105 protein-coding genes, 3 tRNA genes and 1 riboswitch (2 of these 109 only partly in view) are annotated in these 113661 nt (G+C 73.4%); of the genes, 54 read left to right on the top strand and 54 right to left on the bottom strand.

Annotated elements, in window-relative coordinates:
- The 6 genes from rsmG to rpmH all read right to left on the bottom strand — a co-directional run.
- Window positions 1-556: the 5' portion of a 16S rRNA (guanine(527)-N(7))-methyltransferase RsmG gene (rsmG, locus tag OH807_RS21440; RefSeq protein ID WP_406201287.1), read on the bottom strand. 314 nt of this gene lie to the left of the window's left edge; only the first 556 of its 870 coding nucleotides appear in the window; it begins with the start codon at window positions 554-556; its stop codon lies off the left edge, out of view.
- A 182-nt stretch (window positions 557-738) separates the two neighbouring features.
- Window positions 739-1269 carry a protein jag gene (locus OH807_RS21435; protein ID WP_406201285.1) on the bottom strand — a complete coding sequence of 177 codons (531 nt, stop codon included), beginning with the start codon at window positions 1267-1269 and terminating at the stop codon, window positions 739-741.
- A 71-nt stretch (window positions 1270-1340) separates the two neighbouring features.
- Window positions 1341-2516 carry a membrane protein insertase YidC gene (yidC, locus tag OH807_RS21430; RefSeq protein ID WP_406201283.1) on the bottom strand — a complete coding sequence of 392 codons (1176 nt, stop codon included), beginning with the start codon at window positions 2514-2516 and terminating at the stop codon, window positions 1341-1343.
- Complete coding sequence (gene yidD / locus OH807_RS21425; protein WP_406201281.1) at window positions 2513-2884, bottom strand: membrane protein insertion efficiency factor YidD; 372 nt, start codon at window positions 2882-2884, stop codon at window positions 2513-2515. Before yidD ends, yidC begins: the two co-directional genes overlap by 4 nt.
- Entirely contained in the window at window positions 2881-3309 is a 429-nt protein-coding gene (gene rnpA / locus OH807_RS21420) for a ribonuclease P protein component (protein ID WP_406201279.1), read from the bottom strand. Before rnpA ends, yidD begins: the two co-directional genes overlap by 4 nt.
- A gap of 19 nt (window positions 3310-3328) precedes the next feature.
- Window positions 3329-3466, bottom strand: coding sequence for a 50S ribosomal protein L34 (rpmH, locus tag OH807_RS21415; protein WP_148643823.1), 138 nt, complete (start codon window positions 3464-3466; stop codon window positions 3329-3331).
- A gap of 453 nt (window positions 3467-3919) precedes the next feature.
- On the opposite strand from rpmH, the gene dnaA reads away from it, so the two are divergent.
- The 13 genes from dnaA (at window position 3920) to OH807_RS21350 (ending at window position 19566) form a co-directional block, all read left to right on the top strand.
- Window positions 3920-5818 (top strand): chromosomal replication initiator protein DnaA, encoded by a 1899-nt coding sequence (dnaA, locus tag OH807_RS21410; RefSeq protein WP_406201276.1) that lies wholly within the window; start codon window positions 3920-3922, stop codon window positions 5816-5818.
- 957 nt (window positions 5819-6775) lie between these two features.
- Entirely contained in the window at window positions 6776-7906 is a 1131-nt protein-coding gene (dnaN, locus tag OH807_RS21405; protein WP_406201274.1) for a DNA polymerase III subunit beta, read from the top strand.
- 216 nt (window positions 7907-8122) lie between these two features.
- Complete coding sequence (gene gnd / locus OH807_RS21400; RefSeq protein WP_406201271.1) at window positions 8123-8998, top strand: phosphogluconate dehydrogenase (NAD(+)-dependent, decarboxylating); 876 nt, start codon at window positions 8123-8125, stop codon at window positions 8996-8998.
- 49 nt (window positions 8999-9047) lie between these two features.
- Complete coding sequence (gene recF, locus OH807_RS21395) at window positions 9048-10181, top strand: DNA replication/repair protein RecF (RefSeq protein ID WP_406201269.1); 1134 nt, start codon at window positions 9048-9050, stop codon at window positions 10179-10181.
- A 157-nt stretch (window positions 10182-10338) separates the two neighbouring features.
- Complete coding sequence (locus OH807_RS21390; RefSeq protein ID WP_406201266.1) at window positions 10339-10893, top strand: DUF721 domain-containing protein; 555 nt, start codon at window positions 10339-10341, stop codon at window positions 10891-10893.
- Window positions 10894-11151: 258 nt separating this feature from the next.
- Window positions 11152-13167 (top strand): DNA topoisomerase (ATP-hydrolyzing) subunit B, encoded by a 2016-nt coding sequence (gene gyrB / locus OH807_RS21385; protein ID WP_406201264.1) that lies wholly within the window; start codon window positions 11152-11154, stop codon window positions 13165-13167.
- Between the two features lie 56 nt (window positions 13168-13223).
- Window positions 13224-15824 (top strand): DNA gyrase subunit A, encoded by a 2601-nt coding sequence (gene gyrA, locus OH807_RS21380; RefSeq protein WP_406201261.1) that lies wholly within the window; start codon window positions 13224-13226, stop codon window positions 15822-15824.
- Window positions 15825-16051: 227 nt separating this feature from the next.
- Complete coding sequence (locus OH807_RS21375; RefSeq protein ID WP_406201258.1) at window positions 16052-16726, top strand: DUF3566 domain-containing protein; 675 nt, start codon at window positions 16052-16054, stop codon at window positions 16724-16726.
- A 267-nt stretch (window positions 16727-16993) separates the two neighbouring features.
- Window positions 16994-18379, top strand: a complete 1386-nt coding sequence (locus OH807_RS21370) for a class I SAM-dependent methyltransferase (protein ID WP_406201256.1) — start codon at window positions 16994-16996, stop codon at window positions 18377-18379.
- A gap of 16 nt (window positions 18380-18395) precedes the next feature.
- Window positions 18396-18472, top strand: a tRNA-Ile gene (locus OH807_RS21365).
- Window positions 18473-18593: 121 nt separating this feature from the next.
- The gene (locus OH807_RS21360; protein WP_406201254.1) at window positions 18594-18908 is read left to right on the top strand and encodes a DUF6191 domain-containing protein; all 315 of its coding nucleotides are present in this window, start codon (window positions 18594-18596) and stop codon (window positions 18906-18908) included.
- A gap of 265 nt (window positions 18909-19173) precedes the next feature.
- Window positions 19174-19302, top strand: a complete 129-nt coding sequence (locus OH807_RS21355; RefSeq protein ID WP_014137031.1) for a DLW-39 family protein — start codon at window positions 19174-19176, stop codon at window positions 19300-19302.
- Between the two features lie 191 nt (window positions 19303-19493).
- Window positions 19494-19566: transfer RNA gene (locus OH807_RS21350), tRNA-Ala, on the top strand.
- Between the two features lie 217 nt (window positions 19567-19783).
- On the opposite strand, the gene OH807_RS21345 is transcribed toward OH807_RS21350, so the two are convergent.
- Window positions 19784-20665, bottom strand: a complete 882-nt coding sequence (locus OH807_RS21345; protein WP_406201252.1) for a DUF5324 family protein — start codon at window positions 20663-20665, stop codon at window positions 19784-19786.
- Window positions 20666-20940: 275 nt separating this feature from the next.
- Between OH807_RS21345 and OH807_RS21340 the strand changes: the two genes are divergently transcribed.
- Window positions 20941-21846, top strand: a complete 906-nt coding sequence (locus OH807_RS21340; protein ID WP_406201249.1) for a rhomboid family intramembrane serine protease — start codon at window positions 20941-20943, stop codon at window positions 21844-21846.
- Window positions 21847-22196: 350 nt separating this feature from the next.
- Here OH807_RS21340 and crgA read toward each other — a convergent pair whose 3' ends face one another.
- Window positions 22197-22445, bottom strand: coding sequence for a cell division protein CrgA (gene crgA, locus OH807_RS21335; protein WP_406201247.1), 249 nt, complete (start codon window positions 22443-22445; stop codon window positions 22197-22199).
- Between the two features lie 173 nt (window positions 22446-22618).
- On the opposite strand from crgA, the gene OH807_RS21330 reads away from it, so the two are divergent.
- The 5 genes from OH807_RS21330 to OH807_RS21310 all read left to right on the top strand — a co-directional run bounded on the left by OH807_RS21330 (window position 22619) and on the right by OH807_RS21310 (window position 26623).
- Window positions 22619-23380 (top strand): DUF881 domain-containing protein, encoded by a 762-nt coding sequence (locus OH807_RS21330; RefSeq protein ID WP_406201245.1) that lies wholly within the window; start codon window positions 22619-22621, stop codon window positions 23378-23380.
- A gap of 101 nt (window positions 23381-23481) precedes the next feature.
- Window positions 23482-23658 (top strand): hypothetical protein, encoded by a 177-nt coding sequence (locus tag OH807_RS21325; RefSeq protein WP_406201243.1) that lies wholly within the window; start codon window positions 23482-23484, stop codon window positions 23656-23658.
- Window positions 23659-23711: 53 nt separating this feature from the next.
- Window positions 23712-24392: an aminodeoxychorismate/anthranilate synthase component II gene (locus OH807_RS21320; RefSeq protein ID WP_406201240.1), complete on the top strand. Its 681-nt coding sequence runs from the start codon at window positions 23712-23714 to the stop codon at window positions 24390-24392.
- Between the two features lie 5 nt (window positions 24393-24397).
- Complete coding sequence (locus tag OH807_RS21315; RefSeq protein ID WP_406201238.1) at window positions 24398-25681, top strand: class E sortase; 1284 nt, start codon at window positions 24398-24400, stop codon at window positions 25679-25681.
- A 99-nt stretch (window positions 25682-25780) separates the two neighbouring features.
- Window positions 25781-26623 (top strand): class E sortase, encoded by an 843-nt coding sequence (locus OH807_RS21310; protein ID WP_406201236.1) that lies wholly within the window; start codon window positions 25781-25783, stop codon window positions 26621-26623.
- Window positions 26624-26765: 142 nt separating this feature from the next.
- Here OH807_RS21310 and pknB read toward each other — a convergent pair whose 3' ends face one another.
- From pknB to OH807_RS21280, 6 genes are all read right to left on the bottom strand, one after another.
- Entirely contained in the window at window positions 26766-28889 is a 2124-nt protein-coding gene (gene pknB / locus OH807_RS21305; protein ID WP_406201234.1) for a Stk1 family PASTA domain-containing Ser/Thr kinase, read from the bottom strand.
- Between the two features lie 263 nt (window positions 28890-29152).
- Window positions 29153-30610 carry a peptidoglycan D,D-transpeptidase FtsI family protein gene (locus OH807_RS21300; RefSeq protein WP_406201232.1) on the bottom strand — a complete coding sequence of 486 codons (1458 nt, stop codon included), beginning with the start codon at window positions 30608-30610 and terminating at the stop codon, window positions 29153-29155.
- Window positions 30607-32088, bottom strand: coding sequence for an FtsW/RodA/SpoVE family cell cycle protein (locus OH807_RS21295; RefSeq protein WP_406201229.1), 1482 nt, complete (start codon window positions 32086-32088; stop codon window positions 30607-30609). Before OH807_RS21295 ends, OH807_RS21300 begins: the two co-directional genes overlap by 4 nt.
- 126 nt (window positions 32089-32214) lie before the next feature.
- A complete protein-coding gene (locus tag OH807_RS21290) occupies window positions 32215-33876 on the bottom strand; it encodes a PP2C family protein-serine/threonine phosphatase (protein ID WP_406201227.1) in 1662 nt (553 codons plus the stop codon).
- 53 nt (window positions 33877-33929) lie between these two features.
- Complete coding sequence (locus tag OH807_RS21285) at window positions 33930-34469, bottom strand: FHA domain-containing protein (RefSeq protein WP_406201225.1); 540 nt, start codon at window positions 34467-34469, stop codon at window positions 33930-33932.
- 12 nt (window positions 34470-34481) lie between these two features.
- Complete coding sequence (locus OH807_RS21280) at window positions 34482-35342, bottom strand: FhaA domain-containing protein (protein ID WP_406201223.1); 861 nt, start codon at window positions 35340-35342, stop codon at window positions 34482-34484.
- A gap of 418 nt (window positions 35343-35760) precedes the next feature.
- On the opposite strand from OH807_RS21280, the gene OH807_RS21275 reads away from it, so the two are divergent.
- Window positions 35761-35844 (top strand) — tRNA-Leu (locus tag OH807_RS21275).
- Window positions 35845-36016: 172 nt separating this feature from the next.
- Here OH807_RS21275 and OH807_RS21270 read toward each other — a convergent pair.
- Together OH807_RS21270 and OH807_RS21265 are read right to left on the bottom strand one after the other, a co-directional pair.
- Window positions 36017-37159, bottom strand: a complete 1143-nt coding sequence (locus OH807_RS21270; RefSeq protein WP_406201220.1) for a sensor histidine kinase — start codon at window positions 37157-37159, stop codon at window positions 36017-36019.
- Window positions 37156-37806 carry a response regulator gene (locus OH807_RS21265; RefSeq protein WP_406211098.1) on the bottom strand — a complete coding sequence of 217 codons (651 nt, stop codon included), beginning with the start codon at window positions 37804-37806 and terminating at the stop codon, window positions 37156-37158. The genes OH807_RS21270 and OH807_RS21265 overlap by 4 nt, the downstream gene beginning before the upstream one ends.
- A gap of 340 nt (window positions 37807-38146) precedes the next feature.
- On the opposite strand from OH807_RS21265, the gene OH807_RS21260 reads away from it, so the two are divergent.
- Entirely contained in the window at window positions 38147-39961 is a 1815-nt protein-coding gene (locus OH807_RS21260; RefSeq protein ID WP_406201218.1) for a phosphatidylglycerol lysyltransferase domain-containing protein, read from the top strand.
- A 215-nt stretch (window positions 39962-40176) separates the two neighbouring features.
- Window positions 40177-40944: a hypothetical protein gene (locus OH807_RS21255; RefSeq protein ID WP_406201214.1), complete on the top strand. Its 768-nt coding sequence runs from the start codon at window positions 40177-40179 to the stop codon at window positions 40942-40944.
- Window positions 40945-41031: 87 nt separating this feature from the next.
- On the opposite strand, the gene OH807_RS21250 is transcribed toward OH807_RS21255, so the two are convergent.
- The gene (locus tag OH807_RS21250; RefSeq protein ID WP_406201212.1) at window positions 41032-43830 is read right to left on the bottom strand and encodes a SpoIIE family protein phosphatase; all 2799 of its coding nucleotides are present in this window, start codon (window positions 43828-43830) and stop codon (window positions 41032-41034) included.
- Window positions 43831-44083: 253 nt separating this feature from the next.
- On the opposite strand from OH807_RS21250, the gene OH807_RS21245 reads away from it, so the two are divergent.
- From OH807_RS21245 to OH807_RS21215, 7 genes are all read left to right on the top strand, one after another.
- Window positions 44084-45244: a rhodanese-like domain-containing protein gene (locus OH807_RS21245; protein ID WP_406201210.1), complete on the top strand. Its 1161-nt coding sequence runs from the start codon at window positions 44084-44086 to the stop codon at window positions 45242-45244.
- A 145-nt stretch (window positions 45245-45389) separates the two neighbouring features.
- Window positions 45390-46100 carry a DUF5819 family protein gene (locus tag OH807_RS21240; RefSeq protein WP_406201208.1) on the top strand — a complete coding sequence of 237 codons (711 nt, stop codon included), beginning with the start codon at window positions 45390-45392 and terminating at the stop codon, window positions 46098-46100.
- On the top strand, window positions 46097-47506 hold the full coding sequence (locus tag OH807_RS21235; RefSeq protein WP_406201205.1) for an HTTM domain-containing protein: 1410 nt from the start codon (window positions 46097-46099) through the stop codon (window positions 47504-47506). The genes OH807_RS21240 and OH807_RS21235 overlap by 4 nt, the downstream gene beginning before the upstream one ends.
- A gap of 5 nt (window positions 47507-47511) precedes the next feature.
- Complete coding sequence (locus OH807_RS21230; protein WP_406201203.1) at window positions 47512-49449, top strand: FUSC family protein; 1938 nt, start codon at window positions 47512-47514, stop codon at window positions 49447-49449.
- 26 nt (window positions 49450-49475) lie between these two features.
- Window positions 49476-49661 carry a hypothetical protein gene (locus tag OH807_RS21225; protein ID WP_406201201.1) on the top strand — a complete coding sequence of 62 codons (186 nt, stop codon included), beginning with the start codon at window positions 49476-49478 and terminating at the stop codon, window positions 49659-49661.
- 168 nt (window positions 49662-49829) lie between these two features.
- Complete coding sequence (locus OH807_RS21220; protein WP_406201199.1) at window positions 49830-50531, top strand: TetR/AcrR family transcriptional regulator; 702 nt, start codon at window positions 49830-49832, stop codon at window positions 50529-50531.
- 5 nt (window positions 50532-50536) lie between these two features.
- Complete coding sequence (locus OH807_RS21215) at window positions 50537-51304, top strand: TrmH family RNA methyltransferase (protein WP_406201197.1); 768 nt, start codon at window positions 50537-50539, stop codon at window positions 51302-51304.
- Window positions 51305-51343: 39 nt separating this feature from the next.
- On the opposite strand, the gene OH807_RS21210 is transcribed toward OH807_RS21215, so the two are convergent.
- The 5 genes from OH807_RS21210 to OH807_RS21190 form a co-directional block, all read right to left on the bottom strand.
- Complete coding sequence (locus tag OH807_RS21210) at window positions 51344-52696, bottom strand: peptidoglycan-binding protein (RefSeq protein ID WP_406201195.1); 1353 nt, start codon at window positions 52694-52696, stop codon at window positions 51344-51346.
- A 238-nt stretch (window positions 52697-52934) separates the two neighbouring features.
- A complete protein-coding gene (locus OH807_RS21205; RefSeq protein ID WP_406201192.1) occupies window positions 52935-53852 on the bottom strand; it encodes a pyridoxamine 5'-phosphate oxidase family protein in 918 nt (305 codons plus the stop codon).
- 99 nt (window positions 53853-53951) lie between these two features.
- Window positions 53952-54419 carry a VOC family protein gene (locus tag OH807_RS21200; protein ID WP_406201190.1) on the bottom strand — a complete coding sequence of 156 codons (468 nt, stop codon included), beginning with the start codon at window positions 54417-54419 and terminating at the stop codon, window positions 53952-53954.
- A gap of 196 nt (window positions 54420-54615) precedes the next feature.
- Complete coding sequence (locus tag OH807_RS21195) at window positions 54616-55641, bottom strand: hypothetical protein (protein ID WP_406201188.1); 1026 nt, start codon at window positions 55639-55641, stop codon at window positions 54616-54618.
- A 240-nt stretch (window positions 55642-55881) separates the two neighbouring features.
- Window positions 55882-58041: a protease pro-enzyme activation domain-containing protein gene (locus tag OH807_RS21190; protein WP_406201185.1), complete on the bottom strand. Its 2160-nt coding sequence runs from the start codon at window positions 58039-58041 to the stop codon at window positions 55882-55884.
- A gap of 309 nt (window positions 58042-58350) precedes the next feature.
- Between OH807_RS21190 and OH807_RS21185 the strand changes: the two genes are divergently transcribed.
- Window positions 58351-58917, top strand: coding sequence for a CGNR zinc finger domain-containing protein (locus tag OH807_RS21185; protein ID WP_406201182.1), 567 nt, complete (start codon window positions 58351-58353; stop codon window positions 58915-58917).
- An 88-nt stretch (window positions 58918-59005) separates the two neighbouring features.
- Here OH807_RS21185 and OH807_RS21180 read toward each other — a convergent pair whose 3' ends face one another.
- The 3 genes from OH807_RS21180 to OH807_RS21170 form a co-directional block, all read right to left on the bottom strand.
- Window positions 59006-60508, bottom strand: a complete 1503-nt coding sequence (locus tag OH807_RS21180; protein ID WP_406201180.1) for an FAD-dependent monooxygenase — start codon at window positions 60506-60508, stop codon at window positions 59006-59008.
- Between the two features lie 145 nt (window positions 60509-60653).
- Window positions 60654-62354, bottom strand: a complete 1701-nt coding sequence (paaN, locus tag OH807_RS21175; protein ID WP_406201178.1) for a phenylacetic acid degradation protein PaaN — start codon at window positions 62352-62354, stop codon at window positions 60654-60656.
- 147 nt (window positions 62355-62501) lie between these two features.
- On the bottom strand, window positions 62502-63770 hold the full coding sequence (locus OH807_RS21170; protein ID WP_406201176.1) for a hypothetical protein: 1269 nt from the start codon (window positions 63768-63770) through the stop codon (window positions 62502-62504).
- 224 nt (window positions 63771-63994) lie between these two features.
- Between OH807_RS21170 and OH807_RS21165 the strand changes: the two genes are divergently transcribed.
- On the top strand, window positions 63995-64579 hold the full coding sequence (locus OH807_RS21165) for a TetR/AcrR family transcriptional regulator (protein WP_406201173.1): 585 nt from the start codon (window positions 63995-63997) through the stop codon (window positions 64577-64579).
- A 60-nt stretch (window positions 64580-64639) separates the two neighbouring features.
- Here the strand turns inward: OH807_RS21165 and OH807_RS21160 are convergent, their stop codons facing one another.
- On the bottom strand, window positions 64640-65122 hold the full coding sequence (locus tag OH807_RS21160) for an Lrp/AsnC family transcriptional regulator (protein WP_406201171.1): 483 nt from the start codon (window positions 65120-65122) through the stop codon (window positions 64640-64642).
- 149 nt (window positions 65123-65271) lie between these two features.
- On the opposite strand from OH807_RS21160, the gene OH807_RS21155 reads away from it, so the two are divergent.
- The 4 genes from OH807_RS21155 to OH807_RS21140 all read left to right on the top strand — a co-directional run bounded on the left by OH807_RS21155 (window position 65272) and on the right by OH807_RS21140 (window position 70696).
- Complete coding sequence (locus tag OH807_RS21155; RefSeq protein ID WP_406201168.1) at window positions 65272-66414, top strand: thiamine pyrophosphate-dependent dehydrogenase E1 component subunit alpha; 1143 nt, start codon at window positions 65272-65274, stop codon at window positions 66412-66414.
- Window positions 66411-67415 carry an alpha-ketoacid dehydrogenase subunit beta gene (locus tag OH807_RS21150; RefSeq protein WP_406201166.1) on the top strand — a complete coding sequence of 335 codons (1005 nt, stop codon included), beginning with the start codon at window positions 66411-66413 and terminating at the stop codon, window positions 67413-67415. The genes OH807_RS21155 and OH807_RS21150 overlap by 4 nt, the downstream gene beginning before the upstream one ends.
- The gene (locus tag OH807_RS21145) at window positions 67415-68734 is read left to right on the top strand and encodes a dihydrolipoamide acetyltransferase family protein (protein ID WP_406211096.1); all 1320 of its coding nucleotides are present in this window, start codon (window positions 67415-67417) and stop codon (window positions 68732-68734) included. The genes OH807_RS21150 and OH807_RS21145 overlap by 1 nt, the downstream gene beginning before the upstream one ends.
- Window positions 68735-68953: 219 nt before the next feature.
- Window positions 68954-70696 (top strand): globin domain-containing protein, encoded by a 1743-nt coding sequence (locus OH807_RS21140; RefSeq protein WP_406201163.1) that lies wholly within the window; start codon window positions 68954-68956, stop codon window positions 70694-70696.
- 39 nt (window positions 70697-70735) lie between these two features.
- Here the strand turns inward: OH807_RS21140 and OH807_RS21135 are convergent, their stop codons facing one another.
- Complete coding sequence (locus OH807_RS21135) at window positions 70736-71290, bottom strand: NUDIX domain-containing protein (RefSeq protein ID WP_406201160.1); 555 nt, start codon at window positions 71288-71290, stop codon at window positions 70736-70738.
- A gap of 313 nt (window positions 71291-71603) precedes the next feature.
- Here OH807_RS21135 and OH807_RS21130 point away from each other — a divergent pair, with 313 nt between their 5' ends.
- A complete protein-coding gene (locus OH807_RS21130; RefSeq protein WP_406201158.1) occupies window positions 71604-72023 on the top strand; it encodes an SsgA family sporulation/cell division regulator in 420 nt (139 codons plus the stop codon).
- A gap of 111 nt (window positions 72024-72134) precedes the next feature.
- On the opposite strand, the gene OH807_RS21125 is transcribed toward OH807_RS21130, so the two are convergent.
- Window positions 72135-72512 (bottom strand): phage holin family protein, encoded by a 378-nt coding sequence (locus OH807_RS21125; protein WP_406201155.1) that lies wholly within the window; start codon window positions 72510-72512, stop codon window positions 72135-72137.
- A gap of 127 nt (window positions 72513-72639) precedes the next feature.
- Between OH807_RS21125 and OH807_RS21120 the strand changes: the two genes are divergently transcribed.
- The 3 genes from OH807_RS21120 to OH807_RS21110 all read left to right on the top strand — a co-directional run bounded on the left by OH807_RS21120 (window position 72640) and on the right by OH807_RS21110 (window position 74122).
- Window positions 72640-72957, top strand: coding sequence for a cupin domain-containing protein (locus OH807_RS21120; RefSeq protein WP_406201152.1), 318 nt, complete (start codon window positions 72640-72642; stop codon window positions 72955-72957).
- A gap of 37 nt (window positions 72958-72994) precedes the next feature.
- Window positions 72995-73663, top strand: a complete 669-nt coding sequence (tenA, locus tag OH807_RS21115) for a thiaminase II (protein WP_406201149.1) — start codon at window positions 72995-72997, stop codon at window positions 73661-73663.
- Window positions 73664-73921: 258 nt separating this feature from the next.
- Entirely contained in the window at window positions 73922-74122 is a 201-nt protein-coding gene (locus tag OH807_RS21110; RefSeq protein ID WP_406201146.1) for a DUF5326 family protein, read from the top strand.
- 113 nt (window positions 74123-74235) lie between these two features.
- On the opposite strand, the gene OH807_RS21105 is transcribed toward OH807_RS21110, so the two are convergent.
- From OH807_RS21105 to OH807_RS21075, 7 genes are all read right to left on the bottom strand, one after another.
- Window positions 74236-75141, bottom strand: coding sequence for an NAD-dependent epimerase/dehydratase family protein (locus OH807_RS21105; protein WP_406201144.1), 906 nt, complete (start codon window positions 75139-75141; stop codon window positions 74236-74238).
- Window positions 75135-76295, bottom strand: a complete 1161-nt coding sequence (locus OH807_RS21100; RefSeq protein WP_406201141.1) for a cytochrome P450 — start codon at window positions 76293-76295, stop codon at window positions 75135-75137. The genes OH807_RS21105 and OH807_RS21100 overlap by 7 nt, the downstream gene beginning before the upstream one ends.
- Window positions 76292-77776 (bottom strand): AMP-binding protein, encoded by a 1485-nt coding sequence (locus OH807_RS21095; protein ID WP_406201139.1) that lies wholly within the window; start codon window positions 77774-77776, stop codon window positions 76292-76294. The genes OH807_RS21100 and OH807_RS21095 overlap by 4 nt, the downstream gene beginning before the upstream one ends.
- A gap of 17 nt (window positions 77777-77793) precedes the next feature.
- Window positions 77794-78534 carry a glycosyltransferase gene (locus OH807_RS21090; protein ID WP_406201137.1) on the bottom strand — a complete coding sequence of 247 codons (741 nt, stop codon included), beginning with the start codon at window positions 78532-78534 and terminating at the stop codon, window positions 77794-77796.
- Window positions 78531-79544 (bottom strand): 3-oxoacyl-ACP synthase III family protein, encoded by a 1014-nt coding sequence (locus OH807_RS21085; protein ID WP_406201135.1) that lies wholly within the window; start codon window positions 79542-79544, stop codon window positions 78531-78533. The genes OH807_RS21090 and OH807_RS21085 overlap by 4 nt, the downstream gene beginning before the upstream one ends.
- Before the next feature lie 92 nt (window positions 79545-79636).
- Window positions 79637-81100 (bottom strand): flotillin family protein, encoded by a 1464-nt coding sequence (locus tag OH807_RS21080; protein ID WP_406201132.1) that lies wholly within the window; start codon window positions 81098-81100, stop codon window positions 79637-79639.
- Window positions 81101-81203: 103 nt separating this feature from the next.
- The gene (locus OH807_RS21075) at window positions 81204-81410 is read right to left on the bottom strand and encodes a hypothetical protein (protein WP_406201130.1); all 207 of its coding nucleotides are present in this window, start codon (window positions 81408-81410) and stop codon (window positions 81204-81206) included.
- A 159-nt stretch (window positions 81411-81569) separates the two neighbouring features.
- Window positions 81570-81704: riboswitch (TPP riboswitch) on the top strand.
- Here OH807_RS21075 and thiC point away from each other — a divergent pair.
- Both thiC and OH807_RS21065 read left to right on the top strand, forming a co-directional pair.
- Complete coding sequence (thiC, locus tag OH807_RS21070; RefSeq protein ID WP_406201128.1) at window positions 81700-83508, top strand: phosphomethylpyrimidine synthase ThiC; 1809 nt, start codon at window positions 81700-81702, stop codon at window positions 83506-83508. It overlaps the preceding riboswitch by 5 nt.
- Window positions 83509-83645: 137 nt before the next feature.
- Complete coding sequence (locus OH807_RS21065) at window positions 83646-84134, top strand: hypothetical protein (protein ID WP_406201125.1); 489 nt, start codon at window positions 83646-83648, stop codon at window positions 84132-84134.
- A gap of 342 nt (window positions 84135-84476) precedes the next feature.
- Here the strand turns inward: OH807_RS21065 and OH807_RS21060 are convergent, their stop codons facing one another.
- A complete protein-coding gene (locus tag OH807_RS21060) occupies window positions 84477-84932 on the bottom strand; it encodes a hypothetical protein (protein ID WP_406201123.1) in 456 nt (151 codons plus the stop codon).
- 413 nt (window positions 84933-85345) lie between these two features.
- Between OH807_RS21060 and OH807_RS21055 the strand changes: the two genes are divergently transcribed.
- Window positions 85346-87619 carry an ice-binding family protein gene (locus OH807_RS21055; RefSeq protein WP_406201120.1) on the top strand — a complete coding sequence of 758 codons (2274 nt, stop codon included), beginning with the start codon at window positions 85346-85348 and terminating at the stop codon, window positions 87617-87619.
- 435 nt (window positions 87620-88054) lie between these two features.
- On the opposite strand, the gene OH807_RS21050 is transcribed toward OH807_RS21055, so the two are convergent.
- Complete coding sequence (locus tag OH807_RS21050; protein WP_406201118.1) at window positions 88055-88510, bottom strand: CBS domain-containing protein; 456 nt, start codon at window positions 88508-88510, stop codon at window positions 88055-88057.
- Between the two features lie 262 nt (window positions 88511-88772).
- Between OH807_RS21050 and OH807_RS21045 the strand changes: the two genes are divergently transcribed.
- On the top strand, window positions 88773-89219 hold the full coding sequence (locus OH807_RS21045) for a DUF5994 family protein (RefSeq protein ID WP_406201116.1): 447 nt from the start codon (window positions 88773-88775) through the stop codon (window positions 89217-89219).
- Between the two features lie 60 nt (window positions 89220-89279).
- Here OH807_RS21045 and OH807_RS21040 read toward each other — a convergent pair whose 3' ends face one another.
- Window positions 89280-89705: a VOC family protein gene (locus OH807_RS21040; RefSeq protein ID WP_406201113.1), complete on the bottom strand. Its 426-nt coding sequence runs from the start codon at window positions 89703-89705 to the stop codon at window positions 89280-89282.
- 124 nt (window positions 89706-89829) lie between these two features.
- Here OH807_RS21040 and OH807_RS21035 point away from each other — a divergent pair, with 124 nt between their 5' ends.
- A complete protein-coding gene (locus OH807_RS21035) occupies window positions 89830-90735 on the top strand; it encodes a LysR family transcriptional regulator (protein WP_406201110.1) in 906 nt (301 codons plus the stop codon).
- Window positions 90736-90813: 78 nt separating this feature from the next.
- Here the strand turns inward: OH807_RS21035 and OH807_RS21030 are convergent, their stop codons facing one another.
- The 3 genes from OH807_RS21030 to OH807_RS21020 form a co-directional block, all read right to left on the bottom strand.
- Window positions 90814-91698 (bottom strand): hypothetical protein, encoded by an 885-nt coding sequence (locus tag OH807_RS21030; RefSeq protein ID WP_406201107.1) that lies wholly within the window; start codon window positions 91696-91698, stop codon window positions 90814-90816.
- 234 nt (window positions 91699-91932) lie between these two features.
- Window positions 91933-93168, bottom strand: coding sequence for a metallophosphoesterase (locus OH807_RS21025; RefSeq protein WP_406201105.1), 1236 nt, complete (start codon window positions 93166-93168; stop codon window positions 91933-91935).
- Window positions 93169-93410: 242 nt separating this feature from the next.
- Window positions 93411-94568 (bottom strand): LacI family DNA-binding transcriptional regulator, encoded by a 1158-nt coding sequence (locus OH807_RS21020; RefSeq protein WP_406201103.1) that lies wholly within the window; start codon window positions 94566-94568, stop codon window positions 93411-93413.
- Window positions 94569-94954: 386 nt separating this feature from the next.
- Here OH807_RS21020 and hisC point away from each other — a divergent pair, with 386 nt between their 5' ends.
- The 3 genes from hisC to OH807_RS21005 all read left to right on the top strand — a co-directional run bounded on the left by hisC (window position 94955) and on the right by OH807_RS21005 (window position 97619).
- Window positions 94955-96037 carry a histidinol-phosphate transaminase gene (gene hisC, locus OH807_RS21015; protein WP_406201100.1) on the top strand — a complete coding sequence of 361 codons (1083 nt, stop codon included), beginning with the start codon at window positions 94955-94957 and terminating at the stop codon, window positions 96035-96037.
- Between the two features lie 263 nt (window positions 96038-96300).
- Window positions 96301-96927: a hypothetical protein gene (locus OH807_RS21010; protein ID WP_406201098.1), complete on the top strand. Its 627-nt coding sequence runs from the start codon at window positions 96301-96303 to the stop codon at window positions 96925-96927.
- 71 nt (window positions 96928-96998) lie between these two features.
- Complete coding sequence (locus OH807_RS21005) at window positions 96999-97619, top strand: hypothetical protein (RefSeq protein ID WP_406201096.1); 621 nt, start codon at window positions 96999-97001, stop codon at window positions 97617-97619.
- A 91-nt stretch (window positions 97620-97710) separates the two neighbouring features.
- Here the strand turns inward: OH807_RS21005 and OH807_RS21000 are convergent, their stop codons facing one another.
- On the bottom strand, window positions 97711-99144 hold the full coding sequence (locus OH807_RS21000; RefSeq protein WP_406201094.1) for an MFS transporter: 1434 nt from the start codon (window positions 99142-99144) through the stop codon (window positions 97711-97713).
- 141 nt (window positions 99145-99285) lie between these two features.
- Here OH807_RS21000 and OH807_RS20995 point away from each other — a divergent pair, with 141 nt between their 5' ends.
- A complete protein-coding gene (locus OH807_RS20995) occupies window positions 99286-100200 on the top strand; it encodes a helix-turn-helix domain-containing protein (protein WP_406201091.1) in 915 nt (304 codons plus the stop codon).
- Window positions 100201-100246: 46 nt separating this feature from the next.
- Here the strand turns inward: OH807_RS20995 and OH807_RS20990 are convergent, their stop codons facing one another.
- The 10 genes from OH807_RS20990 to OH807_RS20945 all read right to left on the bottom strand — a co-directional run bounded on the left by OH807_RS20990 (window position 100247) and on the right by OH807_RS20945 (window position 107310).
- Entirely contained in the window at window positions 100247-101638 is a 1392-nt protein-coding gene (locus OH807_RS20990; RefSeq protein WP_406201089.1) for a sensor histidine kinase, read from the bottom strand.
- Window positions 101635-102453 carry a response regulator gene (locus OH807_RS20985; protein WP_406201086.1) on the bottom strand — a complete coding sequence of 273 codons (819 nt, stop codon included), beginning with the start codon at window positions 102451-102453 and terminating at the stop codon, window positions 101635-101637. Before OH807_RS20985 ends, OH807_RS20990 begins: the two co-directional genes overlap by 4 nt.
- Complete coding sequence (locus OH807_RS20980) at window positions 102450-103337, bottom strand: hypothetical protein (RefSeq protein ID WP_406201084.1); 888 nt, start codon at window positions 103335-103337, stop codon at window positions 102450-102452. Before OH807_RS20980 ends, OH807_RS20985 begins: the two co-directional genes overlap by 4 nt.
- 192 nt (window positions 103338-103529) lie before the next feature.
- Window positions 103530-104345: a class F sortase gene (locus tag OH807_RS20975; RefSeq protein ID WP_406201081.1), complete on the bottom strand. Its 816-nt coding sequence runs from the start codon at window positions 104343-104345 to the stop codon at window positions 103530-103532.
- Window positions 104346-104418: 73 nt separating this feature from the next.
- A complete protein-coding gene (locus tag OH807_RS20970) occupies window positions 104419-104913 on the bottom strand; it encodes a sortase-dependent protein (protein ID WP_406201079.1) in 495 nt (164 codons plus the stop codon).
- Window positions 104914-105117: 204 nt separating this feature from the next.
- The gene (locus OH807_RS20965; RefSeq protein ID WP_406201076.1) at window positions 105118-106047 is read right to left on the bottom strand and encodes a hypothetical protein; all 930 of its coding nucleotides are present in this window, start codon (window positions 106045-106047) and stop codon (window positions 105118-105120) included.
- Window positions 106048-106305: 258 nt separating this feature from the next.
- Window positions 106306-106473, bottom strand: a complete 168-nt coding sequence (locus tag OH807_RS20960; RefSeq protein ID WP_406201074.1) for a hypothetical protein — start codon at window positions 106471-106473, stop codon at window positions 106306-106308.
- Window positions 106470-106709 (bottom strand): hypothetical protein, encoded by a 240-nt coding sequence (locus OH807_RS20955; protein WP_406201071.1) that lies wholly within the window; start codon window positions 106707-106709, stop codon window positions 106470-106472. The genes OH807_RS20960 and OH807_RS20955 overlap by 4 nt, the downstream gene beginning before the upstream one ends.
- Entirely contained in the window at window positions 106697-106945 is a 249-nt protein-coding gene (locus OH807_RS20950; protein WP_406201068.1) for a hypothetical protein, read from the bottom strand. The genes OH807_RS20955 and OH807_RS20950 overlap by 13 nt, the downstream gene beginning before the upstream one ends.
- Window positions 106942-107310 carry an ATP-binding protein gene (locus tag OH807_RS20945; protein ID WP_406201065.1) on the bottom strand — a complete coding sequence of 123 codons (369 nt, stop codon included), beginning with the start codon at window positions 107308-107310 and terminating at the stop codon, window positions 106942-106944. Before OH807_RS20945 ends, OH807_RS20950 begins: the two co-directional genes overlap by 4 nt.
- A 224-nt stretch (window positions 107311-107534) precedes the next feature.
- On the opposite strand from OH807_RS20945, the gene OH807_RS20940 reads away from it, so the two are divergent.
- The 3 genes from OH807_RS20940 (at window position 107535) to OH807_RS20930 (ending at window position 110033) form a co-directional block, all read left to right on the top strand.
- A complete protein-coding gene (locus OH807_RS20940) occupies window positions 107535-108461 on the top strand; it encodes a helix-turn-helix domain-containing protein (protein ID WP_406201062.1) in 927 nt (308 codons plus the stop codon).
- On the top strand, window positions 108454-108657 hold the full coding sequence (locus OH807_RS20935; protein ID WP_406201059.1) for a DUF397 domain-containing protein: 204 nt from the start codon (window positions 108454-108456) through the stop codon (window positions 108655-108657). The genes OH807_RS20940 and OH807_RS20935 overlap by 8 nt, the downstream gene beginning before the upstream one ends.
- A 197-nt stretch (window positions 108658-108854) precedes the next feature.
- Window positions 108855-110033, top strand: a complete 1179-nt coding sequence (locus OH807_RS20930; protein WP_406201057.1) for a serine hydrolase domain-containing protein — start codon at window positions 108855-108857, stop codon at window positions 110031-110033.
- Window positions 110034-110122: 89 nt separating this feature from the next.
- Here OH807_RS20930 and OH807_RS20925 read toward each other — a convergent pair whose 3' ends face one another.
- Both OH807_RS20925 and OH807_RS20920 read right to left on the bottom strand, forming a co-directional pair.
- Window positions 110123-110551 carry a MarR family winged helix-turn-helix transcriptional regulator gene (locus tag OH807_RS20925; protein WP_406201055.1) on the bottom strand — a complete coding sequence of 143 codons (429 nt, stop codon included), beginning with the start codon at window positions 110549-110551 and terminating at the stop codon, window positions 110123-110125.
- Entirely contained in the window at window positions 110551-110967 is a 417-nt protein-coding gene (locus OH807_RS20920; protein ID WP_406201053.1) for an SRPBCC family protein, read from the bottom strand. The genes OH807_RS20925 and OH807_RS20920 overlap by 1 nt, the downstream gene beginning before the upstream one ends.
- A gap of 313 nt (window positions 110968-111280) precedes the next feature.
- On the opposite strand from OH807_RS20920, the gene OH807_RS20915 reads away from it, so the two are divergent.
- The 3 genes in view from OH807_RS20915 to OH807_RS20905 are tightly spaced (each overlapping or abutting the next) and all read left to right on the top strand, a layout consistent with a single transcriptional unit that may run on beyond the window.
- Complete coding sequence (locus tag OH807_RS20915) at window positions 111281-112717, top strand: efflux RND transporter periplasmic adaptor subunit (RefSeq protein WP_406201051.1); 1437 nt, start codon at window positions 111281-111283, stop codon at window positions 112715-112717.
- Window positions 112717-113523 carry an ABC transporter ATP-binding protein gene (locus OH807_RS20910; RefSeq protein ID WP_406201048.1) on the top strand — a complete coding sequence of 269 codons (807 nt, stop codon included), beginning with the start codon at window positions 112717-112719 and terminating at the stop codon, window positions 113521-113523. Before OH807_RS20915 ends, OH807_RS20910 begins: the two co-directional genes overlap by 1 nt.
- A protein-coding gene (locus OH807_RS20905; RefSeq protein ID WP_406201046.1) for an ABC transporter permease crosses the window boundary here: on the top strand, window positions 113520-113661 show its start. It continues 1070 nt past the right edge of the window; only the first 142 of its 1212 coding nucleotides appear in the window; its start codon is at window positions 113520-113522; the stop codon falls past the right edge of the window. The genes OH807_RS20910 and OH807_RS20905 overlap by 4 nt, the downstream gene beginning before the upstream one ends.

Raw genomic sequence — 113661 nt, 5'->3', positions numbered from 1 at the left:
GGTCGAGCGGAGCGACCGCCCGGGCGGTCACCACGTCCACCGCGAGCTTGCCGACCATCTCCTCGGCCCGGCCGCGCAGCACCGTGACGTTCTCCAGACCGAGCTCGCGGACGACCTCCTCCAGGAAGGTGGTCCGCCGCAGCAGCGGCTCCAGCAGCGTCACCGAGACGTCCGGGCGGGCCAGCGCCACCGGGATGCCCGGAAGGCCTGCACCGGAGCCGACGTCGCACAGGGTGGAGCCGGGCGGCAGCAGCTCGGCCAGCACCGCGCAGTTCAGCACGTGCCGGTCCCAGAGCCGGGGCACCTCCCGCGGGCCGATCAGCCCGCGCTGGACGCCCGCGGTGGCCAGCAGCTCGGTGTAGCGGACCGCGGCGTCGTAGCGGTCGCCGAAGACCTCCCGGGCGACCTCCGGGGCCGTACCCGGCTGCTCGGCGGCCGTGCCCTCCCCAGCCTCCCCAGCCGGGCCGGCCGGGCCCGCCGGACCCGCCGGGCCCTCGGCGGCCGAACCCCCGGCACCCGCCACCGGCTCACCGGCAGCTGCGCTCTCCGTGTCCATCTCGACCTCTCCGCTCCCCGGATCCACCGACCCGCTTCTCCGCACCGTTTCACGTGAAACATCTCTCGCCGGGCAGCCACACCCTGCGAAGGGACAACGACCCCGCCCGCACGAGGCGGACGGGGTCGGGTCCTCTGAAGGCCACCGGCCGCCGGAGCGGCCGGTCATCGACTTCCCCGGGTTCAGACCGGCAGCACGACGACGAACCGCTGGGGCTCTTCGCCCTCCGACTCGCTGCGCAGACCGGCCGCGGCCACCGCGTCGTGGACGACCTTGCGCTCGAAGGGCGTCATCGGCTGCAGCTTGACCTCCGCCCCGGTGCTCTTCGCCTGCTCCGCGGCCTCGGCGCCGAGCGTGGCCAGCTCGGACCGCTTGCGGGCCCGGAAGCCGGCAATGTCCAGCATGAGGCGGCTGCGCTCGCCGGTCTCCCGGTGGACAGCCAACCGGGTCAGCTCCTGCAGGGCCTCCAGCACCTCGCCGTCCTGGCCGACCAGGCGCTGCAGCGCGCGGTCGTTGCCTTCGCCGACGATGGACACCAGGGCGCGGTCGCCCTCGACGTCCATGTCGATGTCACCGTCGAGGTCCGCGATGTCCAGCAGACCCTCCAGGTAGTCCGCCGCGATGTCGCCCTCCTGCTCCAGACGGGAGATGAGGCTCTCGTCGGCGCTGGCAGCGTCCTCGACCTCGACGGCGGAGGTGGTGCCTTCCGTCACTGATGGACTCCTTCGGGGATGGGCCCGGGTGGTGGGCCGGGAACGAGGTTCGGGGGGCGCTTCGCGGTCGGTCAGGGCTTCTTCTTCGGCCGCTGGCCGCCGCCCTGCCCACCGCGCCTCGGCTGCTGCCGGCCGCCCTGCTGCCGTGCCGGGCCCGACTTGGCGCCACCGGGCCGGCTCGCGGCCGGCTTGGTGCTGCCGGACTCGGCCGGGACGGCCTCGGGGGTCGGCGCGGTCTCCTCGGCCGGGGCCGCGTCGTCCTTGGTCAGGCTGGCGGTCTGGGTGCCGCCGTGCTGGCGCTGCGCCTTGGTCTGCTTGCGCGGCTGCTGGCGGCGCACCTGCACCGAGTCCTCGACCACGGCCGCCGCGGAGGCGCTGGTGGCCGCCTTCTTCGGAGGCAGGATGCCCCAGAGCGCGCCCTTGATCACGGTGCCGTCCGGGTTGAGCCGGCCCTGCTTCTTCAGCCGCACCTGGCGCTCGTCCCAGGCCTTGCTGCCCGGAGTCGGGTTGTTGCGGATGACGATCAGCTGCTGGCCCATCGACCAGACGTTCGTGGTCAGCCAGTAGACGAGGACACCGACGGGGAAGTTGATGCCCATCACGGCGAACATGATCGGGAAGACGTACATCAGCATCTTCTGCTGCTGCATGAACGGCGTCTTGACCGTGAGGTCCATGTTCTTGGTCATCAGCTGGCGCTGCGTGATGAACTGCGACAGCGACATCAGGATGATCATCACGGCGACGACGATCTTGACGCTGGTCTCCGGGCTGCTGACGAAGGTCGCCGAGAGCGGGGCACCGAAGATGTGCGCCTTGCCGGCGCTGGTCAGCAGCGGGCCGTCGATGACGCCGATCGGCTTGCCCTTGGCGACCGAGGCCAGCACACCGTAGAGAGCGGTGAAGAACGGCGCCTGGACGAGGATGGGAAGGCAGCTGGAGAACGGGTTGGTACCCGCCTCCTTGTACAGCTTCATCATCTCTTCGGACTGGCGCTGCTTGTCGTTCTTGTAGCGCTCCTGGATGGCCTTCATCTTCGGCTGGATCGCCTGCATGGCCCGGGTCGCCTTGATCTGCTTCACGAAGAGCGGGATCAGGCAGATCCGGATCACGACCACCATGGAGGCGATGGCCAGACCCCAGGCCCAGCCACCGTCCGGGTCGAAGATGTGGCTGTACAGCGAGTGGAACTGGACGATGATCCAGGACACCGCTGTGTACAGGGGGTTCAGGAAGGAGAAGGTCACCGGTCAGGCTCCTTGGACATTGGGATCGGCCCCACGGGACCAATGGTCGCCGGGCCCTCTGGGTCCGGACCGGCGGGGGGCGTGGTCACCGGCTGTCCGGCGGCGGACCGGCCACTCAGCAGGTCGCGCAGTCGGCGGTGCCACACCGGGTGCTTACGCGGCGGAACATGATCGACCCCGCCGGGCGTCCACGGATTGCAGCGCAGGATGCGCCACACGGTCAGGCCGCCGCCCTTGACCGCCCCGTGCACCTTCACGGCCTCGAAGCCGTAGTGCGAACAGGAGGGGTAGTAACGGCAGACCGGACCGAGCAGTGGGCTGATGGTCCACTGGTACACCCTGATCAGACCCATCAGCAGGTACTTCATCGCCCTGCTCCCGTCGGCGCCGTCGAGGCGGGCTCCGCCTTCAGCAACCGCTTGAGCGCCGCGTCCAGGTCGCGTTCGAGGTCCTGGTACGAGGCGGACGCGGCCTGGGGCAGCGCACGCACCACTATCAGGCTACCGGTGGGCAGCCTGGACAGACGATCACGGACAAGATGGCGAAGCCGGCGCTTGACCAGGTTCCGGACGACGGCCGGGCCGACGGCCTTGCTCACGACGAAACCCGCACGCGCCGAAGGAGTCCCCTCGGCGACGTGCGGGCGGGAGTCGCTGGTCCGGTCGGCCGGGCCCCTGAGGTCACCGTCTCTGCTGAGATGGACGACCAGTAGGGGCCGGCCGGCCCGACGACCGCGTTTCACTGCGGTCGCGAAGTCCTGGCGCCGCCGCAGCCGGTTTTCGGAGGGCAGCACAACAGACTCTTGGCGCGGATCAGGCGGAGATGGCGCTGCGGCCCTTGCCACGGCGGGCGGCCAGGATGGCACGGCCGGCGCGGGTACGCATACGCAGCCGGAAGCCGTGGGTCTTCGCGCGGCGACGGTTGTTCGGCTGGAAGGTGCGCTTGCTCACTCGGGGGCTCCTGAGGTGAATCGTAGGATGACGGGAAGTCGCTTGGCCGTCACCGTGCGTCCGCGTGATCTCCCCTGATACGGAAATCCGGCCCATCACCCCAGTTCGGCTGGGGTTTCAGGCAATCCACGGCGCCCGTGCTGCGCGCCTTATGGAGCGGGTGGACCCGCGGACATGCGGCAGCGGCCATCGACAACTCGACCTGGTTACGGTACGCGGGACGGGGCGCGAGGGTCAAACCAGCCGTTCGAACGGGTCGGCACGGCCGTCCCCGGGCGGCCCCTCGGCGGCCCCGTCGCCCACAGCCTGTGGACAACGACTTGATCCGGCTCTGTTCGCTGACTACCGTTGCAGGACTTGTCTGGTTTGTTCTGCGTCGACGGACCCCCGTTCCACAGTCTCTTGATCCACCACCCCTGCTGGAGCCGCGGGGAACCGAGAAAGCGTGCACCAGTGGCTGATGTCAACAGCGACCTCGTCCCGGTCTGGGCGAGGGTCGTCGAGCGGCTGGTCAGCGACCCGGACATCGGGGAGATGGACAAGCAGTGGGTGCAGCGCACCCAGCCGATGTGGATGATGCACGACACCGCCCTGCTGGCGACCCCCAACGAGCGGGCCAAGCAGGTGCTGGAGGGCCGGCTGCTGCCGCAGCTGACCGAGGCGCTCAGCCGCGAGCTCAGCCGCCCCGTCCGGATCGCCGTGATGGTCGACGCCAACGCCGTCCCCACCGCCCCCGTACCGGCCGAGCCGCCCGCCGCCGACCCGTACCCGCACTCCGAGGGCGGCGACTACGGCCGGCGCCCGCACCCGGGCCACGAGGGCCCGGGCCCGCAGAACCACCCGGGACACCAGAACCACCAGAACCACCAGGCCTACGAGCGGCCCTACGAGGCCGAGTACGAGCGCGACCAGTACGGGACGGGCGGGTACGAGGAACGCCAGGAGCCCTCCTACGGCGGCGGGCACCCCGGGCCGTACGGCGGGCCGGCCCAGCCGCAGCCGTGGGAGAACCACCGCGGCTACCCCGAGCAGCAGGGCGGCTACTCCGACCAGGACCAGTCCGGCCCGCGCCAGGCCCCCCGGCCGCTCCCCGGTCCGCCCGCGACCACCCAGGGCGACCTGTTCGGCGGCGCCTACGGCCCCGGGCCCGGTGAGCACCCCCGCACCGGCGCCGGCCGCCGCTCCCCCGCGGGCCGCCCGCCGGGCGGCCGCCCGACCGACAAGGCGCCCGCCGAGCGCGCCCCCGACCGCCAGGCGGTGCCCGGCGTCCCGGCGCCCCCCGGCGCTCCCCCGGCCGGCGGCTCCCGCAAGGACGAGCCGGCCGCCCGGCTGAACCCCAAGTACCTCTTCGACACCTTCGTCATCGGTGCGAGCAACCGCTTCGCGCACGCGGCGGCGGTGGCGGTCGCCGAGGCTCCGGCCAAGGCGTACAACCCGCTCTTCATCTACGGCGAGTCCGGGCTGGGCAAGACCCACCTGCTGCACGCGATCGGGCACTACTCGCGGAGCCTCTTCCCGGGCACCCGGGTGCGCTACGTGTCGTCCGAGGAGTTCACCAACGAGTTCATCAACTCGATCCGGGACGGCAAGGCGGACGCGTTCCGCAAGCGGTACCGGGACATGGACATCCTGCTCGTGGACGACGTGCAGTTCCTGGCCAGCAAGGAGTCGACGCAGGAGGAGTTCTTCCACACGTTCAACACCCTGCACAACGCCAACAAGCAGATCGTGCTCTCCTCCGACCGGCCGCCCAAGCTGCTGACCACGCTGGAGGACCGGCTCCGCAACCGCTTCGAGTGGGGGCTGATCACCGACGTCACCCCGCCGGAGCTGGAGACCAGGATCGCGATCCTGCGCAAGAAGGCGATCCAGGAGCAACTGAACGCCCCGGCCGACGTGTTGGAGTTCATCGCGTCCCGGATCACCCGCAACATCCGGGAGTTGGAGGGCGCCCTGATCCGGGTCACCGCCTTCGCCAACCTCAACCGGGCGCCGGTGGACCTGGAGTTGGCCGGCATCGTGCTCAAGGACCTGATCCCGGGCGGGGACGAGGACGCCGGCCCGGAGATCACCGCGCAGGTCATCATGCAGCAGACCGCCGCGTACTTCGGGCTGGGTGTCGACGACCTCTGCGGATCCTCGCGCAGCCGCGTGCTGGTGACGGCGCGTCAGATCGCCATGTACCTGTGCCGGGAGCTCACCGATCTCTCGCTGCCCAAGATCGGTGCCCAGTTCGGCGGCCGCGACCACACCACGGTGATGCACGCCGACCGGAAGATCCGGTCCCTGATGGCCGAGCGGCGCTCGATCTACAACCAGGTCACCGAACTGACCAACCGCATCAAGAGCTAGGCGCCGGCCGCAGAGCGGCCCCCAGCCACCCGGAAGGGCGTCAGGAGCGATCCTGACGCCCTTTCTGCGTGCCCACAGGTGTGCGCGGCGGACCGGCGGGGCAGGGATCCCCAGGGAGCGCCGCCGACGGCCGCCCCGCCGGCCCACGGGCCGCGCCGAACACCTGACCGGTGGTTCGAACTGCCCGGGCGCGCAGGGCCGTTATCCACAGCCGGGGCCCCTTCTCCGCCGTCCACAGGCCGGTGGGCCCCGAGTTATCCAGAATTCCTCCACAGCCCGGCCACCGCTACGCTCTTCCGCGCAGGTCAGGTGCCTGTGGACTTGTGCACAACCGTTGTCCACAGCCTGTGGACAATTGGTGGGCCGTCAGTGGGCCGTCCGGGTTGTCCACCGGTTGTCCCCAGGGCCGTCCGGGTTATCCCCAGGTTGTCCACAGCGGCGTCCACAGTTCGACAACCGTGGGCCCGCGTTCATACCCTGGTGTGAAAGGCGTCACGTAATGTTGACCGGCGCCCGTGGATAACCGGGCCCGGATCTGGGGACAGCTCTGGGGATAACCTGTGGATACCCGGCGTGTCCTGTGGGTAACGCTCCGCTGTCCACAGCGGGCCGTGTCCGTCCACAGCCGCCGTCCACACCTCCTGTGGACAAAAAAGCCGCGCTGACCTGCGGAAACGGGGTTATCCACGGTTTCCACAGGCCCTACTACTACTGCTACACCTATAGACCAGTCGAATCGCTCAAAAGCGGGTGGGCCCGGATTCTGTGGACAACCGGATCCCGACATCCGTTCGGGTTGCTTCCGCCCGTCTGCCCCGTCTGTCGGTGGAGTACGTCAGACTGTCCTCGGCAACCGGATGCCGAGTGGGCAGAGCTCGGCGGTCGGTCGCACCGACGACCAAGATCAGAAGAACCAGACGTGCGAGCGGGAGCGCTCGATCCAGGAGGCGGTTACCGGTGAAGTTCCGGGTGGAGCGTGACGTCCTCGCGGAGGCGGTGGCCTGGGCTGCCCGCAGCCTCCCGGCACGGCCGCCGGTGCCGGTGCTGGCCGGCCTGCTGCTGACGGCACAGGAGGGCAGCCTGGCGCTGTCCGGCTTCGACTACGAGGTCTCGGCCCGGGTCGAGCTGGAGGCCGACGTGGAGGAGGCCGGCACCGTGCTGGTCTCCGGCCGGCTGCTGAACGACATCTCGCGCAACCTGCCCAACCGGCCGGTGGAGATCTCCACCGACGGCCAGCGGGTCAGCGTGGTCTGCGGCAGCTCCCGGTTCACCCTCCCCACCCTCCCGGTGGACGAGTACCCGGCCCTGCCCCAGATGCCGACCGCCACCGGCACCGTCCCGGGCGACGTCTTCGCCTCGGCGGTCAGCCAGGCCGCGGTGGCCGCCGGCCGTGACGACACGCTGCCGGTACTGACCGGTGTCCGGGTCGAGATCGAGGGCGACCGGATCACCCTGGCCGCCACCGACCGCTACCGGTTCGCCGTCCGCGAGCTGCTGTGGAAGCCCGAGCAGCCGGACATCTCCGCGGTCGCCCTGGTGCCCGCCAAGACGCTCCAGGACATCGCCAAGTCCCTGGGCAGCGGCGACAGCGTCTCGATCGCACTCTCCTCGGGCGGTGCGGGCGAGGGCCTGATCGGCTTCGAGGGCGCCGGCCGCCGGACCACCACCCGGCTGCTGGAGGGCGAGTTCCCGAAGTTCCGCAGCCTCTTCCCGACCGAGTTCAACGCGATCGCGGCGATCCAGACCCAGCCCTTCCTGGAGGCGCTGAAGCGCGTCTCGCTGGTCGCCGAGCGCAACACCCCGGTCCGGCTGAACTTCGAGGAGGGCGTGCTGACGCTGGAGGCCGGTTCGGGCGACGACGCCCAGGCCACCGAGCGGATCGACGCCTCCCTGGAGGGCGACGCCATCTCGATCGCCTTCAACCCGGGCTACCTGGAGGAGGGCCTCAAGGCCATCGACTCCGCCTACGCCCAGCTGAGCTTCACCACGCCGACCAAGCCGGCCCTGCTCAGCGGCAAGGCCTCGGTGGACACCGAGGCGGACGAGGCCTACCAGTACCTGATCATGCCGGTCCGCCTCTCCGGCTGACGTCCCGCCGACGTCGGGCCGCCGGCCGGCCGACGTCCGGCCGCGGTCCGCGGACCGCTCGGCCGGCGCGCTCCACCCACAGGCTGTGCACAGCCTGTGGACGGCCTCCCCCGGTCGGCCCGACCGGGGGAGGCCCTCGTGCTTCAGCGCGTAGGCTCAGGACAACGCGGCAACGGCGCCGCCGGCAGACATGTCACCACAGGTAAGGACTTGGTCATGGAGCTCGGCCTCATCGGTCTCGGCAAGATGGGCGGCAACATGCGCGAGCGGATCCGCCGCGCCGGCCACACCGTCATCGGTTACGACCGCAACCCTGACATTTCTGACGTCGAGAGCCTGCCGGAGCTCGTCTCCAAGCTCCAGGGCCCGCGCGTGGTCTGGGTCATGGTGCCGGCCGGCGCCGCGACCCAGGCGACCGTCGACGAGCTGGCCGAGCTGCTCTCCCCCGGCGACGTCGTGGTCGACGGCGGCAACTCCCGCTGGACCGACGACATCAAGCACGCCGAGTCGCTGGCCGCCAAGGGCATCGGCTTCGTCGACTGCGGCGTCTCCGGTGGCGTCTGGGGCCTGGAGAACGGCTACGCCCTGATGTACGGCGGCAACGCCGAGGACGTCGCCAAGGCCAAGCCGGTCTTCGACGCGCTCAAGCCCGAGGGCGACTTCGGTTCGGTGCACGCGGGCGCGGTCGGTGCCGGCCACTTCGCCAAGATGGTCCACAACGGCATCGAGTACGCCATGATGCAGGCCTTCGCCGAGGGCTGGGAGCTGCTGGAGGCCGCCCCCGAGGTCACCGACGTGCGCGAGGTCTTCCGCAGCTGGCAGGAGGGCACGGTGATCCGCTCCTGGCTGCTCGACCTGGCCGTCCGCGCGCTGGACGACGACGAGCACCTGGCCAAGCTCAAGGGCTGGGCCGCCGACTCCGGCGAGGGCCGCTGGACCGTCGAGGCGGCGATCGACCACGCCGTGCCGCTGCCGGCGATCACCGCCTCGCTGTTCGCCCGCTTCGCCTCCCGCCAGGACGACTCGCCGCAGATGAAGATGATCGCCGCGCTGCGCAACCAGTTCGGCGGCCACGCGGTCGAGTCGAAGTAGTCCGGCCCTCCGCAGAGACGTCCACAGAAGGCGAGCGCAGTCCACAGCCATGCACGTCGCGCATCTGTCGCTCGCCGACTTCCGGTCCTACGCCCGGGTCGAGGTGTCCCTCGACCCGGGCGTGACCGCCTTCGTCGGACCGAACGGCCAGGGGAAGACCAACCTGGTCGAGGCGATCGGCTACGTGGCCACCCTGGGCAGCCACCGGGTGGCCACCGACGCGCCGCTGATCCGGCTGGGCGCCGAGCGGGCGGTGGTCCGCGCCTCGGTGGTGGCCGGCACCCGCACCACCCTGGTCGAGTTGGAGATCACCCCGGGCAAGGCCAACCGCGCCCGGATCAACCGCTCGGACAACGTCCGCCCGCGCGACGTGCTGGGCCTGCTGCGCACCGTGCTGTTCGCCCCCGAGGACCTCGCCCTGGTCAAGGGCGACCCGGGCGAGCGGCGGCGCTTCCTCGACGAGCTGCTGACCGCCCGCGCGCCCCGGCTGGCCGGGGTCCGGCAGGACTACGAGCGGGTGCTCAAGCAGCGCAACGCCCTGCTGAAGACCGCCGCGATGGCCCGCCGGGCCGGTGGCGGCAAGGGCGCCGACCTCTCCACCCTGGAGGTCTGGGACGGTCACCTGGCGCGCGCCGGGGCCGAGCTGACCGCCTTCCGGATCCAGCTGGTGGCGGCCCTCCAGCCGCTGGTGACGGCCGCGTACGGGCAGCTCGCGCCCGGTGGCGGCGAGACCCTGCTGGAGTACCGCAGCTCCTTCGAGGGCGAGCTCCCGGGCAGCCGGGAGCAGGCCGAGGAGCAGTTGCTGCAGGCCCTGCAGACCGTCCGCAAGCAGGAGGTCGACCGCGGGGTGACGCTGGTCGGCCCGCACCGCGACGAGCTGCTGCTCAAGCTCGGCCCGCTGCCCGCCAAGGGCTACGCCAGCCACGGCGAGTCCTGGTCGTACGCGCTGGCGCTGCGGCTGGCCTCGTACGAGCTGCTGCGCGCGGACGGCGGCGAGCCGGTGCTCATCCTGGACGACGTCTTCGCCGAGCTGGACGCGACCCGGCGGGACCGGCTGGCCGAGCTGGTCGCCGGCGGCGAGCAGGTGCTGGTCACCGCGGCGGTCGCCGAGGACGTGCCCAAGGCGCTGGCCGGGGCGCGGTACGCGGTGGCCGACGACGCGGTGCGCCGGGTCGACGCCTGAGCTCCGTCCGGCGACGGTCTCCTCCACTCCTCCACACTTCCCGCCCGGGCCCACACTTCCCGCCCGGGCCTGCGCGGTCCGCCGGCATCCGCCCTCCGTCCGTTCCCGTACGCTGGACGGCTCACCGTTGTCCACAGCCTGGGGATAGGAGACCGCCGTGAGCGATCCGGCCGAGAACCCCCCGCAGCCGGCCGGCGCCGGTCCGTCGGACGCCGCACCGACCGGGGCCGATCTGGCCCGCTCGGCGCTGCGGGCGGCCCGGGCGCAGGCCCGCCAGCGCGGCGAGCAGGTCCGGGAGAAGCGCGAGGCGAAGCGGACCGGACTGCGCAGCGGCGCCCGGTCGGACGGCCGTGACCCGGTGCCCCTGGGGGCGGCGCTGAACCGGCTGCTGACCGAGCGCGGCTGGGAGTCCTCGGCGGCGGTGGGCGGGGTGATGGGCCGTTGGCCCCAGATCGTCGGCCCGGACATCGCCGGCCACTGCTCGCCGACCTCCTACGACGATGCGGCCGCGGTGCTCACCGTGCAGTGCGACTCCACCGCGTGGGCGACCCAACTTCGCTGGCTGGCGCGCCAGTTGGTGGCCCGTCTGAATCACGAGCTGGGCCACGGCACGGTGAAGACGATCAAGGTGCTGGGGCCGGCCGCGCCGGTCCGCGGCTACGGCCGGCTGCGCGCCCCGGGGAGCAAGGGGCCGGGCGACACCTGGGGCTGACCGGAGCCGGCCCGGCGCGGAGCGGACCGGGATCCTCCGGAACCCCTGACGGCCCTTCCAGGCGCTCTCAGCCCCCGGGGCGAGTATCGGGACATGTGCAGAGGGGATTCAGGGCGGCATATCTGCCCTCAGAGGCTGCCAAACGCCCATCTCTGTCAGTCGTACCGGTAGACTGAGAGCCAAACACTGTTGCTAGTGGCAACCGAGTCGAAACGCCGTGGTCGCACGCCCGCCCAAACGGGGCAGGGGATGCGGCCCGTGCTGTGCCAGAGAGGGCGCTTCGTGGCCGATTCCGGCAACCCCAGCCAGACCCCAGACCAGACCGACCAGGCTTCCTACACGGGCAGCAACATCCAGGTGCTGGAGGGCCTCGACGCCGTCCGCAAGCGTCCCGGCATGTACATCGGCTCGACCGGTGAGCGCGGACTGCACCACCTGGTGCAGGAGGTCGTGGACAACTCCGTCGACGAGGCGATGGCCGGGTACGCCGACACCATCGACGTCACGCTCCTCGCCGACGGCGCGGTCCGGGTGGTCGACAACGGCCGTGGCATCCCGGTCGACATCGTCCCCGGCCAGGAGAAGCCGGCCGTCGAGGTCGTGCTCACCGTGCTGCACGCGGGCGGCAAGTTCGGCGGCGGCGGCTACGCGGTCTCCGGCGGTCTGCACGGCGTCGGCGTCTCCGTGGTGAACGCGCTCTCCACCCGCCTCGCGGTCGAGATCGACCGGGACGGCCACCGCTGGACCCAGGACTACAAGATGGGCGCGCCCACCGCCGCCCTGGTCAAGGGCGAGGCCACCGAGCAGACCGGCACCACCGTCACCTTCTGGGCGGACCCGGACATCTTCGAGACCACGGTCTACTCCTTCGAGACGCTCTCCCGGCGCTTCCAGGAGATGGCGTTCCTCAACAAGGGCCTGACCATCTCGCTGACCGACGAGCGCCCGGAGCACGCGGACGAGGACGGCAAGCCGCTCTCCGTCACGTACCGGTACGACGGCGGCATCGCCGACTTCGTCGCCCACCTCAACTCCCGCAAGGGCGAGGTGATCCACCCCTCGGTGATCGACTTCGAGGCGGAGGACAAGGAGAAGACGATCTCGGTGGAGGTCGCGATGCAGTGGAACTCCTCGTACACCGAGGGTGTCTACTCCTTCGCCAACACCATCCACACCCACGGCGGCGGTACCCACGAGGAGGGCTTCCGCGCGGCGCTGACCGGTCTGGTCAACCGCTACGCGCGGGACAAGAAGCTGCTCCGCGAGAAGGACGACAACCTCTCCGGCGAGGACATCCGTGAGGGCCTGACCGCGATCATCTCGGTCAAGCTCGGCGAGCCGCAGTTCGAGGGCCAGACCAAGGACAAGCTGGGCAACACCGAGGCGAAGACCTTCGTCCAGCGGGTCGTCCACGAGCAGCTGAACGACTGGCTGGACCGCAACCCGAACGAGGCCTCGGACATCATCCGCAAGTCCATCCAGGCCGCCACCGCGCGCGTGGCCGCCCGGAAGGCCCGCGACCTGACCCGTCGCAAGGGCCTGCTGGAGTCCGCCTCGCTGCCGGGCAAGCTGAGCGACTGCCAGTCCAAGGACCCGTCCGAGTGCGAGATCTTCATCGTCGAGGGTGACTCCGCCGGCGGCTCCGCCAAGCAGGGCCGCGACCCCCGCATCCAGGCGATCCTCCCGATCCGCGGCAAGATCCTGAACGTCGAGAAGGCCCGGATCGACAAGGTGCTGCAGAACACCGAGGTCCAGGCGCTGATCTCGGCCTTCGGCTGCGGTATCCAGGAGGACTACGACGAGTCCAAGCTCCGCTATCACAAGATCGTCCTGATGGCGGACGCCGACGTCGACGGGCAGCACATCCGCACCCTGCTGCTCACCCTGCTCTTCCGCTTCATGCGGCCGCTGGTCGAGTCCGGGTACGTGTACCTGGCGATGCCGCCGCTGTACAAGATCAAGTGGGGCAAGGACGACTTCGACTACGTCTACTCCGACCGCGAGCGCGACGCCACCATCGCGGCGGGCGTGGCGGCCGGTCGCCGGCTCCCCAAGGACGACGCGATCCAGCGCTTCAAGGGTCTCGGCGAGATGAACGCCGAGGAGCTCCGGATCACCACCATGGACCAGGCGCACCGCCTGCTGCAGCAGATCACCCTGGAGGACGCGGCCCGCGCCGACGACCTCTTCTCCGTCCTGATGGGCGAGGACGTCGAGGCCCGCCGCTCCTTCATCCAGCGCAACGCCAAGGACGTCCGCTTCCTGGACGTGTGACGGGGCCCGCCCCTGCCAGCACGGTCCAGTCACGCGTGAAAGGAAACTGACCACCAGTGGTCGACGACAACCGTCCCGACGGCGAGCAGCCGGACACCAGCACCGCCACCGACACGTTCGCGTCCCGGGTCGAGCCGATCGAGCTCGAGACCGAGATGCAGCGCTCCTACCTCGACTACGCGATGAGCGTGATCGTGAGCCGCGCGCTGCCCGAGGTCCGCGACGGCCTCAAGCCGGTGCACCGCCGCGTGCTCTACGCGATGTACGACGGCGGGTACCGGCCCGAGAAGGGCTACTACAAGTGCGCCCGCGTCGTCGGCGACGTCATGGGCAACTACCACCCGCACGGTGACACCTCGATCTACGACACCGTGGTGCGCCTGGCCCAGCCGTGGTCGCTGCGGATGCCGCTGGTGGACGGCAACGGCAACTTCGGCTCCCCGGGCAACGACCCGGCGGCGGCCATGCGCTACACCGAGTGCAAGCTGATGCCGCTGGCCATGGAGATGATGCGCGACATCGACGAGGACACCGTCGACTTCGCCGCCAACTACGACGGCCGCTCGCAGGAGCCGACCGTCCTGCCCGCGCGCATCCCCAACCTGCTGGTCAACGGTGCCACCGGCATCGCGGTCGGCATGGCCACCAACATCCCGCCGCACAACCTCCGCGAGGTCGCCTCCGGCGCGCTCTGGGCGCTGGAGCACCCGGACTCCTCCAACGAGGAGCTGCTGGAGGCCCTGATCGAGCGGATCAAGGGCCCGGACTTCCCCACCGGCGCGCTGATCGTCGGCCGCCGCGGGATCGAGGAGGCGTACCGGACCGGGCGCGGCTCGATCACCATGCGCGCGGTGGTCGAGGTCGAGGAGATCCAGGGCCGCCAGTGCCTGGTGATCACCGAGCTGCCGTACCAGGTCAACCCGGACAACCTCGCGCTGAAGATCGCCGACCTGGTCAAGGACGGCCGGGTCGCCGGCATCGCCGACGTCCGCGACGAGTCCTCCTCGCGCACCGGCCAGCGCCTGGTGGTCGTGCTCAAGCGCGACGCCGTCGCCAAGGTTGTGCTGAACAACCTCTACAAGCACACCGACCTGCAGACCAACTTCGGCGCCAACATGCTGGCGCTGGTGGACGGCGTGCCGCGCACGCTGTCGCTCGACGCGTTCATCCGCCACTGGGTGAACCACCAGGTCGACGTGATCGTGCGGCGGACCCGGTTCCGGCTGCGCAAGGCCGAGGAGCGGGCGCACATCCTGCGCGCGTTGCTCAAGGCGCTGGACGCGATCGACGAGGTCATCGCGCTGATCCGGGCCTCGGACAGCGCCGACGCCGCCCGCAGCGGCCTGATGAGCCTGCTCGACATCGACGAGCTGCAGGCCAACGCGATCCTGGAGATGCAGCTGCGCCGCCTCGCCGCCCTGGAGCGGCAGCGGATCATGGACGAGCACGACGAGCTGCAGCGCAAGATCGACGAGTACAACGCGATCCTGGCCTCCCCGCAGCGCCAGCGGCAGATCATCTCCGAGGAACTGACCGCGATCGTCGAGAAGTACGGCGACGAGCGGCGCTCCACGCTGATCCCCTTCGACGGCGACATGTCGGTCGAGGACCTGATCGCGGAGGAGGACATCGTCGTCACGATCACCCGTGGCGGCTACGTCAAGCGGACCCGCTCCGACCTCTACCGCTCGCAGAAGCGCGGCGGCAAGGGGGTGCGCGGTGCTCAGCTGAAGCAGGACGACCTGGTCGACCACTTCTTCGTGACCACCACGCACAACTGGATCCTGTTCTTCACCAACAAGGGCCGGGTGTACCGCGCCAAGGGCTACGAGCTGCCGGACGCCGGCCGTGACGCCCGCGGCCAGCACGTGGCCAACCTGCTGGCCTTCCAGCCGGAGGAGCACATCACCCAGGTGATGGCCGTCCGGACGTACGAGGACAAGCCGTACCTCGTCCTCGCCACCCGGGCCGGCCTGGTGAAGAAGTCCGCGCTGAAGGACTACGACTCCCCGCGCTCCGGCGGCCTGATCGCGATCAACCTGCGGCAGGACGAGCACGGCCGGGACGACGAGCTGATCGGCGCCGAGCTGGTCTCCGCCGAGGACGACCTGCTGCTGGTCTCCAGGAAGGCCCAGTCGATCCGCTTCACCGCGACCGACGACGCGCTGCGGCCCACCGGCCGTGCCACGTCCGGCGTCAAGGGCATGGCCTTCCGCGAGGACGACGAACTGCTCTCGATGAACGTCGTCCGCGAGGGCACGTACGTCTTCACCGCCACCGACGGTGGCTACGCCAAGCGCACCGCGGTGGACGAGTACCGTGTCCAGGGGCGTGGCGGTTACGGCACCAAGGCGGCGAAGATCGTCGAGGGCCGGGGCTCGCTGGTCGGCGCCCTGGTGGTCGACGACACCGACGAGATCATGGCGATCACCCTCTCGGGTGGGGTGATCCGCACGAGGGTTTCCGAGGTTCGTGAAACCGGACGTGACACCATGGGCGTCCAACTGATCAACCTCGGTAAGCGCGACGCGGTCGTGGGTATGGCCCGCAACGCGGAAGCCGAGGACGAGGATTCGGCGGAGGACGAGTTGGCCGAGTCCGCCGAGATGGCCGAGGGTACGGAGACGGTGACGGGCGGCGAGGACGCCCGGGCCTGACCCCTACCGCGTCGGCCGGTGCCGCCGCGTCCGTCCAGGGCGCGGCGGCACCGGCCGCCGACCAGTTCCGGGCAATCCCGCCGGGTGCTGGATGATGAGTGACGACGCAGGACGGTGCCGCCGTCCTGGTGGGAAGTGCGGGAGGACCAGTGAGTGGAGCCACGGGTGCTGCGGGAGGAGCCACCGGCGGCCGTCCGGGCGCAGCACAGGGCGGCGGGGGGTACGGGGTGCCACAGCCGCCGGCCGAGCACCCCTCCGCGTCCACCTCGCTGATGCCCCCGGTCGGTTCGGCGGGGCAGGGCGGCGGGGCGACGTACGGCGGGCAGCCGGGCACGCCCGCGCCGCCGAACAGCCCGGCGCCGGGCTCGGGAGGGTTCTCCCAGCCGACCACGTACGCCAAGGGCCAGCCGACGCCGCCCCGGGGCACCCGGGTCGGCGGCAACACGCCGCCCGGCGGGACGCCCGTCCCGGGCGGTGCACCGCGCCGTCCGGCCGCCGCCCCGGCCGCGGCCGGCCCCGGGCTGGGCCGGACCCGCAAGGCCCGGCTGCGGGTGACCAAGGCCGACCCGTGGTCGGTGATGAAGGTCAGCTTCCTGCTGTCGGTGGCGGTCGGGATCGTCATCATCGTGGCGGCCGCCGTGCTGTGGATGACGCTGGACTCGCTCGGCGTCTTCGACTCGCTGGCCAAGACCCTCAAGGAGGTCACCGCCGGCGAGGCCCCCAACAGCGGGATCGACCTGATGGACTACGTCGGGTTCGGCAAGGTGATGACCTTCACCTCGCTGATCGCGGTGGTCGACGTGGTGCTGCTGACCGCGCTCTCCACGCTCTCGGCGTTCATCTACAACGCCGCGGCCGGCTTCACCGGCGGCATCGAGCTGACCCTGGCCGAGGAGGACTGATTCCGGCCACCCCGGCCGGTTCCTGATCACCGGTCAGATTTTCGTCCACGGACGGAATGGGCGGGCCCCGCAGGCTGTTCCAGCCTGCGGGGCCCGTCGGCATTCGGGTGACAGGCGGTCCCCGCGGCGTGCCGCCCGGATCGGGGCCCGTCGCGGTGGGCTTAGCTGGACGCGCTCGTTCCGAGTTTCCGACTGCCGCAGGCCTCCCCCCGGTCCGACGGACCGGGGCGACACGGCTGTGCAGGTACGGCTGGACGGAGGCGCGCGATGGCTCAGCTCGCAAGGCAACTGGTCGAGGCCCTGGACGGGCTGCTGGGGATCCCGGTGCCGCTGCGGATCCAGGCCTGGGACGGCAGTGCCGCCGGGCCCCCGGGGGCACCCACGCTGGTGCTGCGCAACCGCCGGGCGCTGCGCCGGCTGCTCTGGCAGCCGGGCGAGCTCGGCCTGGCCCGCGCCTACGTCGCGGGGGACCTCGAACTCGCCCCCGGCGCCGACCTCTACGAGGTGCTGACGGCCGTCGCGCAGGTCGCCGAGCACCCCGACGTCCGCCGGCTCCGGCTGGGCGCGGCCGACGTGGTCGGCCCCAAGGGCCGCCAGGTACTCCGGGCGCTCCTGCGGGCCGGGGCGCTGGGCCCGCAGCCCGCCCCGCCGCCGGAGGAGGCCAGGGCGGTCCAGGGGCGGCTGCACAGCCGCGGCCGGGACCGCGCGGCCATCAGCCACCACTACGACGTCGGGAACGACTTCTACGGCCTCGTGCTGGGCCCGTCGATGGTGTACTCCTGCGCGTACTGGGAGCCCGCCGCCAAGAGCCTGGAGGCGGCCCAGGAGGCCAAGCTCGACCTGATCTGCCGCAAGCTGGGCCTGCGTCCGGGGATGCGGCTGCTGGACGTCGGGTGCGGCTGGGGCTCCCTGGTCATGCACGCGGCGCAGCACTACGGCGTGACGGCGGTCGGCGTCTCCATCTCCGAGGAGCAGGTCGCGCTGGCCCGCCGGCGGGTCGAGGAGGCGGGCCTGGCCGACCGGGTGGAGATCCGCCTGCAGGACTACCGGGAGATCGCGGACGGCCCGTTCGACGCGATCTCCAGCGTGGGCATGGCCGAGCACGTCGGCTCCGCGCAGTACCGGGTGTACGCCGAGGGCCTGTTCGGGCTGCTGGTGCCCGGTGGCAGGCTGCTCAACCACCAGATCGCCCGCCGCCCGGACCACCCCGGCGAGCCGTACCGCCCCAGCCCCTTCATCGACCGCTACGTCTTTCCGGACGGCGAGCTCTCCCCGGTCGGTTCCACGGTGGCCCGGCTGGAGGAGGCCGGCTTCGAGGTCCGGGACGTCGAGGCGCTGCGCGAGCACTACGGGCTGACCCTGCGCGAGTGGGTGGCCAACCTGGAGGCGCACTGGACGGAGGCGGTCGGGCTGGTCGGCCGCGGCCGGGCCCGGGTCTGGCGGCTGTACATGGCGGCCTCCGCGCTCGCCTTCGAGGAGAACCGGATCGGGGTGAACCAGGTCCTCGCCGTCCGTACCGGGCCCGAGGGTGCCTCCCGCCTCCCCGCGAGCCGCGAGGAGTGGCTGGCCCGCCCTGCCACCGCCTCCCACCAGCAGACCCCTGCCGCAGCCCCGGCCGGGCCGGATTTTGGAGATCGGCCGTCGGTCCGCTAATCTTTCAGTGCGGCAAGGGCCTATAGCTCAGACGGTTAGAGCGCTTCCCTGATAAGGAAGAGGCCACAGGTTCAAGTCCTGTTAGGCCCACCACCGCGAAGGGCCCGGAACGATCTCGTTCCGGGCCCTTCGGCGTTCCCGGTCACCGCCGCGGGGAACTGCGCGCCCGGCCCGGGGGTTGTCAGGGCAGGGTCGGTGAAGAGGTGGTGGCGGTATGGCGCTGTTCTGGGCGATGAGCATCCCGGGGCTGGTCTGCGCACTGGTCGCGCTGGCCTTCGTGGACCAGTTGGCACTGCGGGCCAGGAAATCGCGCTGGATCCCGTGGCGCGGGACGGGCCGCGAGGGGCAGATCTCGGCGACGGGCTTCGAGCAGCTGCACGCGCAGTTCGCGGCGGGCAAGCAGCACGAGCTCGACGAGCGGCGCAGCACGCTGATGCTGCGCGACGAGGAGGGTGAGGGGGCACCGCCCCGGACCAGGGTGGATCTCGCGGCCGGTACGGCCGTGGTGGTGCCGCGGGCCCACGACTGACCGCCCCGGACCGCCCGGCGGCCGGGCCCGGGGCGGGCCGAACGTACGACAGAAGGTGCGGCGTCAATCCTCCGGCCGGACCGGTCGGTTGGCGGCAGCGGTGGCTGGTCACGATTGGGACACCGGTGTGTATCATCGGCCGCAAGGGCAGTCTGGCACCCGGCAGCCCGTTCGTACTCGCAACAATCCATGGACTCGTCGGCCCGGTCACTCCGGCCGGAGCACGGCTGTTGAGTCCGCTACGCAAGAAGGACGAGGTCCCGCGGTGAAGAAGCTTCTCCTGGTCGCCCTGGTCGCCCTCGGCGGCTTCTTTGTCTACCGTCAGGTCCAGGCGGACCGCGCCGAGCAGGACCTGTGGACCGAGGCCACCGACCCGGTTCCGGCCGGTCGCTGAAGCCCCGGGCGATCTGACGATCGACGGTCTTCGGAGGCGCCGCACGGCGCCTCCCGGGCCGGCCGCCCCGGTCTGACGGCCGGGGCGGCCGGTTCCCCGGGTACCTCCCGGGCAGCAGGTACCGGGACGGGCGTGGGATTTGCGCCGGGACCCGGTACGCTAGTGCTCGGCGGCACGACCGGTGCCGTCGAGGGGCTTTAGCTCAGTTGGTAGAGCGCTGCCTTTGCAAGGCAGATGTCAGGAGTTCGAGTCTCCTAAGCTCCACAGTACGAAGACGCCCCCCGACCTGTGTGAACAGGCCGGGGGGCTTTCTCGTGCCCGCCGCACGTCAGCACCGGTGTCAGCACGGGTGTCGGCAGCGGGGCGGGCGGCTCGTCGGCGGGACCGGTGGGGCACCCGCCCGGGGCGGCGGGGAAGCGGACCGGCCGCCGACCTGAATCCTGGTCAGCGGCCGGTCGGCGGCGACGGTGCCCCGGGCCGGTCAGTGCGGCTTGCGCGGGTCGTGCGGCTTGGGGCGGTCGTCGTCGGGCGCGGGCTGGCCGGGCGGCGGGCCGGGCTTGGGGTCCGCGGCGCCGGCCTCGGCGTGGGGGTCCGTGGTGCCGGGGTCGCCGCCGGCGGTGGTGGCCGCGGTGGAGCCGTTCACCGGCGTGGTCGCCCGGGGGTCGGCCTGCGGGCCGCCCGGGGTGCCCGTGGCGTGGGAGCCGGTGCGGTCGGCGGACGTGCCGGCGGTCGGCGGCTCGACCAGCCACTCGGGGTTGCTGTGGTGACGCCACCACTGCCAGGCCACGATGCCGCTGCCGATCGCGAGCGCGCCCGCCACGGCCAGGCCGGTGGCCCAGCCGTTGCGGTGCTGGCGCTTGAGGTTCTTCGCGGCCAGGTCGCTGATCTCGGCGGAGGTGACGTTGCCGTGCAGCGCGGTCAGCGCGGCGGCACTGCGGATCTGGACCTCCTGCGCGGCGGGGACGACGGCGGCGCGGGCCTCGCCGACCACGTGGGAGACCTTCGGCCCCACGGTGGTGCGGGCCTGGTCGGCGGCGCGGCCGGCGGAGAGCCGGGCGGCCAGTGCGGCCTCCTGGGCCCGGTGCAGGGCCTTGAGCACGTTCTGCTGGGCGTCGGGCGGCAGACTGGCGAAGGCGTGGCCGAGCTGCGGGGCGACGTGCCGGTCGTACTGGACGCGGGCGTTGATGCGGGCGTTCTGGGCGGCGTGGGAGGCCGACGGCCCGATGGCCTCCAGGGCGGGGCCCAGCCGCTGCTTCGCGCCGTCGGCGAGCTGCACCGCGGTTTCCTTGGCGGTGGCGGCGTAGGGCGCGAGGGTGTCCCGGGTTTTTCCGGCCGTCTCACGAGCTGAGTCCAAACGGGTCACGAGTCTCTCCTCCTGGGTGGCGTCCTTTATGCACATATCCACCTGAATGCTGATCATGCATCCATATTTGTCTGACAGCACTCCGGAGTGGGCCGTACGCGGGGCGGTCCGGCGTACGGGGACCGGGGGTGCGGGCGCCCGGGGAGAGGCGCTGCGGAGCCGCTCGGGGCCGCCCGCCGGTGAGGGCGCCGCAGTACGCTGGCGATCCCGGTGGTGACCCGTTCGGCGGGTGTCACCGGATCGCTCAGCAGGCGTGCGAGAAGGGGAAACCGCAGATGCTCCCGGACGAGCCCAGGCCGCCGACGGACCGGACCCAGGAGCCCGGGGGTGCGGCCGGACCGGCCCGCTGCTACCGGCACCCCGAACAGGAGACCGGCATCGGGTGCTCCCGGTGCGGCCGGCCGATCTGTCCGCAGTGCATGGTGAGCGCCTCGGTGGGCTTCCACTGCCCCGACTGCGTCCGCGGCGGTGCCCGGGAGGTGCGGCAGGCCACCACCCGGTTCGGCGGCCGGCCGAGCGCGGACGGCGCGCTGGTCACCAAGACGCTGATCGGGATCAACCTGGCGGTCTTCCTGCTCGCCGCCTACGTGCTGAAGCCCTGGCTGGCCGACGACCTCTCGCTGTTGAGCGTCGGACCGCAGATCACCGGGTACCCGTACGGCGTCGCGGCCGGGCCGGACCAGTGGTACCGGCTGCTGACCGCCACCTTCCTGCACGTCGCGCCCTGGCACGTCGCCACCAACATGGTGATGCTCTGGGTGATCGGCCCCGCCCTGGAGGCGGCCCTGGGCCGGTTGCGCTTCCTGGCGCTCTACCTGATCTCCGGCCTGGCCGGCAGCGCGTTCGCCTTCCTGGTGGCGGGCGGCTTCATGAACTCGCTGGGCGCCTCCGGCGCCGTCTTCGGCCTGCTCGGCGCCACCGTGGTGATGTACCGGCGGACCAGGACGCCGCTGGGCCCGGTCGTCGCGCTGCTGGTCTTCAACCTGATCGTCACGTTCTCGGTGAACGGCATCGACTGGCGCGCGCACATCGGCGGGCTGGTCGCCGGGGCGCTCACCGGGATCGGCCTGATGTACGCCCCGCGGGACCGCAGGCTGCCCGTCCAGGGGCTGACGCTGGCCGCGATGGTGGGCCTGGTGCTGGCGATGGTCCTGGCGGGGACGGCCCAGTACGGCGGGTGACGCGTCCGGACGTTTGTCCACAGCGGGTGGGGGCCGGTGCACAGCCTGTGCGGGGTGCGCACCGCACACTGCCGCTCTACGCGTGTCCTCCTGTGCTTTTCGGGCATTCGGGGGAGCGCGCGGCGGGGTGGGGAAAGGGCGCTCCGGGCAAGTTATCCACAGGCCCCGGAGACTTTTCCCCAGTGTGGATAACCATGTGGATAAACGCGATAAGCGGGATAACCGGAAGCGGCCTCCGGGACGGCCCCGGGTAGTGGCCTCGGGGCAGCGGGCTCCGGGCACGCCGCAGCGCCGCCCCGGGCAGAACCCGTCCGGGGCGGCGGAAAGCGCTCAGGGTCGGAGCCCCGGCGTCACTTCCACTGGGTGGAGACGCCGAACCCCGCAGCGATGAAGCCGAAGCCCACCAGGATGTTCCAGTTGTGCCAGCTCTCGACCGGCCAGGTGCCACTCGTCACGTAGTAGGTGACGATCCAGACCAGTCCGACCAGGAAGAGGGCCAGCATCAGCGGTGCTACCCAGCCGCGGCCCGAACTGATCTTCACCGAGGCCGTGGTCGGCGGGGTGTAGTCGGACTTCTTGCGGAGTCGGGACTTCGGCACGAGGAGCTCTCCTGTCGATGCGCTGTGAGACCGCGCAGGGGGTTCAGCGGGGCGGGGCGGCCGGCAGTGGCGGTTGTGGAGAACGCTATGGGGACCGCCCCCGCACATGCCACCGGCGTCCGTTAGCGTAGTGGCTCGGCGGGTCTGAAGGAGATAAGGGTACGGTGACTAATTTGTCGATTCCTCCTCGGCCACCCCGTACCGGTGCTTCCGGCACCCGAATTGTCGGCCGTGCCCTGACCTGCGCCGTCTTCGCGCTCGCCGGACTGCTCTTCTACATCAGCGCGCAGACCGCCCGGGGGACCGATCTGCGCACCGACAACTCGCTGCTCAGCCTCAGCGACGTGATACGCCAGCGCAGCGCGCAGAACCAGCAGTCCCAGGCCCAGCTCGCCGAACTGCAGACCCGGTCGCAGGCGCTCACCGAGCAGCAGGGCGGCAGCCCGGCCGACGCCGCCCGGCTGGACGCGCTCCAGCAGGCCGCCGCCCTGGAGCCGCTGCAGGGCCCCGGCCTCACCGTCACCCTGAACGACGCCCCGCCGAACGCCACCGCGCGCGTCCCCGGGGTGCCCGAGCCCGGCGTCAACGACCTGGTCATCCACCAGCAGGACATCCAGGCGGTGGTCAACGCGCTCTGGCGGGGCGGCGCGGAGGGCGTCCAGGTGATGGACCAGCGGCTGATCTCCACCAGCGCCGTCCGCTGCGTCGGCAACACCCTGCTGCTCCAGGGCCGGGTCTACTCGCCGCCCTACGTGGTCAGGGCGGTCGGCCGGACGGACGGGCTGCGGTCGGCCGTGGACGCGGACCCGACCATCCGCAACTACCTGCAGTACGTGCAGGCGTACGGGCTGGGCTGGAAGGTCCAGGAGAGCGGCGACCTCAACCTGCCCGCTTACTCCGGCACCGCCGACCTGCGGGCGGCCACCGGCCAGTAGCGGGCGCCCGCCCGCAGGGGAAGCCCTTGGGGGAAGCCCGCCCCGCGGGCGCGGATCACGGGTCTACTCTTGACCCCAGTCCGTTACGTCGAGGGAGCACCATGTACGGCTGGATCTGGCGTCACCTGCCGGGGAACACCCTGGTCCGGGCCATCATCTCGCTGCTCCTCGTCCTGGGGCTGGTCTACCTCCTGTTCACCTATGTCTTCCCGTGGGCGGAACCGCTGCTCCCCTTCGGTGACGTCACAGTGGACGGCGGCGACGGCGCCGTCGGCTGACCGACGGCCCGTCCTTCCCCCCGGTCCCTGCATCCCACGGAGACAGCACGCGAATGACCACCCAGCCGACCCCGCCCCGCATCCTGGTCGTCGACAACTACGACAGCTTCGTCTTCAACCTGGTCCAGTACCTCTACCAGCTCGGCGCGACCTGCGAGGTGGTCCGCAACGACGAGGTGACGGTCGAGCACGCGGTGCGCCGCGACCGCACGGCGTCGCCGGGCGGGGCGGAGGGCTTCGACGGGGTGCTGCTCTCCCCCGGGCCCGGTGCGCCGGAGGAGGCCGGGGTCTGCATCGAGATGGTGCACCACTGCGCGGCGATCGGGCTGCCGGTGTTCGGCGTCTGCCTGGGCCTGCAGTCGATCGCGGTCGCGTACGGCGCGGTGGTCGGCCGGGCCCCCGAGTTGCTGCACGGCAAGACCTCGCTGGTGGAGCACGAGGACGGCGGCGTCTTCGCCGGCCTGCCCTCGCCGCTCACCGCGACCAGGTACCACTCGCTGGCGGTCGAACCGGCCACGGTGCCCGACGAGTTGCTGGTGACCGCGCGGACCGGGAACGGCATCGTCATGGGGCTCCGGCACCGTGAGCTGCCGGTCGAGGGCGTGCAGTTCCACCCGGAGTCGGTGCTCACCGAGGGCGGGCACCGGATGCTCGCCAACTGGCTGGCCGAATGCGGCGATCCGCAGGCCGTCGGTCGTTCGGCCGGGCTCGCCCCGGTGATCGGCCGGGGCTGAGCGGCATGACCGCGGTGCGTCCGGAGGGGCGTTACCAGTCGGGCGCCGGCCTGCCCGAGGACGGCCGGTACGACAACGGCCAGTACAACAGTGGCCAGTACGACAGTGGCCAGTACGGCGGGGGCCGGCACGGGGCCGGGCGGCAGGACGCCGGTCAGCAGGACACCGGCCCGTACGGCGCCGATCCGTACGGGCCGGGGCAGCCGCAGCACGCCCCGTACCGGCCGTACGAGCCCCACCAGGAGCCGCAGCCCGGTACCGGCGGGCACGCCCCGAGCGCGGCGGGCCGGCCGGCCACGGCCGGGGCCGAGGACGGCTGGGGCGTCTACGAGCAGGCCGTGCCGCCCGTGGCACCGGGGGAGCCGGTGCAGGGCGGCCCCGAGGCCCCCGGGCGGCCCGAGTACCCGTGGCTGGCCGACCAGACCCTCCAGCTGCGCCTCCCGCCGCTCGAAGCCGGACCGGAGGAGTCGGTGACCGGCGGCCGCGCCGAACGGCGCCGGGCCGCGCAGGGCCGGATGTCGGTGCGCTCCGGCGGCGGTCGCCGTCGGGCGGGCGGCCGCGCGGCCGCGGGACAGCCGCGTCCCAAGGAGTCGGTGGCCGTGGTGGCCGCCCGCATGGTCGGTGAACTCTGCATCACGCTCGGCCTGGTGATGCTGCTCTTCGTCTCGTACCAGCTCTGGTGGACCAACGTGCAGGCCGACGCGGCCGCCGACGGCGCCCGCAACAAGCTGGAGCAGCAGTTCGGCGCCGGGCAGCCCGCGGGAGCCGCGCCCGGACAGCCCGCGCCGGACCCGGCCAAGCCCGAGACCTTCGAGCCCGGCAAGGGCTTCGCGATCATCTACCTGCCGAACCTGGGCCTGAAGTTCCCGATCGCCGAGGGCACCTCCAAGCCGGCGGTGCTCGACAAGGGCCTGGTCGGCCACTACACCGGCACCGGGATGCCCGCCGACAAGGCGGGCAACTTCGCCCTCGCCGCGCACCGCAACACCCACGGCGAGCCGTTCCGGCACATCAACCAGCTCAGCAAGGGCGACAAGATCGTGGTCGAGACCGCGACCGCCTACTACACGTACGAGATCACCGGTGGCATCCCGGAGACCCCGCCGTCCAACGTGAGCGTCATCAAGCCGGTGCCCAACGGCTCCGGCTACAACCAGGCCGGCCGCTACATCACCCTGACCACCTGCACCCCGGAGTTCAGCTCCAAGGCCCGACTGATCCTCTTTGGCAAGATGACCGAGGAACGGCCCCGCAGCCAGGGCAAGCCGGCCGCACTGGCGGCCGGCTAGGTCCTCTCTTTCGATCCGAAGGGGAGGGCCTGGCGGCAGCGGCGGTCGTGGGGCGGGCGGAGCGCCGCCCGCCCACGGCCCGGTACGAGAGGGAGCAGCGTGACCCAGGACGAGACGACGGGACCGGGCACCGGGGCGGCCGGACCGGCGGAACCGGCCGAGGAGGCCTTCCCGCGCCCCGCACCGGCCCGCCCGGGGCGCGGCCGTGCCCTGGCCGCACTCGGCGTCTTCGGCGAGCTGCTGATCACCCTGGGCCTGCTGCTCGGCCTGTTCGTCGCCTACTCGCTCTGGTGGACCAACGTGGAGGCCGACGCGGCCGCCGGCCGGGCCGCCGACAAGCTGCGCAGTGCCTGGGCGGCCGGTCCGACCGCCGCGCCCCCGGTCCCCGGGGCGGCGACGCCCTCCCCCGGGGCGGCGACGCCCTCCCCCGGCGCGTCCGGGCCGGCCTTCGCGGCCGGTGACGGCGTGGGCTTCCTGCACGTCCCGGCGATGGGCCGCGACTACCAGGTGCTGATCCGGATGGGCACCGACGCCGCCACCCTGGCCGAGGGCGTCGCCGGGGTGTACGAGCAGCCCTACCGGGCGGCGATGCCCTGGGACGCGGCCGGCAACTTCGCGCTGGCCGCGCACCGGGACGGCCACGGGGCGAAGTTCCACGACCTGGACGCCGTCCGCAAGGGCGACGCGATCGTGGTCGAGACCAAGGACAAGTGGTACGTCTACAAGGTCGACAACACCCTGCCGGAGACGTCCAAGTACGACACCGGCATCGTCGCGCCCGTCCCGAAGGGCTCCGGTTACGAGGCCCCCGGCCGCTACATCACGCTGACCACCTGCACCCCGGTCTACACCTCGCGCTACCGGATGGCCGTCTGGGGCAGCCTGGTGCGGGTCGACGACGTGGACGCGGCCCGCACCCCGCCGCCCGAGCTGCGCCGCTGACCGCACCGGAGTGGACGGCGGTGGAGTGCACGGCGGTGGCGCGCACGGCAGCAGCCGATCGTCACGCCGGAACGCCCGAGGGCCCGTCGCAGCTGCGACGGGCCCTCGGGCGTTCGGACCTCAGAACCAGGGGAACCAAGGGCTAGGGGTTGCCCCCTTTGGTGTTGGAAGGTGAGGGGTTGGGGGTGTCGCCCCCTTTGGTCGGCTCCGGCGGCTTCACCACCAGGGTCACCGACTGGCCGGGGTCCAGCTGGGTGCCGGCACCCGGCATCGAGTTGGTGACGATGCCGTTCGGGTCCTGGGAGCCGAGCAGGGTGTACCCGAGGCCGAGCTGCTGGAGCTGCTTGATCGCGTCCTTGACCGGGACGTTCTGCAGCGGCGGCACGGTGGCCTTGTCCGGCGCCTTGAAGACGGTCAGGACGATCTTCGTGCCGGTCGGCACCTTGCCGCCCGCCGGCGCCTGCGAGGCGACGGTGTTGATCTTGCTCGCGTCGGTGGTCGGCTGGGTCTTCGAGGCGTCGACCTGGAAGCCGGCGCTCTCCAGCGCGGCCTGCGCGGCCTCCTTCTGCTGGCCCACCACGCTCGGGACGGTGACCTTGGCCTTGCCCTGCGAGACGGTCAGCTTGACCGGCGCGGTCGGGTCACCGGGCGCTCCGGCCGCCGGGTCCTGGGCGGTGACCGTCTCCTGCGGAGCGCTGTCGTCGTCCTTGTACTCGGGCGGGAGGACGTTGGTGAAGCCGGCGTCGGCGAGCGCCTTGAGGGCCTGGTCCTTGGTCTTGCCGACCACGGTCGGCACGCTCGCCTTGGCCGGGCCGGAGGAGAGCTGCACCGTGATGGTGGCGTTCTCGGCGATCTGGGCCGGGGCCGCCGGGTTCTGCGTGCAGACCTGGTCCTTCTTCACGGCGGCGTCCGGGCAGACGATCTTCTCGCCCTCGCTCACCAGCAGCTTGGACCCGGCCTGCTGGGCGACGGACTTGGCCTCGGCCAGGGTCTTGCCCACCAGGTTCGGCGCGGCGATCTTGGGGGTCTCCTTGTCGCCGCCCTTGTTCCCGCTGAACATCGCCTGGGCGACGAAGAAGGTGCCGACCAGGACCAGTACGGCGGCGACCGCCAGCACGATCCACGAGGTGCTGCTCTTCTTCGGCGGCTGCTCGCCGCGCCGGCCGGAGCGGCCGTACCCGTCGTCGTTGCCGCCGCCCGAGCCGCCGGCGTAGGTCTGGCCGTAGCCGTCGTCCGGGTAGCCGGGCTGCTGGCCGTAGCCGGGCTGGCCGGCCTGCGGCAGCATCGTGGTCGGCCCGCCGCCGGGCTGCTGCGGCAGCAGGTTGGTCTGGCCGTACGGGTCGTGCTGCGGGTAGCCGTTCTGGTCGTAGCCGTACCCGGCCGCGGCACCCATGCCGTAGGCGGCCTGCTGCGCGGCGGCCACCGGGAGGCCGTCGAGGAAGCGCTCGATGTCGTCGCGCATCTCGTCGGCGCTCTGGTACCGGTAGTCGCGCTCCTTGGCGAGCGCCTTCAGCACGATCGCGTCGATCTCGGGGCGGACCTCGGGATCGAAGGCGGACGGCGGCTGGGCCTCCTCCCGGACGTGCTGGTAGGCCACCGCGACGGGTGAGTCGCCGATGAACGGCGGGCGCACGGTCAGCAGTTCGTACAGCAGGCAGCCGGTGGAGTAGAGGTCGGAGCGGGCGTCGACCTGCTCGCCCTTGGCCTGCTCGGGGGAGAGGTACTGGGCGGTGCCGATGACGGCGGAGGTCTGCGTCATGGTCATCCCGGCGTCGCCCATTGCCCGGGCGATGCCGAAGTCCATGACCTTGACGTTGCCCTGCCGGGTCAGCATCACGTTGGCGGGCTTGATGTCGCGGTGCACGATGCCGGCCCGGTGCGAGTACTCCAGCGCCTGCAGGATGCCGATCGTCATCTCCAGCGACCGCTCCGGCAGCAGCCGGCGGCCGGAGTGCAGCAGCTCGCGCAGGGTGGAGCCCTCGACGTACTCCATCACGATGTACGGGATGGAGATGCCGTCGATGTAGTCCTCGCCGGTGTCGTACACGGCGACGATCGCGGGGTGGTTCAGTGACGCCGCGGACTGTGCCTCACGGCGGAAGCGGGCCTGGAAGGACGGATCGCGGGCCATGTCGGCCCGGAGCGTCTTCACTGCGACGGAACGGCCGAGCCGGGTGTCATGGCCGAGGTACACCTCGGCCATGCCGCCGCGTCCGAGGACGCCGCCGAGCTCGTACCTGCCGCCTAGGCGGCGAGGCTCTTCCATAGTTCCGACCCTCTCCCTCACCCGCCGGTGAGGTTGTGACGTAGGTGTCCCCGCACGCTCAGAGTGACGTCGGCCCGGCCCCGGACGGTTCTGCGATCAGGACCCTGTGACGACTCGCGGGCGGCAACGGGCACACCCGCTGCTTGCGGATACGCTACCGGTCGCACCGTGCCGGACCGGCGTCGCCCGTCGGCCGATACCAGACCGGTATCGGGACGGGGGTGCCGATCGTGACATTTCCCTCACCTCCCGGCGGCCGCTCGTCACTTGCCGAGAGCGGCCTGCATCACCGCCTTGGCGATGGGCGCGGCCAGCCGGCCGCCGCTGATGCCGTCGCGGTTGTTGGAGCCGTCCTCGACCACCACCGCCACCGCGACGGACTGGCCGTCGGCGGTCTTGGCGTACGAGGTGAACCAGGCGAACGGCAGGCCGGCGTTGTCCTCGCCGTGCTGGGCGGTGCCGGTCTTGCCGCCGACGGTCAGGCCGGGGATCCGGGCGTTCTTGCCGGTGCCGTTCTCGACCACGGAGACCATCAGGTCCTGCATCTTCTGCGCGGTGGCGGGGCTCATCGGCTGCGAGAACTGCTTCTCGGTGTGCTTGGAGATGGCCGTCAGCGAGGCGGAGCGCTCCTGGTCGACCAGGTAGGGCTGCATCAGCGAGCCGTTGTTGGCGATCGCGGCGGAGACCATGGCCATCTGCAGCGGGGTCGCCCGGGTGTCGTGCTGCCCGATCGCGTCCATCGCGGTGCCGTCCGGGGTGGAGCTGCTGGGGAAGATGCTCTTCTCGCTGCGGACCGGGGTGTCCACGGTGCTGTTGAAGCCGAACTTCTCGGCCTGGGCCCGCATCTTGTCCCCGCCGAGCTCGGCGCCGATCTTGCCGTAGACCGTGTTGCAGGACTGGTCCATGGCCGACTTGAGCGTGGCGTTCTCGCACTGCTCCTGGGGGCTCTCGTTGTTCAGGTTGGTCTTGGTGCCCGGCAGGGTGTACGGGTTGGGCGTCTGGGTCTGGTCGTCGACGTTCTGGAAGACGCCGTTCTCGAACGCCGCCGTCGCAGTGACCAGCTTGAAGGTCGAGCCGGGCGGGTACGTCTCGCGCAGCGCGCGGTTGAGCATCGGCTTGTTCGGGTCCGCGTTGAGGTCCGTCCAGGCCTTGGAGTCGCCGCTCTCGCTGCCGGCGAAGGTGCCCGGGTCGTAGGACGGGGTGGAGACCAGCGCCAGGATCGCGCCGGTGCGCGGGTCGAGCGCGACCACCGCGCCCTTCTTGGCGCCGAGGCCGTCGAAGGCGGCCTTCTGCGCCTTGGCGTTGATCGTCGTGACGACGTCGCCGCCCTTCTTCGGCTCCCCGGTCAGCATGTCCAGGGTGTTGCGGAAGAACAGCCGGTCGTCGCTGCCGGAGAGGATGCCGTCCTCCAGCTGCTCCAGCTGGCTGGCGCCGAAGGACTGCGAGGAGTACCCGGTCACCGGCGCGTACATCTGGCCGTCGACCCAGGAGCGCTTGTACTTGTAGCGCAGGCCGTTGACGAAGTCGGACTGGGTGACCGGCTGCCCGCCGACGATGATGTTGCCGCGCGGGTGGGCGTAGCGGTCGTAGACCTGGCGCTTGTTGTTCTTGTTGGTGGCCCAGGAGTCGGCCTGGACGCCCTGCACCCAGTTGGTGCGCACCATCAGGGCGAGGATCAGGACGAGGCAGAAGATCGAGACCCGGCGGATCGGCTTGTTCACGAGGCGGTTGCTCCCTGGGTCTCGGGGGCCGGGGCCGGTTCCGCCCCCGGGCGGCGGGCGCTGTCGCTGATCTTCAGCAGGATCGCGACCAGGGCCCAGTTGGCGACCACCGAGGAGCCGCCCTGGGCGAGGAACGGCATGGTCATACCGGTCAGCGGGATCAGGCCGGTGACACCGCCGGCGACCACGAACACCTGCAGCGCCATGGCCGAGGAGAGGCCGACGGCGAACAGCTTGCCGAACGGGTCGCGGGCCGCGACGGCGGTGCGCAGGCCGCGCTGGATCAGCAGGGCGTACAGCATGAAGATCGCCATCAGGCCGGTGAGCCCGAGCTCCTCGCCGAACGAGCCGAGGATGAAGTCGCTCTTGGCGGCGAAGTCGATCAGCCAGGAGCGGCCCTGGCCGAGGCCGGAGCCGGTCACCCCGCCGGAGCCCAGCGCCATCAGCGACTGGCCGATCTGCTCGGTCGAGCCGGGTGGCGGTTTGGCCCCGAAGGCGGCCATCGGGTCGAGCCAGGCGTCGATCCGGACCTTGACGTGGCTGGCGGTGGACGCCACCGCGACGGCGCCGCCGACCGACATCAGCAGGCCGAACAGGATCCAGCTGGTCCGCTCGGTGGCGACGTAGAGCATCACCACGAAGAGGCCGAAGTACAGGAAGGACGAGCCGAGGTCGTTCTCGAAGATCAGGATCAGCAGGCTGAGCAGCCAGATCACGATGATCGGCCCGAGGTCGCGGCCGCGCGGCAGGTAGAGGCCCATGAAGCGGCGGCTGGCCAGCGCCAGGGCGTCGCGCTTCACCATCAGGTAGCCGGCGAAGAACACGGTCAGGATGATCTTGGCGAACTCACCGGGCTGGATCGAGAAGGCGCCCATCCGGATCCAGATCTTGGCGCCGAAGTCCTCCTTGCGGGCCGGGAAGAAGGCCGGCGCCGCGAGCAGCACCAGGGCCGCCGCCATCGAGATGTACGTGTAGCGCTGGAGGACCCGGTGGTCCTTCAGGAAGATCATCACGAAGATGAAGAAGCCCACCCCGAGGCCCGACCACATCAGCTGGTTGGCGGCCGCCGGGTAGTTGTTGTGCAGCAGCTTCCCGGCCTTGTCGAGCCGCCAGATCATCACCACGCCGAGCCCGTTCAGCAGGGTGGCGATCGGCAGCATCAGCGGGTCCGCGTACGGCGCGAAGCGGCGCATCAGCAGGTGTGCGATCAGGGCCAGCGCCCCCATGCCCAGGCCGTAGCCGAGCATGCCGGCGGGCAGCGAGTCGTCCATCGCCAGGCCCACGTTGGCGTAGGCCAGGACCGGCAGCGCCACCGCGAAGGCCAGCATGGCCAGCTCGGTGTTGCGCCGGTTCGGCGTGCCCTGGGGGGAGATCGTGGTGTTGCCACGGCGCCGGGAGGAGGCACGGTCGGCCGGTACGTTCCCGGTCCGGTGGTCGCCGGACCGGTTCGCGTCGTTGCTCAGGTCGAAGGTGCTCATGCGCCCACCCCGTGTCGCTCGGCAGGGGCATGCGCCCGGATTCGCTCACTTCGCTTGCTCACGTGGTGGCCGCTCCCTGACGGCCGGCAGGCCCGCGCCGGGCGGGCCTATGTCGGGTCACGGCGGTCACGGCTTCGGGCAGGAGTCGGCCTTCTGCCGCTCCTCGTCGGTGAAGCCGGGAAGGTCGCCCTGCGGGCCGGTGGCCGGGGCGGCGGCGCTCTGGCTGGGGGCCGCGGTGCCGGGGGCCGCCGTGCTCGGCGCCGGGGTCGGCGAGGCGGTGGGCGCGGCTGCCGCCGGGCCCCGGCCGGTCGCGGACGGGCTGGGCGTGGTGGCGGTCCGGAACCCGGCGTGCGCCACCGCCGCGGCCGGCTGTGCCGTGGCCGGGGCGCCCGCGGCCGGGATGCCCGCGGGCTGGTTGGCCGTGGTGGCCCGGACGTCGGCGACCCGGTGGCAGAACGTGGCCTGCTCGGCCAGCTTCTTCACCGTCTCGCCGGCGTCGCCGAGGCTGCTCGCCGAGATCGTGTTGGTGACGTGGGTGCGCTGGTCCTGCGGCAGGTACTTGAGCTCGACGTCCTTGTACGAGGTGTGCACCGAGGACAGGCTCAGGCCGGCCAGGCTCTGGTTCAGGCCCTGGTAGACCGCGACGTGGTCGCCGTCCACGCCGACGTAGTACTGGTCCTGGGTCCACTGGTAGCCGAAGAAGCCGGCGCCGCCGAGCAGCCCCAGGGTGACCAGCGCGGCCAGCGAGAGCTTGAGCGCCCGGCCCTTGCGCCGGGGCGCCTTCTCGTCACCGAACTCCTCGGTGCCGTAGACGCCCGGCTCGCCCGGTCCGTACCCGTCGTAGCCCTCGGCCGGGCCGAAGCCCGCCGGGGCGGCGCCGTAGCCGCCCTCGTAGCCCTCGGCGGGGCCGAAGGCGCCCTGCGGGGCGCGTCCGAGACCGGCCGCCCGGCCGGCCGGGGTGTCCTGGATCGACCGGTCGGCGGCGGCCGAGGACGGCGGGGTCTCGGCGACCGCGCCGACGACCACCGGGACGTCGTTGAACTGGCCGCTCAGGGTGTCCGTGGCGCCGACGTCGATGACGTCCGCCACGATGCAGGTGATGTTGTCCGGACCACCGCCGCGCAGCGCGAGCTGGATCAGCTCCTGCACGGTCTGCTCGGGCGAGTAGAAGCTGCCCAGGGTGTCCTGGAGGGTCTGGTGGCTCACCGGGCCGGAGAGGCCGTCGGAGCAGATCAGGTAGCGGTCGCCGGCCCGGACCTCGCGGATCGACAGGTCGGGCTCGACCTGGCCGCGGCCGTCCAGCGCCCGCATCAGCAGCGAGCGCTGCGGGTGGGTCTCGGCCTCCTCGGGCGTGATCCGGCCCTCGTCGACCAGGCGCTGCACCCAGGTGTGGTCCTGGGTGATCTGCACCAGCGAGCCGTCCCGCAGCAGGTAGGCGCGGGAGTCGCCGACGTGCACCAGGCCCATCCGCTGCCCGGTCCACAGCATCGCGGTGAGGGTGCAGCCCATGCCCTCCAGCTGCGGATCCTCCTCGACCATCTGCCGGAGGCGGTCGTTCGCACCCTGGACGGCGTCGCCGAGCAGGGTCAGCAGGTCGGCGCCCGGCACGTCCTCGTCCAGGCGGACGATCGAGCCGAGCACCTCGGAGGACGCCACCTCACCGGCGGCGGCTCCGCCCATGCCGTCGGCCACGGCCAGCAGCCGCGGCCCGGCGTAGCCGGAGTCCTCGTTCCCCTCCCGGATCAGTCCCTTGTGGGAGCCGGCGGCGAAGCGCAGCACCAGGGTCATGCGACCTGAACCCCCCTCTGGGTCATGGACGGGATGCTGTCCCTCATGCGCTACTACTTCCGCAGTTCGATGACGGTCCTGCCGATACGGATCGGCATGCCCGGCTGGAGCGGGGTCGGCGCCGTCAGGCGCTGCCGGTCCAGATAGGTGCCGTTGGTGGAGCCTAGATCCTCGACCGTCCACTGCCCAGTCTGATCCGGATAGATCCTGGCATGACGGGAGGACGCGTAGTCGTCGTCCAGCACGATGGTCGAGTCGTGTGCGCGGCCCAGCGTGATGGTCTGGCCCTGCAGGGCCACGGTGGTGCCGGCCAGCGAGCCCGCCACCACGACCAGCTGGGTCGGCGCACCGCGGCGGCGGCCACCGCCGCCCTGGGTCTGCTGCACGGCCGGCCCGGCCGCGGCCTGCGGGGCGCGCCCGGGCGCGGGGGCCGGGGCCGTGGCGGCCTGGGCGGCGCCGCCGCGACGGGAGGACCGGGGGTTCACCCTGGTCCCGAAGAGGTCGCTGCGGATCACCTGGATCGCGACGATCACGAACAGCCACAGGACGGCGAGGAAGCCCAGCCGCATGACCGTCAGGGTCAGTTCTGACATAACCGGGCAGCTCTACCCTTCGACCTGTCGGTAGACGATGGTGGTGGAGCCCACGACGATTCGCGAGCCGTCGCGGAGCGTAGCGCGCTGGGTGTGCTGTCCGTCCACCACGATGCCGTTGGTGGACCCCAGGTCGAGCACCATCGACGGGGTGCCGGGCCGGATCTCGGCGTGCTTGCGGGAGACCCCGGGGTCGTCGATCCGCACGTCGGCCTCGGTGGAGCGGCCGAGCACGCAGGCGTTCCCGGTGATCTGGTGGCGGGCGCCGTTCACCTCGATCCAGCGCCGCACCGAGGTGCCGTGGCCGGCCCCCGGGAACGGGCGGACGTTCCCGCCGGCGGGCGCGGGCGGCGCCGCGGGCATGGCGGGGGGCGTGGCCGGCGGCGGGGGCGCGCCGTACTGGGCGCCGCCCTGCTGCCACGGTGCGTCGGGGGCCGGGGCGGCCGGCGGGCGGCCGTAGCCGGGCTGCGCCGGGGCCTGCGGCTGCTGCGGCTGCTCCTCGGCGGCCAGCGTGCGGCTGCGCACCCGGTAGAGGCCGGTGTCGAGGTCGTCGGCCTTCTCCAGGTTCACCTGGAGCGGGCCCATGAAGGAGTACCGCTGGGCTTCCGCGTACTCGCGGACCATGCCGGCCAGCTCGGCGCCGAGCTGGCTGGAGTAGGGGCTCAGGCGCTCGTGGTCGTGCGGGCTCAGCTCGACGATGAAGTCGTTGGGCACGACCGTGCGGTCACGGTTCCAGATGCTGGCGTTGTTGTCGCACTCGCGCTGCAGCGCACCGGCGATCTCCACGGGCTGGACCTCGGACTTGAACACCTTCGCGAAGGTGCCGTTGACGAGACCCTCCAGTCGCTGCTCGAACTTCTTCAGCACTCCCATGGGGCACCCCCTTCCAGGGTTCGTTCGCCTGTCCGCCGACCGGGTCCCGGGGGGAGCCGGTCGCTCCTACTTGCGGTACTTCCGTACTGATCGTATCCACGCCGCGGCCATCCGTACGGTTCCCGGAGCGTGTGGTGCCCGGGGGTGGGCCTGGACACACAGGGTGACGCATTCCGGCGGCGGCACGCCAGGGCCACCGGTCGGAGCGGGTCCGTACCGGTCGTCCAGGTGTTCGCCGGGCATCCGTTCGGATGCGCGCGGCCTCCCCGGGAAACGGATTCGGAGGTGACCCGCAGGTCGTGCTACTGTTTTCCACGTCGGAAGGGGCGCCCGCAAGGGAGCCGGATCGAAGAACCGCGAAGGCCACATGGTACCGAGCGGGTCGGCTGATCGGCTGGCAACCACGACAAACACCCATGCGCGGGTGGCGGAATAGGCAGACGCGCTGGATTCAGGTTCCAGTGCCCGAAAGGGCGTGGGGGTTCAACTCCCCCCTCGCGCACAGTGAGGCCCCGCAGATCTTCGGATCTGCGGGGCTTTCTCGTTCCCCGGACTCCGTGAACCGCCCAGGCTCCGTGTACCGCCCGGACGCCCCCGGGCCCCCGGACTCCCGGCCCCGGCAGGGTCGGGGTCGGGGTCGGGGTCCGGAGTCCGACCGGAGCCGGGGCGCGGCCTCAGTCCCGCGAGGCGGGGAGATCGGCGCGGACCTCGAAACCGCCGTCGGCCGTCGGGCCCGCCGTGAGGGTGCCGCCGAGCAGCTGGGCCCGCTCCCGCAGCCCGACCAGGCCGTGGCCGCCGCCCGGCAGGGTCTCGGCCGGCCGCACCGGCGGAGCGGCGTTGTACACCTCGACCTGCAGCGTGCGGCCCCGGGCCTGCACCTTCACGTGCACGGCCGCCGCCGGGGCGTACTTGGTGATGTTGGTGAGCGCCTCCTGCACGGTGCGGTAGGCGGCCCGCTCGACCGCCTCGGGCCACGACCGGTCACCGGGGGCGAGCTCGGTGCCGGCCGCCAGGCCACTCTCCTCGATCAGCCGGGGCAGGTCGGCCAGCCGGGGCTGCGGGGCCAGTGGCGCGTCCGGCCGCGAGCCGGCCGCGCGCAGCACCCCGACCATCTGCCGCAGCTCCTCCAGGGTGCGGACGGAGAGCTCCCGGATGGTCCGCGCGGTGGCCACCGTGGCCGGATCGGCGGTGATCACCTGGAGCGCGCCGGCCTGGATGCTGATCAGGCTGACCTGGTGCGAGACCACGTCGTGCATCTCCCGGGCGAGCCGCCCGCGCTCGCTGATCAGCACCCGCTCGGCGAGCAGCCGGTTCTCCCGCGCCCGGCCCCGGGTCAGCTCGTCCAGCCGGGTCGCCAGCTCCCGGCGGGTGCGGGAGAGCATGCCGGTGGCGGCCGGGCCGGCGGCCAGCATCACGGACTGGATGGCGTAGAGCGCGGTGTCCCGGTCCAGTGCGAACGACTGGTCGGAGAGCGGCCAGTGGAAGAACTCCACCAGGGTGAAGAGTGCCGCGCAGGGCACCACCACCCGCGGGGACGAGCGTTCGGCGGCCACCGTGTAGACGGCGGTGATCGGGGCGAGCCAGATGTCGTCGACGTAGCTGCCGGGCATGGTCAGCAGCAGCACGGTGACCGGGAACCGCCGGCGCCAGAGCAGCACGACGGCGGCCAGGACGGAGAGCAGGACCTGCCACCAGGCCGCGTCCCGGGCCACCAGCGCGGCGTCCACCAGGGAGTAGAGCGTCGGCAGCAGCAGCATCAGCCAGGGCGCGGTGATCCACTTCGGGCGCTGTCCGACGGGGGGTGGCTCGGCGGTCATGCCCCGTCGCCGGGTTTCGGCCGGACCAGACCGGCCCGGTGGGCGATGACGGCGGCCTGGACGCGGTTGGCCGCGGCGAGCTTGCCGAGGATCGCGCTGATGTGGTCCTTCACCGTGCCGGTGCCGAGGAACAGCCGGTCGGCGATCTCGGCGTTGGACAGCCCCTCGCCGAGCAGCGCCAGCACGTCGAGCTCGCGGCCGGTGAGGGTGCGGGCCAGCGTGGCGGCCTCGGCGTCCGGGCCGCCGCCGTCCACGTAGCCGCCGATCACCGTCCGGGTGACGGTCGGGGAGAGGATGTTGCCGCCGGCCGCGAGCACCCGGACGGCGTGCACCAGCTGGTCCGGGGCGGTGTCCTTGAGCAGGAACCCGGACGCGCCGCCGCGCAGCGCGGTGCCGATGTACTCGTCGGTGTCGAAGGTGGTGAGCATCGCCACGGCGGGCGGGTCGGGAAGGGCGCGCAGCCGGCGCAGCACCGAGATGCCGTCCAGGTCGGGCATCCGGATGTCGAGCAGCACCACGTGGGGGCGAAGCCGCAGGACGCACTGCTCGGCCTGGCTGCCGGAGCAGTCGCCGACCACCTCCAGATCGGGGGCGGAGCCGACGATGAGTCCGAGGCCGGACCGCACCAGGATCTCGTCGTCCACGATCAGCACGCGGGTGGTGGTGATGGTCCCTCCTCGGGTCGGGCGGCCGGGGCGGCCGGGGCGCTCGGCGCAGGCTGCTCCGGCGGTTTCGAGATTAGGGGCAGAGGGGGCGGGGTGCCGAACGCGCCGCCCGGACGGCACCCCCGCCGTTCGGCGGGGGTCGGAATCGGCTACCGGGTTCACGCAATTCTCATCGTGGGTGGGGAACCATGGAATTGGCTGCCCCTACGCCGGTCTCCGGCCGCGGTCTCGGGCCGCCGGTCAGTCCGTCGGGCCCGTGCGGGCGTCCGGCGCCGGGCCGTGTGCGGATGCGCCCCACCATCTGATCGTTTGGAATTGAGCTGTGTCGTCCACTGTGAAGTCGGAGCCGTCCGCCGAGCCCTGGCTCGTCGCCCTGCGAGCGCGGTGGCGGCCGAGGGCCGCCGCGGCCACCGTCTGGTACCTGCGGCTGCTGGCCCTGCTGAACCTGGTGACGGTGCTGCTGGTGCCGTTCCGCGACCAGGTGACCGAGCACAACGAGGGCGAGTACTTCACCCCGTACCTGATGACGGCCGGCCTGAGCAGTGCGGTGCTGTCGGCGTTCCTGGCGATCGCGATGCGGCGGCGCAAGCGGGCCGCGTGGATCTTCAACGTGGCGCTGGCCGGGCTCTTCGCGCTGCTCTACCTGGCGGCCATGGCGCTGCCGGACGAGCGCTTCAACCGGCACCCGCTGAACTACATCTCCACGGTGCTGACCTGCCTGTTCGTCCTGGCCCTGCTGATCGGGCGGAAGGAGTTCACCTCCAAGGGCGACCGCTCCAACCCGAAGACGGCGGCGGCCACCTTCGTCGGCGGCCTGGCCTTCGGCGGTGTGGTCGGGGCGCTCCTGGTCTGGCTGGCCAACGACCTCAAGGGCGCCGGCTTCTGGGACCTCTTCCGCTACTCGGTCGGCCGGATGATCACCATCACGCCGTCCGAGCACCTGCGCTCGGTGATCGCGGCGCCGACCTGGGTGAACGCCATCATCAACACGATGGGCGGCCTGCTCTTCCTGCTGGTGCTCTACGTGGCGTTCCGCAGCCCGAAGGACAAGGAGCTGCTGACCCCGGAGGACGAGGAGCGGATCCGCGGGCTGCTGGCGAAGCAGGGCGAGCGGGACTCGCTGGGCTACTTCGCGCTGCGCCGGGACAAGGCGGTGGTCTTCTCGCCCAGCGGCAAGGCGGCGGTGACGTACCGGGTGGTCGGCGGAGTCTCGCTGGCCTCGGGCGATCCGATCGGCGATCCGGAGGCCTGGCCGGGCGCGATCGACGCCTGGCTGGCCGAGGCCCGCGAGCACGCCTGGGCGCCGGCCGTGATGGGCGCCTCGGAGGAGGCCGGGGTGATCTACGCCCGGCACGGGCTGGACGCGCTGGAGCTGGGTGACGAGGCGATCGTCGAGCTGGACGAGTTCTCGCTGGACGGCCGCGCGATGCGGGTGGTGCGGCAGGCGTACAACCGGGTCAAGCGGGCCGGGTACACGGTGCGGATCCGGCGGCACGAGGACATCCCCGAGTGCGAGATGGCCGAGCTGGTGGCCAAGGCCGACCAGTGGCGCGACGGGGCGACCGAGCGAGGCTTCTCGATGGCACTGGGCCGGCTCGGCGACCCGGGCGACGGCCGCTGCGTGATGCTGGAGTGCCACGACGGGGACGACGAGCTGAAGGCGCTGCTGAGCTTCGTGCCGTGGGGCGCGGACGGCCTCTCGCTGGACCTGATGCGCCGGGCCCGGGACACCGAGAACGGCCTGATGGAGTTCATGGTGATCGAACTTCTCCAGCGCGCGGACGAGGTCGGGCTGGCCCGGGTGTCGCTGAACTTCGCGATGTTCCGTTCCGTTTTCGAGCGCGGCTCCCGGCTCGGTGCGGGGCCGGTGCTCCGGCTCTGGCGCTCGGTGCTGGGCTTCTTCTCGCGCTGGTGGCAGATCGAATCGCTGTACCGGGCCAACGCCAAGTACCGGCCGATCTGGGAGCCGCGCTATCTGCTGTTCGAGAAGAGCAGCGAGATTCCGCGGATCGGGCTCGCCAGCGCCCGGGCCGAGGGGTTCATCACCGCACCGAGCCTGCCCGCCCTGTTCCGCCGTCGGCACCGCGGGGCCGTGGCCCCGCGCGTGCCGGCGGCGGCGCGGGACGGGAAGGGGTAGTCCCTCCGCCGGGGGGCGGAGGGGACTGGTCGGCCGGATGGGGGTGTGTCGGGGTTTTCTCTCCCCCCAGAGGATGACGTCGATCCACATTTATGCCGATGTGGATTCTTTAACCGGCTTCTAATGTTGAAGTGGTCGGGAAGGCGTTCCGGCTTCGGGGATGGCTTCGGGGATTTGGAGAGACGGCTGTGATTCACAGGACCCACGCGGGGGGCGTGCGAAAGGGGCCGCTGGCTATTGCCGGTGCGGCCGCTGTCGCCGAGTGGGGAACGCTGTTCGGGACGGTCCGGGAGCGGCTCGCGGCGAAGAAGTTCGCCGCCGTTCCGCTCGCCACTGCGGCGACCGCACTGATCCTGCTGTTCAGCATCGTGCAGCACCTGCCGGGCGGCGAGCGGTTCGTCACCCACATCGGGGTGGTGAAGGCGGCCCTGCCGCTGGAGGTCTCGCTGCTGCGGACGCCGTTGTCGCTGTACGTGCCGGCGCTGGACCTCCCGGTCTGGGGGGCGCTGGCCCAGGTGTTCGTGGTGTTCGCCCTCGCCGAGATCGTGCTCGGCCGGCGGCTGACCCTGGTGATCGCCTACACCTGCACGCTCGCCGGGACGCTGTTCGCCCGGGTGGGCGTGGCGATCGGCCCGCACCACATGTTCGGCTTCCCCAAGTGGGTGGCCTACGTCCGTGACACCGGCCCCTCGGCGGCCGTGGTGGCTCTGGCGATCTGCATCGCGTTCCGCTGCCGGGCCTGGTTCACGGCCGGGCTGGTGGTGACGCTGATGGTCGGCGAGGCCGTCATGCTGCCGAACCTGGCGGGCCTGGAGCACGTCGTCGCGGTGCTCTTCGCGCTGCTGATCGCCGTCTCCCGGGAGGTGTTCGGCGACTTCTGGCCGCGGGTGCTGGCCGGGGTCGGCGCGGCGGCCTCGGTGGCCGCGACCGAGGTGGCGGACGGGGCGCGCCGCCGGGCGCCGGCGGGCGCGGCCATCCCCTGAGCGTGCCGGCCGGGCCGCCGGGCGGTGCCCGTCCGGGCCGTCCGGCCGGCCGACGGGTGCGGGCCGGAGCCCGCACCCGGTGCCCGATCAGGCCGGCGGCAGCGGCAGCTCGAACCAGACCACCTTGCCGACCGCCTTGCGGGCGGTGCCCCAGCGCTCGGCGAGCTTGGTGACCAGGGTCAGCCCGCGGCCGGTCTCGCCGAGCTGCTCGGCCGGCTCCAGGGACGGCAGGTTGTGGTTGTCGTCGCTGACCTCGACGAGCAGCTTGTCCACCCGGATCAGCTGGAGCTGGACGCGGTCCCGGGCGACCCGGACGGCGTTCGTCACCAGCTCGCTGACCAGCAGCTCGGTGGTGTCGCTGAGCCCCGCCAGCTGCCAGGAGGCGAGCTGCTCGCGGACCAGGGCCCGGGCCCGGCCGACCTCGCGGTGGTCCACCGTGAGGTCCCAGGTGGCCACCTCGCTCGGCGCGACGCCGTCGAAGCGGGCCACCAGCAGCGCGACGTCGTCCTTGCGGTCGTCCGAGTGGAGCCGCTCCAGCACCACGTCGCAGGCCTCCTCGGGGCTCCGCCGCGGGTCGATCAGGTTGCCGCAGAGCGCGGCCAGGCCCGCCCCTATGTCGCCGCCCCTGACCTCGACCAGACCGTCGGTGCAGAGCACCAGCATCGAGCCGTCGGAGACGTCGATGGTCTTGGCGACGAACGGCACGCCGCCGACGCCGATCGGTGCGCCGGCCGGGATCTCCAGCAGTTCGCCGCTGCCGTCCGGGTGCACCAGCACCGGCGGTACGTGGCCCGCGCTGGCCAGCTCGCACGTCCGGTTGATCGGGTCGTAGACCGCGTACAGGCAGGTGGCGAGATGGTCGTCGCCGAGCTTGTGGGCCAGGTTGTCCAGGTGGCGCAGCAGCTGGCCGGGCGGCAGGTCGAGGGCGGCGAGGGTCTGCATCGCGGTGCGGAAGCGGCCCATCGCGGCGGCCGAGTGCAGGCCGTGGCCCATCACGTCGCCGACCACCAGCGCGACCCGGCTGCCCGGCAGCTGGATCGCGTCGAACCAGTCCCCGCCGACCTCGGCCTTGGAGTCGCCCGGCAGGTAGCGGTGGGCGATCTGGACGCCGGGGATCTGCGGCGGCCGGGTCGGGATCATCGAGCGCTGCAGGGTGGTGGCGACCCGGGACTCGGCGCGGTGCAGCCGGGCGTTGTCCAGCGAGAGCGCGGCGCGGGCGGCCAGCTCCTTGAGGGTCGCGGCGTCGCCCTCGTCGAAGGGGGCCCGGTCGGGCAGCCGGAGCAGCTTGAGGATGCCCAGTACGGTGCCGCGGGCGGAGAGCGGCACCACCAGCATCGAGCGGCCGGTGACCACGGAGGCGAGCCGGGGGCCGCCGAGTGCGGCGGCGTAGTCGACCGCGACGTCCGGGCTGACCACCGGGACCAGGACCGGCTGGTTCAGCTGGAGGGCCATGCCGGGCGGGGTGCGGCGGGGCATCGCGACGAGGGCGCCCTCGGCGAGCACGTGGTCCCACTGGCCGGCGGACTCGTTGTAGACCAGGGCGACGCGGCGCAGCATCGTGTCGTCGTCCGGCCGGGCCTCGGGCAGCTCGGAGTCGGAGATCAGGCCGTCCACGAGGTCCACGCAGGCGAAGTCGGCGACCCGCGGGACGAGTACCTGGCAGAGCTCGTGCGCGGTGAAGCCGAGGTCCAGGGTGGTGCCGACCTTGCCGCCGACCTCCCCCAGCAGGGCCAGCTGCTCGCCGGCCTGGCCGTTGGTGAGGAAGGGGCCGAACCGGCCGGCGGGCCGGTCGCCGCCCTCGGGTCCGGCGGGTGCGGGAACGGGTGCGGGAACGGGAACGGGAATGCCCGCGGGTGGGGCCTGGTCGCCCCGGCGGGCCTGCTGGCCGTTGGCGGACGACTCGACGGCGGCCTGCTCGATGGTGGCGCCTCCTCTGGGCGGGGCCGGGACGGCCGGGGTGCCCGTCGGGGGGACACCGGCGACCTCGGCCGTGGCGGGCCGGGCGGCCGGGGCTCCGGCCTCGCGCGGACCGGGGAGTTGTCCGGGCAGCTGGCCGGGCGGGCCCGGCGGCCGCCGCCCGGGGGCGGGCTGGTCGGGCTGCGGCCGCGGGCCGATCCGGGCGGCCCGCTGCTGGGCGGTGGGGTAGCGGCGGCCGATCCCGGCGGCCGCGTGCGCGGTGCCGGCCGCCGGATCGGCCGGCAGCACGGGCAGCACGGTGGTCCGGTCCAGCCGCAGGGCGGGCAGGCCGGCCCCGCTCAGCGTGTCGAGCAACAGCTCCCGCCGCGCGGCGGAGCCCGCTGCCAGCAGCCGGGCGAGCGGCTCGGGCACCGGGCGGCCGGGCGGGGTGAGGGCGGCGGAGAGCCGGTGGAACCCGCCCCGGGCCGCGGACACCGGCGCGAACGGCAGCAGGCGCTCGCCGACGGCGATCCGCGGGCCGGCCGTCCGCAGCGGGCGGGCGTCGGCGGCCAGGGCCAGCAGGCCGCCGCCGGCCGCCGGGTAGGCCCACCAGAGCACGTCGCGCAGGTGCTCCTCGCGGTCGGTGACGGGCATCTGCCCGGCCCAGGGGTGGTCGCCGGCGGTCAGCTCGGCCAGCGTCTCCAGCGCGTCGCGGCGCCGGCGGACGGCGGGGGCCGCCGGGCCGGGGATGCTGCGCGGGTCGACGGCGGGGAGCAGGCCGGCGGCGGGACGGTCGCAGGTGACTTCGGCCCGGTGCCCGAACAGCTCCTCGGCGGCCCGGCTCCACTGCGCGATCCGGCCCGTCCGGTCGACCAGCACGAGGGCGAGCCGGACCAGGGCGGCCACGCCTGACGGCTGGTCACCCGGCGCGGCGAGGGGCCCGGCGGCGGTGGCCGCCGGTCGCGGTGTGGAGTTGGGCTCGTCCGCCATGGATTCGGTCTGCTCCCGCCTGGCCGCCACGCCTGGAGGCGGCCGTCTCTCTGGAGGAAGGCACGCTGTGCGGATACCAGCGAAGCACGGACAGGGCCGGACTCGATAGCGAAACGGGGAGATTCATCAGTATCAGTTGCGTGTCACTCGGTGTGCGCCCGTCCGCACTCCCCGTCCGCCCCGCCGGGGGCGGCGGGCGCGAGGGTAGGGTGGCAGGCCGGACCGAGCGAGCAGGACGAGACAGAGGCGACAAGTGACCGCGCAGAGCCCCGTCCGCTGGACGGACCCGGAGCAGCAGGAGCTGGAGGAGCGGGTCGCCGCCGCCGAACTCGCCTGGCTGACCATGGACGTCGACATGCAGACGCTGCGGGTCGAGATCGACAACTTCGCCCTGATCCACCATCAGCTGCTCGGCCCGCTCTATGCCCGTCTGGACGAGCTGGACGCGCTGATCGCCGAGACGGTGGCCACCCGGACCGGGCTCCCGGAGGACCTCCGGCGGGCCGCCGAGGCCAGGCAGCGGGTGGACGAACTCCCCGACCTCGACGCGCTGTTCGACAGCGTCCAGGAGCAGGAGGCGGCCCCGCCGCCGGCCGCGCCGGCCCGGGTGCGGCCCGGCCGGGACGCCCAGCGGATCTACCGCGAGCTCGTCCGCCGGGCGCACCCCGACCTCACCACCGACCCGGCCGAGCAGGAGCGCCGGGCCGTCTTCCTGGCCCGGGTCAACGAGGCCTACGCGTACGGCGACACCACGGTGCTGGCCGGCCTGGCCGCCGAGTGGTCCACCGCCCCCGAGGCGGCGCCCGCCCTCGACTCCCCGGACCGGCTGGGCTGGCTGCACCGGCGGCTGGAGTGGCTGAACGCGAAGATCGCCGAGACCGCCACCGAGCAGGTCCGGCTGGAGAACACCGCGATGGGGCAGCTGCTCGCGCTCGCTCCGCAGGACCCGGACGGGCTGCTGGAGGAGCTGGCCGAGCAGTTGCTGGCGAAGGCCGCGGCCCAGCAGTCCGAGCTGGAACGGCTGCTCGGCGGCCGGCCGGTGGGGGACAATGGCGGTGCCGAGACCGAGCCCCAGGAGAGCCAGACGATGTTCGCCCAGATCCCCACCACCGACGCCGCTTCCGTGCCGGCCGACGCCGCCTTGCTGGACGTCCGTGAGCAGGACGAGTGGGACGCCGGGCACGTGGACGGTGCGCTGCACATTCCGATGGGCCAGCTGATCGCCCGGATCGGCGAGCTGCCGGACGAGAAGCTGTACGTGCTCTGCCGGGTCGGCGGGCGTTCGGCGCAGGTCGTCCAGTACCTGGTGCAGAACGGCCGGGACGCGGTCAACGTCGACGGCGGCATGTACGCCTGGGAGGCCGCGAGCCGCCCGATGGTCGGCAGCGGCGGTCAGGACGCGTTCGTCCTGTAGTGCCCGCAGCTCCCGCGGTCGGGGCGCGCACGTCCTGTGGTCCCCCGCCCGGTTAGGGCAGGATGGGCGCGCGACCGAGCCGGAAGCGGACCGGCGGCGCCCGTCCGGTGGGGGTACCTCCCGGCCGAAGGCTGGGGGAGAGTGCATGGCCGAGAGCTCCGCAGGCACCGGGGGCGCCGAGGACGGCCGGTGTGCCGCGGACGCGGCGGCCGGCGTGCCGCTCGGCGGCCGGAGCTGGTCACGGCCGGCCCTGGCGGTGCTCGGCGTGGCCGGCGCCGCCCTGGTCGCGGTGACCGGGCTCTTCCTCGCCGCGGTCTTCCTGCACGTGGCACCCGCCAACTCGCTCTCCCGGGAGTACCGGGAGCAGGTCGACGGGGTGGTGTACCCGGAGTTCGAGCAGAACTGGAAGCTGTTCGCGCCCAACCCGCTGCAGCAGAACGTCAGCCTGGACGCCCGGGTCCGCACCGTCGCGGACGGCGGTGCCACCCGGACCCACGACTGGTTCGGGCTGACCGCCCGGGACCTCGCCGCGATCCGCGGCAACCCGGCGCCCAGCCATGCCGACCAGAACCTGCTGCGCCGCGCCTGGGACTTCTACGAGGGCACCCACAGCGCGCAGGACGACTCGCCGACCGGCCCGCGCGGCAAGCTCGCCGAGCAGTACCTCAAGCGGATCGCGCTGCAGCGGACCGGCCGGAGCGTCGACGGCGAGCGGATCCTGGAGATCGAGTTCCGGGTGACCGCCACCGTCGTGCGGCCGCCGGACTGGAGCGGGGAGGCCGCGCCGCCCGCGCCGAAGGTCCGTGAGCTGCCGTGGTGGCCGGTCAACGACGAGGACCACCGGGGGCTCGGGTGAACGGGACGACGCCGTCGGCCGGTCCGCGGCCGTTGCTGGACGGGATCCCCCGGCAGCCGGTGCAGGTGCCGGCCGCGGGACCGCCGCCGCGGGCGCCCGGCCCCGGCCTCGGCGCGCCGGTCGCGCGGGCCGTCGCCGCGTTCACCGGGCAGGTGCTCGGCCGCCACCAGGCGGCGGCGGTGCGGATCGGCTTCGGCCTGGTCTGGCTGGCCCACCTGCTCCGGGAGTGGCCGAACCGGCGGCTGCTGTACGGCGACACCTCGCCGTGGTCGCTCGACCTCGCCGAGCGGCTGCTCGCCGACAACGGCGCGCTGACCGTGCTGCCCTGGTTCGGCGGGCGGCTCTGGTTCGAGCTGGTCTACCACCTCGCGGTGCTGGCCGCCGTGGGCGTCCTGCTCGGCTGGCGGACCAGGGCGAGCAGTGTGCTGTTCCTGGCCACCGTGCTGTCGCTGCAGAACCGCAACGTCTTCCTCGGCGACGGCGGCGACAACGTCGTCCACCTGATGGCCGTCTACCTGGTCTTCACCCGGTGCGCCGAGGTCTGGTCGCTGGACGCCCGGCGGCCCGCCCCCGGCCGGACCGGGGTACTGCTCTGGGCGGTGCTCGGCGCCGTCCTGCTGGTCTGCCAGCTCGGTGCGTTCTCCGGGGAGAGCCTGACCTGGACGACCGCGGACTTCCCGTACGTCGGCTGGTCACCGGTGTTCTGGGGGCTCTGGGCGGTGGCCGGGATCCGGTGGCTGCTCGGGCGGCTGCGGCCCGGCGGCGAGCCGCGGGCGGTGCTGGACGCGCTGGCGACCATGGTGCACAACTGCGCGATGCTGGTGATCGCCGCCGAGGTGGTGCTGATCTACGCCACGGCCGGCTGGTACAAGGTGCAGGGCTCGCGCTGGCAGGACGGCACCGCGCTCTACTACCCGCTGCACCTGGACTACTTCACCCCCTGGCCGGGTCTGTCCGGGCTGGTCGGCTCGGCGCTGCTGCCGGTCTTCCTGATCTCGTACGGGACGGTGATCCTGCAGGTCGCGTTCCCGTTCACGCTGGTGAGCCGGCGGCTCAAGAACGCGCTCCTGGTGGTGATGATGGCCGAGCACCTGGGGATCGCGGTGCTGCTCGGGCTGCCGGTGTTCTCGCTGGCCATGGTCGCGGCGGACGCGGTCTTCCTGCCGACGGCGGCGCTGCTCTGGGCGGCCGGCCGGGCGGGGAGCGCCGGGGCCCGGCTGCGCGGCTTCCTGGGCCTGCGGCGGGCCGGGGCCGCGGAGCGGGGACCGGCGCGGACGGGGGTGCCGGAGGCCGGCCTGGCGGATACGGGTCTGCCGGTGACGGGCCTGGCGGACACGGGCCTGCCGGAGACCGGGTCACCGCAGGCGGGGCTTCCGGAGGCGGACGGGGGCTCTCGCCTAAGCTGACCGTTATGTCCTGGTTCGCCGCCCTCCGAGACACCGCGCGAACCGGACTGACCCTGGACCGCGCGCTCACCGACCCCCAACGGGCCGTCCGCGGCGCCGTCGCCGTCGCCCTGGTGCTCTTCCCGACCCTGGCGATCGCCGGGCCCCAGCTCGCCACCTCGGCCGCGATGGGCGCCTTCATCGCCGGGACGGCCACCTTCCAGCGCAGCTTCCGCCCCCGGGCCACGCTCGCCGTGGCCGCCGGGCTCGGACTCGGCACCAGCACCTTCCTCGGCTACCTGGCGGCCGGCGTACCCGGGGCCTTCCCCGTCCTGCTCGCCGTCTGGGCCTTCGGCGCCGGACTGGCCTGGGCGATCGGGCCCACCGCCGGGGTGGTCGCGGCCAACACCCTGGCGGTCATGATGATCGTCGTCCAGCTCCCGGTGAGCATCCTGACCGCGCTCGGCCACGGCCTGGTCTGCGCGCTCGGCGGCCTCGTCCAGGCGGCGGTCATCACGCTCTGGCCGATCGGCAGCTGGACCGCCCAGCGCGAGGCGCTCGCCGACACCTGGGCCGAACTCGCCGACTACGCCCGCCGGCTGCGCCAGGACCCGACCGCGCACGTCGACCCGGAGCCGTTCATGACGGCCCGGCACGCGGCCACCCTGACCCCCTGGCAGGACCGCCACCGGCCGCCCGAGATGCGCGGGCTGCGCGGCCTCGCCGAACGCGTCCGCCCCACCCTGGCGGCGATCGCCGACCCCAAGGTGGGCGCCCCCGCGGAAGGACCGGAACGCGACCGGGCCCGGGCCGTGCTGGCCGCCGCGGCCGAGGCGATGGACGCGCTCGCCAAGGCCGTCCGCACCGGGGACCCACTGCAACTGCCCCGCTCGGCACCCGCGCTCACGCTGGCCGCCCCGGTCGACGGCCCGGAGCTGCAGGGCGCCGGCCGCCGGGCCGCCCGCCGGCTGGCCGGACTGCTGCGCAAGGCCGCCGACACCCTCGAACGCGGCGACGAGGACACCATCAGCACCCCGGTGGTCGGCGCGGGCGGGCGGCTGCACAAGCCGCCGCTCTCCCGGATGCTGCCGGTCGCCGCCCGGGCGGTGCGCCGTCAGCTCCAGCCGCGCTCGGCCGTCTTCCAGCACGCCGTCCGGCTCACCGCGGTCGTCACCCTCGCGTACCTGCTCGCCCAGGGGGCCGGCTTCCACCACGGGTACTGGGCGCCGATGACCGCCGCCATGGTGATGCGGCCCGACTTCGCGCAGACCTACAGCCGGGGCGTGGCCCGGCTCGCCGGGACGATGGTCGGCGTGGCCGTCTCCACCCTGGTGGTGCAGCTCGCCGACCCCGCGGACGGCGTGCTGGCCGCACTCGCGGTGCTCTGCATCGGCGGCGCCTACCTCACGCTGCGCACCGGCTACGCGCTGATGACGGTCTGCGTCTCCTCGTACGTGGTCTTCCTGCTCGGGCTCCAGGAGGGGGACCCGCTGGTCACCGCCGTCGAGCGGGTCGGGCTCACGCTGCTCGGCGGCTCGGTCGCGCTGCTCGCCTACGCGCTCTTCCCGACCTGGCAGACCGCCCGGCTCGGTGAACGGCTGGCCGAGTGGCTGGCCGCCGCCGGGCGGTACGCCGCGGCAGTGATCACCGTCTACGAACGCCCCGGCGCGCCGCGCGAACAGGCCGTCCGCTCGGCCCTGCTGGACTCCCGGGAGGCCCGCTCCGAACTGCTCCAGGCGATGCAGCGGGCCGACGCCGAGCCCGGCCGGCACGCCTCCGGACTGCCCGGGGTGAGCCGCCGCCAGCTCGACCGGGCCAGGGCCGCGGTCGGCCACCTGGGCCGGGCGGCGGTGCTGCTGGAGGCGCACCTGCCGGCCGCCGACGCCGAACCGGTGCGCCCGGGGCGGCGGAGTTCGCCGAGGAGCTGCGGCTGGCCACCGCGCTCGCCGCGGGCGCGCTGCTGACCGGCCGGCCGGTGGAGTTCGGCGCGGTGCGGGAGGCACAGGAGGAGCTGGAGAGGCGGCTGGCCGGGGCGCCGGCCGGGGTGCACCGGGACGTCCTGCGGGCCGGCAGCCGGCTGCTGCTCCAGGCCCTGAAGGACTTGGAGCGGGCACTGCGCGGCGGTGGCACGGCGGCCGCCTCCGCGCAGCGCGAGCCGGAGTCGACGGCGCGTTAGGCGGCGGCCGCCGCGGCCTCCAGCCAGTTGGCGAACTCGCAGGTGAAGTGCCACTGGTGGCCGGTCGACAGCTCCTCGGGAAGGTGCCCGACTGAAGCGGAGAGATTTTCTCCGCCTCTTCGGACGGTAGCATAGGGGGAGAGAATCTCTCCGGTTAAAGGGTTGGTGATGAGGGCGGACGCGGAACGCAGCCGGCGCAGGATCCTGGACGCGGCCTGCGAGGTGTTCCTGGAACGGGGCCCGGACGCCCCGCTGGACGCGGTGGTCCGCCGCGCCGGGGTCGGGCCCGGCACCCTCTACCGGCGCTTCCCCGACCGGGAGGCGCTCGTCCGGGCGCTGGTCACCGACCTGCTGGCCCGGCTCACCGAGGCCGCCGAGGAGGCCCGGCGCGCCGAGGACGACGCCTACCGGGCGCTGCGCCGGTTCGTCCACGCCGCCGCCGACCTGCGGATGGGCGCGGCGATCGTGGTGCTGCTGGAGCACCTGGTGGTGGATGCCGAGCTGGTCGCCGTCCGGGCCGGCGCCGCCGCCGCGGTGGAACGGCTGATCGCGGCCGCCCGGGAGGACGGACAGCTGCGGGCCGACGTCGGCACGGGTGACCTGGTGCTGCTCTGCGTCCGGCTCTCCCGGCCGCTGCCCGGCGGGCTGGCCGCACTGGACGCCGACGGCACGCTCGTCCACCGGCACCTCGACGTCGCGCTGGCCGGACTCCGCGCCGGCACCGCCGACGGGACGGGCACCGCCGACGGGACGGGCACACAGGACGGGACGGGCACACAGGACGGGACGGGCACGCCGCTCTCCTTCGAGCAGGTGATCGCGGCCGCCGGGCGGCCCGGTGAGGGCGCGGGGACCGGAGTGGCAGAGTGAGCGGCATGAACGACGAGTCGGTGCGGGCCTGGCGGGCGGACGCCCAGCTGCCCGGAACGGTCCTGCTGGACGGCTTCCACCCGCTGAAGCACGCGCTGCGCTTCGGCGGGAACGTCCGGCGGGTGCTGACCGCCGACCGCGCCGCCCTGCTGGCGCTCGCCGCCGAGCTGGCGCCGGACGTGCTGCCCGCACTGGACGGTCTCGCCGCCGAGCTGCCCGAGGCCGGACTGCGGGCGCTGGTGCCGCGGCTGCACCCGACCGGGGTGGTCGCGCTCGCCGACCGGCGCACCGCCGGGGCCAACCTGGCGGCGCTCACCGGGCGGCCGCGCCCGGCGCCGGTCGTCCTGCTGGAGAACCCGCGCAACCTCGGCAACGTCGGTGCGGTGATCCGGCTGGCGGCCGGCTTCGGCGCCACCGGTGTGGTGACCACCGGGGACCTGGACCCGTGGCACCCGACCGTCGTCCGGGGCAGCGCCGGCCTGCACTACGCCACCGCCGTCGAGCGGCTGGCCCTCGCCGAGCTGCCGGCCGGGCCGCTCTACGTGCTGGACCCGGAGGGCGCGGACATCCGGACGCTGTCCTTCCCGGACGACGCGCTGCTCGCCTTCGGCACCGAGCGGCACGGTGTCTCGGCCGAGCTGAAGGCGCGCGCCGACCGGCTGGTCGCGGTGCCGATGCAGCCCGGCGTCTCCAGCTTCAACCTGGCGACGAGCGTCGCGATGGGGCTCTTCCACTGGATGTCGGGCCGCCCGCCCGGCCTGGGCGGCGACTGAGCGTCACCCGGCCGGGCCGGCAGCGGCGCTGCGCCGGGGTCAGGAGAACAGCCGCTTCCAGGTGTCCGGCCCGGGCAGGCCGTCGGCCTCGCTGCCGCGCCAGCCCTGGGCGAGCTGGAACGCCTGGACGGCCCGCCGGTCGCTCTCCGTCCAGCGCGGGCCGGGGCCCTGGCCGTAGGAGCCGCCGAAGCCCTTGCGGACCAGCTGCTCGCCCAGCAGCCGGACGTGGTCGTTGTCGGCGCCGGGGCCGAAACTGCCGGTGCCGGGGAAGGCGGGCACCCCGGGGGTGACCGGCGGTGGCGGCGGGAGCGGGGCGGTGGCGGGGGCGATGCTGCGGCCCTTGCCGCCGGCCAGGTAGTCCCAGGTGTCCTTGCCGGGGAGGCCGTCGGCCTCGCTGCCGCGCCAGCCCTGGGCGAGCTGGAACGCCTCGGTGGCCTGCCGGTCGCTCTCGCTCCAACGCGGGCCGGGGCCGGTGGTGTAGAACCGGCCGCCGCCGCGCTGCACCAGCAGCCGGCCGAGCTCGGTGACGTACGCGTTGTCGGCGCCCGGGCCGAACTTGTCCGCTCCCGGGAACGCCGTCGACGCGGCGCCGTCGTTGCCGGCGCCGTCGTTGCCTGTGCCGCCGTCGGAGAGCCCCTGGTAGCGGTACGGGACGTAGGAGGCGGAGTTGCTCCAGTACGCGTACGGGGTGTCCCGCCGGGTGGTGCCGGGGGAGGTCTGCTCGTAGGCGAGGTAGCGGGTGCGCGCGGAGTCCGTCCAGCCGCCGAAGATCGTGACGTGCGAGCCGGACTGCGGGCCGGCCGGGTCGTTGTGGACGAGGACGTCGCCGGGCTGGAGGCCGGCCCGGCCGATCCGCTCGGCGAAGTCCGGCAGTGTCCAGGTGGTCTGGCTGCTGCCGAGGCCCCAGGCCATCGAGACGAAGCCGGAGCAGTCCTGGCGGTACCCGTCCGACCAGTACCGGCTCATGCTGTACGGGACCTTCTGGCCGACCCAGTTCTCGGCCCGTTCGATGATCTGCGCCCGGGTGACGGGCACTGCGGCGGTGCGCGGGGCGGTGGCGCCGCGGGCCTGCTCGCCGTACAGGCCGCTGACCTCGCCCTGCGGGTTGGCCGGTGGTCGGGTGCTGCTGCCGCTCGGGGTCGGCGTCGGGGTCGGGGCGGCGGCGGCACCGGCGGCTCCGGCCGTGCCCCCGCCGACCGCGGTGCCGACCGCGGCCATCAGGACGGCGGCGCGGCGCCGGACGCTGCGGGCCGCGGCGTGACCGCCCTCGTGCACCGGTGCGGCGTGCAGCCGGGCGCGGCGGCGGGCGCTGCAGCCCCCGCATATGCAGTCCTCGTCCGGTTCGACGTCGTCGAACCGGAGCAGTGCGGTCAGTGGGTCGGTACGGCTCATGCTCCGCCTCTTCTCCTGGTCGGTCCTGACGGCTCGACAGGACCGGCCTTCCCGGCCGGTGGCGCGTGGTATCCGGACCAAAGTCCCAAACCGGGCGGGTGTTCGGCGCGGCGGGTTGCGCCGTGCGGGTGACGGCCGTTCGGTCCCCGGCCGTGGCGCGGGCCGGGTGCGGACCGTAGGGCCCGGCGGACCTGGCCAGTGGTCAGGTTCTGAGGAGAGAAGGGTGGCGGACGCCCGGTCAGGCGGCGGCGGGCGGGTTGGCCGGGGAGTACTCGGGATCGCTCCAGGTCAGCGGAGTGGCGTCGGCGAGTTCGAGGACGCCGGTGACGGTGAGGTCGACCACCCGTTCGGCCCCCGGCAGGCCGGCGGCGGCCCGGGCGGACCAGTCGGTCCTGGCCTCGCCGGTGATCAGCAGCGCGCCGCCGGTGTCGAAGTCCGGCAGCAGGAGGCCGGCCCGCGGGTCGAGCTCCAGGTTCCCGAGGGTCATGAACATGCTGTTGCCGGCGTACTCGGGCCACTGCAGCCGGTCCGGTCCGAGCACCCGGAGGAAGCCGGGGTTGCCGCCCCGGTGCGAGGCGTCCACCCGGCCGTCCGGGCCCGCGGTGGCGATGAAGAAGGTGTCCGCGGTGGCCACGGCGAGCTGCTGGGCGATGGAGAGGGCGGGGCCGGCCGCCACCGCGTGCGGGGTGCCGGGGGCCGTCCGGTGCTGCGGGCTGCGGCGCTGGATGTACTTCGGGCAGTTGGCGTACACCTGCTCCGCGGCGATCACCAGGCCGCCCCGGCCGTCCGGCGCGGAGCGGCCGTTGAGCCGCATCCGGCGTCGGCCGGCCGGATCCAGGGCGATCGTGCCGACCTCGGCCGGCCCGGCCAGTACGGCGGCCAGCGGGTCGTCGTCGGCCGGGTGGGCGGCCACCGTGAGGGTCCGCTCGCCGGCGGCCCGGAGGAAGCCGGGCGCGCCGGTGAGCTGGGTGGCCCAGAGCCGGTCGTCGGCGTCGGCGGCGCCGACCACCAGCAGCTGCCGCTCGGCCAGGAAGCGGCCGGCCACGGGCGGGATGGTGCTGCCGATCGCGCGGCCGGAGTGGTCGGCGCGGTCCCGGCGGCCGGCCCGCTGCTGCACCGCCCGCTCGCCCGGGTGGTAGGGGGTGCTGCCGGTCATGGTGTGCCTCCTGTCGGCGGTGCGGTGCAGTGCGGTGCGGTGCGGCGCGGTGCGGTGCCGGTCCGGGCCCGGGGCTTGCGGCGGCCGGGCGTGCGGGGTCTAGAAGAAGCCGCAGGTCGGGGCGGAGCCGGCGGGGGCGGCCTCGGTGCCGTCCAGGCCCTTCGGGGTGTAGATCTCCAGCCGGATGCCGTCCGGGTCGGTGAAGAAGATCCCGCCGGAGGCCGCCCCCTCGCGGTGCGGGACGACGCCGTCGTGCGCGAACTCGGCGCCCAGCTCGCGCAGCACCTGCTCGGCGGCCCGGACCTCGTCCACCGAGTCGACCTGGAAGGAGAGGTGGTGCAGGCCGGGCGCGCCGGTGGCGAAGGTACCGGTGCTCTGCTCCCAGAGCGTGATCAGCAGGCGGCCGTCGCGGCCGAGGAAGGCGAACCGGCGGTCCGGGTCGGTGCCCTCGTTCAGCACCTCCAGGCCCAGGGCCCGGCGGTAGAAGGCGGTCGAGCGCTCCAGGTCGGTGACGTTCAGGCCCACGTGGCCGGTCTGCAGGGTGCTGGCGAGGGTGGTGCTGGACATGGCGGGTCACTCCCGTGGCCGGGGCGTCCGGGGACGCCTGCATCTAACCGTTACTAAAGACAGTAAGGGTTAGATCACGAGGCGTCAACCGGCCCCCCGGCTTGAAGGGGTTAGATGGGGATGTTATGTCGATGCCATGACAAGAGGAGAGCCCGCCGGAGCGGTACCCGGGCGCCGAGGCGCCGGGTGAGAGGGGTTACTCCCACTCCCAGCGGATTCCGACGTGGCCCGGCTGCTGGTCCGGGGCGAGCACGTGGGCGCTGGCGGAGGCGCCGATCCAGAGCTGCTCGCGGCGGCGGTCGACGTCCTCGCCCGGGGCGCGGTCGTAGCGCTCGCAGTGGGCCGGGACGGCCGCCGGGTCGAAGTGCACCTGGAGCACGTACTCGCGCACCGGGATGGCGAAGCGGCGGCTGTACTCCATGGTCGGCCCGCCGGGCGGGATCTCGACCTCGTACTCGAAGACCGTGCTGTCGCCGAGGGCGAGCGGCCGGTCCAGCATCAGCTCGCCGACCACCAGGCCGACCTTCGGGCGGCGGCGCACCCGGCCGAGCCGGCCGTGCCGGACGGAGGTGATCTCCGGGCAGCCGGTGGCCTCCTCGTCGGCCTTGTGCACGACCAGGCAGCGGGCCACCCCGCCGACCGTCGCCCGGACCACCTGGCGCATCCGCAGCAGGTTGCCGCGCCGCTCGGCGTCGACGTAGTAGGAGTCGTGGATGGAGAGCCGCTCCAGCTCGCCGACCGGCGGGGCGTCCAGCTCGGCGAAGACGTCGGCGATCTCCTGCTCCCCCGGCCAGACGTCCTCCAGCCGCAGGTGTGCGGTGTTGGCGGCGGCGGCCCAGCGGCCGCGCGGGCGGGGCGGGCCGAGCAGGGCGGTGAGGGTGGAGTGCGGCAGGCCGAGCAGCTCCTCCAGCAGGTGGACGGCGCGCAGCGAGCTGGCCCGCTCGGGCTGGCTGCGGCCCCGCCGCCAGTAACTCAGCGTCGTGACGCTGACCCTGACGCCGCGTTGGGCCAGTGCCGCGCGGATCCGGTCCAGGCTGAGGCCGCTGGCCTCGATGGCCAGGTTCAGGGTGTCGGCGAAGCCGCCGGCCGGTGCGGGCCGGCCGGCCGCGGTGGCGGCGGAGGGCGGGAGCTGCGCGGCGGAGGGCGGCACGGCGGGCGCGGGCGTGACGGGGTGCGGACCGACCAGCCGAAGCCGGGCGTCCTGGGGTTGCTGTGAGCCCATCCGGTTACCTTCCCCAGCAGGTGGGTTCGGCGCGGCCGATTCGGCGCCGAGGAGCGCCGTCAGCGGCTTCACCGAGCTGTGGGGAACCCTATGCACGGTCGAGAGGCTACGTCATCAGTCGTGCGTATGACAGTGGTCACGAGTGTTCGACCACAAGGTTATCGATCTTGAAACAGCGCGGAAACACGGCGTCGGGGCGGTCCGGGTGAGGACCGCCCCGACGGGACGTGCGGAGGGTGGTCAGGAGACGTTGAGCGCGGCGTCGTCGATCACGAAGCTGGTCTTCAGCGAGGAGTCCTCGGTGCCGGTGAACTTCACCGTGACGGTCTGGCCCGCGAAGGCCGAGAGGTCGAAGGTCTTCTGCACGAAGCCGGTGGCCGCGTTGGCGTTCGACAGGGTGGTCAGCGTGGTCGAGCCGGCCTGGACGGTCAGCTTGTCGTACGCGGTGGAGCCGGTCTCGGCGGTGTCGATGTGCACCCAGAACGAGAGGGTGGCCTTGCAGCCGGCCGGGATCGAGACGGTCTGCGACATGGTGTCGGTGTGGGCGCTGCCGTAGCCGTCCATCCAGGCCTTCCAGGAGCCGGCGTGGGCGGCCTCACCGGTGCTGTTGTCCACCACGCCGGTGGACGCCGTCCACGGGGCGGCGGTGCCGGTCTCGAAGCCGCCGTTGCCGATCAGCTGGGCCGCGGTGCAGCCGCCGGAGGGCGGCGGGGTGGTGCCGCCGAGCAGGGCGGTGGTCAGGGCGTCGGCGACCGGGCTGCCCCAGCCGGTGACCTGGTCGTAGCCGGCCTTGGTGGAGAAGTCCTGGTTCTTGCCGGTGGTCACGTCGTGGAACGTGGTGCCGTAGCTGCTGCTGTTGGCGACCGCGTACAGCTTCGGGCTCGCCTCGCCGAGGACCGGCTGCCCGGCGGCCTTGGCCTTCTGGTTGAACTGGGCCGCGTAGCCGGACCAGAGCGGCGCGGCCGCGCTGGTGCCGCCGTAGACCTGCCAGCCGCCGGCGGTGTAGATCGCGAAGCCGCTGGCCGGGTCGGCGTTGGAGGAGACGTCCGGGACGGTGCGCATGGTGCCGGTGACGCCGGTGCCGGTCTGCCAGCTCGGCTTGGCGAACACGGTGGAGACGCCGCCGCCGGCCGTGCTCCAGGCGCTCTCCGAGGAGTAGGCGCTGCCGGAGACCTTGAGGTTGGTGCCGCCGACACCGGTCTGGTGCGGGCTGGAGGCCGGGAAGTCGACCGCCTTGACGGAGGAGCCGCTGGTGGAGCGGGTGCAGTCGCGGGAGCCGTCGTCACCGGAGGCGGAGAAGATCGAGATGCCCTGCGCGGCGGCCTGCTTGAAGGAGTTGTCGACCGCCGTCATCGAGGAGGCGGTGGTGTCCGGCTCGCAGGAGCCCCACGAGATGGAGATGACCGAGACCCGGTTGTCCGCGACGATCTTGGCGGCCATGTCGATCTCGCCCTGGTCGCTGTTGGGGGCCTCGTAGACCAGCTGGGTCGCCTTGGGCGCGGCCCCGCGGACGATCTCGCTGTCCAGCTCGACCTCGCCCTGGCCCTCGCCGGGCTGGGCGTCGTAGTTGGCGCCGTCCACCGAGACGGTGGAGACGGCCGGGCCGGTCAGGCCGTACTGGGAGTCGTAGGTCTTCAGGTTGCCGGAGGTGTAGCCGTCGAACTCCCAGAGGGCGACGGTGACCCCGGTGCCGTCGGCGCCGGTCTTGTTCAGGTTGTAGGCGCCGTCGTACTGCGTCGGGCCGAAGCCGCTGGGCGCGGCGGTGACGGCGTTCGGGGCGGCCGGCGTGGACGGCTTGACGTTGCGGGTCGTCCGGACGGTGTGGTTGTTCAGGCCGGATATGCCCTGCACCACGTCGGCCAGGTCGGCCGGCACGGAGGCGGCCGCGTCGTTGGCGAAGAAGGTGCGCTGCTGCTGCGGGTCCAGGTAGGCGCTCTCGTGGGTGCCGAAGGCCTTGGCGATCTGCTCGGCGGTGCCGTGCGCGTTGACCACCTGGAGGTTGTCGCTGACGCCGGAGACGGTGAGGCCCTGGGCGGCGAGGTAGGACTTGACCTGCTCCACCCCGGCCCGGGTCGGGCCGAAGCGGTCCGTGAACTGCTGCGGCGTCAGGTACTTGCCGTACTCCGGGGTGCCGGGCGTGGCGACCGCGGTGAGGAAGCGGTCCAGCTCGGCGGTGTTGCGCAGCTTCAGGCTGACCGCGACGGAGAGCTGCTGCTCGGCGGGGACGTCGCCCTTCTTCTCGGAGCGGGCCACCGCGGGGGTCACGGTGTTCGGCAGCGAGACGCGCGGGGCGGCGGCGTTGGGGGTGGTGGCCGCCTGGGCGGCGGTGACGCCGAGTGAGACCGCGGTCAGCGGCAGGACGGCAAGGGCCGCGGCAAGGGCAAGGGAGCGGGGGCGCACGGAATCCTCCTCTGGCCGGCTGTGGGGGCCGGCAGGGGCCAGGGCGTCGCTGGGGTGAGACGCTGGCTAGAACATGACAGAGGGGGTCCGGGAATTGGCTCATGGTCAAGCAATTCGTTCCTAAAAAACAGTCAACTGTGGAAAACCGAATGGAGGCGGCTTCATACAGTTGATGGCCGGAATTCCCGGTGCGGCCGATCCGGTTCCGGCTGGATTCCGGTCCGTTTCCGGCCGGTTCCGGTCGGGTGAATTCGGGACAGACCGGGGCGGACGTAGAATCGGGTATCGGCCGAGACCGAGGGAGAACCGATGACCGACCGGAATGCAGACCCGCGGGATCCGCGCCCGCTGCTCGGCGAGCCGCTCTCGCTGGACCTGCTGAACACACGGTGGTCCGGCACGCCGGTGAACGACCTGCTGGACGAGCCGGACGGGTACGGGATCTGGCTCTCCTCGGCCGGGCTGGCCGGGCGGTGCGGGCCGCAGGACTCCGCGCGGGCGGCCGTCCGGGAGGCCCGGGAGGCGCTGGCGGCGGCCGTCCGCGACCTCGACGCGCACGGGGCGCCGGGCCCGGCCGCGGCGGCGGCGCTGAACGAGGTGCTGCGGCACGGGCGGCTGCGCCGGGAGCTCGGGCCGCAGGGCCCGGCCGCGCAGGTCGAGGTGGACGGCCCGGAGTGGCTGGCGGCCTGGCTGGCGGTGGACGACTTCCTCGACCTGCTCGGCCAGGGTGCGCACCGGATCAAGAAGTGCGCGCACGAGTCCTGCATCCTGCACTTCTTCGACACCTCGCAGAACGGGCGGCGGCGGTGGTGCTCGATGGCCGTCTGCGGGAACCGGGCGAAGGCGGCCCGGCACTACGAGAAGGCGAAGGCCTGAGCGGCCTGCGCGCGACGGCCCGCGGCCGGGCACCCCGTAGGTCCGTACGGGGTGCCCGGCCGCGGGCCGTCCTGGGCGGTGGTGCGGCTCAGCCCTCGGCGGGGGCGCCGAGCCACTGGGCCAGGGCGGCGCGGAGCTCGCCGCGGCCCGGGTCGACGGCGGCCCAGGCGGCGTAGCCGTCCGGGCGGACCAGCAGCACGGTGTCGCGCAGCTTGCCGTGCGGGTCGGCCGGGGCGGCGGTGGTCAGCCGGTCCGCCCACGGCTCGGCGGCCGACAGCTCGTCGTTGCTGACCAGGACGAACTTCCCGCCGCGCAGGGCCTCGTAGAGCCGCTCGGGCGCGGCCGGTCCCTCGGTGCCGGGTTCCTTCAGGGCGGTCAGCCGCAGGTCGGGGACGCGCCGGCCGGCCAGCTGGTGGGAGTCCTTCGGCGCGGCGTACCGGATGCCGATGCCGGAGACCGTCCTGGCGCCGCGCTCGGCGACCACGTCGAGGTGCTCGGCGAGGGTGGCGAGCGCGCCGCGCAGGGCGCGGGTGGGCGCGGAGTGGGCGAGGACCATCCGGACCAGCGCGCCGGAGGTGCGCAGCACCGCCCGGCCGACCGGGTGCCGCTCGGTCTGGTAGGTGTCGAGCAGGGCGTCGGTGGCGTGGCCGCGGACGGCGGCGGCGAGCTTCCAGGAGAGGTTTGCGGCGTCCTGGAGGCCGGTGTTCATGCCCTGGCCGCCGGCCGGGGAGTGGCAGTGGGCGGCGTCGCCGGCCAGGAAGACCCGGCCGGAGCGGTAGTTGGGGGCCTGCCGCTCGTCGCTGTGGAAGGTGGAGCTCCACCGCAGGTCGTGCAGGCCGTAGTCCTGGCCGATCGCGTTGCGGGTGATCTCGGCGATCCGGGCCAGTGGCGGCGGGGTGCCGTCGGGGTGCTGCTCGTGCCGGTCCCAGGCGATGACGCGGTACCAGCCGTCGCCGAACGGGGCGAGGAAGGCGAAGCCGTCCTGGTCGGCGCCGACGGTGATCACCTCGTCCGGCGTGCGCTCCAGCCGGACGTCGGCCAGCACCACGGAGTTGACCACGGACTCGCCGGGGAAGGGGATGCCGAGCAGGTCGCGGACGGTGGAGTGGACGCCGTCGGTGCCGACCGCGTAGCGCGCCCGGTAGGAGGTGGCCGCGCCGTCCTCCTGGGCCTCCAGCGTGACGCCCTCGGCGTCCTGGCGCAGCCCGGTCACCTCGACGCCGCGCAGGATGCTCGCGCCGGCCTTCAGCGCGCGTTCCTGCAGCAGGCGCTCGGTGTTCGACTGCGGGGTGATCAGCACGAACGGGAAGCGGGTGGGGAGGCTGCCGAGGTCGACCCGGACCTTGTTGAACAGGCGCAGCGAGCCGACCGGCTGCCCGGTGGCGATCAGGTCGTCGGCCAGGCCGCGGGCGTCCAGCATCTCCAGACTGCGGGCGTGCACGGCGAAGGCCCGGGTGAGGTTGGACTCGGCGCCGCGCTTCTCCAGGACGGTGACCCGGATCCCGGCGGTGGCCAAGTCCCCGGCCAGCAGCAGCCCGGTCGGTCCGGCGCCGACGATCAGGACGTCGGTGACGGTCTGCTTCGCGGTCATGTGTCAGCTCCCGGTGTTCGGACGGAGGTTGGACGCCGCTGTCGGCGTTCTTCCGGCCTCCATCATCGCCGCCCGGGGCGGGGCTGTGAATCTCCGGGCCCCGGCGTCGTGGCGCCGGGGCCCGGAGCGGGTGGGGCGGGCGGGCTCAGCTGTGGCGGCGGATCTCCACGGTGCGGAACCGGTTGGCGACGAACGCGCCGTCGCAGTAGGCGGAGTTGGCGGCCGGGTTGGCGCCGGTGCCGTGCAGGTCGGAGAAGGCGGCGGTCTGGTTGGCGTACACCCCGCCGGTGAGGTTGAGCGAGAGCGAGACGCCGGAGTCGATCGCGGCCTCGACCAGCGCGGCCTCGACCTCGGGCGAGGTGGTGTACCCGGAGGCCGTCATCGCGCCCTGGGTGCGGACGGTGTCGCGGAGCAGTTCGACGGCGGCGGCGGTGGACTCGACCGCGACGGCGAAGGAGACCGGGCCGAAGCACTCGTTGCGGAAGACCGCCCGGTCGTCCGGCTTGTCGGCGTCCAGCTTGACCAGCGCGGGGGTGCGGACGGTCGCGGCGGGGAACTCGGGCGAGGTGACCACCCGCGGGGCGAGGGCGAGCTCGCCGTACTCGCCGCCGGCCGCGGCGACGGTGCGCTGCAGCACGCCGGGGTTGACCACGGCGCCGAGCACGGCGGCGGCGCGGGCGTCGTCGGAGAGCAGGCCCTCGATCGCGGCGGCGAGGTCGGTGACCACCTCGTCGTAGGACTTGGCGCCCTGGTCGGTGTCGATGCCGGTGCGCGGGATCAGCAGGTTCTGCGGGGTGGTGCACATCTGGCCGCTGTAGAGCGAGAGCGAGAAGGCGAGGTTGCCCAGCATGCCCCGGTAGTCGTCGGTCGAGTCGACGACGACGGTGTTGACGCCGGCCTTCTCGGTGTAGACCTCGGCCTGCGCGGCGTGCTCCTCCAGCCAGTCGCCGAAGGCGGTCGAGCCGGTGTAGTCGATCAGCTTGATCTCGGGGCGGACGGCGAGCACCTGGGCGACGGTGCCGCCCTCGTGCTCGGCGGCCAGGCAGACCAGGTTCGGGTCGAAGCCGGCCTCGGCGAGCACCTCGCGGGCGGTCCGGACGGTCAGCGCGAGCGGCAGCACGGCCCGCGGGTGCGGCTTGACCAGCACCGGGTTGCCGGTGGCGAGCGAGGCGAACAGGCCGGGGTAGCCGTTCCAGGTGGGGAAGGTGTTGCAGCCGATCAGCAGGGCGAGCCCGCGCGGGACGACGGTGAACTCCTTGGTCATCACCAGCGGCTCGCGCTTGCCCTGCGGCTTGGTCCAGCCGGCCCGCAGCGGCAGCCGGGTCTGCTCGGCGTACGCGTAGGCCACCGCCTCCAGTCCGCGGTCCTGGGCGTGCGGGCCGCCGGCCTGGAAGGCCATGCCGTACGCCTGGCCGGTGGTGTGCATCACCGCGTGCGCGAACTCGTGCGAGCGGGCGTTGATCCGGGCCAGGATCTCCAGGCAGACGGCGGCGCGGTCGAGCGGGGTGGCGGCCGCCCAGCCGGGCCGGGCGGCGGCGAGCGCGGCGATCAGGGCGTCCGGCTCGGCGTGCGGGTATCCGATGCCCAGCTCGACGCCGTACGGGGAGGCCTCGCCGCCGACGAGGTCGCCGTCGGCGGGGTGGCCGTCGAGGGCGAAGGGCTTGTTCAGCAGGGCGTCGAAGGCGGCTTTGCCGTCCGCGGCGCCGCTCTCCCCGTAGGCCTTCGGGAACTCGGGGTAGGGCGACCAGTAGTCGCGCTTCGCGGCGGCGGCGAGCGCGGCGTCCAGGGTGGCCTGGTGGCGTTCGGCGAGCTCGGCGACGAAGGAGTGGGTGACCGCTGCGGACATGGTGTGCGCTCCTCAGAGGGGAGGACGGGACACGTCACAGAGTAACCGAACGATCGGTCGGCTCAAGAGGGTGTGCGGAAGCGGCGGCCGGAAAACGGACGGGGGCGCGTCCGCAGTGGACGCGCCCCCGGTCGGGCCGGCCGTCGGTTACGGGATGCCGAGCTCGAAGATCACGTACCCGCCGTACCAGCCGGAGGCCACCGCGCCCGTCCCGAGCACCGCCGCCAGCACCGGCCAGCTGAGCTTGCGCATCGCCACCGCCAGCGCGATGAGCAGCGGGAACGCCGGCAGCAGGTAGCGCGAGGTGTTGCCGAAGATGCCCAGGCTGCCGAGCACCGAGACGATGGTGGCCAGGGTGTACGCGGTCAGCACCAGCGGCGGGCGCAGCCGGATCAGCAGCACGATCAGCACCGGCAGGGTGAGCACGATCAGGGTGGACAGCAGATCCGCCACCGGGAACGCGAACGGGTAGTCCGTCCGGCCGAGCAGCACCCCGCGGATCGCCTTCAGGGTGCCCACCCCGAAGTCGAAGTAGTGCAGCCAGGCGTCGTGCTGGAGCTTGAAGTAGCTGCCCCAGTCGCCGGTCCGCCAGCCGACCCAGCCGACGTAGCCGAGCAGGCCGACCGGGGCGAGCAGGATCGCCGTCACCGGCCGGGCGATGCCGCTCTCCCGCCGGTACAGCTCGACCAGCGCGGCCAGGCCGACGGCGCCGATCAGGGCCGCCGAGGTCGGCCGGTTGAGCCCGGCGACCAGGGTGAGCACGCCGGCCGCGACCCACTGCTTGCTCATCACGCAGTAGCAGGCCCAGGCGGCCAGGGCGACGAACAACGAGTCGGAGTAGATCGCCCACTCGGCGCCGCTGCCCGGGGCGATCGCCCAGAGCCCGGCCGCGATCACCCCGGCCCGCGGGCCGGCCATCCGGTCCACCACCGCGTAGATCCCGGCGGCGGCGAACAGCGAGGCCAGCACCGAGACCAGCATCCCGGCGCCGTACAGGCCGAGCCCGGTGCCGTCCGAGACCAGCCGCATCAGGCCCGGGTAGAGCGGGAAGAAGGCGGCCGAGTTCTGCTCGACGGTGAAGCCGGGGGTGCCGCCGGGGATCGGCACCAGCGCGGGGTGGTAGCCGAACTCGGCGACCTGCTGGTACCACCAGCCGTCCCAGCTGGCCAGGACGTCCCACGGATTGGCGCCGCCGCCGAACCGCGGGTGCTTCTTGAGGTAGTCGCCGGAGAACGACAGCAGCTTCATGAAGACGGTGAAGCCGACCAGTTTGAGCACCGCGTAGCACCAGACCGCCGGGCCGAACCGCAGCACCAGTGCGCGGGCGTGCTCGCGCCAGCCGGCCCCCGGTACCGGGGCGGGCTCCTCGCTGCGCTGCTCGGGCACGTCGGAGGCCACAGCCGGTATGGCGCTCATGCTGCCCCCTCGCGGTGCTCGCCGGTCGCTTCGCGGTGTGCGGACCCGTCGGTGGTCCGCTCGCTGCGCTCGCTCATCAGTCTGGACCCCACCCTGCTGGCCGTGGACGATCGTCCGCCGAGTCTAGAGCGTGCGGACGTCCCGTTGGTGTGGACCAACCCGGCGTCACACGGACCGGTGGACCCGGGCGCGTCCGGCGCGGCGGGTGCGGGGATACTCGGGGGATGGCCGATCACACCACGCGTACCGCCTACACCGTGGAGTCGCTGCTCGCGGTGACCGTCGACGTCTTCAACGAGCGGGGCTACGACGGCACCTCGATGGAGGACCTGTCCCGGGCGGCCGGCATCTCCAAGTCGTCGATCTACCACCACGTCCGCGGCAAGGAGGAGCTGCTCCGGCTCGCCGTCGGACGGGCGCTGGACGGGCTGTTCGGGATCCTGGCCGAGCCCGCCGCCGTCCGGGGGCCCGCGGTGGAGCGGCTGGAGCACGTCGTCCGGCGGACCGCCGAGGTGCTGCTCGCCGAGCTGCCGTACGTCACCCTGCTGCTGCGGGTGCGCGGGAACACGGCCACCGAGCAGTGGGCGCTGGAGCGGCGCCGGGACTTCGACCACCAGGTCGCCGAGCTGCTGCGGGCGGCCGTCGCGGACGGCGCGCTGCGGGCGGACGTCGAGCCCCGGCTGGCCACCCGGCTGCTCTTCGGCATGATCAACTCGATCGTGGAGTGGTACCGGCCCGGCCTGAAGGCCGCCGACGGTGTCGCGGACGCGGTGGTCCACCTGGCCTTCGACGGCCTGCGCGCGCGGTAGCCGCGCGGGCGCGGGCCGGGGCGCACCCCGGCCCGCGCCGGACGTCCGCCGGGTGCCGGGCTACCGCGCGCCGGGCGTGCCCTGGTCGGGCGGGACCTGGTCGGTCTCCTCGAAGACCAGCATGGTGCGGGTGCCGAGGACCTGCGGAATGGACTGGATGCTGCCCAGCACCAGCTCCCGCAGCGCGTGGTTGTCCGCGGTGTGCACCAGCAGCAGCACGTCGAAGTCTCCGCCGACCAGCGCGATGTGGGCGACCCCGGGCAGCTCCAGCAGCTGCTCGCGGACCGACCGCCAGGAGTTCTGCACGATCTTCAGGGTGACGTACGCGGACGCGCCCTGACCTGCCCGTTCGTGGTCCACCCGAGCGGTGAAGCCGCGGATGACGCCGTCCTCGACCATCCTGGATATCCGGGCGTACGCGTTCGCCCGGGACACGTGCACCCGCTCGGCCACCGAGCGGATCGAGGCGCGACCGTCCTGCTGCAGCAGCCGCAGGATCGCCCGGTCGACACGGTCGAGTCTGGACGTCTGTTCAGCCGACATGACCCCCCACCCTCACTGATTGGACACACTGCCACCAGTCGACCGCCGCCCGGGCCGATTGTCCAGCACCTTGTCACGGTTCTGGTCAAGATGAACAGACGACCGAACAATCGGTAGGGAGCCCCCGCCACCCCTGGAGGTGCCCCGAGATGACCGTTCTCGACCACAGACACCACACGGCGGTGCCCGGCTGGCTGCCCGGGGCGACCGCCCCGCGCACCGACCCGGCACCGCTGCTCCCGGACGCCTCGCCGGTCCGCGTGCTCGGCACTCCCGAGCTGGAGAAGTACGACCCGGCCCTGCTGCGCGAGCTCCACCGCCGCCTGGTGGTCGGCCGTCGCTACAACCAGCAGGCCACCACCCTGACCAAGCAGGGCCGGCTCGCCGTCTACCCGGCCTCCACCGGCCAGGAGGCCTGCCAGGTCGCCGCCGCGCTGGCGCTCGGCGAGCGCGACTGGCTGTTCCCCAGCTACCGCGACACCCTCGCGGTGGTCTCCCGCGGGGTCGACCCGCTGGAGGCGCTGACCCTGCTGCGCGGCAACGCCCACACCGGGTACGACCCGCGCGCCACCCGCACCGCCCCGCTCTGCACCCCGCTGGCCACCCAGGCCCCGCACGCCGTCGGGCTGGCCCACGCCGCCCGGCTCGCCGGTGACCCGGTGGTCGCGCTGGCGCTGCTCGGCGACGGCGGCACCAGCGAGGGGGACTTCCACGAGGCGCTGAACTTCGCCGCCGTGCTCCAGGCCCCGGTGGTCTTCCTGGTACAGAACAACGGCTACGCGATCTCCGTCCCGCTCACCGCGCAGTCGGCCGCGCCCAGCCTGGCCCACAAGGCCGTCGGCTACGGCATGCCGGGCCGCCTGGTGGACGGCAACGACGCGCCCGCCGTGCACAGCGTGCTCACCGAGGCGGTCGAGCGCGCCCGGAGCGGGGGCGGCCCGACCCTGGTCGAGGCGCTCACCTACCGCATCGAGGCGCACACCAACGCCGACGACGCCACCCGCTACCGGGACGACACCGAGGTGACCGCCTGGCGGGAGCACGATCCCGTCCTGCTGATGGAGCGCCACCTGCGCGCCCTCGGCGTGCTGGACGACGCCCTGGTGCAGCAGGCGGCCGACGAGGCCGAGGCGCTGGCGGCCCGGATGCGGGCCGAGTTCCACGCCGACGCCGAGCTGGACCCGATGGCGCTGTTCGCCCACGTCTACGCCGAACCCACCCCGCAACTGCGCGAACAGGCCGCCCGACTGGCCGAGGAGCTGGCCGCCGAGGCCGAGGTGCACGCCCGATGAACCAGACCGCTGTCTCCTTGCGCACCGCGTCCATGGCGCAGGCGCTCAACGCGGCGCTGCGCGACGCCCTGCACGAGGACCCGGCCGTGCACGTGCTGGGGGAGGACGTCGGCGCGCTCGGCGGCGTCTTCCGGATCACCGACGGGCTGACGGCCGAGTTCGGCCCGGACCGCTGCCTCGACACCCCGCTGGCCGAGGCGGGCATCCTCGGCACCGCGATCGGCATGGCGATGTACGGGCTGCGCCCGGTCGTCGAGATGCAGTTCGACGCCTTCGCCTACCCGGCGCTGGAGCAGCTGTTCTCGCACGTGGCGAAGATGCGCAACCGCACCGCCGGCCGGCTCCCGCTGCCGATCACCGTCCGGATCCCCTACGGCGGCGGGATCGGCGGTGTCGAGCACCACAGCGACGCCTCCGAGGCGTACTACGCCAGCACCCCCGGCCTGCACGTGGTCACCCCGGCCACGGTGGCCGACGCCTACGGGCTGCTGCGGGCCTCGATCGCCTCCGACGACCCGGTGGTCTTCCTGGAGCCCAAGCGGCTCTACTGGGGCAAGGCGGAGTTCGACCCGGCGGTGCCGGTCGAGCCGGTCGGACGGGCGGTGCTGCGGCGCCCCGGGACGTCCGCGGTGCTGATCACCTACGGGCCCTCGCTGCCGGTCTGCCTGGAGGCGGCCGAGGCGGCCAGGGCCGAGGGCTGGGACCTCGCGGTGCTGGACCTGCGCACCCTCGTCCCGTTCGACGACGAGACGGTCTGCCGGGTGGTCCGCTCGCTCGGCCGGGCCGTGGTGGTGCACGAGGCGACCGGCTTCGGCGGCACGGGCGCGGAGATCGCGGCCCGGATCACCGAGCGCTGCTTCCACCACCTGGCCGCACCGGTGCTGCGGGTCACCGGCTTCGACATCCCGTACCCGCCGCCGATGCTGGAGCACCACCACCTGCCCGGGGTGGAGCGGATCCTGGACGCGGTCGCCCGGCTGCAGTGGGAGGACCGAGGATGATGCCCGTCGTGCGCGAGTTCACCCTGCCCGACCTCGGTGAGGGGCTCACCGGGGCCGAGGTGGTCCGCTGGATGGTCGAGGTCGGCGAGGTGATCGCCGTCGACCAGGCGGTGGTGGAGGTGGAGACGGCCAAGGCCGTGGTCGAGGTGCCCTGCCCGTACGGCGGGGTGGTCACCGCGCTGTTCGGTGCGCCGGGCGAGGAGATCGCCGTCGGTGCCGCGCTGGTGACGGTCGCGGTGTCGCCCGGGGAGGGCGGGCCGGCGGTCTCCGCGGAGGTGGAGCGGCCGCTGGTCGGGTACGGCGTCGCGGAGCCGGACCGGGGCAGCCGGCGGCGCCGGGTCGGAGTGTCGGTGCCCGCCGCGGTGGCGGCCCCGGTGGCGGCTGTGGCCGCGCCGGCCGTGACGGCGCCGGTGGCCCCGGTGGTCGCGGCGGCTCCGGCGGTGATGGCCCCGGTGGTCGTGCCGGTGATCTCGCCCCTCGTCCGGCGGTCGGCCCGCGAGCACGGGATCGACCTGACGGTGGTCCGCGGCAGTGGCCCGGACGGCCTGATCATGCGGGCGGACGTCGAACGGGCGGTCGCGGCGAAGGCCGCCCCGGCCGCCCCGGCTCCGGCCGCCGCCGCAGTGCCCGCGGACGGTGTCGTGCCGCTGCGCGGGCTGCGCCGGGCGGTGGCCGAGAAGCTCACCCGCAGCCACCGGGAGATCCCCGCGGCGACCTGCTGGGTGGACGCCGATGCCACCGAACTGATGGCCCTGCGGCGGCAGTTGAATGCCGCGCCGGGGCCCAGGGTGAGTGTGCTCGCGCTGCTCGCGCGGATCTGCACGGTGGCGCTGGCGCGCTTCCCCGAGCTCAACTCCAGCGTGACGGAGGATGGTTCGGGGATCCTGCGGCACTCGTCGGTGCACCTGGGCTTCGCCGCCCAGGGCGAGCGCGGGTTGGTCGTCCCGGTGGTGCGGAACGCGCAGGAGTTGAGCACCGAGCAACTCGGCGCCGAGCTTGGCCGGTTGACCGAGACGGCGCGGGCCGGTTCGCTGACCCCGGCCGAACTCACCGGTGGGACGTTCACGTTGAACAACTACGGGGTGTTCGGCGTGGACGGCTCGACCCCGATCCTCAACCACCCGGAGGCGGCGATGCTCGGGGTGGGCCGGATCGTCGCCAAACCCTGGGTCCACCAGGGGGAGTTGGCGGTGCGCGAGGTGACTCAGCTGTCCTTCACCTTCGACCACCGGGTCTGCGACGGCGGGACGGCGGGCGGCTTCCTGCGGTTCGTGGCGGACTGCGTCGAGCAGCCGGGGATGCTGCTGCGGCAGCTGTGACCGGGGCGTGGTCGCCCTGCGTCCCGCCATCGGCGCGCAGGGTGACCACAGATCGAGTGAGAGTAGCGCGTACCGGGGGCGGGCGTCCGGGCTTCGCGCGATTTGTCGGATGAGTACTCCGGCCGTGCCACGCTGCCTGGGCATCAGCAGAGACCAGCCAGGTGGTGGCAGAGGCCGGCCGGAGGCGAAACGATTCTCTTGGGTACTCGAAACGTTGCGGTGAAGTCCCGCAGAACACTTCTGGTCCGTACCGGCCACGGCTCGGCCGGGGTCGCGGCCGTGCCCGGGATGCCGGGCCCGGCGTCGGACGCCGCCCCCGGCCCGGCCGACGTGGCGGCCCCCGTGCCGGACGTCGCGCCGGACCTGGCCGTCGTCACCGGCCCGGACGCCTGGCCGGGTGCCGGTCAGGGGGCCGGGGCCGCCGCGGACGCGGCCGTCACCCTGCTCCTCCCGCCCGTCCCGGCGGCGCCGTCGGTGCCGATGCCGCCGATGCCGCCGGCCCCGCCGGACCTCCCGCCGGTGTCCGGGCCCGCCGGGCCGGCGCCGCTGTGGGTCACCGGGCCCGTTGCGGCCGTCGAGCCGGACCGGGCCCCGGTGGCGATCCCGGAGCGGCCGGCCGAGCCGCCCGCGATCCCGGCGCCGACGCCGCCCGCCGGCCCGGCCTGCCCGGTGATCGAGCCGCTGTTCACCCACGCCCCCGGCCTCAACTGGGCCGGCCCGGGTGACCACTGGAGCCGCGCCTGGGCCCTGCAGACGCTCGGCGAGGCCGGCCCGGCGCCGGCCGCCGAGCCCGCCCCCGACCGGCGGAGCGCCGTCGAACAGCTGCCCACCGCCCGGGACATCGAGCTGATCCGGGACAGCCTGGCGGTCGTCGAGCCGGTCGCGGACCGGGCCACCGCGCACTTCTACGCGCTGATCTTCCTGCACCACCCCGAGGTGCGGTCGCTCTTCCCGGCGGCCATGGACGTCCAGCGCGACCGGCTGTTCCGCGCGCTGCTGACGGCGGCCCGCAGCGCGGGCGATCCGGAGGGACTGCGCACCTATCTGAGCGCGCTGGGCCGCGGTCACCGCCGGTACGGGACGCTGACCGGTCACTACGGCCCGGTCGGGGAGTGCCTGGTGCAGGCGCTGGCCAAGTACGCGGGCAGCCGCTGGGACGCCGGCACCGAGCTGGCCTGGCGCCGGGTGTACCGGCTGGTCTCCTCGATCATGATCGGTGCGGCCGAGGAGGCCGCCCGCACCTCGCCGCCCTGGTGGCAGGGCGAGGTGGTCGCGCACGAGCGCCGGACGAGGGACGTCGCGGTGCTCACCGTCCGCCCGGACCAGGCGTACCCGTACCGGGCCGGGCAGTACACCAGCCTGGAGACGCCCTGGTGGCCCCGGGTGTGGCGGCACTTCTCGTTCGCCTCGGCCCCCCGGCCGGACGGCCTGCTGACCTTCCACGTGAAGGCCGTCCAGGCGGGCTGGGTGAGCAATGCGCTGGTGCACCGGGCCGCGCCCGGGGACGTGCTGCGGCTGGGCCCGGCGGCCGGTGCGATGACGGTCGACCACGCGTCCGGCGCCGACCTGCTCTGCCTGGGCGGCGGCACCGGCATCGCGCCGATCCGGGCGCTGGTCGAGGAGGTGGCCGAGTACGGCGCGGCCGGCCGCTCGGTGGAGGTCTTCTACGGGGCCCGGCAGGCCGCGGAGTTGTACGACCTGGCGGAGCTGGGCGCGCTGGCCGAGCGGCATCCGTGGCTCTCGGTGCACCCGGTGCTGTCCGGTCCCGGGGCCTCCGGCGGTGCTCTGCTCACCGGTGAACTGCCGGAGGTGGTCGGCCGGTTCGGGCCGTGGGCGGGCCGTGACGCGTACCTCGGCGGGCCGGCCGCGATGATCCGGCGCGGGGTCGGCGTGCTGTTGCGGGCCGGGGTCGCGGCGGAGCGGATCCGGCACGACCTGGTGGGGGACCTCGCGGCCGGGTAGCGCCCGGCCGGAGGCCCTCGCGGGGGCGGCGGGCCCGGATCAGCCCAGGTCGGGGGCGAGCAGGGCGCGGACGCCCTCGATGTTGGCCGCCAGGTAGGCGCGCAGGCTGGGCGGGACGACGTTGACCGAGGTGACGCCCTCCCTGGTGAAGGGCAGCCGGACCACCTCGTACTCCCCGTTCGGCTCGTCGACCTCGGGGCCGTGCCGTCGGGCGAGGTCCATCGAGGCGAGCCGGCAGACGAAGAAGTGCTGCACCTTGACCCCGTGCGGGTGGAGCAGTGCGGCGTCGTCGGCGGGGCTACCGCCGTCCGGAGGGTGGGGGAGGGTGTGGCTGACGGTGTCGACGAAGGCCGGGACGACGTCCACGACCTTCCCGCCGAGCTCCTCGTCCACCTCGCGGTGCAGGGCTTCGACCACCGTCCGGTCGTCGCGCTCGACCCCGCCGCCGGGAGTGATCCAGTACGGGTGGGGGGAGCCGGGCCGGGTGCGTTTGATCAGCACGATCGAGGCCGGTGCGTGCGGGTCGTCCGGGTCGAGTTCCAGCAGGATCGCCCGCGCGGTGCGTTTGACGACGGGGCGGGGCGGGGTGCGCATGGCCACCTCCGGGGCTGGAGCGTTGTGCGGGAGTCTCCCGCAGGCGGGCGGGACCGAAACGCGTCCCACTCCCGGGTGCGTCCGTTCGTGGCACGTCCCCTGCGGCGATGGATCTTGGATAGCAAAGGTGAATGATAAACCGATCATGCAGCTATCGATCGTTTATGGCCATTCACCTTCGAATCAAAGGAATTTACCGATCGAATAGCACGAGAGTGATTGCAGCCGCGCCCGCCCTGTGCTGCAATGAGCGCTTCTCGGGCAAATCGGAGCACATTACTCCGCATGCGACAGAACGAGAGGTACTGGCACCATGCAGCACAGCACAGTCCAGGGCAGCCTGGCGATGAGCCTGGTGGTCTCCCCCGAGCTCTCCTTCCGCGTCGTGGTCGAGCTCGGGTACGACCCGGCCGACCCGTACGCGGTGCGCTTCACCTTCCACCTGCCCGGCGACGACCCGGTCACCTGGGTCTTCGCCCGCGAGCTGCTGCTGGACGGCATCGGCCGGCCCTCCGGAGAGGGCGACGTGCACATCCGCCCGGTCGGCGGGGAGCTCACCGAGGTCTGCATCGTGCTGCACTCCCCCGCCGGGGAGGCCCTGTTGCGCGCCTCCGCGCCGCCGCTGATCGCCTTCCTGGCCCGGACCGACCGGCTGGTGCCGATGGGCCAGGAGCTCACCGGGGGCGAACTCGACGCCCAGCTCGCCGACATCCTCCGGGGGTGCGAGCGGTGACCGGCCACCCCGGCCGCGACGGCGGAAGGGGCCCGTACCCGGTGAGATCCGGGTACGGGCCCCTCGGCCCGGGGGCCGGTGCGGCCGTCGAGGGCCGCCACCGGCAGGTGCTCAGTCGTCCTCGCCGAGCGCGAGGTTGAGGCCCCAGGAGACCAGGCTGATGATCAGCGAGCCGAACAGCGCCGCCCAGAAGCCGTCGACGTGGAAGTCCAGGTCCAGCTTGTCCGAGGCCCAGGACGTCAGCCAGAGCATCAGGGCGTTGATCACGAACGTGATCAGCCCCAGGGTGAGGATGAACAGCGGCAGCGAGAACAGCTTGACCACCGGCTTGATCAGCCAGTTGACCACCCCGAAGAGCAGGGCGACGGCGACCACCGTCAGGGTCTTCTGCTGCCAGTCGGTGCCGTTCAGCGTGATGCCGGTGACGATCCAGGCGGCCACCCAGATGGCGGCCGCGTTGACAAGTGTCTTGATTGCGAAACCCTTCATGGGGCCAGGGTCGCAGGCCGATCCGGGCGGGGGAAGCTTCCGACCGGCATGTTTGCTGTTGAATGCCCTGGTGACGGCCCGGGCCCCGAACTCCCGGAGCCGGTCCCGGACGAGGAGGGCGCCCCCCATGAAGCTGTTCCGGCTGGACGAACTGGACGCCGAGCGCGCCGCGCACGACGGCGCCTACCTGCGCTTCCTGCGCGAGCCGCGGATGTCCGCCGGCCTGTACGCGCTCTCCCCCGGTGACACCGACCCGCAGACCGCGCACGCCCAGGACGAGATCTACCAGGTGATCAGCGGCCGGGCCGAGTTGACCGTCGGCGCGGAGACCACCACGGTGGCCCGCGGGACGGTGGTCTACGTCCCGGCGGGCGTCCCGCACCGGTTCCACCACATCACCGAGGAGTTGCGGGTGCTGGTGGTGTTCTCCCCGCCGGAGGACTGACCCGCGGCCCGGCGAGGGGCCCGGTTAGGGTCGGGGCATGAGCCTGAGCCTGACGGAAGAACTCTGGGCGGCGATCGAGCCGGTCTACGCCGAGATCCTCGACCACCCCTTCATCGGCGGCCTCACCGACGGCACCCTGCCGCGCGAGGCGTTCCGCCACTTCGTCGTCCAGGACTCGCACTACCTGCGCGACTACGCCCGCGCACTCGCCGTCTGCGCCGCCAAGGCGCCCGGTGAGGAGGATGTGCGGGCCTTCGCGGACGACGCGGTCGGCGCGCTGGCGGCCGAGCAGGGCATGCACGCCGAGTTCCTCACGGCCTTCGGCGGCAGCGCCGAACAGGCCGCCGCCGAACCGGTGTTGCCCACCACCCGGGCGTACACCAGCTACCTGCTGGCCACCGTCTACGGCGGCTCCTTCGCGGAGGCGGTCGGCGCGGTACTGCCCTGTTACTGGATCTACGCCCGGGTCGGCGAGGAGCTGCTCGCCAAGGGCTCCCCCGACCCGCTGTACGCCAAGTGGATCGCCACCTACGGTGACGAGGCCTTCCAGTCCGTGGTGCGCCGGGTGCTCGCGCTCACCGACCGGCTCGGCGAGGAGATCTCCCCCGCCGAGCGCCGCCGGGTCGTCGAGCACTTCACGACCACCTCGCGGTACGAGTGGATGTTCTGGGACGCCGCCTGGCGCGGTGAGACCTGGCCGGTCTGAGCCTCCCCCGCCTCCTCGCTCCTGCTGCCGCCCGGTCTTCCGTACCGCCCGGCCGCCCGCGGCCGACGGCTTCTCGGGGTTCTTCCGGAGGCGGGCCCCGGGGTCGTCCCCGGGGCCCGGGGTAGGGGGGATCTCCGGGTTCTCTCGGGGCCGTTGCCTCTCGTTCCGGCCCGTGCGTCACCGTACGATCGAAGTATCGAAAGCAAGCGGGATGCGGCACCGGACGGCAGCCGGCCCGAGGGGAGAGAAGGAACGGACATGGCTGAGTTCTGGAAGTCGCTGCCCTCGTGGGTGCGCAACATCGTCGTGCCGGTGCTGGTGCTGATCCTGGCCTGGAACATCGTCGGATTCGTCTTCGGCGTCGTCGGGGCGCTGCTGAGCCTGGCCTTCAAGCTGCTGGTGGTGGTGGGGATCGCCGCCGCCGTGGTGATCCTGGTGAAGAAGGCCGCCAGGAACTGACCCGCCGGCTCCCGGACGCCCGCACCCCCTCGGGGGCGCGGGCGTCCGGCGTTCCTGCGCATTCCTGCGCATTCCTGCGCGTTCCCGGGTGGCCCGGGCGGGCCCGGTGCGGGTCAGCGGGCCGGGCCGGCCAGGGGGACGGAGCCGAGCTCCTGCCGCGGGTGCCAGCCGGTGGCGCGGGCCCGGGCGGTGTCCAGCACGACGCTGTGCGCGAGCTGGTCCACGGCGTACGGGGTGAGCCCCGGGATCCGGCCGGTCCGGGCGGCGAGCCGGGCGAGCGGCGCGGGGGCGTGGCCGATCCGGGCCCGGACGCCGTGGGCGGCGAGGACGGCGCGGACCGCCGCGTCCCGCCGGTGGGGGAGGGCGTCGGCGATGTTGTAGGCGCCGGCCGGCCAGGCCGCGCCGGCGGCGTCGGTCCCGAGCGCGGCGAGGCAGGCGTCGGCGAGGTTCTGCACGGCGGTGAGGCTGAGCAGGACGTCGGGGCCGGGGAGCAGCAGCAGCCCGCGGCGGACGCGTTCGAGCAGCCGCGGCGCGAGGTGCGGGTCGCCGGGGCCGTAGACGGCGCGCGGGCGCAGCACGACGGCGCCCGCCGCGAGGGCGAGCCGTTCGCCGGCGGCCTTGGTGCGGCCGTAGGCGTTGAGGTGACCGCCCGCGGTGGGGTGGTCCTCGGTGACCAGGGTGCGGGGGAGCCGCGGGTCGTAGACGCTGGCGCTGCTCACCCAGACGACCGGGCGGCCGGCCGCGGCGCGCAGCAGGCGGGCCGTGCCGGTGACGTTGACGGCGTACTGGCCGGCCTCGCCGGGCGAGCCGGGGCGCGGGTCACCGACGGCGGCGGCGCAGTGCACCACCAGGTCGACGCCGGTCAGGTCGGGCTCGCCGGCGGTGGCGTCCCAGTACCGGTGCCGGCCGGTCGGCCCCGGGCTGCGGCCGAGGCAGAGCACGTCGAGGCCGAGGCCGGCCGCGGTGCGGGCGACGGCCGAGCCGCAGAAGCCGCTGGCACCGGTGACGGCTATCAGCATCGGCCCGCTCCGGCCCGGAGGGTGAGCTCGGCGTACCCGGGCAGCGCGGAGCGGCGGTCGACCCGGGCCCGGGCGACCACCGGGCGGTGCGGGGCCAGCGCGATCAGTACGTCGGCGAGCTGGGCGCGGGCCAGGCCGGCGCCGGGGCAGGCGTGCGGGCCGGCGCCGAAGACGGCCTGGGCGGCGGCCGGGCCGGCGGCGGGCGCGGCCCGGTGGGCCCCGGCGGCGTGCCGGGCGACCAGCACCAGCCGGTCACCGGCCCGGACGGGGCAGCCGGCCAGGGTGGCATCGGCTCCGGCCACCCGGGGGAGCAGCGGCGAGGGGGCGGTCAGCCGGAGGAGCTCGGCGGCGAGCCCGGGGGCGCTCGCGGCGTCCACGGCGGGCCAGAGGCCGGCGTCGGCGCACCAGGCGGCGGCCCGGGGGAGCGCGGCGACGGTGGTGTTGACGGCGGCGACGGCGAGCATGGCGTCGAGCGGGTCGGGCAGCAGCGCGGTGAGCCGGGCCGCTGCCGCGGCGGCGTCCGCCCGGGCGGCGGCCCGGCGCCCGGGCGGGCGCGGGCCGGGCAGGTGGTCGGCCGCGGTGGCCGCGGCGGCCTCGGCGGCGGCTCGGGCGAGGGTGCCCGGGGCGGCCGTGGAGCCGGTCAGTGCGGAGACCGTCACGCCGGCCAACTCCATGGCCAGGTGGACCAGTTCGAGGGTGCCGTCGGTGAGCTCCGGGGTGCGGCGGGCGAGCACGGCCTGCCAGTGCGGGCGGATCCGCTCCAGCGCGCCGCCGCCGAGCCCGGCGGCCAGTTCGCGGCGGGCGGTGCGGTGTTCGGCGCCGTCCTGGTCGAACAGCAGCCCGCCGTCGGTCAGTTGTGCGGCGGCGCCGCCGGTGGTGCCGGGCGCGGTCCGGTCGAGCGGGACTTTGGTGAGCGCCTCCCGATAGGCGTCCGGGCCGTGTACCAGGACGGTCCGGCCGAGCCGGCGGACCGGACGACGGCGGGTGGCGGCGAGCAGCGCGAACAGGACGGGGTGGCTGCGCAGGTAGACCCGGCGGTCGCGCCGGCGGGCGGCCCGGGAGCCGGCCGCGGCCGCGGCGGGACCGGTGGTGGCGGTGGCGGTGGCGAGGCCGGCGGGGCCGGTGGCGGCGGTGGTCGGGGCAGGGCGGCTCATGCGGTCAACTCCCGTGCGCAGTGGGCCGAGGCGGCGGCCCGGTCGGGCTTGCGGGAGCGCCCGGCCAGTGGCACCTCGCCGAAGAGCACGGCGTCCGGCCGGGCGGCGCCCATCCGGTCGAGCGGCTCCCGCAGGGCGGCGCGCAGCCGGTGCGGATCGGCGCCCGGGCGGGGCTGGACCAGGGCGACCAGCCGTTCGTCACCGGGCGCGCCGGCCCGCGGGACGCCGACCAGGACGGCGAGTTCGACGTCCGGCAGGTGCAGCGCGGGCTCGTACAGGCCGGGGTAGATGTTCTCGGCGCCGCGCAGCACCATGTCCTTGAGCCGCCCGGCGAGCACGATCCGGCCGTCCGGGGTGAGGGCGGCGCGGTCGCCGGTGCGGACCCACGGGTCGGGCTCCTCGCCGAGGTAGCGGTGCCGGGCGCCGGGGCCGGTCAGCAGCAGCTCGCCGTCCGGCCCGAGGGCGGTGCGGACGCCGGGCAGGGGCGCGCCGACCAAGTCCCCGGGGCCGGTGAAGGCGCGCTTCGCGGCCTCCTCGACGGCCGCTGCGGGGAAGAGTTCGGTGAGCGCGTACACGCCCCAGGCCTGGTCCGCGCCGGCCTGCTTCACCCGGCCCAGCAAGGTGGCGTCGGCGGGCGCGGAGCCCGTCCAGACCCGGCCGGAGAAGCGGGCCCCGGCGCCGAGGGCGGCCCGCAGCTGGGGCGGGGTGAGGTAGGTCTGGTCCGGTGCCTGCCGGGTGACTTGGCGGGCCAGTGCGTGCGGCGTCCGGGCCGGGAGGGCGACGGCGGCGCCGGCGACGAGGGCCGGGACGAGGACGAAGAAGGTGCCGCCGAGCACCGTGCTGCCGGGCCGCGGGTCGACCAGCTCGGTGACCGTCCGCAGCCCCGCGGCCAGGCCGTCCCGGGTGTGTACGACGGCGCGCGGGCGGGCGGTGGTGCCGGAGGTGAAGACGATCACGGCGTCGGCGTCGGCGTCGGTGCTGCGGCCGCCGGGCCGGGGCACGGGTGCGGAGGAGGCCTGCAGCCGGGGCGCGCAGCCGGGCAGCCGGCGGCCGAGGGTGGCGACCGGGCCGAGGGTGGCCAGCGGCGGCAGCGCGAGCTCGGCCCGGCGGGCCAGGGGGCCGGCCCAGCCGGCCACCGCCTGGGCGGCGGCGTCGGCGAGGACCAGCTCCGGCGCGGCCAGCGCGAGCCGGGCGGCGAGCACGTCCGGCCCGGCGGTGGGGTCGAGCACGGCGGCCCGCAGGCCGAGCCGGTGTGCGGCGAGCATGACGGCGAGCGCCCGCGGTCCGGGGCGGACGGCGACACCCAGGGTCGCGCCCGCGCCGAGGCCGCGGGCGTGCAGGGCGGCGGCGTAGGCGTCCGCGAGGTCGGCGAGTTCACCGCGGCGGATCGCCGTCCGGGTGGCGCCGGTGCGGGTGTGCCGCAGGACGGCGGGCCGGTCGGGGTGGACGGTGCGCAGGGTGTGGGCGAGCCGGTCGAGCACGGCGGGGCCTCCGGGGGTCAGCGGACGTCGGCGGAGTGCGGCCCGGCACCGCGCTCCAGGTACCAGCGGGCGGTGCCGACCACGCCGTACGCACGGATCCGGCGGGTGGAGTTCTGCACCACCATGTCGCGGCGGTGGACGATCGCGGTGGTGTGGCGGCGGACCAGGTTGATGAACGTGCGGTCGGTGGGCGAGGGACGGCGCGGCATGCCGCCGACCGCGCGGTAGAGCTCGGCGCTGATCGCCATGTTGTTGCCCGCGTGCATCCGGTACGGCGTGAGGTAGCCGTGCCGGCGGTGGTGGGCGGGCCGGATCCGGCCGAAGAGGGCGCCGATCGCGACGAGGGCCAGGAACACCGCGCGGCCGGCCGGTCCGTGCTCGTCCCGGCGGGCGGTGACCCGGCCGCAGACCAGCCCGTGGCAGTCGAGGAGCCCGGCGCGGGCGGCGGCCGTCCAGCCGGGTTCGGGCAGGCAGTCGGCGTCGGTGCGGGCGAGCAGGGTGGCGCCGCGCGCGATGGCGTGCCGGAACGCGGTGTCGACGGCCGAGCCGACGCCCTTCTCCGGCTCGACCAGCACCTCGACCGGGAACGGCGCCCGCCCGGCGAAGGCACGGACGCTCGCGACGGTGCCGTCGGTGGATCCGTTGTCGGCCACCAGGAGGGTGAAGTCCTTGTCCCGCTGGGCGGCGAGGGCGTTCAGCGTGCCCTCGATCCGGGCCTCCTCCTGGTAGGCGGGGACGATCACCCAGAGCTCCGTCACGACGCCTCCCAGATCATCGTCATCAGGCTGACGCCGCCGCCGAGACCGATCAGCAGCACCTTGTCACCGGGGCGCAACTCGTCCTTGATCCGGTCGAGTTGGATGCCGAGCGTGGCACTGGCGACATTGCCCAGCTCGGGTACGGTGAGCACCAGCTTCTCCGCGGGCACGCCGGTGAGCTCGACGAAGCGCTCCAGGTAGGGGACGGTGACCTGGTGCACCAGCACCCGCGCGTAGTCGTCCCAGCCGAGGCCGGTGCGGGCCGCCACCCGGGTCAGGATGGCGCCGCCGATCTTCTCGAAGACCCCACGCAACTCCTTGCCGCTGCCGCGGAAGTAGCTGTACTCGTCGCCGCGCGGGTGGCGCGAGCCGCCGCCGGGTATCCCGCCGACCTCCCAGTGCTCGGAGGCGGTCTCGGTCTCGACGTCGAGGATGCCGCCGCGCCCGACCGCCTCGACCACGACGGCCGCGCCGGCGTCGCCGAAGGTGTACCCGGCGAAGCCGTCCCGGAAGTCCGCCGGACCGGCCGGGTCGCGGCGCATCGCCCGGCTGGGCGTTTCGCCGGTGACGACCAGGGCGCGCCGGGCCCGGCCGGCCAGGATCATCGCGCGGGCCAGGTCGATCCCGTTGAGGAAGCTGTTGCAGGCGTTGCTGACGTCCAGCGCGTGGGCGCGGGAGCCCAGTTCGGCCTGGACGAGGTGGGCCGTGGCCGGCTCGCAGACGTCCCGGGTGGCGGAGGCGTACAGCAACAGGTCGATGTCGAGCGGGCCGATGCCGCGGGCGTCCAGGGCGCGCCGGGCGGCGCCGATCGCCAGGGTGGAGGCGAACTCGCCGTCGGCCGCGAAGTGCCGCGTGACGATGCCGGTCGCCTTCTCGAACATCCGCTCCGGCAACCGGAGCCGGCCGCCCGCGGTGACCTCCTCCTGGAGTTGGCCGGAGGTCAGGCGACGGGCGGGCAGGTGGGATCCGACGGCCGTGATGCCGATCCGCGGGGTGGCTGCTGGGTGCATGCCCCCATGCTCCGGCGGCCGCGGCGGCGCCCACCTGAGTACGGGTACTCAGGTGGGCGCCGCCGGCTACCCAATCGTGCGCCGGGCGGCCGTCACTCCTCGATCGGCACCTTCTGCACGGGCACCGGCTGCGGCGGCACCGGCGGCGCCGGGGCCTGCTGGACCGGCCCCTGCAGTGTGGTGAGCAGCTGCCGGGCCACCCCGAGCCCCGTGCCGCCCATGGTGAGCGCCTTGGTGAAGAGGTCCCCCACGCCCTCGGCGCCGTTCAGCAGCACCATGTGCTCGACGTTGCCGAAGGACTCGGAGGCGGCCAGCACGATCTCCGGCCACTTCTCCGCCAGCTCCTGCGCCACCACCGAGTCCGGGTTCTCGGTGAGGGCCGCGGCCCGCGCCTTGATCCCCTCCGCCTTGGCCAGCCCGATCGCCCGGGCGGCTGCCGCCTCGGCCAGACCGCGGGCCTCGGACGACGCCGCCTCGGCCTGGCCGGTGGCCTTGGTGGCCTCCGCGGAGGCCAGACCGCGCAGCTTGGTGGCGTCCGCGTCGGCCTCCGCCGCGATCCGGACCTGGCTGGCCTCGGCCGCCGCCTTCAGCTCGGTCTCCCGGGCCTGCGCCTGTGCGGCGGAGATCCGGGCGTCGCGGTCGGCCTCGGCCCGGGTGCGGGTCTCGTACGCCCGGGCGTCGGCCGGCTTGCGGACGTCGATCTGCAGCTGCTGCTCCTTGCGCTGGGACTCCAGCTGGGCGACCTTGGTCTCCTGGACGACGACCTCCTGCCGGGCGGCGGCCTCGGCGAGCGGCCCGGCCTGCAGCGCGCGGGCGCTGGCGGTGTCGCGTTCGGCCTGGTAGGCGGACTGCTGGATGGCGCTGTTGCGGGTCGCCTCGGCCTTGCGGGCGGCCGCCTCCTGCTCGGCCTCGGTGGCCATCCGGTCGGCCTCGGCCTGGGCGATCCGGGCATCCCGCTGGACGGCGGCGGCGTGCGGGATGGCGAGGTTCTTGATGTAGCCGGTCGGGTCGATGATCTCCTGGATCTGCAGGGTGTCGATGATCAGCCCGAGCTTCTCCATCTCCAGCCCGGACGCGGCCCTGGTCTCCCCGGTGAGCCGCTCCCGGTCGCGGATCATGTCCTCGACGGTGAGCCCGCCGACGATCGAGCGCAGGTGGCCGGCGAAGACGTTGTGGACGCGCTGGCTGATCAGCTTCTGCTGGTCGAGGAAGCGCCGTGCGGCGTTGGCGATCGACACGTCGTCGTCGCCGATCTTGAAGATCACCACACCCTTGACCCGGACCGGGATGCCCTGGGTGGTGACGCATTCGACGTCCAGCTCGGCCTCGTTGAGGTCCAGCGAGAGCCTGCGTACCCCCTGCAGGCCCGGTGTGACGAAGGTGCCGCGCCCGGTGACGATCCGGAACCCCAGCCCGTCACCGACCCCCTCGGTCCGGTGCCGGGAGCCCGAGATGATCAGCGCCTCGTTGGGCTCGGCCACCCGCCACATGAGTTTGAAGAGCGTGATCCCCACCAGCAGTACCGCGAGGCCCGCCCCGACGATGGTAAACAGCATGGTTCAACTCCCCCTTCCGGCACATGAGATGTGCCGTTACGGATTGTCCGCCCGGCACAACCCGAAGAGAAGGGAACCGACGTGACGGTCTGTCACAACCCTGTCACGGCAGCACCGGCGCCACGTAGACCGTCCGCGGCGGGTGGTACTCGATCACCACCACCGGCGTCCCGATCGCCAACCGCTCGCCCGGTACGGCCAGGTAGGCGAGGAACGCCTCCGTCCCCTGCCGCTCCGGGACGTGCACCATCACCTCGCCGACCAGCCCCGCCCCGACCGCCCCGCTGACCCGCCCGGCACTCCCGATCACTGCGGCCCTCCCTCGTCGCCCTGCTGCCCGCCCGACTGCCAGTGTGCCCGCCCGGAGCCGACCCGGCGGCCCCGCCGCCGCGATCCCCGCCCGTGGACCCCCTCTGGACCAGCGGCGATTCGCTCGCTACGGTGTTGGACGTCATGCGCAGGCAACACCGCCTGCGGACACGGGAGCTCGGAGCACCGGGCTGAGAGGGCGCTGACCGGGACGTCGTCGGACGAACCGAACGCTGCGCCGACCGCAGGAACCTGACCGGGTAATGCCGGCGTAGGGAGTAGAGGGTCTGATGACCACGTTCGATGCACAGCCGAAGTCTGCCCGGAACGCCGCCGTCAGCAGCGCGGGCACCGGCTACCCGACCCCGGCCTGGCGCAAGGCCTACCGCGACGGATCCCGTCCCGACCTGCGGGTGCCCTACCGCGAGGTCGTGCTCACCAACGGCCGCACCGTTCCGCTGTACGACACCTCCGGCCCGTACACCGACCCGGCGTACCAGCCCGACGTCCGGCGCGGGCTGCCGCCGCTGCGTGACTCCTGGATCCGCCAGCGCGGCGACGCCGAGGAGTACGACGGCCGCGAGGCCCGCCCCGAGGACGACGGCATCAAGCACACCTCGCCGCGCGGCGGGAACCTGCGCAACCTCGACGCCGTCTTCCCCGGCCGCCCGCGTCGTCCGCTGCGCGGCCGCGACGGCGCCGCCGTCAGCCAACTCGCCTACGCCAAGCGCGGCGTGGTGACCCCCGAGATGGAGTTCGTTGCCCTGCGCGAGGGCCTGGCGCCCGAGTACGTCCGCGCCGAGGTGGCCCGCGGCCGCGCCGTCATCCCGGTCAACGTGAACCACCCCGAGGTGGAGCCGGCGATCATCGGCACCAACTTCCTGGTGAAGATCAACGCCAACATCGGCAACTCCGCCGTCACCTCCTCGATCGAGGAGGAGGTGGAGAAGATGACCTGGGCCACCCGCTGGGGCGCCGACACCGTGATGGACCTCTCCACCGGCCGCAACATCCACACCACCCGCGAGTGGATCCTGCGCAACTCCCCCGTGCCGATCGGGACGGTGCCGCTCTACCAGGCACTGGAGAAGGTCGACGGCAAGGCCGAGGAGCTCAGCTGGGCCGTCTACCGCGACACCGTCATCGAGCAGTGCGAGCAGGGCGTCGACTACATGACGGTGCACGCCGGCGTGCTGCTGCGCTACGTGCCGATGACGGCCCGCCGCAAGACCGGCATCGTCTCGCGCGGCGGCTCGATCATGGCCGCCTGGTGCCTGGCGCACCACCAGGAGAACTTCCTCTACACGAATTTCGAGGAGCTCTGCGACATCCTCGCGAGCTACGACGTCACCTTCTCGCTCGGTGACGGGCTGCGCCCCGGCTCCGTCGCCGACGCCAACGACGAGGCGCAGTTCGCCGAGCTGCAGACCCTCGGCGAGCTGGGCCGGATCGCCCGCGAGCGGGACGTCCAGGTGATGATCGAGGGCCCGGGCCACGTCCCGATGAACAAGATCAGGGAGAACATGGATCTCCAGAAGGAGATCTGCGACGAGGCGCCGTTCTACACGCTCGGCCCGCTCACCACCGACGTCGCGCCCGGCTACGACCACATCACCTCCGGCATCGGCGCCGCGATGATCGCCTGGTGGGGCACCGCGATGCTCTGCTACGTCACGCCCAAGGAGCACCTGGGCCTGCCCAACCGGGACGACGTGAAGACCGGCGTCATCACCTACAAGATCGCCGCCCACGCCGCCGACCTCGCCAAGGGCCACCCCGGCGCCCAGGAGTGGGACGACGCACTCTCCGACGCCCGGTTCGAGTTCCGCTGGGAGGACCAGTTCAACCTGGCCCTCGACCCGGAGACGGCCCGCGCGTTCCACGACGAGACCCTCCCCGCCGAGCCCGCCAAGACGGCGCACTTCTGCTCGATGTGCGGCCCGAAGTTCTGCTCGATGAAGATCAGCAAAAGCATCATGGACACCTACGGCGACGAGATGGCCGTGACCAGCGACGATGAGGCCGAAGCCGGCATGAAGGCCAAGTCCGAGGAGTTCGCGGCCCGGGGTAACCGGGTGTACTTGCCGCTGGCGGACTGACAACACGGCTCATAGGGGCACCGCACCGGGAGGCAGGAGGGGGCTTCCCGGCGCGGTGCTCCGGTTGATGCTGGTGTCGGTTGTGCCTGGTCTACTGTCGGCTGACGAAGGACCGTGTGGGGGAGGAACCCGTGGGCGTGTTGACCGACTACTTTCGCGCAGCCGATGCGGCCTCGGTCGTACGGGTGCTGCAGGGTGCGGACGACCGCCCGCTCGTCGGCGGTGGGAGTCCCCACTTCGACGGGGTCGAGGCCAAGCGCCTGGATCCGGACCTTGTGCTTGGGGAGCTGATCGCCGCCATCCGTCAGGTTCCGTGGGAAGCAGGGCTCGTGGAAGAGAGTCCGGTGTGGCCGACCACCCCGGAGCCTGGACCGGGCGGCCCGCAGGCCGAGGACGACCCCTGGGCCACGGGTCCGTGGGTGGTCGAGCTTGCCGCCTCGGTCCGGGACACGCTGGCAGAGGTGAGCGACGCGGATGTGCCGACGGTCGTCGCCAGGTGGGTGCAGACGGAGGAGCTTCGCCCAGCCGGCGTCGAAGACATGCAGCCGCTGGCCGAAGAGTTGATCCGACTGGCCAGGCGCGCCCACAGCGCTGGCGAGAAGCTCTATTGCTGGATCTGCCTGTAGGCGCCGGAGAAGCGGGCACTCCTCTCAAGCCCTCCACCCACGAAGCCAATGTGCTGGCTGGGGGCTGAAGTTGTCGTCGATGAAGATCTCCCAGCAGATCCGCGAGGAGCACGGCGACGGCTCCACCGCCGTCAGTACCGCCTACGACACCGAGGCCCTGGCCGGGATGCGGGCCAAGTCCGAGGAGTTCGCCGCCCGGGGCAACAAGGTCTACCTCCCGCCGGCGGACCGACGGAGGGTGCCGAGGCGCTGCGCCGGGATCCCGAAAGGGGTGTCCGGCGCAGCGCCGCGAACGTTCGGGTGCGCAGGCGCAATCCGGTGCGCGGATTTCTCGGGTGCGGGTCAGAGCCCGAGGATTTCGCGAATGAGGCCGAGCTTGCGCTCCGGGGAGAGGTCCTGGGGACGGCCGGCGAGCAGGCCGTTCAGGACGGTGGGGACGTCGGAGCCGTCGGGAGCCTGGACGGCGTCGATGACCTGGCAGCGCAGGCCGCTGTCCCGGACGAACACCCACAGGTCGTGTTCCTTCCGCGGCTCGCCGTTCTCCCTCGGGGAGAGCCGCCACGTCGGGAACCAGCCGAGCCCCTCTTCGGTGAGACGCTCGGCGAGTTCTTCCAGGACGTACTTGCCGAGTCTTCGGTAGCCGACTTCCGCGCGCAGTTCGCCGAGGGTGACCCTGAGCAGGCCACCTGCGGCGCGGCAGCGCTCGGCCACCGTGCCGACGTCGGCGTCGCCCGCAGTGAGCGCCTCTTCCTGCGTATTCGTCAGGTCGTTCATGATCGGGCCAACGATCGGGGTCACGGGGCGATACGTGATTCACCGGCCTGGGCGCGGCCAAGAGGAAAAAACGGTACTGCTATGGCGCTGGGGGCGACCGGAGCAGCCGGCGGAGAGCGGCCGGCGGCCAGCGGCTGCCGAGGGAGTTCGAGCCCGCATGAAGTTCGTAGACGAACGATGCTGCGAGGTGGCGGTCATTCCTCGATTGGTCCCCGTGCGTCACTCCGTTGCATCTTTATTAGTCTCTTCTTTTCATGTTGTTGTTGCACGGTGTAGTGAGTCGGTGACTCTCCATCACCCGTCCTGGTCGGCTCCGCTCGTCGAAGGCCCTCGGGTGCGAGTGCGGGGGCGTGAGACCCGACCGGAAATCACCAGCAGCGCTCCGAATGCCCTCTTCGGGTGACGGAGTTCAACGGCGACAAGAAAGGTCCTGTCCTATGGCAGTCGATGCCATGCTGTCCGCTCCACCGGGACGAGGGCGTAGACGCACTCGACTCGCGGGGACGTCCGTCCTGCTGTCCGGACTGACGTTGCTCGCGACGGCCGGCCTGGTCCCCAGCCCCGCACACGCCGCAACGGCACCGGTGGGGCTGGGGACTGACACCAGCTATGCGATCCTGGCGGGTTCGACCGTCACCAACACCGGCCCCAGCGTCATCAACGGAGACCTGGGACTCTTCCCGGGCACCAGCGTGACGGGCTTTCCCCCCGGAGCCGTGAACGGGGTCCAGCACGTCAACGACGCACAGGCGGCGCAGGCCCAGTCCGACCTCGTCATCGCCTACAACGATGCCGCCGGCCGGGCCCCCACGGCCATCCTGACCTCGCCCGGCGACATCGGAGGCCTGACGCTGACACCCGGCGTCTACAAGGCGAGTTCGTCGCTGAACCTCACCGGGACCGTCACCCTCGACGCGATGGGCGACCCGAGCGCCGTCTTCATCTTCCAGATCGGCTCCACCCTCATCACGGCTCCGTCGAGCGTCGTCAGCCTGGTCAACGGAGCACAGCCCTGCAATGTGTTCTGGCAGGTCGGTAGCTCCGCCACCATCGACGTCAACTCCTTCTTCAAGGGCAACATCCTGGCCCTCACGTCCATCAGCGTGAACCATGCCTCGGTGATCGAGGGTCGTGCCCTGGCCCGCAACGGCGCCGTCACTCTGGACGACAACACCATCACGAGGGCGGCCTGCACCGTCGGCCCGCCCGGACCGAGTGGCCCGCCCGGACCGAGCGGCCCGCCCGGACCGAGTGGCCCCGCTGGTCCTCCCGGTGCTGCCGGTTCCCCGGGAGCCCCCGGCCCCAACGGTGCGCCGGGCGTGGCGGGCTCCCCGGGTGCTCCGGGTGCTCCCGGCCCCAACGGTGCTCCCGGTGCGCCGGGTGCCAACGGTGCTCCCGGTGCCCCCGGTGCGCCCGGCCCCAATGGCGCCCCCGGTGCTGCCGGCTCCCCGGGTGCCCCCGGCCCCAACGGTGCGCCGGGCGTGGCGGGCTCCCCGGGTGCTCCGGGTGCTCCCGGCCCCAACGGTGCTCCCGGTGCGCCGGGTGCCAACGGTTCGCCCGGTGCCAATGGATTGCCGGGCGCGAACGGTGCTCCCGGTGCCAACGGTTTGCCGGGTGCCAACGGTTTGCCGGGTGCCAACGGTTCGCCGGGCGCCAACGGTGCCAACGGTTCGCCGGGCGCGAACGGTTCGCCGGGTGCCAACGGTTCGCCGGGCGCGAACGGTTCGCCGGGTGCCAACGGTTCGCCGGGCGCGAACGGTTCGCCGGGTGCCAACGGTGCGCCGGGTGCCAACGGTTCGCCCGGTGCCAATGGATTGCCGGGCGCGAACGGTGCTCCCGGTGCCAACGGTTTGCCGGGTGCCAACGGTTTGCCGGGTGCCAACGGTTCGCCGGGCGCCAACGGTGCCAACGGTTCGCCGGGCGCGAACGGTTCGCCGGGCGCGAACGGTTCGCCGGGCGCGAACGGTTCGCCGGGTGCCAACGGTTCGCCGGGCGCGAACGGTTCGCCGGGTGCCAACGGTTCGCCGGGCGCGAACGGTGCTCCCGGTGCCAACGGTTCGCCGGGCGCGAACGGTGCTCCCGGTGCCAACGGTTTGCCGGGTGCCAACGGTTCGCCGGGCGCCAACGGTGCCAACGGTTCGCCGGGCGCGAACGGTGCTCCCGGTGCCAACGGTTCGCCGGGCGCGAACGGTTCGCCGGGCGCGAACGGTGCTCCCGGCGCCAACGGTTCGCCGGGGGCCAACGGTGCCCCCGGTTCACCGGGTGCCAACGGTTCGCCGGGAGCCAACGGTGCCCCCGGTTCACCGGGTGCCAACGGTTCGCCGGGCGCCAACGGTGCTCCCGGCCCTGCTGGTCCGGCCGGCCCCGCAGGGCCTGCTGGTCCGGCCGGACCGCCCCAGTCTCCGGGCGGGCACGGCGGTCAGGGCCACGGCGGCCATGAACAGGGTGAGCACGGGAATGACCAGGGCAACCACGGCAACGTTCCGGCCGACCACGGCAACGTTCCGGCCGACCACGGCAACGGGACGGGCGGTCACGAACAGGGTGTACCGGCCGTGCGTCCGCACGAGTCGGGGCAAGCACTCGCCGCCACCGGCTCCGACAAGTCGATCGTCATGGCGGTCGGCTCGGCGGCCGCCGTCGTGCTGGGAGGCTCGATCCTCATCCTCGTGAGGCGCAGCGGACGCGCCGCAGCTCGCCGCCGGCACTAGCCGTCGCCGTGATGGGCGGTGAGTGTCCGAAGCTGGTCCACTTCCCGCCGACGGACTGATGCTCGACCACGTGTGGCGCTGTCTCGGGCAAGCCGGAAGGCCGCTCCGGGACAGCGCCACAGCTTTGGCCGGAACGGCGGTCGGGTCGGTGTTCCCGGCCCTGCGCGGGCGGATCCGCCTGACCCGGGACCGTCCGTCGCGACGGCGGGGGACTACGTGCATCACGAGGCAGCCGAGCGGGGCGTCGACCCGGCGGCAAGGCGCCTGTCCCGAAACGGAGTTGTCGTCGATGAAGATCGTCCAGTAGATCCGTGACGAGCATCCGCCCGGTCGCGGGTGGGGGCGGCGACGGCCGTGGCAGGCCCCGGGAGCCCGGCGGTCTCCCGGGGCTGCCGGTCGGTGGCCCCGGTGACCGGGGGGTTCGGCCGCGGCCGTTCAGGCGGCGGCCGCGGTCGTGGGCGCGGTTGCGGCGCCGGCCGCGGCGAGCACGGCGGTGGCGCGGTCGCAGGTGAGGACGCCGAGGACGTAGCCGTCGTCGTCGACGACGGGCCACACCGCGAGCCGCTTGATCCGCATGGTGAGGGCGGCCAGCGCCAGGCCCATGGTCGGCCAGGTGAACGGGCCGCGCTGGTGGGCGACGGTGCTGATCGAGGTCGGCTCGCCGTACCAGGAGCGTTCGAGGAAGACCCGCAGCCCGGCGCGGGTGACGAGCCCCTCGCACCGTCCGTCGTGGTCACGGACGATCAGGTACTCCAGATGTGCGCCGCGCAGGACGTTGTTGGCCTGGTCGACGGTGCTGTCGTCGGTTGTCCAGTACTCGCAGGGATCCATGGCGTCGGCGACCGTGGGGCACTGGCGGGTTCGGACCGGCTGCGGGACGAGAGTGGTCACGGTGCTCACCGCTTCCCGTGTCTCCGGACGCCGGCCAGGGGCCCGCCCGGAAGATGCGTGACCCAGAACGAAGCCGGAACGGGTACCGGGATGCGGAGTGCCCTGGATGGTTCCGAGCGTACTCCGGTGGTGGGCGGCCCGGGCGGGGGCGGCGCGGAGTACCGTGGGAGACAACCGAGGACATTCCGGACACCGGTATCAGCACTGGTGTCGCCCTGGGTCCTGATTGGTTCCTCGTGGACCGGACGGGCGGCTCCTGATGATGCCGATCCCCCTTCCCAGCGCTTCCCCTCCGGGGCAGTGGTCCGTACCCGGCGTCCCGCTGCTCCCGCGCCTCGTGCTGGCGCCGACCACGGCGCGGGACGGCATCTTCGACGGCGGCTGGTGGCCCCGCTCGGACAACGTCCTGGACGAGCTGCCGGACTTGCTCACCGCGCTCGGCGCGCACCTGGGGCCCATCACCACCGTGGGGCTCGACACCCCGGCCTGGGGCGGCGTGCCGCGGTCGGTGGTGGTGAACGGCGTGGTGGTGCGGATCAACTGGTGCGCCGGCAGCAACGCGACGATCAGCGTCGGCCGGGGCTTCCAGGACCACTTCCTCCTCCTGGTGGTGCCGCCCCGGACGGCTCCGGTGACGGCGGCCTCGGCGATGGCGGCGGCGGCGACGCCCGGGAACCACACGCCCGCGGCCGAGCTCCTGCTCCCCTGACGGGCCGCCCGCTCCCGGGCCGGGCGCCGCGGTTCCCGCCCGGGGCCGCCCGGGTGCCGGTCACGCCGTGGCGGTGGCCGGGGCGTCCGCGGCGTCCGCTGCGTCCTGCGGGTACCAGCGGAGCTCGACGGTGTTGCCGTCCGGGTCCTGGACGTAGAGGGAGGTCGCGGTGCCGCGGGCGCCGAAGCGCGGGCCGGGGCCGTCGAGGACGGTGAAGACGCCGGAGTCGACGACCTCCTGCCAGTCCAGCGGCTCGACGGCGAGGCAGAGGTGGTCGACGTTGGACTCGCCCCGGTGACGGGGGAAGAGGTCGATGATGGTCTCCGAGTTGACCCGGACGGAGGGGAAGGACACCTTGCCGGCCCGCCACTCGTCGACCCGGACGGGCTCCATGCCGAGCAGACCGAGGTAGAAGTCCAGCGACCGTTCGACGTCCTGGACGTTGAGGACGAGGTGGTCGAAGGCCTTGACGCGGATGGCGGTCATGGGGAGCTCCTGCGGTGCTGGGGGTGGTTCCGGTGACGTGCTCCACGATCCGCCGGGCCGGGGGTCGCATCAACGCAGGACTGCACTAGGATCGTTGAGCAGAGCTCAATGATCGGACGTCAGCATGTGGGAGCGGTACGAGATCGAGGCGTTCCTGACGCTCGCGGAGGAGCTGCACTTCGGCCGCACCGCCGAGCGGCTGGGCGTCACCACCGGGCGGATCAGCCAGGTGATCGGGAAGCTGGAGCGCCGGACGGGTGCCCGGCTGTTCGAGCGGACCAGCCGGACGGTGCGGGTCACCGCGATCGGGCAGCGGCTGGCGGACGACCTGCGGCCGCTGGTCGCCGGGATCGAGGAGTCCGTGCACCGGGCCGTGGAGGCGGGCCGCGGGGTGACCGGCGAGCTGCGGGTGGCGTTCCTCGGCGAGTGGACGGCGCCGCTGCTGCTCCGGGCCGTCCGGCTGTTCACCGGCCGCCACCCCGGCTGCCGCGTCGACGTGCGCGAGGTGCAGCTCTTCAACTCCCGGCCGAGCCTGCTGGACGGTTCGGTCGACCTGCTGATCGCCGCCTATCCCTTCGACGGGGACGGTCTGGCCTGCGGGCCGACGCTGATCTCGGAGCGGCGCGTGCTGGCGGTGGCGGCCGGGCACCCGCTGGCGGCGGTGGAGTCGGTGTCGGTCGAGGACCTCGCCGACCACCCGGTGGTGCAGTTCCCGGCCGTCACCTCGGCCGCCTTCAAGCGGGACCGGACACCGGAGCACACCCCGACCGGCCGGCCGGTGCCCAAGGGCCCGGTGGGCAGCACGTTCTCGGAGATGCTCTCGCTGGTCGCGCTCGGCCGGGGGGTGCTGCCGGTCGGCGAGCACTCGCGGCAGTACTACCCCCGGCCCGACGTCCGCTACGTGCCGATCCGCGACGCGCCGCCGATCGAGCGGGGCCTGGTCTGGTTGGAGTGCAACACGACCGAGCGGGTCCGCGCGTTCGTCCGGGCCGCGACGGAGGCCGCCCGCGCCGACGGCTCACCGGGCTGAGCCGGGCACGGGCGGGCACGGCCGGGCACGGGCGGGCCGCTACGGGATCGGCCGACGCCGGGTCAGACGCCGTCCGGGTCAGACGTCGTCCGGGCTGGTGAAGCCCGGTCCGGTGTAGCCGGGGCCGGTGAAGTCCGGGGTGGAGAAGGTGGCGGTGCGCGGCTCGCGCCCCTCCGGGTCGGTGATCCCCTCGACGCCGGGGCTGCTGAAGCCCGGTCCGGTGTAGCCGGGGCTGGAGAAGTCGGGGCTGGAGAAGTCCGGCCGGGCTGCGGGGCCGCCCTGGGCGGGAACGGCCGCGGTCGGCGGCGGTGGTGCCGGGTCGGCGCGCAGTGCGGCGTGCAGGTACGGCAGCAGCGCCCGGTCGCGCAGTGCGCGCTGCCAGGCGCGGCGGGCCTCGGCGAGCTCGGCGGCGAGCTCGGGGTCGACCCCGGCCGGGCCGGGCACGCCGGCGCCGTCGCGCAGTGCGGTGAGGACCAGCCCGACGATGCCGACCACCATCGCGACCACCCCGGCGGCCAGCGCGACCCACCCGGCGGTGAGCACCGAGTGCGCGAGCGCGGACTCCTCGTCGGCGGCGCGCAGCACGTAGCCGAGCAGGAGCAGCACCAGGGCGGCGGCCCAGGCGAGGATCGGCGTGAGGACGGTGAGGACGGGGAACAGTCCGGCGCCGCCGTCGGCCGAGCGCAGCTGGGAGAGCAGCCCGGGCGCGGTCGGCTCGTGGTCCGGGTCGGGCGGGGGTGTGCTGTGCAGGCTCCCGCGCAGCCGCAGGTAGTGGTCGTACTCGGTGGCCGCCGCGGCCGAGACGCCGTCGGCGGCGCGCAGGGCCTGGTGGCGCAGCTGGTCGCCGGTGAGGGCGCCGGGCGTGCGCAGGGCGGTCAGGATGGTGCCGTCGCGCAGTGCTTCGTCGAGGAGGCGCTCGAAGTCGGGGCGGTCCTCGGCGAGCAGGTGCGGGGCGTTGTTCATGGGGACCCCGTTCAGGCGAAACCCGTCCGCCCCTGGCCCGCGGGGTGTGCAGACACGGGCCCGGGGACGGGCCGCCACACGGGCGGCCGGGTGTGGTGTGCCTCGATGGTAGGGGCGGGTGCGGTCGCGCTGACAGTAACTTTCCGGAATTTCGCGCCCCGGGCCGCGCGTGCGGTCCGGGGCGGGCGCCGGGAACGGGTGTTCGGGAAGGGGCGCGGGAGGCGTCCGGGACGGTCAGATCGGCAGCCGCGCGACCAGCAGGCGTCCCTCCATGGTGACGCCGCCGTCCATCGCCACGGCGAGCTCGTCCGCGTAGATGTACGGGCCGGGGATGTGCGGCGGTGCGCCGTCGTCGGAGTGCACCGCGCCGGTCAGGTACGGGATCGGGCTGTGCCCGTGCACGATGCGCGAGCCGCCGTAGGTGTCGAGCAGCTCGTGGGCGGCCTGCGGGCCGGAGTCGCCGCGGAAGGCGAAGCGCTTGGTGAACCGGCGGAAGCAGTCCCACCACTCGTCCACGCCCTCGTCCGCGAGCAGGTCGTGGACGCCGTCGTTGACCTCGGCGATGGACTCGCCGTACTCCAGGTAGGCCGTGGTGTCGGAGTGCAGCAGCAGGTGGCCGTCCTCCAGCGCGATGGCGGGGAGCCGGGACAGCCAGCTGATGTGGTGCGCCTCCAGCCGGTCCAGGTCGTGCTGCTGGCCGCCGTTGAGCCGCCAGGCGGCGAGGAACGAGGCGGTGCCGGCGGTGGACTGGACGGGCTCGTCGCCGTACCGGGCGGCGCCGAGGAACAGCAGTTCGTGATTGCCCATCAGGGCCCGGCAGTAGCCGCCGGCGGCGGCGGCCTCGGCGGCGAGCTGCATGACCAGGTCGATGACGCCGATGCCGTCGGGGCCCCGGTCGGTGAAGTCGCCGAGGAACCAGATCCGGGAGCGCCCGGCGGCCCAGTGGCCGTCGGCGTCGATCAGGCCCTGGTGGCGCAGCTCGGTGAGCAGTTCGTCGAGGTAGCCGTGCACGTCGCCGACGACGTAGAGCGGGCCGGGCGGCTCGTTGGGGGCGGGCGCGGGGTACGGGTGGTACGGCACGCCGGGTTCGGGCAGCGGCGGGCCGAGCTCGATGGTCGGCGGGTCGTCGCTCTGGTGGCCGCCGGGGAGGGTGCCCTGGTGGGCGGGCGAGGGCTGGTCGACGAGCGTCGGCTCGTAGCCGGGGTGACCGCCCTGCGGGGCGTGTCCGGGCTGCGGCGCGTGCCCGGCCTGCGGGTCGTGCTGCTGCGCGGCCGGTCCGCTGGGCCAGTGCTGTTCGAGGTACCGCGCGCCGCCGTAGCCGCTGTACGTCTCCGACTCGTACGCCGCCTCGGTGTAACCGGCGGGCTCCGGTTCGTAGTAGGTGCCGTAGGGCAGCACGTCGAGGTCCGGCTGGTGGCGGGGGCCTGAGTCCGGGTGATCAGGCCCGGGGAAGCGGTCCTCGGGTGTCATTCGCCCATCATAGGAAGACCACTCTCCCGGCGTCGTCACCTGGTGGGTATCCAATCCTCCGGAGCGTCAGCCGGGCGGGCCGTCAGGTCCGTTTTGTCCCGGCTAGGTATGGTCTAGACCGCCTCTTGGGCCCCGCCGCCGGCCGCCGCCGGGCCCGTTCCCCCGCCGCCGCGCGGGGCGGCCTCCGCGCGGCGCGGCCCGCGGCACCGCGCGCCCCGCCCGCCGGGAGGCGGTCCCGCGCGCTACACCTCGCCCGGCGTGCGCGGCGGGCTGACCGTGGTGCGCGGGCTGCGGCGCTGGGAGGAGGCCCGGACGATCAGTTCGGTGGGCATCAGGGTGCCGGGCGGCGGGCCGGTGCCCGCGGTGCGGAAGCGCGGCGGGAAGAGCCGGGCGATGTCGACGCCGGTGCCGGAGTCGACCCCCTCGATCGCGTCGATGAGCAGGTTGACGACGGTGGTGCCGATCCGCCGGGGCTTGAGCGAGAGCGTGGTGATCGGCGGTTCGGTGGCCGCGTACACGTCGCTCTCGCTGCAACAGACCAGTAGCAGGTCGTCCGGCACCCGCAGGCCGTACCGGCGGGCGGCGGCGAGCAGGTCGGTGCCGTTGGGGTCGAACAGTCCGTAGACGGCGTCCGGACGGTCCGGACGGGCGAGCAGCCGGTCGGCGGCGACGGCGCCGGCGGCCGGGTCGTGCGCGGGGTAGGTCTCGTAGACGGGCTCCTGGCCGACCTTGGTGCACCAGCCGAGGTACGCCTCGGTGGAGAGCCGGGTGTAGGTGTCGGTGCTGGTGCCGGTGAGCAGACCGATCCGGCGGGCGCCGGCCTCGGAGAGGTGGTCGAGGATGTCGAGCACGGCGGCCTCGTGGTCGTTGTCGACCCAGGCGGTGACCGGGCAGTTCCCCGGTTTGCCGTCGCTGACCACCGGGACGCCGGACCGGTACAGCTCGCTGACCAGCGGATCCTGGTCGGGCGGGTCGATCACCACGGTGCCGTCGAGGGCGATGTTGCCCCAGACGTCGTGCCGGGAGGAGGCGGGCAGGACGACCAGCGCGTAACCGCGGCCGAGGGCGGCGCTGGTGGCGGCCCGGGCCATCTCGGCGAAGTAGGCGAACTCGGTGAAGGTGAACGGCTCTTCGCCGTAGGTGGTGACGGTCAGCCCGATCAGGCCGGAGCGTCCGGTCCGCAGGGTTCGGGCGGCGGCCGAGGGGCGGTAGCCGAGGCGCTCGGCGACCTCGCGCACCCGGCTTCTGGTCTCGTCGGGCAGGCGGCCCTTACCGTTCAGCGCGTCGGAGACGGTGGTGATCGACACTCCTGCGGCTGCTGCCACATCCCGGATGCCGGCCCGCTCCAGACGCCGCGAGGTGGTGGGTCGCCGACCGCTCTGGTTGGCTGCTGCTGTCATGGCGGACCGATCGTATGGCTCCTGACAAGGGTCTGTGACCGGCGCATCGGGGGCCCTCGGAGATACGTTTCTCCAAGAGTGAGCCGGTGCGCGCCCCTTCGATACCCGCAAGAAACCAGCCGTCTTACCTCTGACATGTGCCATAGGAACCCTGCAGAATGGCTGATCTGCGCCGGTGGCCCGTCCGGGCATCTCACTCCTACGGGTGAGCGCGGTCGGTATCGTTCAGGGCACCCGACCGGGGTGGTCCGGGTGCGTTGCGAATTCCCGGGCCCGGCGGCGATCCCGTCCGGACCGGACGCGGCCGCACCGGTGGGGGCTCGGCGCACCAAGGACGCGACGGGCCCGACGGACTCGACGGAGCAGAACAGAGAAGGAGCAGGACCGTGAGCGGAACGGCACCGCAGGGGCCCCGGCTGAGGCCGACCCTGGACGGCATCCCCACCTACAAGCCCGGCAAGCCCGCCGGCGCCGACGCCTACAAGCTGTCCTCCAACGAGAACCCGTACGACCCGCTGCCCGGCGTGCTGGAGGCGGCGGTCAAGGCGGCGGGCTCGCTCAACCGGTACCCGGACATGGCCGTCACCGAGCTGACCGCCGAGCTGGCGCAGCACTTCGGCGTCCCGGCCGAGCACATCGCCACCGGCACCGGCTCGGTCGGCGTCGCCCAGTCGCTGATCCTCGCCACCGCCGGCCCCGGCGACGAGGTGATGTTCGCCTGGCGCTCCTTCGAGGCGTACCCGATCATCACCCAGGTCGCCGGTGCGACCCCCGTCCCGGTGGCGCTCACCGAGGGCGGCGACCACGACCTCGACGCGATGCTGGCCGCCGTCACCGAGCGGACCAGGCTGATCTTCGTCTGCAACCCGAACAACCCCACCGGCAACGTGATCCACCGCGCCGAGCTGGAGCGCTTCCTGGACGCGGTGCCCGCCGACGTCCTGGTGGTCGTCGACGAGGCGTACATCGAGTTCATCCGTGACCCCGAGGTCCCGAACGGCATCGAGCTCTACCGCGACCGTCCGAACGTCTGCGTGCTGCGGACCTTCTCCAAGGCGTACGGCCTGGCGGGCATGCGGGTCGGCTTCGCCGTGGCGCACGAGCCGGTGGCCAACGCGCTGCGCAAGACGGCGGTGCCGTTCGGCGTCACCCAGCTCGCCCAGGACGCCGCCGTCGCCTCGCTGCGGGCCGAGGAGGCCCTGATGGTCCGGGTCGAGGCGCTGGTCGAGGAGCGTGCCCGGGTGGTCGGCGGGCTGCGCGCCCAGGGCTGGGAGATCCCCGACTCGCAGGCCAACTTCGTCTGGCTGGGGCTCGGCGAGCGCTCCCAGGAGTTCGCCGCGCTGTGCGCCGAGGCCGGGGTGATCGTCCGCCCGTTCCCGGAGGGCGTCCGGGTCTCGATCGGCGAGACCGAGGGCAACTCGATCTTCCTCTCGGTGGCCGAGGCCTTCCGCAAGACGACAGCGGGCTGATCCGGCCGGCGGGCCCGGCAGGCTCGAAGGGGCCTGCCGGGCCTGACACGCCCGGGCCGACCGGGTTCGGCCGGGCTCGAACGGGCCCGGCGAAGGGGTGCACCGCCCGGGCGGTGCACCCCTTCGCCGTTCCGTCCGGATGCTGTGGTGATTCGGTCTCAGGTGGGATTCCTGAGGCGTACGGGGCTGCTGTGTCGCTAGTCTGTGCGACCGTCAGTCAGGGCGGCCGACCGGCCGCTCGTCACCCGGGGGAACGAATCACCATGTCCACGCGCACTGTCCTGCTCGCCGTCGCGGCCGCCGCCGCTGCCGTCACCCTGACCGCCTGCGGTCCGGGGGATCCGGAGCCCGCCGCCACCGCTGCCGCGCCCGGTGCTGCCACCACCGCGGCCACCGCCGCCGCGCCCGCGCCGTCCGGCGCCGCCGCCGGCACCGCCAAGCCCACCGGTGCCGCGCCCACTACCGCCGCCCCGGCGAGCGCCAAGCCGTCCTCCGGCGGCCCCGCCGCGGCCGGCCAGGCCGGGCCGGACTGCAAGCCGGGTGAGGTCAAGCCGCTGCCGGCCGGCCACAAGGTGGTCGTCCTGACCAAGGCCACCACGGCGACCACGGTGATCGCCAAGGACGGCGAGTACACCTGCCGGATGCCCGACATGGGCTGGTGGCCGAAGGGCGAGGAGAAGACCTACACCTTCGCGCCCGGCGCCAAGGCCGCGCTCACCACGCTCGACGGCCAGAAGCCCGTCTCGCTGGCCCAGTTGGCCGACCACACCACGCACTGCGTGAACCACATCAACGATGCGGCCAGCCCCTGCGACACCGGTGTCGACTACGACCTGGCGCTGGACTCCTCGGGCAAGGTCACCGCGATCACCGAGGTCCACTACGGGTGACCGGCAGCTCCCGCCGCTCGTCGTCCCCGCCGTCCCCGCCCGTTCCCGCCCGTTCGTCACAAGGATCGACCGTGTCCTCTCGTAGTGCTCTCCTGCTCGCCGTCGCGGCCGCCGCCGCTGCCGTCACCCTGACCGCCTGCGGTCCGGGGGATCCGGAGCCCGCCGCCACCGCCGCCGCGCCCGGTGCTGCCACCACCGCGGCCACCGCCGCCGCGCCCGCGCCGACCGGCGCCGCCACCGGCAAGCCCGCCGGTGCCGCGCCCGGCTCCGCCGCCCCGGCGAGCGCCTCGCCCGGCAGCGGCTCGACGGGCGGCTGCATCCCGCCCAGCATCCCGTCCAACCACCGGATCGTGAACCTGTCGAAGGCGGCCACCGCCACCACCGTCCACGCCAAGGAGACCACCTACCTCTGCGGCAACCCCGTCGGCGGCTGGATCGACGCGGGCGAGGAGAAGACGTACACCTTCGCGGCCGGGGCCACCGCCAAGCTGAGCGACCTGACCAACAAGCTGCACGCCGTCCCGCTCGCGCAGTTCGCGGCGCACACCGACTTCTGCCTCAACCACACCTCGGTGCCGGACACCGAGCCCTGCTACGACCGCAACTCCGTCGAGATCGTGCTGGACTCCTCGGGCAGGATCAGCAGCATCGTCCAGGTGGGTCTGGTCCGGCAGGTCGTCGCCGACTCGTAGCCCCGCCGCGCACAGGCGGAGCGGGAAGCCGGCCGGTCCGACTTCCCGCTCCGCCGCGCTCGGCCGCCGCCCGCGGCCCGTCCCCGCCGCCTCAGCGACGTCGCAGGAAGAGCGCCGAGGCCGCGCCGGCCAGCAGCACCAGGGCGGTGTTGACCGCGATCGCCCAGCCGACCCCGGTCAGCACGGTGGTGCCCGCGGCCGCCGCGGTGGCGACCGCGCTCATCACCGGCGTGCCCAGGGTGATGCCGACCTGCTGGGTCATCGTGGCGACGCCGGTGGCCAGCCCCTGTTCGTCGTCCGGCAGGCCCGAGGTGGCCGTCACCATGAAGCCGACGATCGCCAGCATGTTGCCGACCCCGCCGACGAAGGTCGCCGCGAGCAGCAGCCCCAGCCAGGCCCGGTCGGCGCCGAGCAGGACGAGCGAGGCCGTCGCCACCGCCTGGACGAGGAAGCCCGCGAGCAGCGCGCCCCGGCTGCCGAGCCGGCCGATCAGCCGTGGCGCCACCACCCCGCCCAGCACGGTGCCCGCACCCAGCACACCGAAGGCCAGGCCGGTGGCCAGCGGGGAGAAGCCGAGCACCCGCTGGAGGTAGAGGGTCAGCAGGAAGACCAGCGAGGTCTCGGTGGCGAAGGCCAGCAGCCCGGCCGCGTTGCCCCAGACGACCGTGCGCCGCCGCAGTACCCGGACCGGCACCAGCGGGGCGGCCGCGGACCGCTCGACGAACCAGAACGCCGTCAGCAGCAGCGCCGCCGCGACGAGGGCCACCAGCGCCGGCGGGTAGCCCCAGCCGCGCTCGCCGGCCGTCGTCAGGCCGTAGACCAGGGCGAGCAGACCACCAGTGACGGTGACGGCACCGGGCAGGTCCATCCGGCCCCGGCCGCCCTCGCGGCCTCCCCCGGTCGCCGGCCGCGGGCGGCTCTCGGCGATCAGCCGCGGTGCCACCAGCAGCACGGCCAGCGCGACCGGCACGTTGACGAAGAACGCCCAGCGCCAGCTGAGCAGGTCGGTGAGCAGACCGCCGAGCACCGCACCGGAAGTGAAACCGGCCGACATCAGCGCGCCGTTCAGACCCAGCGCCCGGTCCCGGAGCGGCCCCTCGGGGAAGGCGGTGGTGAGCAGCGCCAGCCCGGCCGGGGTGACGGCCGCCGTCGCCAGGCCCTGGGCGACCCGGGCGGCCAGCAGGACCTCCGGGCCGGTGGCCAGCCCGCCGGCCAGCGAGGCGACGGCGAGCACCGCCAGGCCGGTCAGGAACACCCGGCGGCGCCCGAGGAGGTCGGCCACCCGCCCGAACAGCAGGGTGAAGCCGGCCGCGCAGAGGGCGAAGGAGGTGGCGATCCACTGCAGGTTGCCGAGCGAGAAGCCGAGGCCCTGGCCGATCACCGGCAGGGCGACGTTCAGGATCGAGAAGTCCACGGCCAGCATGAACTGGGCGGCCAGCAGGACGACGAGGACGAGCCGCTGCCGGCCGGTCGTGCCGCGGGCCGGTGCGGTGGCGGGTGGTGCTTCGGACAGGGTGGCGGTCATGGCTCCGCTGCCTTTCGACTCGACGGGGGTTCCGGGTACGGCAGCAGCCTGTTCCGCCGGGCCCGGCCCGCCCAGACCCCCGCGAAGGGTGGTACTGACAGGGGCAGGCTCGGTGGGGCCCGGCCGGTGTTCACTGGAGCCATGACCGCATCGGACACACCGACCGAGTTGGGCGAGTTCCTGCGCACCCGCCGCGCCCGGCTGCAACCCGAGGACGTCGGCCTGGTCGCGTACGGCACGCGCCGGCGGGTGCCGGGGCTGCGCCGCGAGGAGCTGGCGCAGCTGGCGGGCGTCAGCATCACCTACTACACCCGGCTGGAGCAGGGGCAGAGCCGCAACGCCTCGGACGAGGTGCTCGACGCCATCTCCCGGGCGCTGCGGCTGGACGCCGACGAACACGCCCACCTGCGCAACCTGGCCCGTCCGGCCCGCGCGAAGGCCAGGACGGCCGAGCGCTTCGAGCGGGTCCGGCCGGCCGTGCGGCAGCTGATCGACGCGATGACGGACGTCCCGGCGGTGGTGGTCGGGCGGCGCAACGAAGTACTGGCCTGGAACCCGCTCGGTCACGCGCTGCTCGCCGGCCACCTGGACGCCGCCGGGCCCGACCGGCCGGCGGACCGGCCGAACCTCTCCCGGCTGCTCTTCCTCGACCCGCGGACCAGGGAGCTGTACCCGCGCTGGGAGACGGAGGCCCGGGCCCAGGTCGCGTTCCTGCGGCTGGCCGCGGGCCGGCACCGGGAGGACCGTCAGCTGGCCGCCCTGATCGGCGAGTTGTCGATGAAGAGCGCGGAGTTCGCGGCCCTCTGGTCGGGCCACCCGGTGCACGACTGCCTGTTCGGCAACAAGGAGCTCCGCCACCCGGTCGTCGGCGACCTCGTCCTGGACTTCGAGGCGCTGCCGCTGCCCGAGGCCGCCGGGCACCGGATGCTGCTGTTCAGCGCCGCGCCCGGCTCCTCCGCCGAGGCCGGTCTCCGCCTCCTGGCCGCGACCACCACGGCCGCCGCCGGGCCGGCCCCGACCGGCCGCCGCGCCGCCGGGACGCCGATCGGCGAGTGACCCGGGCGGGCCGGCAGCGGGGTCCGGAGGCGGGTCAGGAGGCGGGTCAGGAGGCCTGGTCGTCCGGCCGGGCCGGGGGCAGGGTCAGGGTGGCCAGGGCGCCGCCGTCGGGGTGGTTGGCGAAGGTCAGGCCGGCGCCGATCACCCGGGCGTGGCCCCGCGCGATCGTCAGGCCGAGGCCGTGGCCGCGCCCGCGCTCGCGCACGCTCGTCCGGAAGCGCTGCGGGCCGTGCCGGAGCAGGTCGTCCGGGAAGCCGGGGCCGTGGTCGCGGACGGTGATCCGCAGGCCGTCCACACCCAGCCGGACCGGGCCGCCGCCGTGCCGGTCGGCGTTGACGAGCAGATTGCCCAGGATGCGGTCGAGCCGGCGCAGATCGGTGCGCACCGTCGCCCCGGCGGCGTCCGACGCGACCTCGACCTGCACCTCCAGGCCGGTGAGCGTGACGGTCCGGCGCACCGCCCGGTCGAGCGGGACGGCCGAGAGGTCCGCCGTCTCGACGTTCGCGTCCAGCCGGGACACCTCCAGCAGGTCCTCGACCAGCGAGCGCAGCGCCTGCACCCGGTTCCGGACGAGCTGGGTGGGGCGGCCCTCCGGCAGCAGTTCGGCCGCGGTGACCAGCCCGGTCAGCGGCGTCCGCAGCTCGTGCGCGACGTCGGCGGTGAACTGCTGCTCGTCCTCCAGCCGGCGGTGCAGCGCCCGCGACATCAGGTCGACGGCCGCGGCCAGGTCGGCGACTTCGTCCCCGCCGTCGACCAGCTCGCCGATCCGGGTGTCGGTGCGCCCGGCGGCGATCTCCCGGGCGGCCGTGGCCGCCGTGCGCAGCCGCCGGCTGATCCGGTCCGCGACCAGCACGCCGACCAGCACCGTGATGAAGACCGAGGCGATGACGGTGAACAGGATGATCCGGTCGAGGTCGGCGATGGCCCTGCGGTCCTGGGTGAAGTCGACCCGGACGGAGAGCACGCCGTTCTGGACGGCGCCGGCCGCCCACATCGCCTCGCCCTCCGGCCCGGCGGCCAGCAGGGTGCCGTGCCGGCCGTCCGCCGCGAGGGCGTGCAGCCGGGGTGGCAGCGCCGGGTCGTTCAGCACGGCGCCGCGGCGCTCGGGCCCGTCACCGCGGCCGTAGGCGTCCAGCGCCGAGTCGAGCGCCGCCACCGCCGCTCCGCGGGCCTGGTCGACGTGCTGGTCGATCATCGCCCGGTGGACCAGCAGGCCGACCGCCACCGCGACCAGCACGGAGACGGCGGCGACGGCGGTGGCGATCTGGCGCCGCAGCGACAGCCGGCGCAGGGCCACCCGGCGGGGGGCCCGGGTGCGCGGGCCGGCGCCGTCCGGCGGGGCGTCGTCGGGGACGGCGGGGGCGGTGCCGTCAGGGGTGGCGCCGTCGGGAACGGTGGTGGCGGGGACGGTGCGGACGGCGGTGCGGCGCAGTCTCATGCCGGTCGCCGGAACTTGTAGCCGAACCCGCGGACGGTCTCGATCCGGTCGCTGCCGATCTTGGCGCGCAGCCGCTGCACGTGGACGTCCACCACCCGGGTGTCGGCGCCCCACTCGTAGTCCCAGACCCGTTCCAGCAGGGCCGAGCGCTCCAGCACGATGCCGGGCGCGGCGGTGAACTCCAGCAGCAGGCGCAGCTCGGTCGGGGTGAGCGGGACGAGCCGGCCGTGCACCCGCACCTCCATGCTCTCGGTGTCCACCTCCATCCCGTCGAAGCTGCGCACCGGCCGCGGGGCCGGCGGGGTGTTGGTGGCGGTGGACCCGACCGCGACGGGGGCCCCGGCGTCCGGGGTGTCCGCGGTGACCGCGGTGGCCGGGCCGGTCGTGGGCACGGGTGCCGGTACCGGCGCGGGCGCCTCGGCGGCCGGGACGATCCGGACCCGCCGCAGCACCGTCCGGATCCGGGCGACCAGCACCGCGCTCTCGAACGGCTTCACCACGTAGTCGTCCGCCCCCGCCTCCAGCCCGGAGACCACGTCGACCGGATCGGTGCGGGCCGACATCATCAGGATCGGCAGCTGGCTCTCCTCGCGGATCCGCCGGCAGAGGCCGACCCCGTCGAGCAGCGGCAGCATCACGTCCAGCAGCAGCAGATCGGGGCGGACGGCGTGGAACGCCTCCAGCCCCTCCAGACCGTCGGCGGCGGTGGAGACCGGGAACCCGTAGCGCTCCAGGGCCATCCGGGTGGCCTCCCGGATCACCTCGTCGTCCTCGACGATCAGGATGTGCGGGTGGGCGGGCGCAGCGGGGCTCATGGCGTGGTCTCCGGGCGGGCGGCGGTCGGTCGGGCGGGTTCGGGCGCGCCGGGGCGCGGGGAGACGGCCACCGGTCCGGTGCCTGCGGACGGGGTGGCGCGCCCCGGGGTGGCCGGCGCGGGCATCGGGGTGGGCCGGCCCGTCACGGTCGGGGTGCCGCCGGTCCCCGCTCCGGCGGCGGCGCCGGACGGCTCCGCGGTCGGGGTGGTCCCCGGGCCGGGCACCGAACCGATGCCTTCGAGTTTCTGCTCCAGCAGGGCCAGGCGGAGCCCGTCCCACCGGTAGTGGCTGATGGTCTGGGCGGAGGTGGTGGTCGGCTCGCGCACCCAGAGGTCGGTGTCGACGGTCTCCGCGCTGAACCCGCTCAGCACCCCCACCCGGAGCACGGGCACCAGCTGGTCGCCGGTCAGCCGGTAGACGTGCAGGACGACCTGGCCGGGGGCGGCGACGGCGGTGACCAGCTCGGCCGCGCCGTCGCCCGTGAGGTCGCGGTACTCCGGGCTGCGGACTTCGCAGCCCGGGCAGGAGCCGAGGGCGCGCCGCTCCTCCGGGCCCAGTTCGGGGTCCTTCGCGAGCAGGGCCCGGACGTCCACGGCGGTGATGTCCTGGCCCGGGGCGGTGATGTCCGGGACGGGCTTCGGGGGCGGCGGCGGGCCGTCCGCATCGGCGGGGGGCGAGGTCGGCGGCGGGGCCGTGGCGAGGTCGGGCCAGAGCGGCACCGCCTTCGGCGGCTGCGTCACGGTGCGGGCCGCGCCGTGGTCCCGCAGCCCGCCGGGGCTCGCGCAGCTGCTCAGCAGGGCGGCGGCCAGGGCGGCGAGGAGCGTGGTGAGGAGAACGGCCAAGGCGGCGGCGCCCGGGCGGCGGGATGCGACGGGTGCTGCCACGGTCGGTGCTCGTCCTCCTGGTCTGCGGCTGCGCAGCGTGCTGCTGCGTGCAGCCCGCTGCGTGCCGGTTCGTCCCCGTCGGTAGGTCGCCGGGGCGGTGCTCGGTGGTTCCGCCCGGCCCACCCCGGGAGCGTCCTCGGGAGGTGGGCCGGGCGGGGTGGATCCGGTTCAATCCGGGTGGATCCGGGTGGATCAGCCGGCCGGGCCGGCCAGGTCCGCCAGGACGATGATGTTGTCCGTCCAGTGGCCGTCCGACCCGATCCGTCCGCCGCAGGTGATGAGCCGGAGCTCGGGCGCCGCGGTGTTTCCGTAGACCGTCTCGGTCGGGAACCGGTCCTTGGCCGCCTGGAGCAGCGTACGGACCCGGAACTCCACCGTGCTGCCGTCCGCCCGCTGCACCCGGACGGGATCGCCCGGCCGCAGCTTCGGCAGGTCGTGGAAGACGGCCGGGCCGTGCGCGGTGTCGTAGTGCCCGATCAGGACGGCCGGGCCGGTCTCGCCCGGCGTCGGCCCGTTCCGGTACCAGCCGGTCTCCCCGGCCCGGTCGGCCGACGGCACCTCGACCGTGCCGTCGGCGTTCAGGCCGAGGGCGGTGACCGGGGCGTCGACCTTGGCCGTCGGGATGATCAGGCGGGTCGGGGGCGAGGCCGCGAACGGGCGGGGCGCGGCGACCGGGGCGGCCGCCGGGACGGTACCCGGAGCGGCTCCGCCGCCCGTCACCGGGGCGGTGGCCGCCGCCCGGGGGTCACCGGCATCGCGGGCCGAGGTCTCCACCCGCACCACCGGGGTGCCGCGCTGACCGGAGAGCGCCACGGCGGCACCGAGGACCAGGCAGAGCAGCCCGGCCGTGCCGAAGGCGGTCCGGCGCAGGCGCGCGGAGCCCGGCGTGTCGGTACGGGACCGCCGGTGGCTCCGGCCCCGCGCACCCCGGCGGCGGGTCGGCCGGTCGGCCTGCTCGCCGTCCGGCCCGGCCGCTTCCGCGGACCCGGGCCCGTTCCGTGCAGGCACCGCGTCTCCCCCGCCCCGGACGGTCGGGTGCGGAGCGGAGGGGACGGGTCGCCCGGAGGGCCCGGGTCCGGTGTCAGCCGCGCGCACCGGAGCGGCGGCGCAGGAGGGCGAAGCCCAGGGCTGCGGCGCCGACGGCCGCGACGGTGCCGCCACCGGCCAGCATGAGGCCCGAGGAGCCGGTCGAGCCGGATCCGTCACCGGCCTGGGCGGCGCCCTTCGGAACGTCCCGGACCTGCGGGCCGGTCCCGCCCTGCGGGGCCGGCGTCGCGGTCGGGACGGCCGCCACGCCGGCGGACGGGGACACCACCGGCGCACCCGGTGCCGCAGGAGTGGCGGTCGGCGTCGCGGTCCGGGGGGCGACGGAGGGCTGAGCCCCGGCGCCGCCCGCCCCCGTGCCCGCGCTGGGCTCGGCGGGCCGGCTGACGCTGGGGGCGGCCGGCGCGGGCGCCGGGGCGCCGTCCGCCCAGGCCTGCCCGCCGGAGAGGACGGCGAGCAGGGCGGCGCCGGTCAGGGCACAGGCGGCGACCGCGCGGCGGGCGGGCGAGCGGTGGGTGCGGCTGCTGGTCATACGGCGTCTCTCCTTCGTCGTGACGCGGTGCCCGGCCGGTGCGGCCGGCGCGTCGTCAGTGACGTTAGGAGGGGCGTGTCGCGGTCCCCGGCCGGTCGTGTCACGGCCGTTCATCGGCTGCGTAACGACCCGTCGGGAACGCCGGAGGGCCCTCCCCCGTACCGGCGTACGGGGGAGGGCCCTCCGGGTTTCCGTGCGGGTCGGTCAGCGCTGGGGACGCAGCCGGCGCACGGCGATGAGGACGCCGGCGCCGAGGGCGACGAAGGCGGCGGCGGAGGCGGCGAGGAAGCCGTTGGGCGTGTTAGCGCCGGTCTGGGCGAGTTCGGGGGTGCCGGCGGGGGCAGTGGTGGCGGGGGCGCTCGGGGTGGCCTTCGGGGTGGCGGGCGTGGTGGCGGGGGTCTGGTCGGCGGCGGGCTTGGCAGGGGCGGGCTTGGCAGCGGTGGTGGGGGTGGCCTTGGGTGCGGCGGGCTTGGCGGTGGTGCCCGCCTTCGGCGCGGCGGGGTGGGCGGGCTGGGTGATCTTGAAGGTGTGGATCTCCCCGTCGCCCATGGGGTAGCCCGCGGCCTCCCCGTTGGCGAAGATCTGGAGCTCGTTGAGGTCGGCGGCGGCGTTGGCGGCGACGGAGATGCGGAAGAGGAAGTTGGCGGCGCGGCCGTCGTCGAGGGTCTTGGCGACGAGGCTGCTGGTGTCGGCGAAGACGGTCGGGTCGCAGCCGTGGCGCAGGCCGAGCTTCTTCCAGCCGGCGGGGGTCTTGGCCTCGATGGTGAAGTCCTGGAGGTTGGTGGCGCCCTTGGGGTTGAAGACGGCGATGGAGGGAGTGACGTTCTCGTAGCGGGCGCCGGTGAAGTTGCCGACGCCCATGCCGATCTCGACCTTCGCGCCGCCGGCGGTGAGGGTCTGGCCGTCGGGGGTCATGTGGAAGCCGGTGGAGAGCTCGCCGTGGTGGGCGGAGGCCGGGGTGACGGGCTTGGGGGCGGTGGTGTCGGCGCCGCTGTCGCAGGCCCAGGCGGTGTCGGTGGCGAGGAACTGGACGCCGCCGGCGAGGACGGCGGTGGCGGCGAGCGCGGCGAGGCGACGGCGGCCGGAGAGCGGACGGATGTTCTTCGCAGATGCGGTGATAACGGACTTGCTCATGACGTGTCTCCCCAGGGTCATGGTGGTGGGTGTGTGTGAAGGTGACCGGCTTGCCGCTCTGTTGAGCGGTCGCGCCCCCCGGCCCTGCCGGTCTCGCTCTCCGCTGCCCTTCATCCGTAAAGACGTGCATCCCCGCCGGGGGTTGCAGGTGGGTTCAGAAGTTTTTTCGGGAGTTTCTCCGAGGGCACCGCGAGGCCCTCGCCCGGGCCGGGCGAGGGCCTCCGCAGTGGTGCTCGGCGGTGGTGCTCGGCGGGGTGCTCAGCCGGGCCGGTCGTGCTGCCGCTGCTCGCGGCCGGACGGGGAGTCGGCGCCGGCCCGCGGCATCCTGAGGGTGGCGACGACACCGAGGGCCACCGTGGCGAATGCCAGCGCGAGCAGAGTGAGGAGGGCGGCGCCGATCAGGAGGTGGACGGTGCCGGTGCTCACCGGCGGATGCCGATGACGCGGTGACCGAGGTGGGCGGCGAGGCCGTGCAGGAGCTCGTGGGCCTGGTCGCGGGTGAGGGGGAGGGCAAGCTGTTCCCCGGGGCCGGCGTGGATGTCGAGGTCCACGGCGAGCCGGAGCTGAACGGCCGCGTCGGGGACGTGCTCGACGGTGAGGTAGGCGGCGGTGGTGCGCTCCACGTGCGTGGAGGCGGTGACCATCGGGATCAGGACTCCCACGACCGGGCCCCCTCGGCGCTGCGGAGCAGGTGCAGGAGGTTGAGCAGGGTGGCGAGCGGGGCGGTGCCGAAGTCGACCAGCACGCGGCCGTCGACGCTGCTGTGATGGGTGGTCGCGGAGCCCCACTGGATGCCGAACCGTCGGCCCGCCTCGTGGAGTTCGCGGAGCAGGGTGGCGACCTGGGGCGCGGTGTAGTCGCGCATGCGGGGGTCGTCGGGGGCGAGCGGCTCGTTCACGCGGCGGCGTCCAGCTCGAACCAGACGGACTTGCCGCCGTGCTTGCGGGGGTCGCTGCCGAACCGGTGGGTGAGCGATCGGACGAGGTGCAGGCCCCGGCCGGACAGCTCGTACGGGTCGGCGGAGGTGCGGGGCTCCGGGAGCACGGGGCTGTCGTCCGCGACGGAGACCCGCAGGGTGGTGTTGAGGAGCAGGACGACGACCAGGGGCGCGGGGCTGCGGCCGTGGCGCCAGGCGTTGACGAACAGCTCGCAGAGGGCGAGTTCGGCGTCGGCGACGAGGTCCGCCGGCCAGCAGGCGGCGGAGAGGAGGGCCCGCAGCTCCTCACGGGCGGCGGACCAGTCGGGCGGGTTGAAGGCACACATGGGGAACCTCCGAGCGAGGGGTGAATGGGGCATCGCCGGGGCCGTCACCGTGAGCCAGGCCAGGACATGGCTGCTCTGCGGTGCGAGGGCAGCAGGCGCCTACTGCCCTGGAAACAAGCGTTACTGACGGTCCATCGGATCGATGTGATGTCGACCATAGTGCACGTCGGTATCCAAATTTCTACGCTTCGAGGATTTTCCCTCTAACGTGGCATCTGCCTGAGATGGACCTGCGCTCGATCAGCGCGGCAGACTGGGGCCCGTCCCTGACCCGGAAGGAAGCCATGCCTCCACGCAGCGCCCCAACACTCCGCCAGCGCAGGCTTGGTGCTGAGATCAGGAGGATGCGCGAGCTGGCCGGCTTCGGCGGTAGCCAGCTCGGCCGCATCGTTGGGATGACTCCGGCTCAGGTGACTCAGATGGAGTCGGGGCGGATCGGTATCAGTGTGGAGCGCCTGCGGACGATCGCAGCCGCGTGCATGTGTGTCAATGAGCCCTTGATCGATGCGCTCGCGGACATCATTACGGAGCGAGGGCGGAACGGCTGGTGGGAGTCGTACCGCGACTCTTTGGCAGAGGACTTCCTCGAAATCGCGGAATTCGAGGATCACGCACGGAGTCTCTGGACCTACACGATCACCTTCGTGCCTGGACTACTTCAGACCAGTGCGTACGCTTCCGCTGTATTTGCGCAGGCGTATCCGCCGCTACCGCGACACGAGGTTGACCTCAGGGTGGCCTTCCGCATCCAGCGGCAGCGCGTTGTGCGTTCGGGTGCAACGCCGTACGTGGCGTTCATCCATGAGGCTGCGCTGCGGATTCAGTTCAACGGGCCACACGTTCGCTCCGCGCAACTCGACGCGCTCATCGAGGACTCCGAAGCTCCTGGGATCTCGATTCGAGTATTGCCCTTTGACATGGCGGGCTTGCCGAGTCCCATCGAGAATTTCACGTATGCCGCCGGTCCGATTCCTGACCTCGACACGGTCCAGACGGACACAGGCTTCGGCTGTCAGCTACTCGATGCGCCCGCTCACGTGGCAAGGTTCCGGGCCATCCTCGGCCAGATGGAGGAGACCTCCCTCTCCGAAGAGGACTCCCGAGACCTCATCCGATCTGTGAAGAAGGAAATGGATACTAAGCATGGCTAGCCCTGCCTGGCAGAAGTCCAGCTGCTCCGGAGCGCACGACGACTGCGTTGAGGTCCGATCCGTTGACGGCTTGGTCGAGCTCCGTGAGTCCGACGATGGCGAGGTCATCGTCCGCACCACCCCGCTGAGGTTCGCCCATCTCCTCCAGGGCATCAAGGCCGGCGAGTTCGACCGGTTCGGCTCCGATTGCGGCTGAATCGTTCCGGCGGCGGCCCGGAGTGGGAAGTCGGACCCGCCGACTTCCCGCTCCGGAGCACCGGATCCGACGTACCGGCCTCGGGTGGGGACAACCCCCCTCTTCACCCGGGCGGCAGCAGGATGGGCGGCCGGTACGGCGGCCCGGCAATCTGAGAAAGGAGCAGAGCAGCACAGGAACAGGAACGGGAGCAGTCGGTGAAGGCACGTGCGGGGGCGGCAGCACTGGTGGCGGGGATCTGCGCGGTGGCGCTGTCGGGAGTCCTCCCGGCGGCCGCGGCGGAGCGGGCGCCGGCCGCACCGCCCGCAGGCCTCAGGGCGGCCGTCGAGCAGACGGTCGCGGACGGATTCCCCGGTGTCGTAGCGTACGCCAGGAACGGGGACCGGGAGTCACGGTTGGCGGCCGGGTTCGCGGACACGGCGACCGGCGAGCGGGCCCGGCCGGACCAGCGGTTCCGGATCGCCAGCAACACCAAGTCCTTCGTGTCGACGGTCCTCCTGCAACTGGAGGGCGAGGGCCGGCTCTCGCTCGACGACAGCGTGGAGAAGTGGCTGCCGGGCGTGGTGCAGGGGAACGGCAACGACGGCAGCGCCGTCACCGTCCGCCAACTGCTCAACCACACCTCGCGGATCTACGACCCCACCGAGGAACCGGAGTTCTTCGCCCCCTACCTGGAGCGCCACGACTGGGGCTACGTCTACACCCCGCGGGAGGTGGTCGCCCGCGCCGTCCGGCACGCGCCGGTGCCCGGCAGCGGCGTCGCGTACTCCAACACCAACTACCTCCTCGCCGGTCTGGTCATCGAGGCGGTCACCCACCGCAGCGCGTCCTCCGAGATCCACCGGCGGATCGTCGCCCCGCTCGGTCTGAAGGACACCACCTTCCCGTTGACCGACCCGGACATCCACGGCCCGCACCTGCACGGCTACGACCTCGCGGGACGCGACATGACCCGGTTCAGCCCGTCGTACGACTGGACCGCCGGCGCCATGATCTCAACCGTCGACGACCTGGCCCGCTTCCACCGGGCCCTGTTCGCCGGCAAGCTGCTGCGCCCCGCCCAGCAGCGCGAACTCCTGACCACGGTGCCATCGGAGAGCTCGGAGGACACGGAGGCCGGGCCGGCGTACGGGCTCGGCGTGCAGAGCGGGGAGGTGACCTGCGGATCGGGACCGGACGCCAGGAAGGTCAGTGTCTGGGAGACCGACGGCAGCGGGCCCGGCTTCATGAGCATGTCCCTCACCACCGCCGACGGCGCGCGGCAGCTGGTCGTGGCCGTCAACGTTTATGACCTCGGTGCGGAGCTGAAGAAGGAGATGCCCATCCCGCGCCCGGTGGGACTGCCGAAGGCGCAGACGGCAGCCCTGTGCGACTGAGCCCTTCCTCCTCGGCCGGGGGTGCGGCCGGACCGGGGTGACGGGAGTGGGAAGTCGGTCCGGCCGACTTCCCACTCCACCGCCCCGGCTCAGTCCTGCGGGTGGGCCAGCCGACCGAGCAGGGTGACTGCCTCCGCCACGGGGACCGGCCGGAAGAACTGCGCGTCGGCCTGCTCGACGGCGGCGATGGCGCGCGGGGCCAGTTCGGCGCCGGCGTCGGTGACGCGCAGCCGCTTGGCGCGGGTGTCGGCCGGGTCGGTCTCCCGCTCGACGAGGCCCTTGGCCTCCAGGGTGCGCAGCACCTGGGAGGTCATCTTGACGTCGGTGCCGGCCTGGCGGGCGACGGTCAGCTGGTTGGGGTGCTCGCCCTGTCCGTTGAGCCACCAGGTGCAGGCGAGCAGGACGAACTGCACGTGGGTGAGGTCGAGCGGGGCGAGGGCGGTGGCGATCTCGCGCTGCCACCGGAGGGTGGCGTGCCAGAGCAGGAACCCGGGGCTCTCGCCGGGGCTGAGGGCCATCAGCGTTGCGCCAGCCCGACCAGTGCGGCCATGGTGTCGGGCCAGTCGGCGGTGATGCCGGGGCCGATCTGCGGCCCGGCCTCGTCGGCGCCGGTGCCGGTGATCTCCATCCGGTACACCACCCGGACGCGGCCGTCGCCGATCCGGTCGATCCGGTGGGTGGTGCGCAGCAGCAGCCCACCGAAGCGGGCCTCGTCGACGAAGCGCTCGCCCTCGACGGCCTCGGCGATCCGCAGCAGCACCGGCTCCTCCCCTGGCGGCGTCATCGTGATCAGGCTGCCCGCGGCGAACGGGCCGTCGATCGCGATCTTCTCGATCTCGGCGTTCCAGCTGCCCCAGCCCTCGACGTCGGCCCAGAGCCGCCAGATCGCCGCGGGGGTGGCGGCGGTCTCGATGCTGTGCTCGTACTCCCACATGGGGGCCTCCTCCGTCAGATGATGTGTCCATAGACTATCTGCGCGACGACTATCTGTCGAGCCCCGTGCGGGCCGTGCGGGGGAGGGCCCCACGAGCCCCGCCCCCGCCCGCCGGGGCCGGGCCGGGGCAGGCTGCCGGATGGCTGGGGACGGCTGGGAGTCTGCTGGGAGTTCGGCCAACGGCTGACCAGGCGGGAGCCAAGGCCGCCGCGCGAATCGGGCGGGCCGTGCCGGAATGCCCGGATTCGGACGGTCAGCCTTCTCCCAGCCTGTGCCCAGGAGTCCGCAAGAGCGCCCGGCGAAGCTGTCCGGCATGAAGGTGCTCCCGCGACGGCGTGGTGCCGTCCTCGTCAATTCCGCGCTCGGCGTGGCCCTGGTGGGCGCCGCTGCTCTGGCGTACACCACGTTGGACAGCGGTACCGAGAAGACGACCGGCAAGGTTCAGGTCCGGACCGCGACCGTGACCAAGGGAACGGTCCTGGCCACTGTGTCCGGAACCGGCACCCTGGCCTCGCCCACGGACGCCGCCCAGGACTTCACCACCGGCGGTAGGCTCACCGCCGTCAAGGTGGCGGTCGGCGACGCCGTCACCAAGGGGCAGGTGCTGGCCACCGTCGACACCACAGCGGCCCGCCAGCAGGTGGACGCCGCGCAGTCCGCGCTGACCACCGCCAACGCCAATCTCACCAAGGCGCAGGCGGGGGTCACCACGACGACCACCCAGCAGATCCCCGGTACCGCGCAGTCCTCCGGCGGCTCGGGTTCGGGCTCCGGCAGCGGCGGCTCGGGCTCCGGTGGGGGCTCCGGCTCCGGTGGTGGGGACCGCGGAGCGGGCGTGAGCAGCACGCCCGCTCCGCAGACCACCACGATCACCACCACCAAGGTGGACGACGCGGCGGTCGCCCAGGCCCAGCAGCAGGTCTCCACCGCGCAGACCAACCTGGCCAACGCCCAGGCGGCGCTGGCCGGTACGACGCTCACCGCCACGGTGGACGGCACGGTGGCCTCGGTCGCCAACAAGGTCGGCGACACCGTCGGCGGCGGCTCGGGCACCTCCTCGGGCACCTCGGGCTCCACCAAGTCCACCGGTACCACGACCGGTTCGGGCACACCGAGCGGTTTCATCGTGCTGACCAACCCGACCGGGATGCAGGTCACCGCCAACTTCTCCGAGCTGGACTCGCTCAAGCTGAAGAAGGGCGAGGCGGCCACCGTCACGCTGAACGCGCAGTCCGACACCAAGCTCAACGCCACCGTCCTGTCGGTCAGTTCGCTGCCCGCGAGCAGCGGCGGCACCGGCGGTGCGGCGGCCGTCCAGTACGCGGCGACGCTGCAGATCGCCGGCGACACCAGCAAGCTGCGCACCGGCCTGAGCGCGACCGTCTCGGTGGTCACCGGCGAGGCCGACAACGCGCTCTCGCTGCCGACGGCCGCCCTGGCGGGCACCGGCGCCAGCCGGACGGCCACCGTGGTGCACGAGGGCGGTGCCACCGAGCGGGTCGCCGTCGAAGTGGGCGTCGAGGGTGACACCACCGTGCAGGTGGTGTCGGGCCTGAAGGAGGGCGACCAGGTCGAGCTGGCCACCACCAGCGGCACCAACGGCTTCCCGAACGGCTCCTTCCCGGGGGCCGGCGGCGGCCAGGGCGGGCGCAACGGCGGGGGCACAGGCGCAGGCGCGGGCGTGGCCGGCGTCGGAGCCGGAGCCGGTGCCGGAACGGGCGGCGGCACCGGCCGCGGCGGTAACCGCTGATGGCACGTCAGACGCTCCCGCAGCCGAGGGAGTCCGCACCGCCGTCGGTCATCCAGATCCGCAGCCTCACCAAGTCCTACGGCCACGGTGACGCCACCGTGCACGCCCTGCGCGGCCCGTCGGACGAGGTCACGGGGGAGCCGCTGGGCGTCACCCTGGACATCGACGAGGGCGACTTCGTGGCGGTGATGGGCAGTTCGGGCTCCGGCAAGTCCACCCTGATGAACATCCTCGGCTGCCTGGACGTGCCGACCGCCGGCCGCTACCTGCTGGACGGCGTCGACGTCGGGCACCTGGACGAGGGCCAGCTGTCCCTCGTCCGGAACCGCAAGATCGGCTTCATCTTCCAGTCCTTCAACCTCGTCCCCCGCACCACCGCGCTCGCCCAGGTCGAGCTGCCGCTCGCCTACGCGGGCGTGCGGGCCGCCGAGCGGCGCCGCCGGGCGCTGGCCGCGCTCTCGCTGGTCGGCCTGGCGGAACGCTCCGGGCACCGGCCCAACGAGCTCTCCGGCGGCCAGCAGCAGCGCGTTGCGGTGGCCCGGGCGCTGGTCACCGCCCCCGCGATGCTGCTCGCCGACGAACCCACCGGCAACCTGGACAGCCGCTCCACCGAGGAGGTGCTGGCGATCATCGACGGCCTCAACGCGACCGGCCGCACGGTGGTGCTGATCACCCACGAGGACGAGGTCGCGCTGCACGCCAAGCGGGTGATCCGGCTGGTCGACGGCGCGATCATCAGCGACGTCCGGCAGGCTCCGGTGGACGGGCCGCCGCCCGCCCTGCGCACGGCGGGGGTGCTCGCGTGATCCTCTGGCAGATGCTCCGCTTCGCCGTCGGCGGCCTGGCCGCCAACAAGGTCCGCTCCGCCCTCACCATGCTCGGCGTGCTGATCGGCGTGGCCTCGGTGATCCTGCTGCTCGCGGTCGGCAACGGCTCCTCGGTGG

Source organism: Kitasatospora sp. NBC_01560, assembly GCF_045208415.1.
In the GTDB taxonomy this organism is placed as follows: domain Bacteria; phylum Actinomycetota; class Actinomycetes; order Streptomycetales; family Streptomycetaceae; genus Kitasatospora.
Note: the sequence above shows the minus strand (reverse complement) of the source record. Positions and strands in the feature narration are given on the sequence as shown.

Coding starts and splice junctions, on each gene's coding strand:
- OH807_RS20995 (WP_406201091.1), top strand. CDS start 99,286: ATGACCGCATCGGACACACCGACCGAGTTGGGCGAGTTCCTGCGCACC.
- OH807_RS21160 (WP_406201171.1), bottom strand. CDS start 65,122: ATGTCGGCTGAACAGACGTCCAGACTCGACCGTGTCGACCGGGCGATC.
- OH807_RS21110 (WP_406201146.1), top strand. CDS start 73,922: ATGGCTGAGTTCTGGAAGTCGCTGCCCTCGTGGGTGCGCAACATCGTC.
- thiC (WP_406201128.1), top strand. CDS start 81,700: ATGACCACGTTCGATGCACAGCCGAAGTCTGCCCGGAACGCCGCCGTC.
- OH807_RS21025 (WP_406201105.1), bottom strand. CDS start 93,168: ATGACACCCGAGGACCGCTTCCCCGGGCCTGATCACCCGGACTCAGGC.
- OH807_RS21370 (WP_406201256.1), top strand. CDS start 16,994: ATGGCTCAGCTCGCAAGGCAACTGGTCGAGGCCCTGGACGGGCTGCTG.
- OH807_RS21040 (WP_406201113.1), bottom strand. CDS start 89,705: ATGACCGCCATCCGCGTCAAGGCCTTCGACCACCTCGTCCTCAACGTC.
- OH807_RS21035 (WP_406201110.1), top strand. CDS start 89,830: ATGTGGGAGCGGTACGAGATCGAGGCGTTCCTGACGCTCGCGGAGGAG.
- OH807_RS21285 (WP_406201225.1), bottom strand. CDS start 34,469: ATGTCAGAACTGACCCTGACGGTCATGCGGCTGGGCTTCCTCGCCGTC.
- OH807_RS20910 (WP_406201048.1), top strand. CDS start 112,717: ATGGCACGTCAGACGCTCCCGCAGCCGAGGGAGTCCGCACCGCCGTCG.
- OH807_RS21280 (WP_406201223.1), bottom strand. CDS start 35,342: ATGGGAGTGCTGAAGAAGTTCGAGCAGCGACTGGAGGGTCTCGTCAAC.
- OH807_RS21325 (WP_406201243.1), top strand. CDS start 23,482: ATGTACGGCTGGATCTGGCGTCACCTGCCGGGGAACACCCTGGTCCGG.
- OH807_RS21315 (WP_406201238.1), top strand. CDS start 24,398: ATGACCGCGGTGCGTCCGGAGGGGCGTTACCAGTCGGGCGCCGGCCTG.
- OH807_RS21295 (WP_406201229.1), bottom strand. CDS start 32,088: ATGAGCACCTTCGACCTGAGCAACGACGCGAACCGGTCCGGCGACCAC.
- OH807_RS21145 (WP_406211096.1), top strand. CDS start 67,415: ATGCCCGTCGTGCGCGAGTTCACCCTGCCCGACCTCGGTGAGGGGCTC.
- OH807_RS20915 (WP_406201051.1), top strand. CDS start 111,281: ATGAAGGTGCTCCCGCGACGGCGTGGTGCCGTCCTCGTCAATTCCGCG.
- OH807_RS21150 (WP_406201166.1), top strand. CDS start 66,411: ATGAACCAGACCGCTGTCTCCTTGCGCACCGCGTCCATGGCGCAGGCG.
- paaN (WP_406201178.1), bottom strand. CDS start 62,354: ATGTCCGCAGCGGTCACCCACTCCTTCGTCGCCGAGCTCGCCGAACGC.
- OH807_RS21220 (WP_406201199.1), top strand. CDS start 49,830: ATGAGGGCGGACGCGGAACGCAGCCGGCGCAGGATCCTGGACGCGGCC.
- OH807_RS21290 (WP_406201227.1), bottom strand. CDS start 33,876: ATGACCCTGGTGCTGCGCTTCGCCGCCGGCTCCCACAAGGGACTGATC.
- OH807_RS21320 (WP_406201240.1), top strand. CDS start 23,712: ATGACCACCCAGCCGACCCCGCCCCGCATCCTGGTCGTCGACAACTAC.
- tenA (WP_406201149.1), top strand. CDS start 72,995: ATGAGCCTGAGCCTGACGGAAGAACTCTGGGCGGCGATCGAGCCGGTC.
- OH807_RS21210 (WP_406201195.1), bottom strand. CDS start 52,696: ATGAGCCGTACCGACCCACTGACCGCACTGCTCCGGTTCGACGACGTC.
- OH807_RS21080 (WP_406201132.1), bottom strand. CDS start 81,100: ATGCTGTTTACCATCGTCGGGGCGGGCCTCGCGGTACTGCTGGTGGGG.
- OH807_RS20935 (WP_406201059.1), top strand. CDS start 108,454: ATGGCTAGCCCTGCCTGGCAGAAGTCCAGCTGCTCCGGAGCGCACGAC.
- OH807_RS21230 (WP_406201203.1), top strand. CDS start 47,512: ATGTCCTGGTTCGCCGCCCTCCGAGACACCGCGCGAACCGGACTGACC.
- recF (WP_406201269.1), top strand. CDS start 9,048: ATGCACGTCGCGCATCTGTCGCTCGCCGACTTCCGGTCCTACGCCCGG.
- OH807_RS21165 (WP_406201173.1), top strand. CDS start 63,995: ATGGCCGATCACACCACGCGTACCGCCTACACCGTGGAGTCGCTGCTC.
- OH807_RS21125 (WP_406201155.1), bottom strand. CDS start 72,512: ATGAAGGGTTTCGCAATCAAGACACTTGTCAACGCGGCCGCCATCTGG.
- OH807_RS21105 (WP_406201144.1), bottom strand. CDS start 75,141: ATGCTGATAGCCGTCACCGGTGCCAGCGGCTTCTGCGGCTCGGCCGTC.
- OH807_RS21010 (WP_406201098.1), top strand. CDS start 96,301: ATGTCCACGCGCACTGTCCTGCTCGCCGTCGCGGCCGCCGCCGCTGCC.
- OH807_RS21215 (WP_406201197.1), top strand. CDS start 50,537: ATGAACGACGAGTCGGTGCGGGCCTGGCGGGCGGACGCCCAGCTGCCC.
- OH807_RS20990 (WP_406201089.1), bottom strand. CDS start 101,638: ATGAGACTGCGCCGCACCGCCGTCCGCACCGTCCCCGCCACCACCGTT.
- OH807_RS21200 (WP_406201190.1), bottom strand. CDS start 54,419: ATGTCCAGCACCACCCTCGCCAGCACCCTGCAGACCGGCCACGTGGGC.
- OH807_RS21205 (WP_406201192.1), bottom strand. CDS start 53,852: ATGACCGGCAGCACCCCCTACCACCCGGGCGAGCGGGCGGTGCAGCAG.
- OH807_RS21085 (WP_406201135.1), bottom strand. CDS start 79,544: ATGCACCCAGCAGCCACCCCGCGGATCGGCATCACGGCCGTCGGATCC.
- OH807_RS21270 (WP_406201220.1), bottom strand. CDS start 37,159: ATGACCGCCGAGCCACCCCCCGTCGGACAGCGCCCGAAGTGGATCACC.
- OH807_RS20965 (WP_406201076.1), bottom strand. CDS start 106,047: ATGAGCAAGTCCGTTATCACCGCATCTGCGAAGAACATCCGTCCGCTC.
- pknB (WP_406201234.1), bottom strand. CDS start 28,889: ATGGAAGAGCCTCGCCGCCTAGGCGGCAGGTACGAGCTCGGCGGCGTC.
- OH807_RS21155 (WP_406201168.1), top strand. CDS start 65,272: ATGACCGTTCTCGACCACAGACACCACACGGCGGTGCCCGGCTGGCTG.
- OH807_RS20920 (WP_406201053.1), bottom strand. CDS start 110,967: ATGTGGGAGTACGAGCACAGCATCGAGACCGCCGCCACCCCCGCGGCG.
- OH807_RS21240 (WP_406201208.1), top strand. CDS start 45,390: ATGGCCGAGAGCTCCGCAGGCACCGGGGGCGCCGAGGACGGCCGGTGT.
- OH807_RS21000 (WP_406201094.1), bottom strand. CDS start 99,144: ATGACCGCCACCCTGTCCGAAGCACCACCCGCCACCGCACCGGCCCGC.
- OH807_RS21185 (WP_406201182.1), top strand. CDS start 58,351: ATGACCGACCGGAATGCAGACCCGCGGGATCCGCGCCCGCTGCTCGGC.
- OH807_RS21135 (WP_406201160.1), bottom strand. CDS start 71,290: ATGCGCACCCCGCCCCGCCCCGTCGTCAAACGCACCGCGCGGGCGATC.
- OH807_RS20970 (WP_406201079.1), bottom strand. CDS start 104,913: ATGACCAGCAGCCGCACCCACCGCTCGCCCGCCCGCCGCGCGGTCGCC.
- OH807_RS20940 (WP_406201062.1), top strand. CDS start 107,535: ATGGACCTGCGCTCGATCAGCGCGGCAGACTGGGGCCCGTCCCTGACC.
- OH807_RS21170 (WP_406201176.1), bottom strand. CDS start 63,770: ATGAGCGCCATACCGGCTGTGGCCTCCGACGTGCCCGAGCAGCGCAGC.
- OH807_RS21055 (WP_406201120.1), top strand. CDS start 85,346: ATGGCAGTCGATGCCATGCTGTCCGCTCCACCGGGACGAGGGCGTAGA.
- gnd (WP_406201271.1), top strand. CDS start 8,123: ATGGAGCTCGGCCTCATCGGTCTCGGCAAGATGGGCGGCAACATGCGC.
- OH807_RS21120 (WP_406201152.1), top strand. CDS start 72,640: ATGAAGCTGTTCCGGCTGGACGAACTGGACGCCGAGCGCGCCGCGCAC.
- OH807_RS20945 (WP_406201065.1), bottom strand. CDS start 107,310: ATGTGTGCCTTCAACCCGCCCGACTGGTCCGCCGCCCGTGAGGAGCTG.
- OH807_RS21180 (WP_406201180.1), bottom strand. CDS start 60,508: ATGACCGCGAAGCAGACCGTCACCGACGTCCTGATCGTCGGCGCCGGA.
- OH807_RS21360 (WP_406201254.1), top strand. CDS start 18,594: ATGGCGCTGTTCTGGGCGATGAGCATCCCGGGGCTGGTCTGCGCACTG.
- OH807_RS20925 (WP_406201055.1), bottom strand. CDS start 110,551: ATGGCCCTCAGCCCCGGCGAGAGCCCCGGGTTCCTGCTCTGGCACGCC.
- OH807_RS21030 (WP_406201107.1), bottom strand. CDS start 91,698: ATGAACAACGCCCCGCACCTGCTCGCCGAGGACCGCCCCGACTTCGAG.
- OH807_RS21045 (WP_406201116.1), top strand. CDS start 88,773: ATGCCGATCCCCCTTCCCAGCGCTTCCCCTCCGGGGCAGTGGTCCGTA.
- OH807_RS21195 (WP_406201188.1), bottom strand. CDS start 55,641: ATGGGCTCACAGCAACCCCAGGACGCCCGGCTTCGGCTGGTCGGTCCG.
- yidD (WP_406201281.1), bottom strand. CDS start 2,884: ATGAAGTACCTGCTGATGGGTCTGATCAGGGTGTACCAGTGGACCATC.
- OH807_RS20985 (WP_406201086.1), bottom strand. CDS start 102,453: ATGAGCCCCGCTGCGCCCGCCCACCCGCACATCCTGATCGTCGAGGAC.
- OH807_RS21250 (WP_406201212.1), bottom strand. CDS start 43,830: ATGGCGGACGAGCCCAACTCCACACCGCGACCGGCGGCCACCGCCGCC.
- OH807_RS21020 (WP_406201103.1), bottom strand. CDS start 94,568: ATGACAGCAGCAGCCAACCAGAGCGGTCGGCGACCCACCACCTCGCGG.
- OH807_RS21100 (WP_406201141.1), bottom strand. CDS start 76,295: ATGAGCCGCCCTGCCCCGACCACCGCCGCCACCGGCCCCGCCGGCCTC.
- OH807_RS21340 (WP_406201249.1), top strand. CDS start 20,941: ATGCTCCCGGACGAGCCCAGGCCGCCGACGGACCGGACCCAGGAGCCC.
- OH807_RS21130 (WP_406201158.1), top strand. CDS start 71,604: ATGCAGCACAGCACAGTCCAGGGCAGCCTGGCGATGAGCCTGGTGGTC.